This window comes from Pyrinomonas methylaliphatogenes (assembly GCF_000820845.2).
Classification (GTDB): Bacteria; Acidobacteriota; Blastocatellia; order Pyrinomonadales; family Pyrinomonadaceae; genus Pyrinomonas; species Pyrinomonas methylaliphatogenes.
Map to the genome: position 1 here is coordinate 1 of NZ_CBXV010000001.1, position 115,343 is coordinate 115,343.

The window sequence follows — 115,343 nt, forward strand, 5'->3', positions numbered from 1 at the left end:
AGAGCGGCGGGATGTGGAGCGTGGGCAGGTGATTGCCAAGCCTGGGACGATCACGCCGCATGTGCGGTTTCGGGCCGAGACGTATGTATTGACGAAGGAGGAGGGGGGTCGGCACACGCCGTTTTTCAGTGGGTATCGGCCGCAGTTTTATTTTCGGACGACGGATGTGACTGGGGTGGTGAAGTTGCCTGAGGGGGTGGAGATGGTGATGCCCGGGGACAATGTGAATTTGGAGGTGGAGTTGATCACGCCAGTGGCGTTGGAGAAGGGGTTACGGTTTGCGATTCGGGAAGGTGGGCGGACGGTTGGAGCTGGCACCGTCACCGAAATACTGGAATAAAGTGATGAGGGCCGTCCGTTCAGGTGGTGGGGCGCAAAGCCTATACCGAAGACGAGTCCCCTTCAGTGAAGGAAGAAGCTCTTCAATTGGGAAATTGGGATCCCCTTTCGGATCGATCCTGTAGGTCGGCTGGATCTTCGATTGAGGAAGTGGAACGATGCCGCGCGATAACATAGTATTGCAATGCACCGAGTGTAAGAGTCGTAACTACACGACCACGAAGAACAAAAAGACGACGACTGAACGGCTGGAGTTTCGTAAGTTCTGTCGTCGGTGCAGACGTCACACGACGCATCGGGAGACGAAGTGAGCGGTGCAGGGGTATGGTGTTAACGGTTAGCACGTCGGTCTCCAAAACCGAAAGTCCGGGTTCGAATCCTGGTACCCCTGCCAAACATTCAAGCTCGGTTTGTGCCGGCGAGGGCTGGACAAAGGGTAGGCGGCCGTGAAGAGAGAGGATCAGGCGACAGGCATGAGCGTAGGAGATGAGTCGAGCCTCGCTCCGTCATCCTCCCGCGTCGAGTCGGGGCAGGTTGCGCGGCTGAGCGAAGATTCAGAGGAACGGAAGGGGAGAGGGGCGCGTCAGGAATCGCCGGGGGCAGGGTTTTTCGACCGAACGTGGCAGTTCGTCCATGATGTGCGCGGAGAGCTGCGGCGCGTGACCTGGCCGACGGCGAACGAGGTCAAAAACATAACGATCATCACATTGATCACGGTGATCTTCTTTGCCGCCTATCTTTTCTTAGTGGACCAGCTTTTCACGCTTTTGGTGACGCAACTGGAGCGCGCGATCAATTGGTTGCTCGGCGGCGCGTGAAGATAGGATCGAAGCTTTATGAAGCAGTGGTTCATTCTCCACACCTACTCGGGGCACGAAAAGAAGGTGCGCGAAAGCCTAAAGGCGCGCATCCGCGATATGGGGCTTGAAGATGTTGTCCCCGAGGTCATCGTCCCGACCGAGACGGTGGTGGAGATGCGCGGCAACAAGCGGGTCGAATCTTCGCGCATGTTCTATCCCGGGTATGTGCTCGTGCAGATCGAGTGTGATGAGCGCGGCCACATCCCCGACAAGGTCTTCCATCTCGTTAAAGCTACGCCGAAAGTGACCGGATTCGTTGGCGGACAACATCCAACTCCGCTCACTCCCGAAGAGGTCGATCAGATCGTCCATCACGTGACGGAGGCGGCGGAGAAACCGAAGCCGAAATTTACATACTCGGTCGGCGAAACGGTGCGCATCAAATCGGGGCCGTTCGCCAGTTTCACGGGCAAGGTCGAAGAGGTCAATAAGGAGAAATCGACGCTGAAGGTGGTTGTGACCATCTTCGGACGTTCGACGCCAGTCGAATTGAATTTCCTGGATGTCGAGAAGGTGACTTTTACGGAAGATGAGTAGGATTTGAAGAGGTGGGCGAGGCGAGAGGTATATGGCGAAGAAGGTTACAGCGCAGATAAAGTTGCAGGTTCCGGCGGGAAAAGCGAACCCGGCGCCGCCGATCGGCCCGGCGCTCGGTCAGCACGGCGTTAACATCATGGAGTTCTGCAAGGCTTTCAACGCGCGCACGGCCAACATGGATCCGGATATGAAGATCCCGGTGGTCATCACCGTCTATTCGGATCGGTCTTTCACTTTCGAGACGAAGACTCCGCCCGTCGCCGATCTGCTCAAAAAGGCCGCTGGGATCCAGAAAGGCTCGAGCAAACCGAATCGCGAGAAGGTGGGTAAGATCACGCGCGCGCAACTTGAGGAGATCGCGCGCTTGAAATTGCCCGATCTCAATACGACGAGTCTAGAGAGCGCCATTCGCACCGTCGAAGGGACGGCGAAGAATATGGGGCTCATCATCGAAGGTTGAGCGAAGAAGGCTCTGAGCCTTCTTCGCGAGGGAGGATGGCGAGGATCATCCGTTCGAACCTCGGAGGTGGAGATGCCAAAACACGGGAAGAAGTATCGCGCCGCACTGGAGAAGATCGATCGGAATAAGAAGTATAGCCTCGAAGAGGGCATCGCGAAGATCAAAGAGATATCCTTCGCTAAATTCGATGAGACGGTCGAGTTGACGGTCTGGCTGGGGGTTGACCCGCGCAAGGCCGATCAACTCGTGCGAGGCACCGTCGTCCTGCCGCATGGACTCGGCAAAACCAAACGCGTCCTCGTCATCACTCAGGGCGAAAAGGTCAAAGAGGCTGAAGAAGCTGGCGCCGATTTCGTCGGCGGTGAGGACGTTGTCGAGCGCATCAAAGGCGGATGGCTCGATTTCGATGCCGTGATCGCCACGCCCGATGTGATGCGCATGGTCGGGCAGTTGGGTAAGATCTTGGGCCCGCGCGGACTCATGCCGAATCCGAAGACCGGCACCGTAACGTTCGATGTAAAGACGGCGGTCCAAGAGACGAAAGCTGGCAAGGTTGAGTATCGCGTCGATAAGACCGGCGTCATCCATGTGCCGATCGGCAAAGTCTCTTTCGAGACGGATAAGCTGCATGAGAACGCGCGCGTGCTGCTCGAAGCCATCGCCCGCGCCAAACCGGCGACGGCCAAAGGGCGTTACATGAAGAGGGTTTGGCTTTCGGCGACGATGACGCCGAGCGTGACGGTGGACGAAGCGGCCTTTGCAAAGTAGTGGGCGGGCCCAATCATTCGCGAGGGATGAGAGGATGAAAACGAGAAAGCAGAAGCAGCAGGAGTTGGAATCGCTGGCGCAACAATTTCGCGAGGCGACGTCCGGCGTGCTCATCGGCTTCAATAAAGTGACGGTCGAGAAGGATCAGGCTTTTCGACGGAGCCTGCGCGAAGTCGGAGCGCAGTATCGCGTCGTCAAAAACACTATCGCGCGGCTTGCGGCAACGGGGACGCCGTTTGAGCAAACGGTGGGCCATCTGAAAGGGATGACGGCGGTCGCGCTCAGCAAATCGGATCCGGTTGCTCTGTCGAAGGCCGTCTCGAAAGCCCTCAAGGAGAATCCCGAACTTTTCTCCTTCAAGGTCGGGATCGTCGAAGGGCGCGTCGTCGAGCTCAAGGATTTGGAGGCGATCGCCAATCTGCCATCGCGCGAGCAGTTGATCTCACAGCTGATGTTCTTGCTCAACTGTCAGGCGCAGCGGTTGGCGACCGTTCTGTCGGCGGTGCCGCGCAATCTCGCCATCGTCATCAAGCAGATCGGCGAGAAGAAGGAGGCGGCTGCGTCGTAAAGGAGTTGAAATCGCCTGCGGACGAGCGGAGCGGGGGCGATAGTCAGGGTCGTCCTTCATCAGCTCGGACTTCGCGCTCGATCGGGATGCAACGAGCGAGCGCCGTCCCGTCCGTGCTCTCGAATCGAAACCGAACTCAATCCCCATTTTAAGGAGGACGAACTGTAATCTTATGGCAATTACGCGCGAGGAAGTCATCGAATATCTGAAAAATATGACGCTGCTTGAAGCGGCGCAGTTGGTGAAGGAACTGGAGGAGACCTTCGGCGTTTCGGCGGCGGCAGCGGCAGTTGCTGTCCCCGCGGCTGGTGTCGCGGCGGCGGGCGGCGCTGAAGCGGCGGCTCCGGCGGAGGAGAAGACCGAATTCGACGTTATCTTGCAGAACGCGGGCGCGAACAAGATCAACGTCATCAAGGTCGTCCGCGAGATCACTTCGCTCGGTCTGAAGGAGGCCAAGGATTTGGTCGAATCGGCGCCGAAGCCGATCAAAGAGGGGGTCTCGAAGGAAGAGGCCGAAGCGATTCGCAAGAAACTGACCGACGCGGGAGCGACCGTCGAGGTCAAATAAGAAGCGGTTTGAGCGCGGGGAGCGCTGCGGAGCCCTCTCCGTGCGATCTCTTCCCGCGGCAGATAGCTTGACAGCCGAGCCGGTGACAGCTTAAGCTAAAAGGGCGTTGAGGCGTTGGCGTCACTCCCGTGGCAGTTCTACATAAGAGTTTAACCGCTCGCCAAAGCGGTCGGGGGAGTTTCCGTCCCGACCGCGCTTTGGCCTTTTTGCGCGAAAATTCCGAAAACCTCATGAACTCGCTGAACAATCCGAATAGACCGTCTCTATCGAGCGATGCCGCGCGGCGCGCAGGCATATAGATTTTCAACCTAAAAACTTCGTCAGAAGCAGGGTCGAGCAGCGATGAACATCATCAACAATCCGCTCCAGATGGATAATGTCGGCGCGGGACGCCGCACAAGTCAGCCGCCCAAACGGCACGATTTCTCCAAGATCAAAACCTCCGTGCGGATCCCGAATCTCATCGAGATTCAGCGCGAGTCGTACAACCGCTTCATGCAGATGGACCTTTTGCCTGAGGAGCGGCAGATGGTCGGTTTGCAAGCCGTCTTTCGGTCCATCTTCCCGATCTCCGATTTTCGGGGAACGGCGGAGTTGGATTTCGTTGAGTATCAAGTTGGGAGCTGGCAGTGTAAGTGCGGGCGGCTCGAAGGGCTTCGCCATTTGCGCGAGAACTGCCGCAACTGCGGCGCGCTCATCAAGGTCGATCCCTTGAATCCGGGCGAGACGCTTTGCCAAAAATGCGGCACCTTCAATAACGTGCGTCCTAAGCTGTGCGACAACTGCGGCGAGCCCGTCGGGCTCAAACACAAGCACGATCAACAAGAGTGCCGCGAGCGCGGGATGACCTATAGCGTGCCGCTTAAGGTCAAGATCCGCCTGACTGTTTACGATCAGGATCCGGAAACGGGTGCGCGTTCGATTCGCGATATCAAGGAGGAAGAGGTCTTCTTCGGCGAGATCCCGTTGATGACCGACACGGGAACGTTCATCATCAACGGGACCGAGCGGGTCATCGTCAGCCAGTTGCATCGCTCGCCGGGCGTCTTCTACGAAAAGTCGCCGGTCTATCTGGCCAAGATCATCCCGTATCGCGGTTCATGGGTCGAGTTCGAATACGACCAGAAGAACCTCTTATACGTGCGCATCGACCGCAAGCGCAAGTTCCTTGCGACGATCTTTCTGCGCGCGCTCGGGCTATGGCTCGACCCGCAGTTCGATCCGCACTCTCTGCGCACTGATGCGGAGCTTGAAGAAGCCGTCAAGAAGGCGGAGTTTACCGACGAGCAGTTGTTGCGCGCCTTCTACACAGCGGATCGCATACGAGTGCGCGATGGGCGACTCTTTGCGCAGATCCCCGAGCACGGTCCGACCAACATCGTCGGATTGAGAGCCGAGCACGACATCAAAGGGCGAGGGGCGGAGCCGATCGTGCGGGGCGGCAAGAAGATCACCAGTTCGGCGATCGAGGCTCTGCGTAAGAGCGGCATCAGCGAGATCGAGATCAGCGGAGCGCAGCTAGAGGGCGCCTACGCCTTGGGCGATGTGATCAATAAAGCGACGGGCGAGGTGTTGCTCGACAGTAACTCTGAGATCACTCCGACGAAGCTACAGGAGATCATCGGGGCGGGCATCGAGGAGTTCACCGTCTTCTTCCCCGAACGGGATGAGATCGGGTCGGTTCTCGCGCAGACGCTCAAGAAGGATCTCATCCGCAAGCCCGTCGATGCGTTGCTTGAGATCTATCGCAAGATGCGTCCGGGCGACCCGCCGACCGTGCAGACGGCCTTCCGTTTGTTCGAAGGGATGTTCTTCGATGAGCGGAAGTTCGATCTGTCGCGCGTCGGACGCTTGAAGTTCAACATCAAGATGGGCAAGCCGGAGAACGAGCGGATCGACGACCCGCTGTTGTCGCCGCAAGACTTCATCGAAGTCGTCAGCTACTTGCTCAAGATGCGCGCCCGTCCGACCGAGTATCAGCCCGATGACATCGATCACTTGGGCAATCGTCGCGTGCGCGCCGTCGGCGAGTTGCTCGAGAACCAGTTCCGCATCGGGCTGGTGCGCATGGAACGGGCGATCAAAGAGAAGATGGCCATTCAGCAGGACATGCAGACGATCATGCCGCGTGATCTGGTGAATGCTAAGCCCGTCACGGCAGCGGTGCGCGAGTTCTTCGGCTCGTCGCAGCTTTCGCAGTTCATGGACCAGACCAATCCGCTCTCCGAGATCACGCACAAGCGGCGGTTGTCGGCGCTCGGACCCGGCGGGCTATCGCGTGAGCGCGCTGGATTCGAGGTGCGTGACGTGCATCCGACGCATTACGGGCGCATCTGCCCGATCGAAACGCCCGAAGGTCCGAACATCGGATTGATCTCGTCGCTTTCGTGCTTTGCGCGCATCAACGAATATGGCTTCATCGAATCGCCTTACCGCAAAGTGGTCGATGGGCGCGTCGTCGAGTACGTGCGCATCATCAATGGCGGCGACACCAAGTTCAAGCCGGGCGACCATGTGCCGCAGGAAGAGGTGGATAAGGCGAACAAGAGGATCGGCCCCGACGGGCGTAAAGCCGAGTACGAGCCTTATCCCTTCTACTTGACGGCTTGGGAAGAGGACAAGTACGTCATCGGTCAGGCGAACATCGAGCTCGACGAGAAGGGCTACATCATCAACGAGCGCAACGCGGCGCGACGTGCGGGCGAATTCATCACGGCGCGGCGCGAGGAGATTCAATTCATCGACGTCAGCCCGAAACAGCTCGTCTCGGTCGCCGCGAGCCTGATCCCGTTCCTCGAAAACGACGACGCCAACCGCGCGCTCATGGGATCGAACATGCAGCGGCAGGCCGTGCCGTTGCTGCGCGCCGAAGCGCCGTACATCGGGACGGGAATGGAGCAGGTGACGGCGCGTGACTCCGGAGCGGTAGTGGTGGCGCGGCGGGACGGCGTCGTCGATTATGTCGATTCGGAGCGCATCATCGTGCGCGCCGATCACAACGTCGATGGGACGATCTCGCGCGAGGTGACGGCGGACATCTACACGTTGACCAAGTTCCGTCGTTCGAACCAGAACACATGCATCAATCAACGCCCGATCGTGCGCGTCGGTGAGCGTGTGACGAAAGGGCAGGTGATCGCCGATGGTCCGTGCACGGACCGCGGCGAGTTGGCGCTCGGGCGTAATGTGCTCGTCGCTTTCATGCCGTGGCGCGGTTATAACTTCGAGGACGCGATCCTCGTCTCGGAACGTTTGGTCAGGGACGATTACTACACTTCGATTCACATCGAGGAGTTGGAGATCGAGGCGCGCGACACCAAGCTCGGTCCCGAAGAGATCACGCGCGACATTCCGAACGTCAGCGAGAGCATGCTGCGCGATCTGGATGAGTCGGGGATCATCCGCATCGGCGCTTATGTCAAACCCGACTCCTACCTGGTCGGCAAGGTGACGCCGAAAGGCGAATCGCAATTGACGGCGGAAGAGAAGCTGTTGCGCGCGATCTTCGGCGAGAAGGCGAGCGACGTTAAAGATGCGAGCTTGAAATGTCCGCCGGGGATCGAAGGGACGGTGGTCGATGTGCAGGTCTTCACGCGCAAAGGGCAGGAGCTCGACAAACGTTCGCTGGCGATCCAAGCCGAGCAGGAGGCGCGATTGCGCCGCGATTTGGAGGACGAGATCCGCATCTTGCGCGAGCAGCGCGATGAGCGCATCTACGAGTTGTTCGAAGGGCGCAAACTCGCCGCCGATCTCGTCGTCGATCGCGAGGTGCGTATCCCGAAAGGCGTCACCATCACGCGCGAGATGCTGAAGGGATTGGAACCGAAGCATCTGCGCAAAGCGCAGCTTGCCGGCGGGCGCGTCGATGTCGCCAAGGAGATCAGGGAGTATGAGGAGCGGACCGAACGTCAGATCCGCATCCTCGAAGACATCTACGAAGAGAAGATCGCCAAACTGAAGCAGGGCGATGAGCTGGCGCCGGGCGTCATCAAGATGGTCAAAGTCTTCATCGCCATGAAGCGCAAGCTTTCGGTCGGCGATAAGATGGCCGGGCGCCATGGCAACAAGGGCGTGATCGCGCGCATCCTCCCGATCGAAGATATGCCCTATCTGCCGGACGGGACGCCGGTCGATATCGTCCTGAACCCGCTCGGCGTGCCCTCGCGCATGAACGTCGGGCAGATCCTGGAGACGCACTTGGGATGGGCCGCGCGCGTGCTCGGACTCCACTTTGCGACGCCCGTCTTCGACGGCGCGACCGAGGGAGAGATCAAACAGAAATTGCGCGAGGCGAGCGCGCGATTGCGCGAACTGGGATTGCCTGAGATGGTCGATGTCACGGGCAAGACCGTGCTCTACGATGGGTTGACTGGCGAGCCTTTCGAGCAGAAGGTGACGGTGGGCTACATCTACATGCTGAAACTCTCGCACCTCGTGGATGACAAGATCCACGCTCGCTCGATCGGTCCGTACAGCTTGATCACGCAGCAGCCGTTGGGTGGCAAGGCGCAGTTCGGCGGACAGCGCTTCGGCGAGATGGAGGTATGGGCGCTCGAAGCATATGGCGCAGCGCACATCCTTCAGGAGTTGCTCACGGCGAAGTCCGATGATGTCGCCGGGCGCTCGAAGATCTACGAAGCGATCGTCAAGGGCGAGGCTGACTACAAACCCGGCGTGCCCGAATCGTTCAACGTGCTCGTGCGCGAATTGCAATCGCTCTGTCTCGATGTCGAGTTGATCAAACGGAACGGCGATCAGCTCGCCGATAGCGACAGCACCGGACGGCCTGTGGTCACCGGCGGAAGCATCGAGTGATCAGGCGCGACGTTGTGAGGCGCTTCTTTCGGAAGCGGAACCTGAAACTCCAAAACCATCCATGCATGGAGAGATGACCGTGTTCAAGTTTCAGCAAGAGAAGACGCAACTCGGACCCGATTTCGATGCCATTCGCATCAGCCTCGCTTCGCCGGAGAAGATCCGGCAATGGTCACATGGCGAGGTGACCAAGCCCGAGACGATCAACTATCGCACGTTCAAGCCCGAGCGCGACGGCCTGTTCTGCGCGCGCATCTTCGGTCCGGTGACCGACTGGGAGTGTCTGTGCGGCAAGTACAAGCGCATGAAGCACCGTGGCGTCATCTGCGACAAGTGCGGCGTCGAGGTGACGCAGGCCAAGGTGCGGCGCGAACGGTTGGGCCACATCGAGCTCGCTAGCCCGTGCTCGCACGTCTGGTTCTTCAAGGGGTTGCCGAGCCGCATCGGTCATCTGCTCGACCTTTCGATGCGCGATCTCGAAAAGGTCCTTTACTTCGAATCCTACATCGTCATCGATCCGGGCGACGCGCCGGTCAAGGAGAAAGAGCTCTTGACCGAGGAGCGTTACCGCGAACTCGTGCGCGATTATCCGGGCAAGTTCACGGCCAAGATGGGCGCCGAAGCGATCAAGGAGTTACTCGCGCGCGTCGATCTCGAAGCTTTGGCCAAGGACTTGCGCCAGAAGATGAAGGAGGAGCAGTCGCAACAGAAGAAGCTCAAATATTCCAAGCGGCTCAAGGTCGTGATGTCCTTCTTGAAGTCGGGGAATCGTCCAGAATGGATGATCCTCGATGTAATCCCGGTCTTGCCGCCGGAGCTTCGTCCGTTGGTTCCGCTCGATGGCGGGCGGTTTGCGACTTCGGACTTAAATGATCTTTATCGGCGCGTGATCAATCGCAACAATCGATTGAAGAAGTTGATGGAGTTGCGCGCGCCCGAAGTGATCGTGCGCAACGAGAAGCGCATGCTGCAAGAGGCCGTCGATGCGCTCTTTGACAACGGGCGACGTGGGCGCGTGCTGCGCGGCGTCAACAATCGTCCGTTGAAGTCTCTGAGCGACACGCTCAAAGGCAAACAGGGACGCTTCCGACAGAACCTTTTGGGCAAGCGCGTGGACTACTCAGGCCGCTCGGTGATCGTCGTCGGTCCGGAGTTGAAGTTGCATCAGTGCGGTCTGCCGAAGAAGATGGCGCTCGAGCTTTTCAAGCCGTTCATCTACAATCAGCTCGAAAAGCAAGGTTATGCGGCGACGATCAAGCAAGCGCGCGAGATGGTGGACCGTCAAGAGCCGATCGTGTGGGACATCCTCGAAGAGGTCATCCGCGAACACCCCGTGCTCTTGAACCGCGCGCCGACGCTCCACCGGCTTGGCATTCAAGCCTTCGAGCCGGTGCTCGTCGAAGGCAAGGCGATCAAGATCCATCCGTTAGTCTGCACGGCGTTCAACGCCGATTTCGACGGCGATCAGATGGCCGTGCACATCCCGCTCAGTCCCGAAGCGCAGATCGAAGCTTCGGTCTTGATGCTGTCGTCGAACAACATCTTGAGCCCGGCCAATGGCCAGCCGATCGCCGTGCCGTCGCAGGACATCGTGCTCGGTTGCTACTATCTGACGCGCGAGAAACCGGGCGCTCCCGGCGAGGGGCGCGTCTTCGCCTCGACCGAAGAGGTGCTGCTTGCGCTCGACGCCGGATTGGTGACGACGCAGACGCCGATCAAACTGCGTTTCGTCGGAGATCTGATCGATCTCACGCAGGAGCGCGATCCGCAAGATGTCATGCGCGCCACCGTGCAGCGGAACGTCCGGCGCATCATCGATACGACGGTCGGGCGCGTCATCTTCAACGATCAGATTCCGGATGGATTGCCGTTCATCAACGGGACGCTGAAGAAGAAGGGGCTGCAGACGCTCGTCAACTATTGCCATTTGCGGCTCGGCCATCAGACGACCGTCAAGATGCTCGACGATTTGAAGACGCTCGGTTTCCTCTATGCGACCAAGGCTGGCGTCTCGATCGGCATCGACGATCTGGTGACTCCGGAGTCGAAGAACGAGATCGTCAAGAAGGCCGAGCAAGAGGTGATCGAAGTCGAAAAGCAGTGGCGCGATGGCGTGATCACTAACGGCGAGCGTTACAACAAGGTGATCGCCATCTGGTCCGAGGCGACCGACAAGGTTGCCAAGGAGATGTTCCGCGCGATGGAGGAGCGCGAGCGCGAAACGGGCGAACTCAACCCGATCCTGATCATGACCGATTCGGGCGCGCGGGGCACGGCGCAGCAGATCCGTCAGCTCGCCGGGATGCGCGGGTTGATGGCCAAGCCCGATGGTTCGATCATCGAAACGCCGATCCGTTCGAACTTCCGCGAAGGTTTGAACGTGTTGCAGTACTTCATCTCGACACACGGCGCGCGCAAAGGGCTGGCCGATACGGCGTTGAAGACCGCCGACTCGGGCTACCTGACGCGCCGCTTGGTCGATGTCGCCCAAGACGTCATCGTGTCGGAAGAGGACTGCGGCACGCTCAAAGGCATCTGGGCGACGGCGATCGTCGAAGGCGGCGAGGAGATCGAGTCCTTGCGCGACCGCATCATCGGTCGCGTTGCGCTCGAAGACGTGATCGATCCGGTCGAAGGGACGGTCATCGTCAAAGCCAACGAGGAGATCACGGAGGATTTGGCTGCGGAGATTCAACGCAGCGGCGTGCAGCGCGTGCGTATCCGTTCGGTCTTGACCTGCGAATCGCGCCGCGGCGTGTGCGCCAAATGCTACGGGCGCAACCTCGCGACTGGGAAGCCGGTGGATATCGGCGAAGCGGTCGGGATCATCGCCGCCCAGTCGATCGGCGAACCGGGCACGCAGCTTACGATGCGCACGTTCCACATCGGCGGCACGGCCCGCTTGGAAGAGTCCTCTAAGCATGAGGCGCGCATGGATGGCACGATCCGTTACATCGATCTGCAGACGGTCAAGAACCGGCGCGGCGAGCGGATCGCCATGAACCGCAATGGCGCGCTCGCGATCATCGATGATCGCGGACGCGAAGTGGCCCGTTACCAGATCGTCTATGGCGCGCACATCCACGTCGAGGATGGCGAGCGCGTGCAACAGGACCAGTTGCTCGCGACATGGGATCCTTACACCTTCGCCATCCTCACGGAAGTCGGCGGTCGCGTCGCGTATCGCGACCTGAAAGAGGGCGTAACAGTTGATGAGGAAGTGGATGAGGTGACCGGTCAAGTCCGCCTCGTCGTCAAGGACTCGCCCGATGAGAAGCGCCAACCGCGCCTCGAGATCCGCGACGGCAACAAGGTATTGAAGACTTACCAGATGCCCGTTCGCGCCAATCTCATGGTGCGCGACGGCGACGAGGTCGAGCCGGGTGACGTGATCGCCAAGATCCCGCGCGAGACCACCAAGACCAAAGATATCACGGGCGGTCTGCCGCGTGTGGTCGAACTGTTTGAGGCGCGCAAGCCGCGGGAAACCGCCGTGATGAGCGAGATCGATGGCACCGTGCGGCTCGGTCCGATCGTCAAGGGCAAGCGCAAAGTGATCATCGTCGGCGATGATGGCGAGGAGCGCGAGTACGATATCCCGCGCGGCGTGCACATCAACGTGCAGGACGGCGACCGCGTGCGGGCTGGCGAGCCGTTGATGGATGGTCCACTGAACCCGCACGATATCTTGCGCGTGCTCGGCATGAGCCGGTTGCAGGAGTATCTGGTCAACGAGATCCAAGAGGTCTATCGCCTGCAGGGCGTCAACATCAACGATAAGCACATCGAGGTGATCGTGCGTCAGATGTTGCGCTGGGTGCGCGTCAAGGAGGTGGGCGATACCGACTTCCTCGTCGATGAGCAAGTGGACCGCTTCCGTTTCGAGGACGAAAACGCGCGCGTCATCGCGCAAGGCGGCGAACCGGCGAAGGCCGAGCCGCTGCTCCTCGGGATTACGAAAGCGTCGCTTTCGACCGATTCGTTCATCTCAGCGGCTTCGTTCCAGGAGACGACGCGCGTGCTGACGGAGGCCGCCGTCTCGGGGCGCGTCGATTACCTGCGCGGCCTCAAGGAGAACGTCATCATGGGCCGCTTGATCCCTGCCGGGACGGGCATGAAGTACTACCGCAACTTCCGCCTCGAGAAGGATGAGACGATCGAAGAAGCGGTCGAGAGCGTGGCCGAAGAGGTCGAAGGGCGTCTATCGGAACCGCAACTCGGCGAGAAAGTGAGCGGCGATTAGCGAAGCTAAGAAAAGGGGAGGGATCGGAGGCCCAAGCGGAACCCACGATCCTTCCCCACGAGCGAAGTTGCGGCATCGATCTCATTTCATCGCAAGATGGAGAGACGAGCCCGAATGTTCGTCCAGCGATGAATCGCCCCAAGGTGCGAGGCAGCGCCGTAGGTTCACGACCTTACCGATGATCCAAACGGCTGGCGGGTGGACTTCGACTCGGCCTTCGGCGACGCTGACAAGCTCGCTCGTGATGACCCTCTCCGCAGGCGTCGCGCCGTTTTCGATAAAAGCCACCGGTTCATCCGGCGGGCGTCCATGTTCGATCAATCTCTGCGCGATCTTCCGTCGTTCGTTGACTCCCATCAGGATGATCAGTGTCTCAACTCGAGCGACGGCGGCCAGATTCAACTCTGCGCCCTCTTGGCGGTGACCTGCGATCACGGCGAAGGAGGCCGAGATGCCGCGGTATGTGAGCGGGATTCCGGCGAGGCTAGGGAGCGAGAGGGCTGAAGATAGGCCCGGAACCACCTCCACCGCGATGCCATGCGCATTGAGAAAAGCCCACTCTTCGCCGCCTCTGCCGAAGACGAATGGATCGCCCCCTTTGAGGCGCACGACGACCTTGTTCTCCTTGGCGAGATTCAACAGAGTCGAGTTGATTCGATCTTGAAAGCGTTGTTCGCCGTGGGATTTGCCGACGTATATCAAGGTCGCCTTGGGAGGGCAGAGTTTGAGGACTTCTGCGGTCACGAGACGGTCATAAAGCACGACATCGGCGCGCTCAAGCGCGCGCACGGCTTTGAGCGTCAACAGGTCCGGGTCGCCCGGGCCAGCCCCGATGATGTACACCTTACCGCTCATCCTTCTCATCGGCGATCCGAAGCTATCGTTGCCGAACGCAACTCGACTAGAAGCTGAAGATCGTCGCCGCGTTGAGATGATTGACCCTCTGTTTGCCGCTGATCAGATAGCTCGTCTCGAGGCGTCTGAACTCTATCCCCCACGAAAGCTGTGGCGAGATTTTGTAAATGAGATTGATCGCGCCGCCCACATTGCGCGTGCGCCAATCTCTAGGCGACGCGCTCCGTAGATCTCGGTCGCGCGGATCGTCAAGGCCAAACGAGGCGTAGAGGGTCGCGCGTTCGCTAAGGGCGGGCAATGTCCAGCCGAGTTGCACCCAGCCGCCGCGAGTTCCGATCGCTTTGGCGCGCGTCGAAGGCGGCATCCCTTCGCGTCGAACGATCGCATCAGGGTTGAAACCTTGAAAGATTCCGCTCTGAAAGCCGGCGAGGTCCTCTCCGATGAACGCCTCTCCGCTTAAAGTGAGATCTCGCGACAGCGGAGTGGACCAGTCGAGCGCCAATCCATCTGAATTGATCCTCTCTTTGGCTACGCGCGCGCGCCCGTAGTGGACGGAGATCCCGATGTTGCCGGTCCGCTTCGATCCCAGCCAGTTCTGGCCGGAGAGCGCGATGCGACCTTGAAAGAAAGGGAGGCGCGAAGCCGATCCGGTGCTCGGCTGAAGGGTGAAGGGCGCGCTTGTCCCTGATGGGTAATCGCCCGTCGAAGGAGCAAGAAGAGCAGCCTGCCAGAGAAGAACTCCGTCGAACGAGCGATGTTCCACCCTGATTTGGGGCAAGCGCGCCCATGGGTTCCCCGCTGCCGCCATCTGTGGAACGGCGGCGGCAGCGATGGAAGTCGGATTCGCCGGGGCAAAGACCATCCAATCTTGACCCATGATGAGCGCCGTGCGTTTCCAATCGAGCCGCGCGAACGCCAAACGCAATCGAACGAGACTGAAATTCTCGCCGATGCCGATCGCCGGAAACCCTCCGAAGAAATCGGCTTCGACCGTTCCGCTCGATCTTGCGTGAAGCATTTCCGGACCGGTGAGCCGTAGGCCCAATCGGGTCTGTCGGACGCTCGCCCCGATCCCGCCCGATCCGGTCGGCGCGGCAAACAGCGGAACGTCGGCATTGTTGCTCGCGCCGCTGTTTCCGAAGAGGTTAAAGTAGATGGCGCCGTAAGGTGTGGCGTGAAAAGGGCCGAGTTCGATCCCTTGCGTCCGTTCTGAGGCTCGGTGAGAGGCGGCAGCCTTAGACTCAGCTTGCGCGTTCGCGGCGAGACCGAGCGACGCGGCGCAAGGGGAGGAAGCTGCCCCGCTCTTCGTTTGCGGCGCGACGAGGCGTTTGAGTTCGGCCAGCTCCGCGCACAGAGATTCAATCTGGGCCTCCATGCGATGGATTCGAGCTTGCAACTCTTCTTGCGTGGGAGAAGGTGAGCTCCCATTCGTTTGCGCAGAAGCGAGTTGAGCCGAAAAGACCAGCGAGAGGAGAAGCGCGCACAGTCCCTCTCCGACCGGGGACTTGAGATATGGAACGGAATGGAAGCAAGTAGCCATCGATATTTTGAACATGGTTCGTTTCCTCCTCGCCACGAGCTTCGCGGTGTGGCGATTGAGGAGGAAATGATTTTGATCATTCTCGCGGTCGCACATCTTGAGCTTCAGCTAAACAACACGCCCTACGCCATCATCCCGTGTTGCGCGGTCGGTTCGGCTCCTCGAACGACCAGGGGTGAATTGGCGGCGAGAGATTCATCCGCCACGACGGCGACGAAGACCTCTCGTCCCACGACTCTCACCGGATAGGTCGGCACGCGAACCTGCGGATCGTCGAGACACTCTCCGGTCTGCAGGTTGAAACGATGCTTCAGCAGCGGCGAGGCCACCATCCAGACTTCGCCTTTGTTCCCGACGATGCCGCGCGAAAGCACATTGGCACAGGTGAAAGGATCGAAATTCGAGATGGCGAACAGTTGATCGCCAGCGACGCGAAAGATCGCCACTTGATGTCCTTCGACCTTGGCGCAGACGCCTGAGAAGGGAAGTATGTCGTCGATTTTGCAGACCTTATGCCACAACATCTTCATCTCCTCCTCGGATCAAAAGTTGGTCAAAACCGGGAGCGACCGCGCCTTTTCGGCGAGCGTCGCCGGTCGCGGTTGCCCGCGTTCGATGACGACCACGACGTTATCATCGGGATCATCGGAATTGATGAAGTGGCGGAACTGTTTGAGCTTTTCGGGATCTTCGAGCGTCGCCTTCCATTCGCATCTGTAGGTGGCGATGTGATGTTGCATCATCGCCTCCAGTTCGGCGGCGAGTCCGAGCGCGTCGTCGACGATGACGCGGCGCAAGTACTCGATGCCGCCTTCGAGCTTCGCCAGCCATGTCGAGGTGCGCTGCAATCGATCTGCGGTGCGGATGTAGAACATGATGAAACGATCGAGATAGCGTATAAGCGTCTCCTCGTCTAGATCGGCGGCGAGCAGTTGCGCGTGGGCCGGACGCATCCCGCCGTTGCCGCAGACGAAAAGGTTCCAGCCCTTTTCGGTCGCCACGACGCCGAAATCTTTGTTGTTCATCTCGGCGCAATCGCGCGTGCAGCCTGAGACGGCCCCTTTGATCTTATGCGGCGCGCGCAATCCCTTGTAGCGGTTCTCCAAGCGAATGGCGAGCGAGGTCGAATCCTGCACGCCATAGCGGCACCACGTCTGCCCGACACAGGATTTCACCGTGCGCAAGGCCTTCCCATAAGCGTGGCCCGATTCGAAGCCGGCTTCGATCAGCTCTTTCCAGATCGAAGGCAGTTGCTCGAGGCGTGCGCCGAAAAGATCGACGCGCTGTCCGCCCGTGATCTTGCAATAGAGGTTGTATTTTTTCGCGACCTGGCCCAGCACGATCAACTTATCGGGCGTGATCTCGCCGCCCGGCACGCGCGGGACGATCGAGTAGGTGCCATCCTTCTGCATATTGGCCAGGAAACGGTCGTTCGTATCTTGCAATGGAGCGAGTTCATCCTTGAGGATGTATTCGTTGTGGATGCTGGCGAGGATGGAAGCGATTGCCGGTTTACATATCTCACAACCGTAACCGCGGCCATAATCGCGCAGAAGCTCTTCGAAGGTGCGATAGCCTTTGACGCGCACGATGTCGAAGAGTTCTTGACGGCTATAAGCGAAGTGCTCGCAAAGGTGATTGGCGACCCGTTCGCCCAATCGAGCCAGTTCGGCCTTGAGTATCTCAGTGATCGTCGGCACGCAACCGCCGCAACCGGTTCCAGCTTTGGTGCAGCGTTTGATCTCGGCGAGTTCGCGCGCGCCAGCCTTGATGGCTTCGACGATGCTCGCTTTGGGCACGTTCTCGCAATTGCAGATTCTCGCTTCGGCGGGCAGCTCGGCTCCCTTTTCGGTGCCATCTTGGGGCAAAATCAGTTGACGCGGGTTTTGCGGCAGCGGCGCGCGGCTTTGCCAGAGGGCGAGCAGCCTGTTGTATTCCGCCGCATCGCCAACGAGTATGCCGCCAAACAGTCGTTTGCCGTCACGGCTGATGACCAGCTTCTTGTAGATCCCTTCGAGCGGATCGGCGAACCAGATCTCTTCTGCCTCTGGGCTTCGTGCGTGCGCATCGCCGAAACTCGCGACCTCGACGCCTAGAAGCTTCAGCTTGGTCGAAAGATCGGCGCCGGCAAAGCGCGCGGTTCCATCGCCGGCGAGGTGAGCCGCGAGCGCTTTGGCCATCGCATAACCCGGCGCGACCAATCCGTAGATGGTGCCGTTGTGCGAAGCGCATTCGCCGATGGCGTAAATATCGGGATCGCTGGTCCGGCAGTGATCGTCAATCGCGATCCCGCCGCGCGGCCCGATCTCGAGTCCAGCGGCGCGGGCCAATTCGTCGCGTGGGCGGATGCCTGCCGAAAAGATGACGAGATCGGCCTCTAACATGCTGCCGTCGGCGAAGACGATTCCGGCGGCGCGTCCATCGCGCGCGATGATGCGTTGCGCCATCGCTCCAGTGCGCACTTCGATCCCCATCGCTTCGATGATCCTTTTGAGGAACCGCCCGCCGATCTCGTCGAGTTGAAGAGGCATCAGGTGCGGGGCGACTTCGATGACGTGCGTCGCGAGCCCTAATTTGCGCAGCGCCCCTGCGGCTTCGAGACCGAGAAGGCCGCCGCCGATGATCGCGCCGCTTTGTGAGAGCTTGGCGTAAGCTTCGATTCGCTCCAAGTCTTCGATGGTGCGGTAGACGAAGCATCCTTCCAGTTCTGCGCCTTCGATCGGCGGGACGAACGGGCGCGATCCTGTAGCGAGAACGAGTTTGTCGTAGGGGATGATTTGCGACGCGGTTCTGATGGTCTTAGTTCGGCGGTCTATCTCGAGGGCGCGTTCGAAGATGACCTTCACGCCCCAAGCCGCGTAGTCTTCCGCAGAGGTTAAAGATAGGTCGGGGCGCGGCGAGTCGAAGTAGTTGCTCAGATGCACGCGATCGTATGCCAGGCGCGGCTCTTCGCTGAGCACCGTGATGGTGAAGTCATCGGTGCCAGCGAGCGTCTCGATGAACTTGTGCCCGACCATCCCGTTGCCTACCACTACGAGTTGGCGCTTCCGTTCGCTCATCTCGCGAAACCTCCTTCCGACCGCCTCCGCAAAAGTTGCGCGCATGAACCCACCCTTAAGTTTTCAGCTTGCGGCATCATATGCGGCGCGCAGTTGCCCGACGCGTTCTGCAGCGGCGAGCGCGCCGCCCGTCTCGCGCAAGTGGGCCTCCAAAATCGCGTGAATCTCCGTCCGACACGAACCGCAACCCGTGCCTGCGCGCGTCGCTTTGGCGACGGCATCAACCGTGCAGTGGCCGGATCGAATGGCGGCGACGATCTTCGCTCGCGACACGCCGTTGCAATGGCAGATGCGTTGCGTCTCGGACGCTTTAGGGATATTGGACCAGGCGAACGAAAACATGATCTCTGCCGGATTCTCCGGCAGGCGCGCTCTCCGATCGAAAGCTTGAAGCAGAGTTGGAATGGTCATCCCATCGCCGAGCAGAATGGCTCCGATCAAACGTCCGTTCCTGATGATCAGCTTCTTGTAGACGGCGCGCGATGGGTCGGAGTAGACGACCACCTCGTCATTCGGTCGCTGCGGATCCTTCGCTCCCATGACGGTCAGTTCGATCCCCGCGACTTTCAATCTGGTGGAGACTCGCGAACCGGTGTAACGTGCTGCCGGGTTGCGGCGTGCGAGGCGTTCGGCCAAGATGCGCGCCTGGTCCCACAGGGGAGCGACGGTTCCGTAAGTTTGCCCGTTATGCTCTGCGCATTCGCCGATGGCGTAGATGTCCGGATCATCGGGCGAAGCGAGGTCATCGCCGATGACGATGCCGCGCTCGACCGCCAATCCGGCTTTCTGAGCCAACTCGACGTTGGGGCGCGTGCCGGCACAGACGATCACCATGTCGCAATCGAGCGTCGCTCCGTCGTCGAAGACGAGGCCCGTGACGCGATCTTGGCCGAGCGTCGCGATCGTTCGCTTCCTCAGATGGATCTTGAGTCCCATTCTCTCCAACTCTCTCTTGAGGATCGCTCCGCCCGTAGCATCGAGTTGCGCCTCCATCAAATGGGACATCAAGTGGACGACGTGCGTTTCAAGACCCAGCTTCAAAAGGCCGTATGCCGCTTCCAAGCCGAGCAGCCCGCCGCCGATGATGGCCGCTCTTTGTGCATGCTTCGCTTCTTTCGCGATGCGACGGCAATCATCCAGCGTGCGAAAGACGAAGACGCCATCCTTCGAGAGGCCTTCGATCGGCGGGATGACGGGACGGCTGCCTGTGGCGATCACGAGCTTGTCATAAGCTTCCGCGCAGCCCCCTTCGCCTATGACCCGTTTCGCTTGGCGATCGATCTCAAGCGCGCGCACGCCCAAGTGGAGACGAACGCCGTTCTCGCGATACCAGTCAGGAGGATTGATGAAGATATCTTGCGCGTCATAAGTGCCCGCGAGCACGTTGGAGAGTAGAATGCGATTGTAGTTGCCATAAGGTTCATCACCGAAGACGGCGATCTCAAAGAGCGCGCCGCCTCCTTGAGCCAGCAGTTCTTCGACGAATCTGGCTCCAGCCATGCCGTTGCCGATGATGACCAGTCGTTGCTTGCTCATCCTTCCTTCCCGTTCGCGCTCGACCGTTCTAGACGAGCGGCGCACACCTTAAATTCCGGCATCTTGCTGATGGGATCGAGCGCGGCATTAGTCAAGCGGTTGATCGCGAGCGCGTTGCCCCAGTGGAACGGCACGAAGATCGTGTCTTCGCGGATATCTGCCGTCACCCGAACTTTGAACTCCGCCGCGCCGCGCCTCGTCCGCAAGATGGCTCGGTCACCTTCGGCAAGACCATAAAGCTTCGCCGTCGCCGGATGGATCTCGATCGATGGTTCTTCGACCAGTTCGCGCAGTTCGGCGATGCGGCGCGTCTGTGCGCCCGACTGGTAGTGCGCGAGCAGCCGTCCCGTCGTCAGATAGAGCGGATACTCTTCATCAATCTCCTCCGCTGGCGGTCGATATTCGATCGCGTGGAAACGGGCGCGCCCGTTCGCCGTGGGGAAAGAGTCGGCGAACATGCGTGGCGTGCCGGGATGATCCTCCGCCGGACAGGGCCAGAAGATGCCGCGATTGGCTTCGATCTTCTCGTAGGTGATCCCGGAGTAGTCAGCTAAACCTCCTGCGCTCGCGCGACGCAACTCATCGAAGACCTCACGAGGACCGGCGAACGAAAAGGATGAGGCGTGGCCCAGATGCGCGGCGAGCGCGCATAGGATCTCGATGTCGGTGAGCACGCCTTCGGGCGGCGAAAACGCGCGGCGGCGTAGGATGACGCGCCCTTCAAGATTGGTCATCGTCCCTTCTTCTTCAGCCCATTGGGCCGATGGGAGGACGACGTCCGCAAGCTGCGCCGTCTCTGAAAGGAAGAAGTCGGCGACCGCCAGAAAATCCAGAGCTTCGAAGCGTGCCATGATATGGGCCGCGTTCGGCGCGGAGACGACCGGGTTCGATCCCATCACCAGAAGCGCGCGCACGCCATCTTCGCGCCCGAGTCCGTCGAGCATCTCGTAAGCCGATCTGCCCGGGCCAGGGAGCGCATCTTCAGCGATCCGCCAAACGGCGGCGATGTGACGGCGGGCCGCCGGATCATCAAGGCGTCGGTAGCCGGGCAGTTGATCGGCCTTTTGGCCGTGTTCGCGCCCGCCTTGCCCATTGCCCTGTCCGGTCAGGCAGCCATATCCGCTCGAAGGCTTACCGACCAGCCCCAAAGCCAGAGCGATGTTGATGTAGGCGAGCGCATTATCGACGCCGCGCGCTTGTTGTTCGGCGCCGCGCGCCGTAAGCACCATCGCCGTCTCCGCGCGGCCCAAAAGATGAGCGGCTTCGATCAATTGCGCGACGGGGACGCCCGTGATGCGTTCGACTCGTTCGGGCCAGTAGCTTGCGATCGTGCGTCGGACGAGCTCAAAGCCTTCGGTTCGCTCGCGTATATATTGCTCGTCGATCAACCCATCGCGCACGAGCAAATGAAGCAGCCCGTTGGCGAGCGCGGCGTCGGTGCCGGGCGTAAGCTGCAGATGGATGTCGGCAGCGGCGGCGGTCGGCGTGCGCCGCGGGTCGATGACGATCAGTCGCCCTCCGTTTTCGCGCTGACGCTGAAAATACTGCATGATCGGCGGCATCGTTTCAGCCGCGTTGCTTCCGACGAGCAAGATCGTTTCCGCGTGAGCGATCTCTTCGAGCGGAAAGGGCAGACCTCGATCCACGCCGAAGGCCTTGATGCTGGCCGCCGCGGCGCTCGACATGCAGAAACGCCCGTTGTAGTCGATGCTCGCCGTGCCGAGCGCGACGCGCGCGAATTTGCCGAGCAGATAGGCCTTCTCGTTCGTCAACGCGCCGCTCCCGAAGAGGCCGACGGCATTCGGACCATAACGCGCGCGAGCGTCGATAAAGGCGCGCGCGATGCGCGCGAGCGCATCATCCCATGTCGTCGGGACAAGCTCACCGCGCGCGTTGCGCGCCAAGGGCTGGCGCAAGCGCTCAGGATGCTCCAACGCGGCGGCACTGGTCCAGCCCTTGACGCACAAGGCCCCTTTGTTGACGGGGAAGGATTCGTCGCCTTCGACGATGATCTTCGATCCGGAACGAGACAAACGCATGCCGCATTGAAAAGCGCAATATGGACAGTGCGTGAAGACCGCGTCCGACATCGCCCTATGAAACTCGATCCCTTGAAGCGCGACGGCCATTACGCTGATCCTTCTCAGAAGGTCGTCTCGATATCGCCCTCGATCCACGGAGCGACTCTCACTTTGCCTCCCTCGCCGATCCATTCCCGCCTCCATTCGCGCTGGGCCAACGAGAGCACGGCCATGCAGCTCCCCGCGACCAGCGCGAGGATCAGGAAGCCGGGCGTGAAAGAATCCGTGAGCTGCTTTAAGTGGCCCAGAATCGTCGGCAGGAAGTACCCGCCCAATCCGCCTGCCGCGCCGACTATCCCGGTGATGATCCCTACCTCTTCGCGGAAACGTTGCGGGACGAGCTGGAAGACTGAACCGTTCCCCATCCCCATGCACATCATCGCGACGAAGAGAAGGGTGGTCGTGACGCCGAGCGCCGGAAGCGATGCGACGCAGGCCAGCATCAAGCTCATCACGGCGTAGAGTAGGATCAACATCCGAATGCCTCCGACCCGATCGGCGAGCCAGCCGCCAACCGGGCGGAAGAAACTTCCAGCGATCACGCAAACGGTGGCAAAATCTGCGGCCCGCACCGCGTTCAACTGATACTGCGTGTTGAAGAAGACCGTCAGATAGTTGGCCATTCCGGAAAACCCGCCGAACGTGACCATATAGAGGAGGCAGAAGACCCATGTGTCCTTCTCCCTCAACACGCGGACGTAATCGCTCAACCTCTTCGGCTCGGGGCGATCGGGACTGTCCCTGGCGATGAGGAGGAAGATGAGAAACACGATCGCCAACGGGATCAAGGCGAGACCGAAGACGACGTGCCAATCTCCAAACCAACGGGCCAGGCGGTTGGCGAAGAGTGTGCTGAAGATCGTGCCGCTGTTGCCCGCACCGGCGATCCCTAAAGCCAATCCTTGGTGCTCAGGCGGATACCATCGGCTGGCGAGCGGCAAAGCGGCGGCAAAGCTTGCGCCAGCGATGCCGAGCATCAGCGCGACGAAATACATGTCGTCGAGCGAATCGGCAACCCGCCATCCGATCACGAGCGGCACGGCGGTCAGCGCCATGCCGAGAAGCCCTGTCCTTTTGGGGCCGATCCGATCGGTCAGATAACCCAGGACTAGGCGCAGGAAGGATCCTCCCAACAGCGGGAGCGCGACGAGGTTCGCCTTCTGCGCCGCGTTCAGATGAAAATCTTCGGCGATCAAGACGGCCAACGGACCGATCAGCACCCAGATCATGAAGCTGATGTCGAAGTAGAGAAAAGCGCCGACCAGAGATCCCAAATGACCGCTCTTCAAAAACGACTTCCGATCCATCATCATTCGAGTCCTCGCTTCGCGAGCGCACCGTCATCTTCCACTTATCACGCGAGGACCTTTAAGCAATGACCATGCCAATCGCCACGGGGGATCGCGTGGGCGTCTCTATATGGTTGCGAAGAATAGACTTGCCGTCTCGAAGGGCTTCGAAGCGGAGCGGGGCCGGAGACGAGAGGAAACTACAAAATTGTAAGCTGTGAGCATCCGGATTACATCTTTGTTGGAGGAGGCGTCGCCTCGCCTTCAAGATGGATCCGCCGCCAACTCAGACGCGGAAGCGGTTGCAGTCGATCTCATACTTCTTCACCTTGTAATTCAGAATCCGTTCGGTCGTTTTAAGTAGACGCGCCGCTTTGGCGCGATTGCCTCGCGTCGTCTTCAACGCGTCGAGGATGAGATCTTTCTCATAAGCCTGCACGGCTTCTGCCAACGACAAGTTCACGACCGTGCCGGAGGCTTCCGCCGTTTGCAGCGTCGGCGGCAGATGGTGCGCGTGGATGACGCTCCCTTCGCAGACGAGGACGGAACGCTCGATGCAATTTTCGAGTTCGCGCACGTTGCCGGGCCAGTGATAGCTCATCAGCATGTCAATGGCCGGCGTCGAGATGCGTTTGATGTTCTTGCCATGTTCGCGCGAGTATTTTTCGAGGAAATGATCGGCAAGAAGCAGTATGTCCGGTTTCCTCTCTCTCAACGGGGGAACGAAGATCGTAAAGACGTTGAGGCGATAGTAGAGATCTTCGCGGAACGCGCCTTCGGCGATGGCCTTTTCGAGATCCTTGTTGGTCGCAGCGATCAGGCGGACGTTGACGCGGATCGTTTCGGTGCCGCCGAGCCGCTCGAACTCGCGCTCTTGGAGCACGCGCAGCAGCTTCACTTGCGTCGAAAGGTTCAGATCGCCGATCTCATCGAGGAAGATCGTCCCGCCGTCGGCCAGTTCGAAACGCCCTTTCTTGCGCGTAAGGGCGCCCGTAAACGCGCCTTTCTCGTAGCCGAATAGCTCAGATTCGATGAGCGTTTCAGGTAGCGCCGCGCAGCTTACCTTGATGAACGGCTTCTTCGCGCGCGGCGAGTTATAGTGGATCGCATGCGCGATCAGCTCTTTACCCGTGCCCGATTCGCCGCGGATAAGCACGGTCGTGTTGGTGCGCGCCACCTGCGCCATCTGCTCGTAAACCTGGCGCATCGGGCCGCTGTTGCCGATGATGTTCGAGAAATCATAGCGCTCGCGCAACTCTTGACGCAGATGGATGTTCTCGTCCATCAAGCGTTGTCGCTCGGCCTCGATCGCGCGTTGCAGTTTGAGCGATTGCGCGACCATCGAGGCGACGACTTTGAGGAATTTGACCGCGCGATCGTAGTCGCGATCCTTTTTGAAGGGAAGATCGACGCCCAGCGCTCCTACCGCTTTGCGATTGAGCGTGATCGGCACGCAGATGAAGCTGAATTCCTTGTCGCCCAGCTCCCTTTTGGCGGCGCGATTGAGGAAGAGCGGCTCGCGACTCACTTGCGGGACGACTACGGGTTTGCCGCTTTCGATCACCCGACCCGTGATCCCTTCGCCGAGCCTATAACGCGCGCGGGCGCCGTCGCTCGAAATCCCGTTGGCCGCTTCGATGTAGATCTCGCCATCCTCTTCGTTGAGGAGCGTGATCATGCCGCGCACCATGTTGTGGTGTCGCTCGAGCACCTCGAGCACGCGATGGAGAGCCGCCTTGAAATTGAGCGTGCTCGAGAGGGCCTGACTGATCTCCAGCAGGGAGGTCAGTTTTCTGATCTCACTGGTCGTCTCGGTCGTCGCCATACAATTCTGTGGGAATCGTCGCCCATAGATTACAAAATTGTAATCACCATCTTCCCGACAATCTTGTCGGAAAGCGGCATCGTCGGAACATTATTGTAGGTCGGTGGAGCGGCCCCTTCAAGGCGATTCGATTTATCGGGCGATTACTAATCCTAATGGCGGACGGGGTTCGCGGAAGGCGGCAGCGCGCGAAGGCGATCGAGCAGGCGATGGAGCGCTGCGTTGATGGTGGCGCACGCCGCGCTTTGGGCGAGCATCTGCTCCGGCGTTTGAACGAAATCGCCAGCGACGATCTCGTCGGCGCAGTTTTCGATGAGCGCCCTGATGCTCTGCGGCGTGCTTTCGAGATGGAACTGGAGGGCGATGACGCGAGCGCCGTGGATGAAGGCTTGATTTGGGCAGGCCTCGCTGCTCGCAAGGCGCATCGCGCCGGACGGGAGCTCGAACGCATCGCCGTGCCAGTGAAAGGCGATCATCCTTTGCGGGAAGGAGTCGAAGAGAGGCAAGGTCAACGCTTCACGGGTCAGTTCGATGGGAAACCAACCGATCTCTTTATGCGCGTTGCGGAAGACGCGCGCGCCCAGCACGTCGGCGATCAACTGCCCGCCCAAACATATCCCGATGATCGTCTTCCCATGCGCGATGGCGCGTTCGATCAACCTCTTCTCTTCGGTCAACCAAGGGTAGAGATCCTCTTGGTAAACGTTCATCGGTCCGCCCATCACGATGAGCCAGTCGAAATCATCGATCTGCGGTAGCGGGTCGCCCGCATAGAAGCGCGTGCAGGATGCGCGGAGGTCGTTCTTGCTGATCCAGTCTTTGATGCTCGCAGCATCTTCAAACGGGACGTGCTGCAGATAGTGGATCTTCATCGCGATTCGTGCGCCCCTTTGCTCGGTCGAAGCTGTTCGCCTTTCGTCTGACGGGCATAATCTCAGGCGCAGCCCGATGCGCCAAGCTTATGCTTCAAAGCGGGATCCGTTGTCAAGCTTCGCCGCAAAGCGCAGGCTGCCTGTCGCGGCGGTCGAGGAAACGACGGCTTCCGAGCTTTCGTCGTAAGGATCATCTCTCGGGCGCAATAAAGAAGCTCGCGTCAGAGCTGCTCGCTTCCGAGCTTTCGTCGTAAGGGGCAGACCCCGTCCTCAACGTCGCCACTTGCTCGCTACGCGGTTCCACCACATCAGAAATCCGGTGATGAAGAGGAGCGGCGGGATGAGTCCGGCGAGCAACCAAAGCCAGCGCGTGAGCGCGCCGCCGATGGTCCCGAAGTGCAGGGGGGTGATCAAGGCGACGAGCCGCGCGCCGAGCGGGGCGCGCCGCGCATCTTCGACGCGCAAAACCTCGCCGTCCTTCTGGTCCAGAAAGACGCGGCTGCGCACGAAGCGGCCCACATCTGCTGGCGGCTGTTTGATGACGACGAGCGGTTCATCGGGCGAAGCGGGTAGATTGATCTGTACGGTGCGGTCCTGTGGCAACGCGCCGTCGGCGATGCGAACGAGTTCGTCCAGGACGAGCGGCGCGGAACCGTCTCTCGTTTGTGCCGGGAGGCGCGGAGGAGGCGATTGCTGGCTTCGCGTCAGGCGATAAACGGCTTTGTTGATCTCCTGCGGCCAGGCGTAATAGGCTCCGGTCAGCGCGATGACGAGCACGATGGGCAGGCTGTAGAACCCGCTCGCGTGATGCAGATCCCACGCGAGCGCCTTCCACGAGGCGCGCCACCGAACGCCAAGCCCGCGCTTGTGGCGCTTCCAGCCGAGATACCAGAGCCAGATGCCCGTCGCGCAGAGCAGCGCGAGAAGCAGACCGCAGATGCCGACGATGAAGCGACCCGTTCGCCCCATGAGCAGATTCGAGTGCAAAAGGCGAATCTGCCACAGCCATGAATCGTTGCGATTGCGTTCGCCGACGACCGTGCCCGTGTAGGGATCAACGTAGACTGAAAGGCCGGCGGGCGGTCCGCCCGGACCGCCGCGGGCGCGCATCTGAACTACGATCGTTCGATCCGCGCTCGTCGGAAGGCTGAGCGATTGCGCGCGCAGTTCCGGATGTGCGCGCGCCGCGGCTTCGAGCGCGGTTTGCAAAGACGCGCGCTCGCGGCGCGGCGCAACATGCGTCAGGCGCTCGTTGAGCGCATCGTCCAATTCGGGATAGAAGACGAGCAGGCTGCCCGTGAGGCCGAAAATCAGCATGAGCAGTCCGGTGAGCATGCCGGTCCACAGGTGGATCTGAAAGAGCGCGCGCTTGAGCCGCGGCTTGCGCTTCGGCGATTTTGCCGGCTCGGAAATCGCGATGCTCTCTTCATCCGATAGGATCTCTGTGCTCATAGTGTGACTCCGGAATGATGTTTAACTGAATTTAGTCGCTGGTTTCATCCCCACGCCAATGGTCGGCCCACGATCACGGACTGACCATTGATGCAGGCGTTGGTGTGCGGACTTAGGGCGACGCTACCAGCGATAGCGCAGCGTGAATGAACCATTGATAGGCGCGCCCGGAAGGATGCCGTTATCGCCGTTAGATGTTTCATAGTAGCGACGATTGGTGATGTTGCGCAGATTGATGCCGGCCTCGTAGTGCTCGCGACGCCAAAACAGCCCGGCATCGAAACGGATGAAGCCGGGCAGCGTGACGAGATTGTTGGCCGAAGTGAAGACTTTGCTTCGTCCGTAAGCGCCGAATCCGATGGCGAAGTTCTTCGGCAGCGCATAGGTCATCCAGAGATTGCCCATCGCTTGTGGGATCAGCCCGGCGCGACGGCCTTGAAGCGGAACGCCGGCAGAGACGCTCGTCGAGCGCACGATGCGTGCCGATTGCAGCGAGAATCCGCCAAACAGGTCCAATCCGCGAAGCGGCGTTCCGGCAAACGTCGTCTCGAGCCCATCGGTGCGCTGTTTGCCTATGGGCAGCAGGCGCGTCGGATTTTGCGGATCGGTCGTCTTGATGTTGTCGCGCTCCAGGCGGAAAACGGCGAGCGTCGTGTTAAGACGCCATGGCACGATCGTCGCTTTCACGCCGGCTTCATAGTTGCGCGTCGTCTCAGGCCCGATCTCGGCGTTGTTCGTCGCCAGAGAGAGGTTCTCGCCGGACGGTTGGAACGAACGCGTGAAGCTTACGTAGAGCGAAACGAGTTGCGTCGGCTGATAGACCAGCCCGACGCGCGGACTCCACTCGCGATCGATCCTTTGTAGCGTCGGTCCGCCTAGGAAATCAACCAGCTTTTGATTGAAGCGATCGAAACGGGCGCCAGCGAGCAGCTTCCACTGTCGCGCGAACGTGATCATGTCCTGCGCGTAGAGGCCGAGGACGCGCCCATCGAAATCGTTGTTCGTCGTCGGACGATTCGAGGTAATGGGTGACGTCAGCACCGGATCGATGAGCGCGACCGAACTGGCCGTGCTATTGCGATAGATCGTGCTCGCGCGATCCTGCGCGCCGAGCTCGATGCCCACGAGGGCAAGGTGCTGCCAATCGAAGAGGCGGAACGAACCGGTCGCTTCCGTTTGATTGAAGTAATTGTCCTGCCTCGAACTGCCGCTATACTGAAAGCGCAGGACGCGCAATTGCCCATTTACGACGGAGATGCCGTTCGGTCCGGTGTTGTAGAAATCGGTCGCATATCCGATATGCCGGAAGACGTTGCGTACCGACCATGCCCCATCGATCTTATGATCGATTTTGATGGCCTGCGAGAAAGCGCGATTGGTGATCGAATCCTTGTCCGGATAGCCATAGTAAGTGCCGACGGGCACATCCACCGGGCGCCCGCGATAAGAGGGCAGGCCGCGATCGGGCAAGCGGTGATCTTGCAAGTACTCGACTTGCATGAGAACGTCGGTGTCCGAAGTCGGACGCCACGCGAGCGACGGGGCGATGAACCCGCGACGAAGGAAGAAGTAGTGGCGAAAGCTCCCGGTCTCTTCGCCCGCGCCGATCAGGCGAAAGGCGAACTTATCGCTAATCAACGGACGCCCGACATCGATCACGCCGCGCTTCAGGCCATAAGAGCCGAAGATCAGATCGGCGTTGCCGACCGCGCCCTCAAAGCTCGGACGCTTGGTCACACGATTGATCAACCCTCCCGAGGACCCGCGGCCATAGAGCACAGCCGCCGGACCTTTGACCACTTCGATTCGCTCGACGTTGGCCAGTTCACGATAATAAGGCGCATCGTCGCGTATGCCGTCGATGAACTGATCGCCGAGCGCGTTAAAGCCGCGGATGAGGAATTGGTCGCGCCGCCCCTCGCCCTGCGCCACAACGACGCTCGTCACGTTATAGAGAGCATCTTGCATGGAGCGGACAGCTTGAGATTCCATCAACTGGCGATTGACGATCTCCACCGCTTGCGGCAGATCCCGCGTTGGGATGGGAAGTTTGGCGACCGTCTCGCTCTCGACCGAGACATATTCGGAGTTGGCGACGACCGTCACCTCGCCCGCTAGCGGTCGCGGTTCGAGAGTCAAATTGACGGTTTGCGCGGCTTCGTCCGGGAGGCGCAAATTCCGCGTCGTTTCGGCCATGCCGGGCTTCGTTACGCGGAGCAGGTACTCTCCGGCGGCTGGAGCTTGCAGGCGGAACTCGCCAGCGGAATCGGTCTCCGTTTCCGCGACCCCTCTTCCTTGCTTATCGGTCAGACGGACTTGTGCTCCGACAACGGCAGCGCCGTTTTTGTCTGTAACGCTGCCGTGTAAGTCGAGCGTTTGGGCCACCGCCCAGGGCGGCAGCGCGAGAGAGAGCAACGCGAGGATGGCGCACCGAAGGGATCCGATAGAGCAGAGCATTGGACTACCTCCGTAAGATGGCATGGAGTTTGAGATCATCTCTTTTGATCTGAAAATGAAATTGAAAACTATTTTCAAGAACCGGCGAATATATATAATCGAACCCTCGCCCGATGTCAACCCGGTAAGTCCCAAAGTTTAATAAGTCCCAAAGTTTAATGGGAATGGTCGGCGCGTTGATGCCGAGCGAATCGATTAGAAAGGTCGGACTCTTCAAATGTTCAGTGTGAGAGGCGAGGCAATGGATACCGACGAATCGTTGCGACTCTTCATCAGTTGCGGGGTGCGCGCATCTATTGACGCCCGAGAGCGGCGGCGGACCGCAAATCCCAAGGTTCGATGAGGGGCGTGCGCGCGGCATCGGGCACGGCAACGATAGAGCGCAAATTCCGGGGATCGAGGAGAGGCTTCGCGACTATCCGCATAAAATATAAACAAACAGTATCTTTTTGTAACATGTTCGACATGAAACTCTCCGTTTGGGCGAGAAAGAACGGCGTCAGTTACAGGACGGCTTGGCGCTTGTGCAAAGAGGGCTACATAAAGGGCCATCAAATGCCGACCGGAACGATCATCGTCATTGAAGACGAAAAAGAGAGGAGTCTCAGGCGCTCATCACTTGCTCGTCGTGTAGTTATGTTGATGTAGTTATGTTGATGAAGAGAACAGAAGGGTGAGAGATCAGTTTGAGTGCCGAGTTTGTCGAAAGAATCTCCATGCTGACGTGAACGCCGCCAGAAACCTCAAGGAACGTTTTCTTGCGGGATGGGCAGTTTCGCGCGGCGGTAAGGAGCAAGCCCTCAGGCGACAGGTTAACGTATCAATCGCGAACCTATCGTCTGCGCGGTATCGGAGCCTGTGGAGTAAGGGGGCGCAGCTTACTCGCCCGAAACCACTTATTTTCGGGTGGTTTTGGGTGATAGCTTCGAACCCGAGGTATGGGCAAATCCCGCCTAAGGAATATTTGTTCATGCTAAAGGATGTAGTGCCGAGCTCCGAGACAAATTCCGAAATTCGGTAAACAGCTTTCTTGCGAAAGCGCGCTTCCGAGACGCCACAGCGCGCGTCGAGACAAATTCCGAATTCGGTAAACAGCTTTCTTGGGGTGTTGGGGGCTTCAGCCTCTTTCAGAGACAAGCAGCTTCCGAGATTCGGTAAACAATTAGCAGCATTGCCGCTCGATGGCCTCTCTCATCGCGACAAACTCACGCGATGGCGCTTCGCGTCTGGCGGCTACTGGCATATTGCCGCTCGATGGCCTCTCTCATCGCGACAAACCGCTTCTGGAGCGCGGTAAACAGCCCCGCCGCTTCGAGCGGCGAGGCTGGCTATCATCTGCGCCCCGCATCCAGATGATCGAAGTTAAGCAGCGCGTTGAACAAGAGGAAGAAACTGCCTTGCGTCTGGTGTCGCCACATCGGATTGGTCGCAAACAGCACGACGTGGCCGCGACCAACCGGAACGTCGATCACCGCTGGCGCGCCCGCTAGCTCCGCGGCGCCGGCCAGCATGCCGCTCACCAGAAGGTTCTTCTCGTCGGGCACAAAGCGCAGGACGACGCGCGGCCTTTCGTTCGCTGGAGTCAAGAACGGTCCGAGCATGAGGCGCTGTTCTTCGGTCAACTGCTCTTCGCCCGATCTCGACGGTCTCGCTGGCGTCGGCTCGGGTTGTGGCATCGCCTGCACGATGTCCGGGTCGGTCGGACTCCCACGCCCCGATGGACGCCCGCCGCTCATCTCGCCACCCTCCATGCGCGCCGTCGGTTGTTGCACGCGAAAGAGCGGCGCTTGATTGAAGTAGATGGCCAGCGTCTCGCCGTACCCATAAGCGATCGGGCTGCGGCGATCGGCGAACGTGGCGTTGTAAACGGAACCGCGCGCTTGGAGCTGACGCGGCTCTTGAATCGCGACGCCGGAGACCAATCCGTAATCGAGCGCGACGCGCGCGCAGTTGGTGATCGGGATAAAAAGCCCGCCCTCTTCGACGAATCGGCGCAGGTTGAGCACGCCTTCGAGTCCCATCCCGCCGCGCATGTCATCCGTTTGATCGGGCGAGAGCGCGAGGTTCGGCGTCATCTCCGAGCCTCGCCACGGGATCGGGGCGTCGCCCGCGCGCTTCGGGATACCGTTGACGATCGCTTGCGCGGTGCCGCCGACGGGCGGGAAGATGATCACGTCGAACCGCGCGCGCAAGTTCGGCGTGTTGCGCACCACTTGATCGGAGATGTACGTGTAAGGGATCTTCAGCCGGTCGAACTCGATGCGGAACCAACCGTCGTTCTGCGTATTGGTCCACGTGTGGAGGATCGCCACGCGCGGCACGGCGAGCGGATGCGCTTTGATTTCGGGCAGCTTCTCGACGGCGTAGGCGGTCAAGCCGAGTTCAGCCGTCGCCGCTTCGAGCCTTTGACGCAGATCGGGCGGATTGCCTTCGGCGCGGATGATGAAGGAGCCGGCGTTGAACTGCCGGTCGCCGACTTTGAACGGATCTTCCGCCGCTTCCATTCGCACATCGGCCAGACGGAAACGAAGCGTCGCGAGCGTGTTATCGGTGTTGTGGTTGATGATGTAACCGGCTGCGCCCGAGCCGATCACTTGTCCGCGCACCATCGCGTCGCTCGTCAGCAACTCCATCGGCGCTTGCAACACGCGCGTGTCCGTGACGCGCACGGTGCGGACGTTGCGCAGCGCGCCCAAGGTCCAACCGGTATCATCATACGGACGCGGGTCGTTCACGTTGTAATACTGCGTATCGAGGAGCATGTCGGCCATGCGCGAGTAGGGCTGGTCCATGCGTACGATGTAAGAGCCGGCGGGGAAACGCTGCTCCTTGCCGTCTTTGTTCTTGACCGTGAAATCGGCGGTCGCGCGATGAACTTCGACGCCCATCAGCCGCAGCAGGTTGACCATGTCGGCAGCTTCCACGGGACGCGCTTCATCTCCGGGAATGACGTAGGCGGCCGGTCCTTCGTTGGTCGCTTTGGCGATGGCCCGTTTGCTCTTGATGTAGAAGTTGCGCAAGAAACGCTCCTTGTTCGCCGCGACGAAGTTCATCGCGAACAGAAGCGCCGACTGCTGAAGATTGATGTTGTTGCGCAGCGACCAGCGCACGCGCGGCAGCGGCGGATTGGGCCGGTACCAATCGCGTTGCGCCTGCGCTCCGACGGTGCGCTCCAAAGTGTCGGCCACGCTGTTGCCGAACGTCTCGTAGAAACGACCGATGGCGTTGTGCCCGTTGGCGACATAGAACATGTAGTTCGGCGCCCATCCATCGTAGAAGCCGTGCGTCCAGACGCCGGGCACGCCGCGCTTGGTCATCTCTTCGATCTCGTAATAGGCGAGCACGTGCCATTCGTCGATGACCAGCGGATCGAGCCAAGCGTTGTATGGTCCGGTTCCGGTCGAAGTGTAAAGAAACGGCACCGATTCGTGCAGATCGTGCAAGATGGTCGGATGGTACTCCAAGAAGGTCTTCATCTGATTGCGCGAGAGCGCGAGCGCCATTCCGAGTCCGTCGCGGTTGTTGTCATGCGCGACGTACTTGCCCCAGTAGACGAGCGGCGGCGCGAACTTGTCGGGATTCGCCTTGCGGTAGTTGTAGATATCGACCATTTTGTCATGCCCATCGACTTCGAGCACGGGCGTGATCATGACGATCAAGTTCCGTCGGATCGTTTGGATGAAGGGCGTCTCTTCGACGGCGAGCCGGTAGGCGAGTTCCATCAACATTTCGGGTGAGCCCGTTTCTGGCGAGTGGATCGAGCCCGAAGCCCAGTAGAACGGTTTGCCTTCGGCGATCAGCTTCTCGGCTTCCGCCTCGGTGATCTGGCGCGGGTCGGCGAGCTTGGCGGTGATCTCTTTGTAACGGTCAAGCCGCGCGAGATTCTCTTCGTCGCTCACCAACACGAGAAGCTGTTCGCGCCCCTCTTCTGATTTTTCGGGCGCGACAAAGACGCGCACGCGCGGGCTCGCCTTCTCCAGCGCGCGGAAGTAACGGTGGATGTCCTTCGTGTAGGTGAGCTTGCCCGGCGTCCCGATGACGTAGCCGAGCACTTTGTCGGGCGAAGGGACTGTAGCCGATGCGGGCAAGTGATCGACCAATTCGGTCAAGAAGTAAGGTGCTGTCGTGTACTCTTTGATTTTAGCCGTATAGGCGGGGTCAAGTGTGGGCAGTGGATCGGTTCGTCGGTCGCGGCTCGCCCGTTGCGCGACCAGTGGCATGGTAGTGAGTGAGATGGCGATCAGCAAAAATTGGATTGCCGCGATGCGCTTCTGTGCCTCGTGTCGGAAGGATCTACGGGATGATCGCTCGATGTTCGAGTCACAGCTTCTATTCTCCATCCGCATGATCGTCGCTCCGAAATCTTGGTTTCAAACGAGCATTTCTATCGCGCACGCTCTTGCCATGAACGTTGCGTGAAAGTTTGATCTAGCTCATGACAAAGGGGATCGATTCATCCTGTCAGCCTGCGAAACGTTAGGACACTTGATGAAGCGAATTTTATACTCCTCGCGGAGGGAAAAAGTTTCAATGGCCGCGTTCTGACAGATGTGGCGCGGGAAGCGGCCTCAGTGGCGCGAACCCCTTCGGCTTTCAGCCATCGATCGTTCGATTGGGCGAGCTTGATGAGATCGCGGCTTTGGTTTCAGCCGTGAGGCGATCATTCGACTCTGAACCAATCTACGTCGGCGTAACCGAATTCGCGCGCCGTGCCCGGTCCCGTTGCGAACAACCCTACCTTCGCGCCGATCCAGCGACCCGGCTTGGCCATGAAAGCCTCGCCGAGAGGCGAAAAGCGCGCGCCGTCCGCGCTGTAGCTGAAAATGCAACGGGCGCCTTCGGCGACCTCGACGCGCAGGTAGAAGGTCCGCTCGGTGAGTTTGATGGCGGAGGTTCGCTCCTCTGGCGCTTGCTGATCGGCTCCTCGGCAGGTGGCTTGCAGAACGTAAAGACCATCGGGGCGCTTCTCAACGGCGATATAGGCGTAATCCGTGCCCATGACGATCAAGCCGATTCGCTCGCCGTCGGCGCGCGGCGTGAAAGTCAGTTTGGTTGTAACGGTGAAGCGTGGGGCGGGAAACTTCTGCAACAGCAGATTGGGCAGTTGCCAGAGATTTTTGCTCCCTTCAGGCGCGGGCACGTTGAACAGGCGAAGGAAACCGAGGCTCGATGGGAAAGCCCAGTTAGGTTGAGGATTGGCGTGCCACTGCCATTGCAGCCCGAGTCGCGGGGCGTCGAACTCGTCGGAGTCGGGGGGCGTCGCTATCGGGTATGTGCGCCCGACGTTCGGTTTGCGATAGATCAGAACGGGCTCGCCCGTCCCATCTCCGTCGGGATCGCTTCCGATCACCGGCCAATCATCGCGCCAGACCATCGGCTGCAAATGAACGACGCGACCATAAGCGCCCTTGTCTTGAAAGTGTATGAACCACGATTCGCCGGTCTGCGTTTCGACCCAGCCGCCTTGATGCGGGCCGTTGACCGAGGTGCGCCCTTGCGCCAAGACCGTGCGAACTTCATATGGTCCATAGACGTTGCGCGCGCGCAGGACCAGTTGCCAGCCGGTTTCGACGCCGCCCGCCGGCGCGAAGATGTAGTAGTAGCCGTTTCGCTTGTAGAATTTCGGTCCTTCGACCGTTGGATTCCGATCGTGCCCATCGAAGACGATGACGCCATCGTCTAGGAGCTTCGTTCCATCGGGGCTCATCCGGCTGACGATGAGCACGCTCTTGATGCCGGATCGGCTCGCCGCCATCGCGCTCACAAGGTAAGCTTGCCCATCGTCGTCCCAAAGAGGGCACGGATCTATCCAGCCTTTGGCCTCTTTGATCAACAACGGTTCGGACCAGTCGCCGCGCGGATCCTTCGCCTTCGTCATGTAGATGCCCCGATCAGGATCGGCGTAGTAGATGTAGAACTCGCCGTTGTGAAAGCGTATGGCCGGCGCCCAGACGCCGCCGCCATGTTGCGGGCGCGCGAAAAGATCGAACGGCGGTTGACGCTTGAGCGCATATCCGATGATGGTCCAGTTGACCAGATCTCTGGAGTGCAGGATCGGAAGTCCGGGGATGCAATTGAAGCTCGATGCCGTCATGTAGTAATCGTCGCCGACGCGAATGACGTCCGGATCAGAATAGTCGGCGTGAATGATCGGGTTGCGATAGGTCCCGTCGCCGTTGTCGGCCACCCAGACTTTCGAGACGCTTTGCGATTCGGAGACGAGAGGGAAAAGGAGAATGCAGGTCAGCGCCAACCGAATCGCACGAGATTCCGTGTTGAATCGCATCTTAAAGAAGGCGTCCTGTTGGAACTTCGTGATCGACCGCAAACCCGCTCTTCGAGAGCGGGCGGCGCGCTGGCGAAAGTTATCCGATAAAAATCGAACCGCTCGAACTCATCGCGGCGCGCCATCGCAAGCGGCGCTCAAAGGGTTCGAACGGTGGCGAACTCTCGCCGGGCGAATGGCTGATGGTCTTCGGGCCGCACGCCGGACCGGCCCGCCCTCAGATATAATGCGCAGTTTCAACATCGCGCTTTGTTGCGCTAGATGTCACTCTCGGTCCGATCCTCGAAATCGCGCTGATGAGGTCGCCCTAGATGACATCCCGGATCGATCCAGCGCCGAGCCGGAGTCACAGCGAGACGGTCTGTTCGGCCCACACCTGAAACTCGCGATGCCCGTTCTCCTCGGCCTTTGCTCGAACCTCACCGCTCGCCACGCGCAGCATGTGATCGAAGATGCGCTGGCCCACCTGTTCGATGGTCTCCGTGCCGTCGATGATCGTCCCTGCCGAAAGGTCTATGTCGTTGCGCATCCGCTCGTAAACGGGCGTGTTCGAGGCCACCTTCACCACCGGCGCGATCGCGTTGCCGATGGTCGTCCCGCGCCCCGTCGTAAAGAGCACGATGGTCGCTCCGGCGGCCACCAGCCCGGGCGTCGATTCCTGATCGTAGCCCGGCCCCTGCATCAACCACAGCCCGCGCCCGGGCACGCGCTCGCCGTACTCGATGACGCCTTCGACGCGCGTCGTCCCGCCTTTGGCGATCGCTCCCAATGACTTGATCGTGATGTTGAGCAGCCCCCCGGCCACGTTGCCCGGCGAGGGGTTCTCGTTGAGCACCGCCCCGAACTTCGAGGCGTACTCCTTGTACCAATCGACCAGGCGATAGACGGCGCGCCCCGTCGCCGCATCGCGCGCCCGCCACGCTAGGATGTGTTCGGCGCCGCAGAACTCCGGTACTTCGGTCATCAACACGGTGCCGCCGGAGCGGACCAGCAGATCGGCTGCCTGGCCCACCGCCGGATTGGCCGAAAGCCCAGAAAATCCGTCCGACCCGCCGCATTTGACGCCGAGCACGAGTTCGCCCGCCGACACCTCGCGCCGCTCGGCAGCGTTCGCCGCGGGCAACATCTTCTCGATCTCGCGCAGCCCGCGATCGATGGCCGCGCGTGTGCCGCCCGCTTCTTGAATGCCGATGCGCGCCAGAGGTTTGTTGAGTTCCATGGCGCGCTCTCTCATCCAACGCTCCATGCGTGCCAGGTTGGTCTTCTCGCAACCGAGATCGATCAAGAGAACTGCCCCAACGTTCGGGTGGGCCGCGTAGTTGGCCAGCGTCCGCAAAAGGACTTCCAGCGTCGAGCCGTCCTGACAGCCGCACCCTTTGTTATGTGGGATCGCCACCACGCCATCGACGTTCGGAAAGCGCGCGCGCACGTCGAAAAGGTGTTCGGCCAAAGTGGCGATCTGTTGCGCTTCGTGGCTGGCGCACATCGACGTCGGGATGACGAGCACGTGGTTGCGCGTCCCGACGCGCCCATCCGGACGGACGAAGCCGCGAAAGCGCGCTCTCTGCTCCTCCGGAAAGTAATCGGGCGGCGGATTGTGAAGGTCTTCGGGCAGATCGCGCACCACCGGCACGTCGTTCGACATGTTGGCGTGCGTCACCCACTCGCCCGCGCCGATGCCGCGGCTCGTGCCGATCGGCTGCCCGTACTGACGGACGAACTCGCCCGGCGGGATCGCGCAGAGCGCGAAGCGGTGGCCCGGCGGGATCTCATCTTCAACTACGATGACACGCCCGTCGAACGAAAGGCGCAATCCGCGCGACGTCCGTCGCTTGACGACGGCGACGTTGTCCTCTGGGTTGACGATGACCGCGTATTCGCCGAGCGGCGCAGCGCCCGATGGTTCTCCTCTCATGTGCGCTCCCTCATAAGACATCCGGCAAGATGAACGACGTGGCGTTCGGGTGAAGGCGTATCCAGAGACCCGGGTTCTCGTCGAGCTGCGCGGCGCGCTCTGCCGGATCGTTAGCGATCTCGGTTTCGAGCACGCGACGATAGCTGGCGCGTTTGGCCGGAGCGGTGCTCGCATCCACGATCGATTGGACCACACGCCGCGCGTTCAAAATGGCCGCCGGGCCGAGCGTCAAGATGTACTTCACGGCGCGACACTCACGCTCGTCCTCGTCGCTTGCGGGGCTTCCGCCCGCTTTGAATTTAGCGATGTGGTGCTCGAGGATGCTCTGCGAGATGGGGATTATGCCGGCCCAGTCTCCGGCACGCGCGCCCGCGCCCGGCTTGATGTAGGCGAGATGCGAGGCCGCGCCCGGCTCCGGCCCGTGGCCGAGAAAGAAGAGATCTATCCCGCCTACGGACCAGATCTTCTCCACATAACGCTTCAGCTCTTCTTCGAAATCCTCGACGTCGGTGCGCATCGGCGTAAAACTCTTCACCTTGCGGAAGAAATCTCGCCCGAGCAGCCGTTCAAAGTCGCGCACGAAGCTGAAGGCGTTGTCCATCCTGAGCGGCGCGAGCGCATCTTGCGTGAAGACGTGTAGGCGCGCAAGCAATGGATCCAGTCTGCTCGTGCGCGCCAATTCGCCGAGTTGACGGTGAAAAGCTTGCGCGCCGCGTCCGCCGAGAAGCACGATCGCGAGATCGCCCGCCTTGGCGCGCGCCGACGCCTCAAGCTCAGCGAGCATGGCGCGCCCGACCTCTTCTTCCGAAGCGAAGACGATGTATTTGAGTTCGCAAGGCCTTGAGGGCGGATCCAAGGCGCCCGTTCCGAACCAGACGGCCCCTCGGACGGTGCGGCGTTCGAGCTGCTGGGGACTAGGCATATGCTACCATCAAAAGCGCAAAAGGTAAAACCAACGATCGGTCAGCTTCTATTATTATCATAAGATTTTGTGTGAATGCAATCGCGAATTCGGTTTTATCCCGAGTTTCTTTTCGCGAGATCGGCATGTGGTTGAACCATATTGGAAAGCGATTCTGATGTGGTTAGAAAATCTCTTGACAAGAGCCGGGCGCGCGCGACAAAATAGGCGACCGTCACGAAGGCTCGAACTGGAAGTTCCTTCGAAAGCGTTTTGTTCAATCGTTTAACTTATAGCTCTCATTCCCGACCATACGGGCTCGTCCGCGCCGCGCGATCTGTTGGGGGAGGGAGCGCTGATCGATTGAGCTTGGCGGTTCGACCTGATCGCCGATTCGATCTTCCGCTCAGCGAACGTCCTGACATCTCCGCTGGTTTAGAGGAAAGGAGGATCGCATGTTCAGGAGGAGATTCTCTTCGATCTTTCTCATTGCGCTGTTGCTTGGATTCGGGTGTTTCGAGCTCAGCGCACAAGAGTTTCGCGGTTCGATTACGGGGCGCGTGACGGATCCGAACGGTGCGCTGATACCGGGGGCGACCGTCACGTTGAAGAACACGGAGACGAACGTCGAGCTATCGACGACGACGAATGCTGATGGGGTTTACACGTTTCCCTTAGTGCAGCCTGGTCGGTACACGCTGACGGTGACGGCGCAAGGGTTCAACACGGCGGTGCGCGAAGGGATCGAGGTGCGGGTGGCCGATCGGTTGACGATCGACGTCGAGATGCAGGTAGGAGTGGCCGCGACGGTGACGACCGTTGCGACGGAAGAGGCGTTGGAGACTGGCTCGGTTAGCACCGGACTAGTCATCCAGAATCGGCAGGTGAGCGAGCTCCCGTTGGTTGAGGGAACGGCCTATCAGCTTGCGACGCTCACGCCGGGCGTCGTCTACACGGGCAATCCGATGTTCATGGGGCCGACCTCTAACGGCAATCTGGCGGCATTTCGCGCCAATGGTGGGATCGGGCCCAATCAGGTGACGCTTGACGGTTCGCCAAATTACGCTTTCGATGGTGGCGTCGGTTTCTCTCCGCCATCAGATGCTGTGCAAGAGTTCAAGGTTCAGACCAATAGTTTCGACGCGCAGCAAGGGTACACGGCGAGCGCGACCGTCAACGTCGCGTTGAAGAGCGGGACGAACGATCTGCATGGTTCGCTCTGGTATTTTGACCGCAACCGCAGCCGCACGGCCAACAACTTCTTCTCCAATCGGTCGGGTCAGCCGCGACCTGAACGCACCTATCATCGCTTTGGCGGGGTGCTCAATGGGCCGGTCTTCTTCCCGCGTTTTGGCGAAGGTGGGCCTTTCTGGTACGACGGGCGGAACCGGACCTTCTTTCTCTTCTCGTATGAGAGGTTGAAGGATAACGTCGCCGAGCCGCAGCTGTTTACGGTGCCGACATTGAAGATGCGGCAGGGCGATTTTTCGGAGCTGATCGTCAATCGGAACAACATCGCCGACTCGCGCAACACGGTGATCTACAATCCGTTCTCCGCGCGGCAGAGCGGCAACATCGTGGTGCGGTCATCTTTCGGGTGCGATGTGCCGGCCAATACGCCGGTGCCATCGAATTGCAACATCATCCCAGCGAACTTGATCAATCCGATCGCGGCGGCGCTGATTCGCTACTATCCGCTGCCGAACGTGCCGGGGACGGCCAACGGGACGCAGAACAACTATTTTTCCAATGTCATGCGCCATCAGAACTACCGCGCGTGGCTCATCCGGCTCGATCACAAGATCAGCCAGAATCAATCGCTCTTTGGCAAGTATTATCACAGTTTCAATCCAGAGGACCGCTATGACTGGGCCGGCGTGGTCAACGGTTTCCCGATCACGCGCGGGTTCGAATACCGTACCAATGACGGTGGGAATTTGGGTTATACGGCCACGCTTTCGCCGACGACCGTCTTCGATTTGCGCTTGAGCCTCAATCGATTCGTACAGGAGCGAAGGCCGGCGGCGACGTTCGATCCATCGACGCTCGGCTTTTCCTCTCAAGCGTTGGCGGCGTTTCGCGGCTACCAGTACATCCCCTTCATCATGATCCGCAATCTGGATGCGACGCGTCCCATCCGTTCCGATCTCGGATCGCAGCGGTCGGATTGGAATGCAGGGCGACTGCGTCCGTTCTACATGGGATCGGTCCAGCCGACGGTGACCAAGCTGTTCGGCAATCACGCGACCAAGTTCGGTTACGACTTGCGCGTTTTGCGCGAGAACTTCGCCTATAACGGTTATCAAGCTGGGCGGTATTTCTTCGATGGGACCTACACGAGTCCGGCTTCCAATTCATCGAGCACATTGCGCAACGCTTTTGGACGCGACATCGCCGCTTTCCTGCTTGGCGTGCCTTCGGCGGGGTCCGGCTCGACGGCCAGCCAGATAGACAATCCGATCGCCTATTCGGTGCAGAGCGTCTATCACGGTTTCTTCTTTCAAGACGATTGGCGCGTGACGCCGCGCCTGACGCTCAATCTCGGATTACGATATGATCTCGAAGGCGGTTTGACCGAGCGTTACAATCGGATCGTGCGCGGGTTCGATCTGACGACGCCGAGTCCGATCGAGGCGCAGGTGGTTGCCGCGTACACGGCCCTTTACAACGCCAATCCGAGCAACTTTCAGGTGCCGCCGGACCAGTTCCATGTGCGCGGCGGGTACACGTATGCCGATGATCAGCATCGAGCGGCGTGGAATACAGACACGAGCACTTGGCAGCCGCGCATAGGAGTCTCCTATTTGATCAACGATAAGACCGTAGTGCGTGGCGGTTTCGGCATCTTCGTCGCGCCGCATCAGATCGAGACGCCCAATCAAGTTGGCTACGCTTGGTCTACACCGTTCGTTCCGACGAACAACAACGGTTTGAGTTTCATCGCCAACTTGACCAATCCTTTCCCGAGCGGTCTGCAGCAGACGCCGGGATCGAGCCTCGGCCTACTGACCAATGTCGGTTTGGCCGCTGGCACATCCGATTCGCCGATCTTCCCGGTCGATCGCAAGAACGCGAAGTTTGCGCGCGCCGTGGCCGGAGTGCAGCGCGAATTGCCCGGGCAGTTGATCGTCGAAGCGACCTTTGTCGCGGCATGGGGTTACGACCTTCCGGTCAGCAAAGAGCTCAACTTTGTGCCGCGGCAGTATTTGGGGAGCGATCCGACGTCGGATGCGGCAGCCAACGCATTTCTCTCACAGTCGGTCCCGAACCCATTCCGCGGTTTGGTACCCGGCAGTCCGCTCAACACGGCGACGACCATCCCGCGCTGGCAACTGTTACTCCCTTATCCGCAATTTACCGACCTTTGGATCCAGCAGTACAACGGGAGCAATCGTTACAAAGCGTTGCAGTTACAGGCGGCGAAGCGGTTTTCGCGCGACCTGTCGTTTAACGTAACCTACACGCGGTCGCGCTTGCGGGAGAAGGTCAGCTATTTGAATCCGTCGGACACGCAACTGGAGGATCGGATATCGCCTGACGATCGACCGAACCGTTTCACGTTAGCGGTGGTCTATCGTTTGCCGATCGGGCGCGGGCAGCGGTTTGGGAGCGAAATGAACCGCGTGCTCGACCTGGTGATCGGCGGATGGCAGTTGAACGGGACGTATGAGTGGCAGAGCGGCGAACCTTTCCTGCTGACGCAACCGCTCTACTACGCGGATTTGAATCGGCTTCGGCAGATCAAGTCGCGGGTCGGAGAGGACGATGGGCAAGGGCACAAGTACGGAGTGGACATCCCAGCGTTCGACACGAGCGGATTTGTGCGCTTGAGTTCGTTCGGATTAAGGAACGTCCCTTCGACGTTAGACAACCTGCGGAATCAGCCGTTCTTGAATGTGAACCTGTCGCTGTCGAAGAACTTCAACTTCTCGGAGAACAAGCGGCTGCAGATTCGCGTCGAGGCGTTGAACGCATTCAACTACGTCTATTTCTCGGCCATCAATCTCGATCCGAACAACGCGAGTTTCGGGTTGACGACCGGGCAGCGGAACTTGCCACGTGACGTTCAGCTCGGCGCGAAATTCATCTTCTGAGGCGACTGTGGGTTCAAGCGTGAGTTTGCGTGCGTGCTGTCTTCTCCTCTCACTGTTGATCGCCCTTCCGGCCCAAGCTGGTCGGAAGGGCGACGCTTTCGTTCCGAAGACTCCGTCGATCAAAATTTCGGCGCGCGCGCGTCCGAAGATTGATCCCTCCGTTGCGGAGCCTTCGGGGAAAAACCGTTTTCGCGCGCGCGACGTGATCGTCGTCGCCGCTGACGGGACGGGCGATTTTCGCCGCGTTCAAGAGGCGGTCGATCACGTCCCCGAAGGCAACACGCGGCGTATTCGCATTCATATCAAACCGGGCATCTACCGCGAGCAGATCAAGATCCCACAGACCAAGCCGTTCATCACCTTTGAAGGCGAGGATGCGGCGCGGACCATCCTAACCTACAACTTGAGCGCGAAGACGGCGGGCGATACGCGCCTCTCCTACAGCGTGTACATCGGCGGTAGCGATTTCCGCGCCGAAAACATCACTTTCGAGAACTCATACGGCGTCGGTTCGCAAGCGGTGGCCGTTTACGTCAACACGGATCGCGTCATCTTTCGCCGCTGTCGGTTTCTCGGTTGGCAGGACACGCTCTTTGCGCATGGTGGGCGGCAGTATTACAAGGATTGCTACATCGAGGGGCATGTCGATTTCATCTTCGGTAACGCGGCAGCCGTGTTTGAAGATTGTCAGATTCACAGCAAAGGTCAAGGGTACATCACCGCGCAATGGCGCTTGCGCGCCGATGAGCCGAACGGATTCGTCTTTCGCCATTGCCGCTTGACGGGCGAGAACACGGGACGCGGCGTTTATCTGGGCCGACCGTGGCGCCCCTATGCGCGAGTTGTCTACTTGAACTGTTGGATGGGCGCGCACATCCGCCCCGAAGGGTGGGATAACTGGCGCGATCCGCAGCGGGAGAAGACGGCCTGGTTTGCCGAATATCATTCGACCGGTCCTGGCGCGAATCCTCAAGCGCGCGTCGCGTGGTCGCGGCAGTTGACCGACGAGGAGGCCAAGCAGTTCGAAACGCGCGCGTTCCTTCGCGGAAGCGATGGCTGGGATCCGACGAAGTGGAGGTGACGAAGCGCGTGTGGAGGGCTTCGCCGTGCTCGGATCCCAGCGACTCAGCGCGCGATCGGCGATTCGGGTTCGTTCGCTACATCGCGCGGACGTCGCCGCGCGAATCGTTTGCCGCGAGGTTTAGATGAGAGTTCATCTCACATTGATTTTGCTGATCCTAGCCGCGCCAGTCACGGCGTTGGGCGATCAGCCGCGCATTCGTTGGGCCGAAGCGCTTAAACAGCGCGCCGAGTGGTACGCGAGCGAAGAGGCGGTGCGCGTCGCCGATAATCTTCTGCTCTATCAGCGCGAGACGGGCGGCTGGCCCAAGAACATCGACATGGCTGCGCCGTTGACGGAAGAAGAGCGCGCCGCGTTGCTCAAACAGAAGTCGCGGCGGGACGATTCGACGATCGACAACGGCGCGACCTACACGCAACTGGAGTTCTTGGCGCGCGTCTACGCGGCGCGTCGGTTGGAACGCCATCGCGCGGCGTTCATGCGCGGCCTCGAATATCTGCTCGCCGCGCAGTACGCGAACGGCGGTTGGCCGCAATACTATCCCGATCCCAAAGGGTATCACGCGCACGTCACCTTCAACGATGGCGCGATGATCGGCGTCATGCGTTTGCTGCGCGATGTTGCGCGCCGTCACGCGCCCTATCTGTTTGTGGACGAGACGACGCGCCGTCGTGCCGAAGAGGCCGTGCGCAAAGGCATCGAGTTGATCTTGCGGACGCAGATCGTCGTGCGCGGGGAGCGAACCGCATGGTGCGCGCAATACGATGAACGGACGCTCGCGCCCGCGTGGGCCAGACGTTTCGAGCCGCCAGCTCTTGCCAGTCGCGAGAGCGTTGGCGTCGTGCGTTTCTTGATGAGCCTTGAAAGTCCAGACGCGCGGGTGAAAGGAGCCATCGAGTCGGCGATCAAGTGGTTCGAGCGGTCGAAGATCTACGGCATCAGATGGGTCGAGCGACAGGATGGGCGAGGCCATATCGAGCGCGTCGTCATCAAAGACCCGCAGGCTGGTCCGATCTGGGCGCGTTTTTATGAGATCGAGACCAATCGCCCGATCTTCGCAGGGCGTGATGCCGTGGTCAGGTACGATGTCATGCAGATCGAAGAGGAGCGGCGGAGCGGTTACGCTTGGTATGTGACGGATCCAGCCGAGCTCATCGAAGTGGACTATCCGAGATGGCAGCGCAAGTTCTCGTCCGATCGCGAATCAAAAGCCGGTAAAACGATCGGGAATTAGCCATCTAAGGCCAGTTCATTCGTGTAAAGTTCATTGAACGAGCGAAAAATCTTCGGAAGGTCGAGGTGAAGTGTCGATGAATCGTCGCCTGTTTCTAAGGAACTTAGCCGCAAGCGGCGTAGGAGCCTATCTTGGAAGCCGAGCGTTCGTCCGGGCGCTTGAGGTCGCAGATCTTTCCCGCGTTGATGTCGAAAAGGTTTGGGTGCGCGAAGTGCCGCAGATATTGGCGCGCATCAAACCGCCGGTCTTCCCCGATCGCGATTTCGATCTCACGCGATTCGGCGCCGTCGGCGACGGTCGGACGGACTGCACGGAGAGCTTTCGTCGGGCGATCGCTGCGTGCCATCGAGCTGGCGGCGGAAGGGTCATTGTGCCGGCGGGCACTTTTTTGACGGGAGCGATCCATTTGAGAAGCAACGTCTGCTTGCATCTCATGCCAGAGGCGACGATCCGCTTCAGTCAGGACCCGCAAAAATATCTGCCCGTCGTCTTCACCCGTTGGGAAGGCGTCGAATTGATGAACTATTCGCCCTTCATCTACGCCTTCGAGCAAGAGAACATCGCTATCACCGGCGAAGGGACGCTCGACGGACAGAGCGACGAGGAGCATTGGTGGCCGTGGAAAGGGGGCGCGCGCGCGAAAAGTGAAGGGCCCAATCAGATCAAGGATCGCAACGCCCTTTTCGAAATGGCCGAACGAGGCGTGCCCGTAAGCCGAAGGGTCTTCGGCGCGGGCCATTACCTGCGACCGCAATTCATCCAGCCATACCGCTGCAAGAACGTGTTGATCGAGGGGGTGACGATCAGGAACTCGCCAATGTGGGAGATCCATCCGGTCCTTTGCGCGAACGTCACTGTGCGCGGGGTGAAGATCATCAGTCACGGGCCGAACAATGATGGTTGCGATCCCGAATCGTGTACCGATGTCTTGATCGAGAATTGCTTCTTCGATACGGGCGATGACTGCATCGCGATCAAATCGGGGAGAAACGCCGATGGGCGGCGGCTCAAAATGCCGTGCCAGAACATCATCATTCGGGGGTGCCGAATGAAAGATGGTCACGGCGGCGTCACCGTCGGAAGCGAGATTTCGGGCGGCGTGCGCAACCTGTTCGTCGAGGATTGCCGCTTGGACAGCCCGAATCTCGATCATGCTTTGCGCGTGAAAAATAACGCGATGCGCGGCGGCGTGCTCGAAAATCTTTACTTTCGCAACATCGAAGTCGGGCAGGTGGCCCACGCCGTGATCACTATAGATTTCAACTACGAGGAAGGTGAGAAGGGGAACTTCACGCCCGTCGTGCGTAACTACGTTGTGCAGAACTTGCGCAGCGGAAGAAGCCAGTACGCGCTCGACATCCAGGGCTTCAGAAACGCGCCGATCCGTGACCTGTATCTTGAAGATTGCGACTTCGCCGGAGTGGCTAAGCCGAGCATCGTCAAGAACGTTGAGGGCGTAACTCTGCGCAATGTGCGGATCAACGGGAGATTGGTGGACCGGTTGGCGTAAGACGTCGAACGGCCTCGTCGCCTAATCTCGGATCGAAGAGGGGATGGCAGCGCCTTTATCGGCATCATGTGGTGGAGAATAAGTGGTATACTTGATTCGATCCTGTGGCGGGTAGGGCATGGAGGCTCAGTCTCGATCATCTGGAGGTTGGTTTAAGGCGTTGCTTCTGAAGTCCAAAACGAGTCGCGGCGGATGCTAAAAGATGACCGATACGAGGATCAAGGTGGCGAATGAAGGTTTTAAAGCCATCGCCCCAAAGCGACGGAGCAAGGTGGCCGAGGCGGTCGCTTCGCAGCTTCGCGAGATGATTCAACGCGGCGAGTTGCGCCCCGGCGATCGCTTGCCGCCGGAGCGCGATCTGGCGAAGCTGCTCGGCGTCAGTCGTCCCACCTTGCGCGCCGGGATTCGCTCTTTGGCCGCGGTCGGCGTATTGCAAGCGAAGCAAGGGGCCGGAACGTTCGTCGTGAAGGCTGACGGACCGCCTGCGCTCGATAGCAGTTCGCTTCGATTGATGGCTTCTTTACATGGTTTTACGCCCGCCGAGATGTTCGAAGCGCGGCGCGCGCTTGAGATGGCGATCGCAGCGCTCGCGGCTGAACGCGCGACTAGCGACCAGCTGGCGACGATGGCCGAAGAGTTGGCAGGAATGTACGCCTCTTTGGATAATCCCGAACAGTACCTGGTCCACGACGTGCGTTTTCATCAGACCGTCGCCGAAGCCTCTGGCAATCGGATACTGGCCGCGCTCATGAACATGGTCGCCGCGGTCCTCTACGATGTGCGCAGCAAGACGGTCAAGCGCGCGCGCGATCTGAAAGAATCCGCCGAGATGCACCGGCGCATCTATCGCGCGATCCGCGAACGCAACCCGGAAGCGGCGCGCAACGCGATGCGCGATCATCTGTTGCGCGCACAGCGAGCACAAGAGTTAGAAGAAGAGGGACCCGACGGAGAGGTTGAAGAAGCGCCCGCGGATCATTGATGAGCGCCGCGTTCCATCATCGACCATAAGCCTGGCGATAACCCTCTGGCGCCTGCGGATCATTGATGAGCGCCGCGCCTTCAGGCTGTGCTTCTTGAAGCGATGGCCTTTCAAATCGCGTCTTGGGGAGATACGTTCCCGTCAAAACGTCCTGAGCCGCTTCCTCATCTTTATGATCTAACGACGGGCGAGCAAGCGAGCCGCTTCGCGCGCGCAGTAAGTGATGATGATGTCAGCCCCGGCCCGACGGATGCCTGTGAGTATTTCGAGCAAGGCGCGTTCTTCGTCTATCCAACCTTTTGCTGCCGCTGCTTTCAGCATCGCATACTCGCCTGAGACGTGGTAAGCCGCGACCGGCACGTCGAAACGTTCGCGCACGGCGCGCACTATGTCGAGGTAGGGGGTCGCCGGTTTGACCATCAGGATGTCTGCCCCTTCCGCGTAGTCGAGTTCGGCTTCGCGTAGCGCTTCGCGCGCGTTAGGTGGGTCCATCTGATAGGTTCGTCGGTCGCCGAATGCGGGCGCGCTCGCCGCCGCTTCGCGAAATGGACCATAAAATGCGGAAGCGTACTTGACGGCGTAAGACATAATGGCCGTTTCGGCGAATCCGGACTGGTCCAGCGCTTCGCGTATGGCTGCGACCTGTCCATCCATCATCGCCGAGGGGGCGACGATATCGGCTCCGGCTGCCGCTTGGCTGACCGCCGTGCGGGCCAGCAGCTCCAACGTCTCATCGTTCATGACCGCGCCGTCGCGCACCACGCCGCAGTGGCCGTGCGAAGTGTATTCGCATAGGCAGGTGTCTGCGATGATGATCAGATCCGAAGCGATTTTGCGCGCTTCGCGGATCGCGCGCTGCACTATTCCGTCAGGATCGTAGGCGCCGGATCCAACTTCATCCTTCGTTTCGGGCAGCCCGAAAAGAAGGATCGCGCGGATGCCCATTTCACGGGCGGAAGCGACTTCCCGCGCGAATTCGTCGAGCGATAGATTGAAGACTCCGGGCATCGACTGGACCTCGCGCCGCACGCCCGAACCGGGGCAGACGAAGAAGGGAAGCGCGAGGTCATCGAGCGATAGTTGCGTTTCGCGCACCAACGCGCGAATGGGTTCGCTGCGCCGAAGCCTTCTCGGACGAAGCCGAAGTTTCAGGGAAGACTCTTCGGAAGGCCCGTTGATGGTCCTTTCAGGCGAGCGCCGCATGAATCTTCTAGCTCCTTATTCGAGAGTCATCGCTTGAGAGAATCATACGTGTCAGCGACTGATTCGCGCAAACTCTACAGGCACATTTGGCTTTGGCGGTCTAGCGCGTCGCCAGGGCGAGCGCTTTGTCGCGCGCGACGAGACAGAGCGCGTCAGATTCTTTCAGGCAGAGCGGGCTTTGCAGGAAGCGTTGGTATTCGCGGCGCGCTTCTTCCCATCGGTCGAGTCGTTCGTAGGCGGTGGCGAGATGAAAAGGGATGGTCGCATCTGGTTCGCCGCGCGCTTCGGCGGCGCGGAACGCTTCGATCGCTTCTTCCCACTTTCCGGCATAAGCGAGCTCCTTGGCCAAGAGCTTGTACGTGTGCGCATCGTCTTCGAGGCGGAGCGCGGCGCGGTACTCCGCGATCGCGCGTTCGTGATCGTTATGCAGTTGGGCTTCGGCGGCGCGCGCCAGATGCGCATCGGCTGTTCGCCTGTCGAAGCGGTAGAAGATGGCGCCGATCGTCAGAAGGAGCGAAAAATAGAGGACCGGTAGAGCGCGCCACCAGCCGCGATGGAATCGCCCCGCCTGTATCGACGCGGGGCGCGCGTAGATCCTGAGGAGCAGATAGACCGGCAGCGCGACGAGCGGGATGAGAAAGACGAGGATCGGCCATATCGCGAGATGAAAGGGCGGCAGGCGACGCCGCTGCGCATCGGTGAGGACGATCGCCGACAGTAGGCTCGCGAGGGCGAAAGCCAGCGGATAGAACGCTTCAGCTAGTTCGTAAGCGGAGAACATCCTTCAGCGGCTGCTTTCGCCGACGGTGTGAAGTTTGACTGAGCTTGAAAGGCCCAGCCCCGAAAGCCTTCCAGCCATCAACACGATGAGTTCGCCGGGCTGCACGATGCCGTTTTCGAGAAGCGCTCGTTCGCCTGCGCGCACAAGCTGTTCCGTTGTCTCGCAAGGCGCGTGAAGCACGGGTTCGACGCCCCAGATCAGGGCGAGTTCATTCTGGACCTCTTTCGACGGCGTCAAGGCGATGATCCGCTGTTGCGGTCTGAGCGATGAGAGGCGTCGAGCCATCAAGCCGGATTCGGTGAAAACGGCGACGGCGCGCGCGCGCATCTCCTCAGCCGCGAAGATCGAAGCTTCACAAAGCGCCCGGCTGACGCGCTGCGTGCCTTTGCCGACCCAAACCTCGCGCGCGTGCGACGCCCCTTTGCGCCCCATCTCCGCCGCCTCGATGATGCGCGCCATAGTGGCAACGGCGGGCACCGGATATTGCCCCGAGGCCGTTTCGTTCGAAAGCATGAGCGCATCGGTTCCGTCCCAAACGGCGTTGGCCACATCGGAAGCCTCGGCGCGCGTCGGGCGCGGGTTGGAGACCATCGACTGGAGCATCTGCGTCGCCGTGATGACGAACTTCCCGGCGATGTTCGCCTTTTCGATGATCTGTTTTTGATAGACGGGGACGAGTTCGACGCTCGTCTCGACGCCCAGATCGCCGCGGGCGACCATCACGCCGTCTGCCGCTTCGATGATCTCATCGAGATGGTCGATCGCTTCCGCCTTCTCGATCTTGGCGACGAGCGGAGCGCGCCCGCCCGAGGCGCGAATCAAAGCTTGGGCTTCGCGACAGTCTTCAGCGCGCCGGACGAAAGAGAGCGCGATGTAATCGGCCTTCTGTTCGATCGCCCATTTGAGATCTTGGCGATCCTTCTCGGTCAATGACGGGATCGGCAACGATACGCCCGGAAGGTTGATCCCTTTTCGCTCGCCGAGCAGTCCGCCGTTGACGACGCGGCAGACGACGTCCGTATCGGTCGTGCGTTCGACGTAGAGTTCGATGGCCCCATCGTCGAGCAGAATGCGCGTGCCCGGGCGCACATCGCGGGGCATTCCAGCGTAATTGGTCGATACCTCGCGCGCGTTGCCGATGATCGGTCGCGTCGTTATCGTAAAGAGCGAGTTGGTTTCGAGCATGACGGGCTTCCCATCCTGCAGTGAGCCGGTCCTGATCTTCGGTCCGGCCAGATCGACGAGCACCGCCAGCGGGCGGCGCATCCGCTCGGCGGCGGCGCGTGCGCGTCGGATCGTTTCCGCATGCTCCTCCTGCGTGCCGTGTGACATGTTGATGCGAACGGCGTTGGCCCCTGCTGCCAGCATCGCTTCAAGCACCGCCGGTTCGCGCGATGCTGGGCCGAGTGTGACGAGTATCTTAGCTCTTCTCACGACTTCACCTTCCGAAAAGTTGATTTCGATTTAAGATGGCGCGCGCTTTCGCGCCCGACGGTCGTACTGAAATAGAGGCCGCCCGCAAGTCGCGCAAGACTCCATCAATTCGAGGCGACGCAGATACGTTATCACAGTCGCTACGAACGTCGAATGCGACCACGTGAGCGGCGAGACCGATAGCGGATCGCCGGTCAAAGGATGCACCTGTTCGGCTAGAACGCCGGACGGAAGAGCGCGTTTGACGACCCAATGCAGCAACCAAAGAGTCGCCTCCAGCTCTTCGCGCGTGCGTGCCGTAGCGATCTTGTAGTCGGCTAACCACAGCGTGCAGATGAACCAGGGATTGCCGGGGACGCCCTCCGCGACGCGCATGTAGCCATCACCTTCATAGCGCGCCAGACCGCCGACCTCGGTCTTCACCCAGAGGCGTTCTTCGACGGCACGCATCGTGGCTTTGACCTCCGCCGAATCCGGCGCGAATGGGCCGAAATAAAAGACGCCGAAAAGCGAAGCGTCAACCGTCGAATCGGTTTCCCATCCGCCGTCAGTGGTCGGCATGAGCGCGCGCGCGAAGCGACCCTCAGATGGGAGATAGAGCCGAGCGCGCATCGCCTCGCGGACTTCCATCGCCGCTTGCGCGTAACGCGCGGCGCGCTCCGCTTCGCCGAAAAGCGCGGCGAAGCGGGCGGCGGCGCGCAATCCGCCGTAGACGGTCGCGCACGTGAACGTGTGAATCCCTCTTCGGTCTTCCCACAGATTCCACGATGGGAGCGGCAGCTTGGTCACAGGATCGCGGAAGCGTTCGAGAAAGTCGGCGGCGCGGACGATCAGCTTTTCGTAGAGCGCTTTGATGAATTCGATATCGCGGAACTCATCGTAATGCTGCCACAAAGCCCACAGCACGAGCGCCGTTTCATCCTCTTGGATGGGAGCCAAGCGTTGCCGCGTATGCGGATCCCACCACGCATGCCAACTCGAGGCGAGCGATCCATCGGGCCCATATTTTTGCAGAAAGTATCCCTTGTCGGTAAGGATGCGCCCGCAAAAATCGAAGAAGGAACGGGTCAGATTGGAATATCCGGCTAGATCGAGCGCTTGAGCGACGAAAGCGCCGTCGCGCGGCCACATGTAACTGTAGTGGTCGGTCGCGCGCGTGACGACGTCGGAATCGTTAGCCGCGATGATCGCCCCGCCGTTGTCTATCTGCGTGCGCGCGATGAGCAGTGAACGTTTGAAGAGATCGACGATCTCATCGGGCAGATCGCCAAAACTTATCTCGTTCTTGTTGACCCACGCGCGCCAATAATTCCGCGTGCGCTCGAGCATACCTTGCGGCGTGCGCGTGCGCACCAGTTCGTTCAAGCGCGCGACTTCGCGGTACGAAGTTCCGGCGGCGATCCAATAGTGCATCGTCGTCGAGCCATGTGGCGGCAGCTCGAGCGTTCGCCCGATGGTGGAATCGACCGAGCCTTCGGTGATCGCCGATTGCGATAGAAGTCCGTCTTCGGCATCGCGCCACGTCCCTTCCGCTCCGCGAAAAGCCTTGCGTCCAGTGGCGAAACTTTCAACACCTTCGACCCCATCGGTCGAGATCAGGAAATAGCGCTGTCCTTTGTAATGGATGATCGAGAGCGTGTCCGGATCGAAATAGGCTGTGTCGCCGACCTCGGTCTCCGAGATATAGAAATCGTGGTGGAAGAAGAGTCTCACCGTGCGGGCAGAGGCCGCAAGATTTCGCACCTCGATGCGGCGCAGCAGGACGTTCTCTTGGTGATCGACCGCATCGTGCGCGATGATCTCGAGAGCGAGCGCTTCGTTACGTAGATTGACATCCGTGACGAGCGTTTCCGGTTGGTAACGCAACGTGCGCTCCCAGCCGCCGTCGCTGATCCAAGAGAACTGGCCATCGGCCCAGACGCCGAAACGAAACGGATGGCCTTCGGAATGGTTCTCTTTCCCGACGAAAGGGAAATAGATGTCACGTATCCGATAGAGTTCATCGAATGTGACCAACAACGTGCCGTTGCCTATGGGGATGTCGCGTGGCATGAATTAGCGGAAGATCGCTTGATGAAGTGATTGCCGTTTGAGCGACTGGCTCATTTCGAGTTCGTCAAGTACTTGACGATCGTTTGCTCGATCTGCTCTTTGTCTTTCTCCTCCCAAGCGCTGAACCGCGCGACGAGGCGCCCATCGTAACCGAATAGCACGGCTTGCGGCACGCCATAGCGGCCATCGGGCAACGGCGTCAAATAGAGTCTGATCAACTCCGACGGCGTCCAGACGACATCGTTTTCGATCCCCGCGTTGCGCACGTACTTCTCCACCTCGCCACGATCAACATACGGGTTGTTCGCGCACATGTTGATGACGATCAGTCCGCGTTCGCGATACCTTTTGGCTAGTTCAGCGACGAATGGCGCGTGAGCTTGGCAGTGCGGACAGGTCGCGCTGAAGAAGTCGAGCAGTACGACGTGTCCGCGCAAACTCGAAAGGCGCAGCGTCGTGCCTTTCAAGGTCTCGAGTTCATAATCCGGCACGCCCGTCACGCTCCCCGAAGGATCATCGGCGCGCGGCAATTGGTCGGCTTGGTCGATCGCCGCAAGGGCGCACAGACCTAAACCGAATACGGCGATCATGCTGACGAGCGCGTAAATTATGGTTCGATAGAAGCGCAACATCTCTCCTCTCATCCTAAGTTGCGGCGAGCGCCTCTCGAATCGCGCGCTCGAGCTCCTGTGCGGTCGAAGGATCATACCCGATGAACCGGCGAACCAATCGCCCATGACGATCGAAGACGAAAGTTTGCGGGATGCGCGTATCGTCGGCGAAGAACAGATCGCTCATCCCTTCATCTGGATAGCCTAGATCATACTGGATTCCGAACTCGCGGACGAAATCGGCGATTTGGAAACGATCCTCCGGTCCTCCAACGTTCAACCCGACGATGCGTAAACCTTGCGGCCCATAGCGACGCTGCAACTCGACAAGCTGCGGAACGCTCTCACGGCACGGGCCGCACCAGGTCGCGTAGAAATCGAGAACCAGAACTCGGCCCGTCTGCTCACCTAAAGTCTCGCGATTCCCATCGAGCAAGGTCCAACCATGTTGGCCCGCCTCAAGCGTTTGGCTGAGAGGCAGAGGCAGGCCTGTACGCGGCGGTGACGATCCCTGCGGCGTCGCGCCGCCTCTGTTTGCCGTGCTGCAGCCCGAAACGAGCGCCGCGAATGCCAGCAACAGCGCGAAGCCTCTTTGTCTGTGGATGTGGCTCATGATCAGCGCTTGTTTATTTATACAACAAAGAGGCGCGGAGTCAACGCGGCACAGATCTTCTCCTGCGACGGCGAGATGCGGCAGAAGATGCGGTCTTCAGCATTAACGCGGTACGGACCTTCTCTCGCGACGGCCTTAGCGCTTGCGGGCGCCTTCAGCGTTTTGCGCAGGTGGGCGGCTAATTGTATTGCGAAGGGGCGTCAAGAGCCGACGATATATCGCAAACTAATCGTGAGCGTCTTCACGTGTTGCAAGGTCCTCTTTAATGCTCTTTTCATCGGAGCGCTCCTCCTCCGCCGGGAGCGCGTAATCTTCGTCTATCCAGTGGCCGAAATCTATTAACTTACACCGTTCCGAGCAGAACGGCCTGAAGGGGTTATCTTGCCATTGGGTCGGTTTGCCGCAGATCGGGCATTTGATTTGAGTGGTCACGGACGGCTTTGCACCTCACCCGATTTCGCCATCGGCTCTTATGAGGCCGCTGTGGCGTAAGGGCGTTTAAGAATGATCTTGCGATCGACGATATCGATGATACCGGCTCGCCGCATGGCGTTCAAACGGACGGTGACGCTTTCGCGCGTCGAGCCGACGATCGAGGCGAGTTCGCGGTGCGGCAACGCGATATCGATCAAGACGCCGTCTCCGGCTGGGCGGCCATATCTTTTCGATAATTCGAAGAGGAGCTTTTCGAGTCGTTCCTGTACGGCGTCGAGCGCGAAATCGGCCATGCGCCTTTCCGCTTGCATCAGACGTTGACCAATGAGGCGGAAGGTGTAATCATAAAGCTCTCTGGATGCCCCCATCGCTTGGCGGAAGTCCTCGACGGGGAGACGGAGCAAGCGGACATTCTCATATGCGACAGCGCACTTCTCGCGTTCACCCGTCGTATAGAGCGCTGACTCGCCAAAGAGGGCACCGGCCCCGATGATGTCGATAACCGCTTCGCGCCCTGTACCCTCTTCAAAGTGAGAGAGTTTGACTCGTCCGCGTGCGATCGCGAAAAGCGCATCGGCAGGGTCCCCGATGCGGTAGATGAAACGGCGGCGACGGTAATCGACGACGCTGGAAGCGGCGGCGAGATTCAGCACGATCTCTTCGCTGAGTCCAGCGCCGAACTCGCATTGGCGAATCAATTGCGCGCGATCCGAGACGGAGAAGTTATGCCGCGTTCGACGTGCCATGTTGCTCGTCTTTCTCGATCCGGGATTTGCCAGCATCGGCGTATGCAAAAGCGGTCGAAAAAATTCGCCCATGGAGGCGCGAGGCGTTATAAGGGGTGGCGAAACTCAGGCGCGTAGACTTCATGCGCGCTCGCGCAACCTCAAGATCGAAGCTGAACTCTAACATGAAGGCGCGAACTCACGCAAGAGGCCCAAAATGGTTAGGATAGGGTAAGGTATGGTCAGCAAATTCAAGGTGCTTGTCGCTGAGGATGATCGGGATAAACGTCAACTGCTCACCATCGCTTTAGAGAGAGAAGGATACGAGGTATGCGCCGTCGATGATGGGCTCGAAGCGTTGCGCGCCGTCGAAACCTTCCAGCCCGATCTCATCATCACGGACGTGATCATGCCGCAGTTGGACGGCTACGAGCTCGCCAGGCGGTTGCGGGAGAACCCACAGACCCGCTTCATCCCGATCATCATTCAGACCGCGGCGCGATGGGATGCGAACGATATGCGGCGGGGCGCGGAAGTTGGCGCGCTCGGTTACGTGACCGATCCAACCGACCTCAGCCTGTTGCTGGCGCATGCGCGGACTCTGCTCGAATTCAAAGAGTACCTCGATAGCTGCGAGGAGGCGGCTTTCACCGACCATCTGACCGGTTTGGCGAACCGACGCCGTTTCGAACGGCAGCTAGCGCGCGAGGTCGCACGTACACGCCGCTATGGACACCCTTTCTGCCTGCTTATGATCGACATTGACCATTTCAAAGAGATCAACGACACTTTTGGACATGTCACGGGCGATGCGGTCATACGTCAGGTGGCCAGGATTTTGCAATCCAGCACCCGTGGGATAGATGTCGCGGCACGCATCGGCGGTGACGAATTCGCCGTGATCTTGCCGGAGACGAGGTTCGAGGCTGGTTTGGATGTCGCTGAGAGGTTGCGGCAGGCGATCAAAAGCACGAAGATGTCGAGCGAGGTCGAGACAGTGACGGCGAGCTTCGGGATCGCTGAATTCCCAGCGTCGGCAGAGGATGAGGTCGAACTTTTCAGGCGCGCTGACGCCGCTTTATATGAAGCTAAGCGGAATGGGCGAGACTGCGTCAAGGCGGCTCCCAAGCGGGGCGAACAGAACTGGGCCGACAGGTCGAGCGTATTATGCTGATGGCGAAAGGAGCGCAAGATGGCCGAATATCGTGAGCGGATCGAGCAGTGGCGGGAGCTCGCACGCCGTAAAGCGCGCGAGCTCGATGAAAAGTATCGCATCAAAGAGCGCGTCGAAGAGGGGGCGCGAGTCGCCCAGGAGGCCGCGCGCCGTGGCGCTGAGAGGTTGCAAACAGAAGCCGCGCGCCTCGACGATGAATACGATGTGCGCGAGCGCGCGCGCCGCGCCGCCGAGCGCGCAACGCAGACGATGCGGGACGCCAGTCGGCAATTCAGATCGGCCCGGCGAACCGCGAGCTCGCATGCCGAGCAGTTTTGGGGAAAGGCTCAAAGCTACTATGAGCGCGCTTCTCGCGCTTATGACGCGAGCGCGCGTGTGGCGCGTGCGACGACTTTGACTGCTGGCGGATTGGCTCGTCTGCGTCGCTGGGCGCGTCGCCACCCGCAGGAAGCGGTGATGGTTTCGCTCTCGCTCGTGACCGGAGTTCGCTTGGGCAACGCTTTCCCCGCGCTCGATGGCCTCTTGCTGGGCGCACATCCACACTGGTTTACGCATTCGGCTTTGCCTATCTATGCGCTCCGTAAGATCGGCGCGAAGTTTGACGATTATCTGCGCGAACGAGAGCGTTTGATCGAACTCGGCAAGCTGTCGGAAGCTGAACGACAACGTGTTGAATTCGAACGGCAGATGGTCCGTCTGGTCGGCGCGCCATTATTGGGCGCGTTCAGTTGCGCCGCGGGAGTGGCGATGTGGATACAGATCTTTCGCCCGGGACACATCGCGGGCGCTCCGATCAGTTGGCTGCTCGGCGGGAATCCGATCCTCGAAACGATCTGGCTGTTCGGAAACGGCGTCGTCTGTATACAACAGGGGGCCAAATTCTTCGTCATGGCGTTAGATCGAAAAGATGCCGAACGGTTGACCGCTGCGCTTGAGCGTTATGCGCCGCCGGTCCAATGAGGGAATCAATAAAAAAACGCCACGCAGTTGATGGTGGATCAGATTGAACTCATCTCGGTGCCAATGAAGGAATCGAATAAAAACCGCCACTCCAGTGCGGATCAGCGTGCGCGAGAGAGAGATTGGCGCAGATCGCTAGGGAAGAGGGGAAGCATGGCAGCCCAGTTGGAAGAGTTGGTAGAACGGGAGCGCCGCCAGCGTCTGATTGAGCGTGCTAACGATGCCTATGCGCGGCTGCGCGCCGACGAAAAGGCCTGGCGGGAATGGCAGCAGGAGTTGGCCGCATGGGATGCAACGCTGGCTGATGGATTGGAAGAAGATTGATGGCTGACAGGCTATGCGGCGTGATATGGTACGTCGATTTGGATCCCACAGTTGGGCATGAGGAGCAATGGGATTAGAAGCTCGCGCTGTTCTCCCGCTACTGCTGTTCTCGCGCATGAGGAGCGGTGGGATTAGAAATTCGCCGCCCATTGATTGTCGCTTCCCTTACTTCCAACGGATTACTCGACGCAACGCTTCGGTTGCGTAAAGCGGCCCACTGTCGCTTCCTTTGCTTCCAATCCCAAATACCCTCTAACTCAGCCCTCTTTCCGGCAAAATTCAATCGCTCCGTCACCACTGGCCTTTTGTAGAACGACAGGCAACCGCGATTTCAACTAGCCTTCACTCAGAGTTGGATGAAAAACTGCTTCTGTTTTCGAGTTCGCGCCACGACAATGTCCGCTGCGCTATGGTTCGTTCAGCAAAGCAGCGCTTTGATCTGTGGCTACGCGCCGATCTTGAGATTAAATCGTCTCTCGCTTCGTTCCGCCGGCGATCGAACCTGCGGCTTTATCGCAGTGCGCGCCGCTTGTCAGCGAGTCGTCTGTTTGATCTTGCCTTCGAGTTCCAGCAGATTGACGAGTTGCTGGACCAGCGGGCGATAGGTTGAGTTCTCCAGATGTTCGACGAATGAGGTGTGGTAACGTCCGGCGCGTAACTGCTCTTCGATCCAGCGGCCTTCGCGGAGCAAGACCCACAGGTTATGGGTTGCGCGGTTGTGAAAACCACGCGCCCCCTGCGCTTTGAGGCCCGCGATCGACGCGCGCTGGCAGGCGGGGCAGGCGCAATCGAGCAGGCGCTTCTTCTCCTGTGGGCTGAGTTCGCGCCCTTTCCACGATCCAAGCGGGGCGACCACGCGCTCGCCGCTACCGGGCAGTTGAATATGGCCGCGCGGTTGCGCCACTTGCTGGAGATGGGCGAGCGGGAAGTTGAAGCGTTCTTGACTCATCTCGCCCTGAAAGGTTTCCGCGCCATCAGTTCGATTGACGGCCTTATGTAAGTTGAAGCGTTCTTGACGCACCTCGCCCTGAAAGAGCACCTCAGCAGCTCAACAACCAAGCGCTCTCGGCGCTGCTTCTCTTGTACCGTCACGCTTTTGACCGCGAGCTTGATGCTCTCAGCAACGTGCTTCGCGCGCGCTAGCCAACACGGCTACCCATCGTTCTGACTCGTGAGGAGGTCAAGACAGTTCTGAGCCGCCTACACGGCGACAAGTGGCCGATGGCGTCGTTGATATATGGTGCAGGGCTACTGGAATGCTTGCGACTGCGGGTTCAGGAATTGACTTTGCTCGAAACGAGATCACGGTTCGGGGTGGCAAAGGTGGAAAAGACCACATGACGATGTTGTCTGAGTCGGTCAAAGCGCCGCTCCAGGAGTATCTCCGAAAAGTCAAAGCCATTCACGAAAAAGACCTGCGCGATGGGTGTGGGCGCGTACTTTTGCCTGAGGCCTTGACCGTAAATATCCGAATGCCTCAACCGAGTGGCGATGGCAGTGGGTATTCCCATCAGCACGTTGTAAGTGAAGGGACTTGTGGGCGAAACCATCTAACATGACCGAGGGCGGTTCAGAGCATGGTGAATGCCATGAAAACAAAGGACTTGACAAACAAGGCGCCGATGCGTATTCTGCCGCCAATTTGGCGTAATCGTATGTTAGGCGGAAACCAAACAAACAGTAGTTAGGCATCTAAGGCAAGAGCAAAAGGAGGTCTAGTTATGGTACTGGCTCCTGACGATCCAAAACCCGCTCGAATAACGATACGTGAGGCGTATACAAAGATTAGGCAGTGGTTGCAAGTCAACGTAGCTCAATTTGAGGAAAGTCCTCCCGAAGAGGTGAAAGCAGGCGGTATCACAATCGTCCGAGATCTTGCTTCTCACGCCAAAGCTTGTGTTGATTTGGTAAAGAACCTACCGGAAGAAAAAGAGCTTTCAGATCTAGAAATTAGGGCAGTGCTGGCAGAGGTTATTGCAGGGAAACTCGAGTGGGCTTACCACCAATCAGATGGTTCCTACAAAATGGCAGCCTATGCACACGCGGCATTGAAGCAAGCAGGATTGCCGCCGTTTCTTTCGCAGACAGAAAAAGATAAACTTAAGACCAGCAATCTCTATTTTTACCTTTCTCCGCACTTGAGAGAGTGAACGATTGAAATGGTGGTGCAGAATGCCTAACACTTGTTGTGGCTGACCTGCCTCTGCTGGCGCTCCGACGGGCGGCTGAGCATTATCGTTAGGCCGACGGATGTGACCGGCAACCCATGCTAACGAGATGAGGATGTGAATCGATCGGTGAAACTTCGATCCGACGGTGCAGAGCTCCGTGACCGAATTATCCGATCTCTCCGAGCGCAAGGTTTCCGAGTTCGCGACGGAGCCATCCTACCTCCGAAGGAGCTGTCCAAGGAGAGAATCCGCGAGCTTCACAAGACCGCCGTTGAGCATCGGATCGAGCGGGCTCGGGACAGTCTATTTCGAGCAGAGAAGGATCTCCTGCGCTACATCGCATCGGGACACGAGGTTGTTCCTTCGCGGATTTCTCCCCGCTTGGTGGAGGTGCTGCCAGGCTCGGAGGAAGAACTTCTATTCCGCTATGCAAGTCTACATTGGAGTATTCCGGTCTCGTCGGGTTACGGACGCCGTTTGCGGTTCCTTGTCCTTGACGATCACAATGGAAAGTTGATCGGTCTGATCGGATTGGGTGATCCGGTCTTTAGTCTTCAGCCACGGGATGCATGGATCGGATGGACGTCTTCCGAACGTAAGAAGCGCTTGGCGAACGTAATGGATGCCTTCGTGTTGGGAGCGGTGCCACCCTACTCTTTTCTCTTGTGCGGAAAGCTCGTGGCGATGCTGGCCGCAAGCGACACGGTCCGCCGTGCATTCAGAAGAAAGTACGGAGGCGTACGTTCTGTCATCCGACGCAAGGTGCATGATGGCCGTCTGGCGCTGATCACGACGACGTCGGCTCTTGGTCGGTCCTCTGTCTATAACAGGCTACGTCTCGGGGATAGACTTCTCTATCAGAGCGTGGGCTTCACCAAGGGCTTCGGTGAATTTCACTTTTCCAACGGCCTATACGGAGCCATCACCGAGTTTGTAGAGAAACACTGTGAGCCGACGGCGAAACAAGAACGCTGGGGGGTCGGCTTCCGCAATCGCCGGGAAGTAATTCGAAAATGCCTTCGCGCGCTTGGGCTGTCAAGCGACTGGCTTTACCACGGGATCAAACGGGAAGTTTTTGTCATCCCGCTCGCGCGCAATTGCCGGGAGTTTCTTCGGGGAGAGCACTCTCGTTTGCAGTGGTATCATCATTCCGAAGCCCAGATTTTTGAATACTTCAGGGATCGGTGGATGCTGCCGAGGGCAGGCCGTGATCAGAGATACCGCACTTTCGAGGCGGAGAGCTATCGACTATGGAGGGCGCCATGACGGCAGGTGGTGAATTCCCTGACCAGACTCCGTTTGCTGATCTGCCAGCTGCCCTCGTCGAAGAGGTGCTGAACCAGACGGCGACGGTGGCGGATGGCCTGCTTGCTTCGTTTCAGAAGATCAGAGAGGATCGCAATGCGCTACGCAAGAAGCTTGAGGAGTCTGGCCTTGTTATCACGGAATCCTCCCTCGGGTATCCGCCGCTGCCGACGACATGCGCAACCGACGGTTCCTACGCGATCGACCGACTTCTCACTATTGACTTGGCCGCGGCGGCAGCGGTGGCCGTGGAAGGTCTCACGCCGCCCTCAGAGAAACGGCATTGGGAACTTCCCCATCACAAGACCTTCATAGCGGCTGAGCCGCACCTCGAAGACACAGCCACCGTTCTCCGTGCAGTCATGCTCGGGGAGGAGCTTCTTTTGTCCACCAGTGCGCCGCATGACGTTGTGATGATCGACGGAACGCTAACGCTGCCTATCATCTACTTTAATCAGGCACTCAATAAAGTACTCGATGCGAAGGAACTTCGTTGTTCCGCGGAGTTCCTCGAGCGCTGCGACAAGTACCTGACCGCCTACCTCGAGCTTTTGCGCTCGGAGCGTTCGGACAAGCATTACATCGCCCTACCAAAGTACTCGACGCGCCGTGAGATCGGCACACGGCTCGGGTGGCCGACGGGCCACGACGACCGTGGGATGCTGACGCTCTTGCTCGACCCGGGCGAGTTCACGACGCCGGTCGAGCTTGAGCACCCGCGCGACAGCGAAGGCCGGGTCACTTGGCATTTGAATACTGGGAATCTCCCAAACGAGAGCAGGAAGAAGGTCCACGATCTCGCGAACGAGATCGTGTTCGCTCTTCAGACGGTGAAGGTGTTCTACTACAAGCCGCACGATTGGCTTCCAGCGCTGCGGGTCGAGGTCGCCGCTAGCGTGGCGTCGAATAAGCATCGGCTGGCGACAGTCGTCCAGGGGCTGAAGCATCAGTGCGCAACACCGTCCATGCTCGAGCCCTACCCGATCTACCTGGCTGACCGCACCGCGAAGGCGCTTGCGCGGGCCATCCCTGCCTTTCGCCAGGTGACCACCCAGCAGGTGTCGGAGCGTTACAACGGCGACATCGGCGAGGTCTTCTTTGCCTTACACGGCTATCGGAGTGAGAGCGGGAGATAAGCCATGACGAACTACCGCAAGAATCTCGATCAGATAGTGGACGAGACCGAACGGCTTGGCGTCGTGGGCTCGCCCTCTTCGACCGCCCAACTCGCTATTGACATCCTCGGTCCGGCTGCCACGCGTAAGCTGGTCGGAGAACTCGCGCTGTTTCGGTTCACTCAGGACACGAGCCCACACTACGCCCTCGGACAGATTACCGAAGTGCAGCTCCGCAATATCTGGCACGAGGATCCAACGATGCGCAGCCTGATCCGCCAGCGCGGGCGTGTGGACGCGGTCAGCGAGCGCCAGGACACGCACCTCGGCCAGATGGTGATCAGCGCGGTCTTTCGCCAGGGCGGACCTGCCGGATACGAGCCGAGCATTCTGGGCACCGTGCCGGCCACAGGCACGCCGATCCATCTCGTGACCGATGATGTCCTAGATGAACTCTTGCACCCCTACAGGGATCAGATCTTCTACCTCGGCCACGTCTACGGCTCAAAACCGAAGCTGCCGCTCTGGTTCAAGCACTTCGACAGCGGGCCGGATGGCGCCGGCGAGGCCTACCACCTCGGCATCTTCGGCAAGACCGGCTCGGGCAAGTCGGTGCTGGCCAAAATGATCCTGCTAGCCTACGCGCGCTACCCGAAGATGGCGCTGCTCGTGATCGACCCGCAGGGAGAATTCGCGAGGGACATGCGCAAGGGAGGGAAGAGCGGCGAATTCGCCCTTCCAGTGGGTGACGTGGTGAGGAAGCTCGGCAAGCACCCGGTGGTGCTCACGGTGCGAAATCTGATTCTCGACCGCTGGGAGCTTTTCGAGCAAATCCTGTTCGAGTCGCAATTCTTCGAGCGGTTGACCGTGCCTAGAGGCGAGAACCGTGAACTAGCCTGTGGCGTGCTGGCCGACAAGCTACAGAAAGCCGGGGTCAAGCTCGCCGATCTGCATGAACGCAAGTCCTTCGACACCGTTTGGAAAATGCTGCAGGATGACAAAGTGCAGAAGGTCTTCTATCGAAGCGAGACTTCGCGAGCCCGTTTTGATAGCGCCCTGCACGAGGCCAATCCCAAAGAGTTTTTCGAAGACTACTGGGTGCCGGTCGCCGAGCTATTCCGCGAGGACCGCTCCGGTGCCAAGAGCATCAACAAAGCCCTGGCGTGGCTGCTCTCGCTCGCTAACGAGGATGGCTCGGACCGTGCTGCCCGGCCGATCCTGGTGATTGACCTTTCGAAGGAGCAGGCTCAGGGGCTATTCTGGAACGACAAGATCCAGGCGCTCGTCATCAAGCGGCTTCTCGATGGTCTCTCCCAGACCGCCGAGTATTTCTACAAAGAGAATCAGAGCCTCAACGCGCTGGTCGTCATCGACGAGGCTCACCGGCTGGCTCCGCGCGAGCTTCCTTCTGAGGACGATGCTGCGAAGGCAGTGCGCAGCGTGCTGATTGACGCCGCCCGCACCACCCGCAAGTACGGTCTCGGCTGGCTCTTCATTAGCCAGACGCTCTCGAGCATCCATCCGGAGATCCTCCAGCAACTGCGCATTTTCTTCTTCGGTTTCGGGCTTGGGCTGGGGCAAGAGTTCCAGTCGCTGCGGCAGCTCGTGGGATCCTCCGGCACCGCGTTGGACCTCTACCAACTCTTCCGCGACCCTCACTCGGCTTTCGACGCGAAGAGCCGCCAGTACTCGTTCATGACCATCGGGCCTGTGAGCCCCCTCTCCTTCTCTGGGAGTCCGCTCTTCTTCAATGCCTTTAACACCGTGGAGGAGTTCCTCAGTGCAAACGGTCTCAGCCCTGACGGAATCCCGGACCCTTCCTAGAAGCGAGCCAGGAACATGGCTAAGCAGAGGACATGCAAACGGATTTCCTTCTGCGTCTACGACCAGACCAAGAAACTGCAACGGCTCGTCCTTGTCAAGCTCCTGAACATCCTTGTGTCGCGGGCGACGTCAAGCTTGAGCACGCAGCAGCGCGCCAACGTACTCGTCTTGCTGGAGAGGCCCACCGTCATGTCCCCAGTGGAAGGTTGGAGGAGGATTCGGAGGCCGATCGGCTCCGCTCCTTGCTTCGCCAGAGCGGTGCGAGAAACACAGAAGTATGGAATCGGCTGGTTCTTCATCAGCCAGACTCTGGGTGGTCTGGACAACGAGATCCTCCAGCAGCTGAGAATCCTCGCCTTCGGATTTGGGCTTGCGATAGGGACGGAGTTCGGCTGCCTCTGCGATTTCGTGGGCGGGGACAAGCGAGCCTTGGAACTCTATCAGTCCTTCTGGAACCCGCAGAGCTTTCCGAGGCGAGACCTCTAGGAGTTCCCGTTCATGGCAGTGGCAGCCAGCAGTGAATTCCTTGGCTACGATGAGTTCGGGCATGAGCAATTCAACACAAAGCGGACAGAAGTGGGAGAATTGGTGTATCGTGTGAAGTACCGGCGGGATCCGAACGCCCTGAAAGAGCTGGTCGATGTGGTGGCGAGGTTTGTCAAATCGAAGAACATCGCCGCAGACGTCATTGTGCCAGTTCCGCCAACGCGCGCTCGTCAGATTCAACCGCTTTTCCAAATCGCCGATGCCTTGGGCGACAAACTGAAGCTTCCGGTCGACAAAACCGCCGTGAAGAAGAGCGGAACGGCAGAACTCAAAGACGTATGGACGCTTGAAGAGCGGGCGCGTATACTTAAGAATGCCATTTCTGTCGACAAGGGCGCAGTTGCTGGGAAGCGAGTATTGCTTATAGACGATCTTGTGCGGTCCGGGGCAACAATCAACGAGGTCGCCAAACAGTTGAAGGCGGCGGGTGTGGACAAACTTTACGTCGTTGTGCTTACAGAGACGAGACGAAAATGAAGAGTGTTTTTGTCGGTGGCTCTCGAAAAGTAAGTCGCCTCAATCTTGATGTCCGGAGGCGACTGGATCGGATTGTGGAGGGACAATTGCGTGTGTTGGTTGGCGATGCCAATGGTGCAGACAAGGCTATTCAAAAGTACTTGAGCGAACGCCAATATCCACATGTGGTTGTGTTTTGCACCGCCAACGAATGCCGAAACAACCTTGGTCACTGGCCGGTCAAATCAATTGAGCCACCCCATAACACAAGAGATTTTGCATTTTTCTCCGCAAAGGATGCGGCTATGGCAAATGAGGCCGATTTTGGCTTCATGCTATGGGATGGAGAGAGTCCGGGTACCATCGTAAATGTTGCGCGCTTGGTTTCAACATCCAAGCCAGTCGTCCTCTACGTCTATCCGCGAAAACTCTTCCTCAACCTGAGGACACGGGCTGACCTCGACAAACTCCTTGGAAACACGCCGGTGCAAGTGGCGGCGAAATTACAAAGGTACATCGTCGAACACGCCCGCGAATTTGCGCGGTCGACAATCTTCGGTTCCACCTAACTATTGATTAGGCGGCATGAGTTCGATTTCGGCTTCTTCGAAAGGGAGTTTATTGGTCCCACCTAACTATTGATTAGGCGGCATCCCAGATGCCGGAGGAGGAGCGCGATGAGCAATCCACAGGGATCGGTGATGGATATTCTTTTCGGGCGATGGCGGAGCCAGATTCTCTACGCCGGCGTCAGGCTTGGGGTCTTCGATGCCCTGGGTGCCGGAGCCAGGACGGCGGATGATGTCGCGTCCGAGCTGCACCTCAGCGGGCCACATACCTACCGGCTGTTGCGTGCCCTCGCCAGCTTGGGGCTTCTGAGCGAGGATCGAAACCGCTCGTTCTCGCTCACGGCTTCCGGTGAATTCTTGCGCGCCGATCACCCGCAGACCCTGCGGGGGATCACGCTGCTGGAGGAAGGCCCGGAACATTACGCCGTCTGGAAGCACTTGTGCGCGATCGTTCGCGAGGGCGGACCGGACGGCTTTGTCCGGGAATTCGGCCAGCCGATCTTTGTCTATGCGGGAGAGGAACCGGGCTACGGAGCGGTCTTCAACGACGCGATGAGCAGTCTCTCGGCCGGAGAAACGGCGATGGTTCTGGAGGCGCTGGCCGCATATGATTTCTCCGCGATCTCGCACGTCTGCGATGTCGGGGGTGGGCACGGCCATCTGCTCTGCAGCTTGCTGGCAAAGCACCCTCATCTTCGAGGTACGGTCTACGAACTGCCGAGCGTCATTGAGCAAAGAGAGTTGCTGTGGGCCGAGAAGATGAACGTCGCCAGCCGCTGCGAATACGTCGCGGGCGATATGTTCACAGAGGTTCCGGCTGCGGACGCGTACCTTTTGAAGCACATCCTTCATGACTGGGACGACGAGGATTGTGTGCGGATCCTCTCGAACATCCGCAAGGCGGCACCGCCGAATGCACGAGTCTTCGTCGCCGAGTACGTGGTGCCTGAACCGGACACTTCGCACTTCGCGAAGCTCTTTGACATTCACATGATGTGCGCGACGGGTGGTCAGGAGCGCACGGAGGAAGAATATGCCGACCTTTTCGAGCGTGCTGGGTGGACGTACTGCACGACGTGGTATCCGCCTTCGAGACTCATGGGGGGCGTGGAGGCCACCAAAGCGTAGCTCGTGCGACCGAGGAAACGCTCTATGGTCCAGCGATCAGTTGTGCCGGGAGCTTGCTTACAACTTTGCTTTGCCGCCTAATAAGCCGATAAAGCTGACGGTCGCCTGCGGCGCCCGCAGCTTATCGGCAAGACGTTGGGAAGCCTACTCTGTGCCCGTTCACAAAGGGAAAATCGTGCCACCAGGGACATTACGTGCTATTCTGCGCGACGCTGAGATTAGCGTTGAAGAGTTTCGCAAATTGCTTTGACAATGGCGCTGTCCAACAAGCGTTTTCCAGCGGACGGCTTCGCTGCGTTCCGCCGCTGAAACGCGAATCGTTCGGCACTTCGCCATTCTAGGAGAACTATGGATGACCGACAGAACTTAAATCCACCTCCTGTGCTCACACAGATTCTACGAGAGTCTGAAGCATTAAACTTCAGAATGGCGTCGGACATGCTCACCGGCTCTTTGTTGCGCACCCTGGCGGCCACCAAACCAGCAGGGAATTTCCTTGAGATCGGCACCGGAACTGGACTCGCTACCGCTTGGCTGCTCAGCGGCATGGATCAGGAATCGCAGTTAATCTCCATCGAGCAAGATGCATCAGTGATTGAAGTTGCAAGGAAGTATTTAGGTGATGATCGGAGAGTCACCTTCTATATAGAGGATGCAGGTCAGTGGCTGGAAAGATTTTCGGATTACCAGTTCGACCTGATCTTTGCAGATGCGTGGCCAGGAAAATACAGTCATTTAGAGAAAGCATTGAGTTTGCTCAAACCGGGCGGAATGTATGTGATAGATGATATGCTGCCGCAACCGAGTTGGCCGGAAGGGCATAGCGCTAAAGTCGAAGCGCTTATCGCGATGTTGGAGCAAAGAAGCGATTTGCTGTTGACGAAGATGGGATGGTCAACGGGGATTATAGTCGCAGTCAAAGTCAGCTTGTAGAGGCACGACGCGCCTAACGACGGCATTAAGCCGACCGCTAATAGCCTTTTATCTGTGCAAGTGCGCGCGGCGGTTTATGCCTTAAGTAGAAGGTAGAGAAGGGAAGTTTGCACGTTCTGCAGCGTGCCATCCCGCAGTCGCTTTCGAACGTTGATTGGCGCTGGCAGCGCCGAGCTATCTTGTCGGTCAATAAACTTATTCTCAAAAACGGCTCATCGAAAAGAGCTGCAGAAATATTCGCGGGATGGCAAACAAGCAGCCGATCTTCGGTCTCACGGGCGGTAACGCCACGAGCGCTTACGAACTGCCCAACGCCCCACACGCGACAACAAGAAAGATGGCCAAGACCAGTTGTATTACGGTGCTCCGCGATCATGTCGGAATAGCTAATAAATGTTTTCATGTTTCGCAAGACCAGTTGTATTACGGTGCTCCGCGATCCCCAGAGATAAGCTAAGGAGCTTTCGTGCCCTCTCTCCACGATCTCAGTTGACAGCGGACATGCGGCGACTGCTTCTGATCTCCTAGGAAGCTTTTCGTATTCATTGTTCTTCACTCTCTGCGCATCGCTGATCTTAGATCTTTCGCGTTCTACTTCCCTTGCGTCCGCTTGCCGTGGATGATCTTATCGACGTCGGCGCTGTTTCTCTCGGGCATGTCGAGCACGCAGCGAGCGCGCTTTGTTTACGCGCGTCCTTGCACTATTGTCGGCGCCGCTTGCGCCGGATGAATTCGTTCGATTAACTCAAAGAACTCACGAATGGTGCGCGTAAGCTGAGCGGGCTTGTTCGCTGATCGACCTGTAGATGAACTGTTTGGCCTGCGCCGCGTCGAATCGGCGAGGCGCCCGTAGCCCAGTCTCTTCCATGATCGACGGCTTGTCGCTCATCTCGTTGCCACCAATCAAGTGATAATCGTTTTGACAGACAGCCACACTGACTGCTTGTCGCTCATCTCGTTGCCATCAATCCAGACAGATCTTCGATCTCGAGTTTGCTGCCGTGCACTGTTTGTCGCTCATCTCCTTGCCGCCAATCCACCTCAACGTCGAAGTGTATTGTCGCAAGCGAGTGACTTCATACACCCGCCAGTTCATGAAACGACTCGGTCAACTGAACCGCACAAAAACGCCCCTTTGCAAAGTTGTTGCTGCACCACGCACTGAAAACTCGCTTTGCGCTGGCTCTCGCCTTCACTTGATCGCGCGGGGTCAGCATACGCGCTTGGATTTGATGCGCATCCGGCAGCAACGTAGAGGCTCCCTCGCTTTATCCTTCAGCTCAGCCGCTCGGGCTGGTCATCGCCGAGCTTGCGAGAGCATTCCCGCAGACCCTCAGACGGAGCGAGCGTCCTTCGCGTTTGGGTTCCCTTCGGATCATCTGATCGTGATCGGGAAGGGTAAGAAACAGAGCGCGAAGATGATCGCGGTGGCGAGCGCGAGCATTATGCGCACCGGCCCGAGGCGATCATCATCTCTCATCACCGGTGGATGCGGTAACTTCAAGATGATGAGCAGAAGGAACGCATAGACGAATCCGCTCGGCGTCCCGTGCCACTCCCAGCCGAGGATCGCGAGCAATAACACGACGAAAAATGCCGCTTTGCCGAACGTCGTGTGAGCGCGTTGACCGAAGAGCGCATAGATGATGTGTCCACCGTCGAGTTGTCCTACCGGCAATAGATTTAAGCTCGTGACGAGCAATCCAAGCCACGCCGCAAAATAGAATGGGTTGATTTCAATCTTCGCCAAGTCGATGCCGATCAACTGGGCCAGCGCGCGAAGTAGCAGCGGGTCGTTGAAGACGATCAAAGTCCCAGGCTCGAAGCTCTGCATCTGAGCCGGTCGAGCGATGAGCGTCCCAATCACGGCGATCGGTATGGCGACGATGAAACCCGCCAGCGGACCGGCGACGGCGATGTCAAAGAGCGCACGCCGTGAGGGGATCGGCGAGCGGATGCGGATGAAAGCCCCGAAAGTGCCGGCGAGAAAGAATGGCGGGGCCGGGATGAAATAGGGGAGCGAGGCTTCAACCCTGTAGGCGCGACAGGCGAAGTAGTGCCCAGCTTCGTGAGCCGTTAGGATCGCCAGCAGCGATCCCGCGAACATTGCCCCTTGGGCCAAGATCGGCGGATGCGAAAGGACATAAGTGATCAACAGCAGGGTCGCTTCAAGATAGTAGCGCGGCAGATAGAGCAGCGTCTCAGCGAGCGAGTTTGGTGTCGGTATGGGCGGCTCTGGTAATTCCTCGATTGAAAGCGTGGCGCCCGCTAGGGTCATGCTGGCCGCCGTGATTAGAAAGAGCAGAATGTGGCGGCTCCAGTCGCGCATGGTGGGGGAGGTGATACGGGGGCGCGCGTAGAGCGGTTCGTATGGCTGGATAGTATGAAGCCTTTCGCTCAAGTCCTCGTTCCCAACTTTACCGCATTAATGATCCGGGTCGCATCCGGCAGGCGATCGATCTGCGGTGATTTCTCCGCTTCATAACGGTGGCGCTTGCGGCCGCTTCGGTCGAGCGTAGGCCCCGACTTCCCGGATCTCCACTAGCGACGAGCGTCCGAGCCTCTTCCTCACGCTCAACCCCGCATTTGCAGCTCTTTCCCGGGTTTAAAGCGGATCGTCTTGCCCGAGGGGATGGCGACCGCTTCGCCCGTGCGCGGATTGCGTCCGATGCCGCGTTTTCGCGGCTTGACGACGAAGACGCCGAAGCCGCGCAGTTCGATCCTTTCGCCGCGCGCGAGCGCTTCCTTCATCGAATTGAAGAGGGCATCGACGGCCTGCTCCGCTTTCATCTTGGGAACGCCGGTGCGCTCGGCGACACGGTTGACGATGTCGAGTTTGATCATCTCTTAAGCTTCTCCAGAAGGGACTTCAGTCGGTCTCACAGCCAAAACTCGGCATATCCTTGCGCTTCTTGGCCGATATACCATCAGATGGAACAGATAAGCGATGATAGGGACGCGGAACGAGAGGTGTCAAGGATGTCTAGAGGGATTCAGAGCGCGTTGACAAGCTTGGCGTTGGAAGTTAACCTCAAAAGTTCACGTCGGAGGTGTCCGCAGCGGATAATCAAGATGTTCGGGCGAAGACGGGGCGAGTATCTCTTCGGCGATCTGATGTTCGATGACGATCGTCGGATCCAGATGATCAAGTTGAAGCAAGAGGCGGAAACTGGAGTATGGGTCGAGGTGCGCGCTCTCTTGCGCGATCTGATCTTTGCCTTGATGCTGGTTACGCTCGTTATCGTCTTTCTCGTGCAGCCGGTTAAAGTCGAGGGCACTTCGATGTTGCCGCACTTGCATGATGGTGAGCGGATTTTCGTCAACAAGCTCGTCTACTATGGGCTGCCGCCGCTTGAGCGCGGCGACATCGTCGTCTTCTGGTTCCCGGACGATCCGTCGAAAAGCTACATCAAACGCATCATCGGGCTTCCCGGCGAGACGGTCGAAATGCGCGATGGGCGGATCTTCATCGACGGTCAAGAGCTCAGCGAACCGTATCTCGATCCGCAGTTGAACACCGGACATGCCAGCCTGCCGCCGCTTTACGTCAAACAGCACTACTATTTCGTCATGGGAGACAATCGCGATCATTCAAGCGATTCGCGATACTGGGGATTGGTGCCCGAAAAGTACATCTATGGCAAAGCGATTCTGCGTTATTGGCCGCCGACGCAGATCGGATTGATCACGCATCGCGATGGGCCGACTCTAGTCAAGGCGCATGCTGCAGATAGGGGCGAGTGAGGCGGCGTTGTGCGGCGCAATCTTTGGATCATCTGATGCCGAATTGGTTGCAAACTTTCTGGTCGCTTCTCCGCGCGCCTGTGCGCACGATGCGTGACTTGCGCGAGGAGAGCGCTCTGATCGAAGGCGCGCTCGGCGCGTTTGTCGCGCAAACCATCTTCACCCTTTATCTGCAATGGCCGTACATCAATCGCTCGCTCAACCGTCCCTCGGTTTGGTTCGAGTTGTCGGCTGAAGGCGTAAGCAGTCTGCTCTTCGCGGCGATCGTCTTCTTCCCGATCCTGATCTTTGTCGCTAACTTGTTCGATCGCCATCGGGGCTTCGGGGCGATGCTCCAGCAAGAGTATGGCGTCGTTGCGACGGCGCTGTTTTACGCCTGGGCGGTCGCGCACGTGGTGGCGCTCTTATTGGCCGTTTTGGCGCGCGCGAGCGGCTACGAGGCGGCGGTCATTGCGCAAACGCTCGCGCTGGCCGATGAGTGGCGACAGACTCATCCGGATTTGACGCTTCCAGCGGATCCGCGTCTTGCGGTTGAAAGTTTCGGGCGCGTCATCTTCACGCCCCCGTTCCTGCTATGGGCGCATATCGCGGTCCGGGAATCTTTCCGCCTTTCGCCATGGCGGGCGACGATGGTTCTGGCGATCTCCGGATTCATCGCTCTCATCATCTGGCCCGTGTTGTTCCCCTTCCTCGCATTGCTCGCGGCCTCGCCGTTCCTGCTTCTGTTCATCGTGCTTCTACTGAGCGGCTGGATACGGGGGATCGTCCAGCGCGAACGCGCGCGCACCGCCTTCCGGCGCGGATTGGAGGCGGCGACGCTCAATCCGGCGGATGCTTCTGCGCATTACAACCTCGGGTTGCTCCATTTGCAACGCGGCGAACTGGAGGAGGCGCGCCGGAGATTCGAGCGGGCCATTGAGATAGATCCTGATGAGATCGACGCTCATTATCAACTCGGGCGCATCGCACGCAAGCAGAACAGGCTGGCCGAAGCGGTCGCGCATTTCGAACAGGTCGTCGCTCGCGATCCAGAACATGCGCAATATGAGGTTTGGCGTGAGGCTGGGGCGACATACTTGGCTGCCGGTCAATTCGCCGATGCGCGCGAGATGCTGGCCCATTTTCTGCAGCATCGTGAAAACGATCCCGAAGGGCTCTATTTGATGGGGCGGACGCTCTTCGGTTTGGGGCGTAAACGTGAGGCTGAGGAGTGTATGCGCGCCTGTATCGAGGCGGTGAAGTCCGCTCCCGCATACAAGTATCGGACCGAGAAACGGTGGATGGTGGAAGCGCAGCATTTCCTTCGCTCGCAATCCTAAGATGGTGAGGTGGGCTTTGGTAAGCGACATGAAGGCTAGCGAAAGAAAACCGGCGTTGCTCGTCTTGGAAGATGGTCGCGTCTTCCGCGGCTATGCTTGGGGAGCAGAAGGCGAGGTTTGCGGCGAGATGGTCTTCAACACTTCCATGTCCGGCTATCAGGAAGTGTTGACCGATCCATCATACGCTGGGCAGATCGTCTGCATGACCTATCCGCTCATCGGGAACTATGGCGTCAATCGGGCGGATGAAGAGTCGGAGCGCCCGTGGGTCGAAGGGTTCGTCGTGCGCGAAGCGAGTCGTATCGCTTCGAACTGGCGCGCCGAAGAGTCGCTCGACGCCTATCTCAAGCGTTGGGGGATCCCGGCCATCGAGCACGTCGATACGCGCGCGCTGGTGCGCCACATACGCGATAAAGGCGCGATGCGCGCGTGCCTTTCATCCATCGATCTCGATGAGCGGAGCCTGCTGGAGAAGGCGCGCCAGTCTCCGCCGATGGAGAATAGGGAGTTGGCGAGCGTGGTGACGACCAAGGAAGCGTATGAGGTGCCTGCCGAAGGAGAGGAGCGTTTCCACGTCGTATGCTACGACTTCGGCGTGAAACGCAACAGCTTGCGCGAACTGGCGCGCTTAGGCTGTCGCCTCACGGTCGTCCCAGCTTGGACGCCAGCGAGCGAGGTTTTGCGGATGCGCCCCGATGGAGTTTTCCTCTCGAATGGGCCGGGCGATCCGGCCTCGATGACGGCGGTCGTCGAGGAGATCAGAAAGCTGGTCCAGACGGGACTGCCGACTTTTGGCATCTGTTTCGGGCATCAACTTCTCGGGCGCGCCTTCGGCGGGCGCACTTATAAACTCCTCTTCGGCCATCGCGGGGGGAACCAACCCGTCAAGGATCTGGAGACGGGGATGGTCGAAATCACCTCGCACAATCACGGGTTCGCCGTCGATGCCGAGAGCCTTCCGCCCGAAGTCGAAGTGACGCACGTCAACTTGAATGACGGTTGCGTCGAGGGCATGCGCCATCGCTACTTGCCGATCATTTCGGTCCAATACCACCCGGAAGCGGCGCCCGGTCCGCACGATGCGGAACACCATTTTCGCCGCTTCATCGAGTTGATGGAGAGGGCGAAGGCTGCGGCTCGTTAGACGCTCGATAGACGGGTGGGGCGTGGGTTGTGGAAACGGCCCCTTCCGTAGGCTTGAGAAGATCGGCGACCAATCCCGCGCTTCCGCGATACTCGTTCCAGTGGCGATAAGCGACCGTAAAGACCGCGACGACCGGGATCGCCAGAAAGATCCCGGCCACACCTGCCAGTTCATGTCCTGCGAGGACGGCCAGAATCACCGCTACAGGGTGAAGGTGGATGCCGTGTCGGATGAGGCGCGGGTAGGTGATGTAATCGTGAATGATGCGCAGCACGGCGAGGAAGATCAGCGCCGTGATGACCTGACCGGTCGAAACGAAACTGGTGATGATCGCGACGATGATCGCCACCATGAACGGCCCGACGAGCGGAATGAATTCCAACGCGCCGGCGATGATCCCCAGCGTGAGCGCATAAGGCACGCCGATGAGCGCGAAGCCAACCGAACAGATCGTGCCGATGAGCAAGCAGGCGATCAGTTGCGCGCGGATGTAGGCGGCGAGCGTGCGGTTTACGTCTTGGAAGAACTCATCGCCGCGCCAGCGTAATCGCCCTTGCGGGATCATCTGCAGCGCCGAACGGCGAAAGGAATCGGCATCTTTGAGCAGGAAGAAGGCTAGGATCGGGATCAGGATGAGCCATGGCAGATAGGTCAGCCATCCGAACATCGTCAGGAACGCCTCGCGCACGTACTCACCGGTCCTCTCGATGGCTTGCGTCACCGCATTGTTGACCGCTTCGCGCGCCGCGGGCGGCAATTGGTATCGGCGATAGAACTCGTTGAGCTTCTGCGCCCGTCCGCGCGCCGTCATCAGATAGGTCGGAGCTTGCTGGGCAAATTCGGTCATCTGATTCCCGATGCGCGGGAGCAGCAGATAGATGGCGATGGCGAGCGAGCCGAAGATCATCGCATACACAATGGCGATGGCTAGCGCGCGCGGCATCGTCCGTTCGCGACCGGCGAGCTTGAAGGGATGGCGCACCAATTCGACTAGCGGCGCGATCAAGTAAGCGAAGAAGATCGAGAGGACGACAAGAAGGATGATGCTCTCAAGCTCGTACAAAACCCACAACCCGGCGGCAACGGCAAGGACGATGAAGATGACGCGAAGCACGGTGCGCGTCTGCGGCCAAGTGGCCGCGGCGACGGCATCGGTCAGCGCGCTCATCTCTTCCGCGCTTTTCATCGGCTTCGTTTGCTCTTTCGGTTCTTTCATCGAATAATCCCTTAAACGACTCTCGATAAAGCGGGCCGATCGATCCTGCGGCTCGATCTTTCGATGGCGCCCTTCAATCTGTCTCTTCCTCCGCGCTTCGTTGTCGTTGCTGTTCCATCCACTTGGCGATCAGCGTGCGCCACTCCTTTTCGGAACTGAGGAGGCGAAGCGCGGCTAAAGGTTGCGCCGGATCGCGTTCGAGCCTGAGGACTTCGGCCAAAGCCTCAAAGCGCGGCCCTTTCTGCTCGATGACGGCTAGGCGGACGCGGCTGCCGACTTGCGGCAACTGGCGCAAATGAACGAGCGCGCTGTCCGGGCCGACATTCTGCGTCTCGCCTTCGACTAGGACGTGGCGCCCGACCGTTTCGTCATCCCATTCGACGCGCACCGGCAGGTTCAAAGGGTAACGAGTGCCTATCCGACGCTCTCTGCTAAGATCGCTCATCATGACGCCTCCTCCCGCGCAAGCTGTGAAAGCGACTCGCGACCGCTCTCAAAGTTCCGACAGGCCATCCGACCGAAGGCGACGCGCCCTCGGCCAGCGGAATCTCTGTGTACCACAAAGCGCGCATCTCGACAATCCAGAGGGAGAGAACTGGCAGTAGATAGCGAGTCTGCGCTAAGATCATGACAGATCGCACGCGGTCATGGATCGGGGAGGCAGCATGGCCGAGTTCCCGAGGACAGTTGAGCTTAGCAGACCCCGCCGAATCTCCGAAAGCGGATCGGCACTGGTCTTCAATCGCAACGTAATCAAAAGGCGCGCGTGCCTATCGCCAAGCGAAACGTGTGAATCGTCCGGTGACGTTCCTATCGACAAAGGGGCATCATCCTGCGTCATGGTCGAGCAGTTTGGACCGCCTCGCGCTCAGAGACGGAATGAACTGGGGCCGCTAAGTCTTTCGGTGTGAGCCTGATTGCCAAGAGCGGCGGGATGGAAGGTACGGCCATGGATAATAGACAGGCTTTCGAACCGCGCGAGATAGTGCAAGAAGACGACGCGAATCTGCGTATCACTTGGGCCGATGGTCAGATCTGCCGGTATCGCGCGCCGCAGTTAAGACGCATGTGCCCTTGCGCGCAGTGCGTCAACGAGTGGACCGGCGAACGCATCCTGCGCGCCGAAGCGGTGAGCGATGATTTGACGATCAAAGATATCCAGCTCGTCGGGCGTTATGCGCTCAGTTTTCGCTGGAGCGACGGGCACGAAGCTGGCATCTACAGCTTCCGCTACCTGCGCCAGTTATGTGATGCGGGCGCGACGGATGAGGTAAGCGAAAAAGATGGCGGAACGGATGCAGCCTAAAAGGATCCTCGTCGTCGAAGATGACGATGTGGCTCGCGAGCTCATGCGCATGGCGCTTGAGAACGAAGGATACAGCGTCAGCGTGGCGGAGGATGGGAGACAGGGTTATGAAGCGGCTCTCGCCTTGCGGCCTGATCTGATCGTCACCGATGTGAACATGCCGACTGCAGATGGGGTCCATCTGGTCCGTCGGATACGCGAGACGGCAGCGATCGCCGAAACACCGATTCTGGTGATCACAGGTTATGGGACGGGGCGGGCCACTCTCACATTGGCGCAGGGTGCGGATGCTTATGAGCCGAAACCGATCGATTCGCGCGGATTGCTCATGACGGTGCGACGTTTGCTCGAAGAGGCGAAGGAGCGAAGGCGATGAACGAGCGGGACTTCTTCGACGAAAAGCAAGAGACGAAACGCGCGATCTTCGTCTGTCCCCATTGCCGTCAACGCGGCGAATACGAAGTGCGCTGGTTGCGCCGCACGAAGAAGAGCGCCCCGCCGCCGGGGGCGAGCGAACAGGACCGCTTGCGATTCGCGCGCTCGCGCGATTACATGGTGCGGGTCGATGACGTGCTCGTCTGCCGACATTGCCGTAAACGATTTGAAATCCCGAATTCGCAGTCGGTCGTCTTCATCTGAGTCTTCGCAAAAACGCGCTCAGAGGAGTCAGGGCCAGTCCCGTACAGAAAAATGCAGAAAATAGTTGCGCGATGATCGCTTTTCTGCTAATCGTTAGCAGGGCCGCAACCGCTCTCTAGCCCAGTCGCTCTAAAAAGCGCGCAAGTTCACTTGCACGCCATCATCCCATCAGCGGAGGAAAAAGGATGTTCAGAGTCAACAAGAACCCGAAGGAAGAGCAGGCGGTAAACGAGGGGCCGACCAACCAAACGGCGAGTCCGGCGACGACCGCCTTCAGCGCGCCATCGGCGAGCGTCGCCGCTACGCCATCCTCGGCATCGCGCGCAGTGACCGAGAGCGAGGCGCTCGCCCGCGACATCAAGGACGGGAAGCTGAGCGGCTTCGTCGGCGCGGGCACGATGCTCAAAGGTGAGGCGACCTTCAAAGCTCTGTTGCGTGTCGATGGGCATCTTTCGGGGCGCATCAGTTCGCCAGATGGCACGCTCATCGTCAGCACGGGCGGTCAGGTCGATGCCGATATAGAGGTCGCCGTGGCGATCATCAACGGCACGGTCAATGGCGACATCATCGCCTCAAAGCGGATTGAGATGGGGCGCGCCGCGAAGGTGACCGGCAATATTCAAACGCCCGCATTGGTGGTCGAAAATGGCGCGATCTTCGAAGGAAGCTGCCGCATGCTTCAGTTGAAGGAAGCGCAAGATAAAAGGCGAGAGGAAGAGAAGCATTCGACATATGCCGAAAGCGCTGAACCGGCGAGCGCTGTGACGGACTATTCGGATGTCACAAGTTGATCGCCCCCGACATGTCTTTCGATCTTACCGCGTTTAGATCAGGCCGGCTTATGCGCGATGATCTAAACGCGGTTGCGTTTTGCCTCATACGCGGCGATGAGCGCCTCATGTTGCAGCGTTAAAGCTATTTCATCCAATCCTTCGAGTAAGCAGTGGCGTTGGAAAGGATCGATCGTGAAGGTGCTGATTATCCTGTTCTCATCCCGCACTTCGCAGCGCTCGAGATCGACCGTCACCTGATATCCGGGAGTAGCTTCGGCGCTCGCGGCGATCGCCGCGACGGTGGATTCATCTAAGACGACCGGCAGCAGCCCGTTCTTGAGCGCGTTGTTGGCGAAGATGTCGGCGAAAGATGGGGCGATGATGGCACGAAAACCATAGTCGAGAAGCGACCACGGCGCGTGCTCGCGCGATGACCCGCAACCGAAATTCTTCCCTGCAATCAGAATGCTTGCGCCCTCGTATTGTGGCCAGTTCAAAATAAACGTTGGATCAGGTCGCCCGTCGCTGGTATAGCGCCAATCGTAGAAGAGGAACTGCCCGAAACCAGTCCGTTCGATCCGTTTGAGGAACTGTTTCGGGATGATCTGATCCGTATCGATGTTGGGCCGATAAAGCGGCGCGACGATCCCTGTGTGAACGCGAAAAGGTTGCATGGCTTAACACCCGTGTCTCGAATCTTCACCGGCGGCTGTCATTTGAACTGCCACCGACGCACATCCGTAAAATGTCCGGCGATCGCGGCTGCGGCAGCCATCATCGGACTGACTAAGTGCGTGCGTCCGCCACGACCTTGACGGCCTTCGAAATTCCTGTTGCTGGTCGAAGCGCAACGTTCCCCGGGTTGAAGGATGTCGGCGTTCATCCCTAAGCACATGGAGCAACCGGGGTCGCGCCATTCAAAACCAGCTTCGCGGAAGATGCGATCGAGCCGTTCCGCTTCGGCCGCGCGCTTGACTTGCTGTGAGCCAGGGACGACCATCGCGCGCACTTTCGGGTGCACGCGATAGCCGCGCACGACTGCGGCTGCCGCGCGAAGATCTTCGAGCCGCGCGTTCGTGCATGAGCCGATGAAGACGCGATCGATCTCGATCTCTTCGATCGGCGTGCCAGGTTCAAGGCCCATGTATTGAAGGGCGCGTTCAGCCGCGCGACGCTCAGCTTCGGTGGCCGCTTCTGCCGGATCCGGCACCCGATCGGTGACGGGCACGACCTGTCCGGGGCTGGTCCCCCAGGTGACGAAAGGAGCGAGAGTCCGCGCGTCTATATCAACGACGCGATCGAAATGGGCTCCTTCGTCGCTCGCCAGCTCTTGCCAACGTTTGATGGCAGCATCCCAAGCGGCGCCGCGCGGCGCATGTGGACGGCCTTCGAGATAGCTGAAGGTCGTATCATCGGGCGAGATCATTCCGGCACGCGCGCCCGCTTCGATGCTCATGTTGCAAAGCGTCATCCGCCCCTCCATCGAAAGCGAGCGGACCGCTTCGCCCATGTACTCGATGACATAGCCGGTCGCCCCGTCGGTTCCGATCGTGCGAATGATGCCGAGCGCGAGATCTTTCGCCGACACTCCGGCGGGCAGTTTGCCATTGACCCGAATGGCCATCGTGCGCGGTTTGCGCTGAGGCAGACACTGCGTAGCCAAGACGTGTTCGACTTCGCTCGTGCCGATCCCGAAGGCGAGCGCTCCGAAAGCGCCGTGTGTGCTTGTGTGACTGTCGCCGCAGACGATCGTCATCCCCGGTTGGGTGAGCCCGAGTTCCGGCCCAATGACGTGGACGATGCCCTGATACTCGGAGTCCATATCAAACAGTCTGATGCCGAACTCGCGACAGTTGCGGCGCAGCGTCGCAATCTGCTGAGCCGCGATGGCATCGGCAATGGGCAAATGCCGATCAGCGGTCGGCACGTTGTGGTCGACGGTCGCGACCGTAAGATCGGGGCGGCGCACACGACGACCGGCGACGCGCAGCCCCTCGAACGCTTGCGGCGAGGTCACTTCGTGCACAAGATGAAGGTCTATGTAAAGAAGCGCGGGGGCATCCTCCGGTTGATAGACCACATGCTCATCCCAGATCTTATCTAGAAGCGTGCGCGGCATAACCTTACCTTGTTAAGACTCCGAATGGTTTCAGAAAGAAAGCATGAGCGAGATCTTCATTCGCTTCAAACCGCGTGATAGGCTCGGCGCCGATCGACGATCTCGGCCAACGCTTCGGTGATCAGCTGGCCCATCTCCGCCGTCCCGACGACGCATCTGGTCGCCTCGCTCTGAAGATCAGGCGTCGCATAGCCGGCGTCGAGCACTTGGCGAATCGCCGTTTCGATGTCGCTCGCCTCTTGTTCGAGATGCGCCGTGTAACGAAGCATGAGCGCGGCGGAAGCGATGGCGCCGATCGGGTTGGCGATGCCGCGCCCGGCGATGTCCGGGGCCGATCCGTGAACCGGCTCATATAAGTCAATGGCCCCGCCGATCGTCGCCGAAGCGAGCGTGCCGAGCGAGCCGTTGATGACCGCCGCCTCATCCGACAGGATATCGCCGAAAAGGTTCTCCGTCAGGATCACGTCGAAACGTTGCGGATGAGTGACGAGCCGCATCGCGCAAGCATCTACGTAAAGATGTTCGAGAGAGACTTCCGGATAAGAGGCAGCGACGCGCGTGACCGTCTCGCGCCACAGTTGCGAAGTCTCCAGCACGTTCGCTTTATCGACAGAGGTCACCTTACGTCGCCGTTGACGCGCCGCTTGGAACGCGATGTGGGCCACCCGCTCGATCTCGTATGTTTCGTAGCGAAGGGTGTTGTAGGCAGCGATCTGCTTGCCCGCTTCAACGACGAACCCGCGCGGCTCGGAGAAGTAGAGCCCGCCGAGAAGTTCTCTGACGATCAATATATCCGCGCCGCGCGCCGTCTCCGGACGCAACGGCGAAGATGGCGCGAGCGCATCATAAAAGACGACGGGGCGAAGATTGGCGTAGCCGCCGAGCGCGCGACGCAACGTCAGCAACCCCGCCTCAGGCCGTTTGTCGGGCGGAAGGTCATCATATCGCGGTGCGCCGACCGCACCCAGCAGGACCGCGTCGCTCGCAAAACAGGCGTCGAGCGTTTCAACCGGAAGCGGCGACCCGCAGTCGCGAATAGCCACCCCACCGATCAACTTCTCTATAAACTCGAAGTCGTGATCGCAAAGCTCCCCGATCGTCTTGAGGATGCGTACCGCTTCATCTATCACTTCCGGGCCAATGCCGTCGCCCGGAAGCAAAGCCACCTTTAGCTTCATAACCTGCTTCAAGCGCCACTCCACTGCGGCACCGGCGAATTGACCTTCTCGGTCGCTGGCGCGCTTGGTTTCGCCTGAAGTAGCGCGATGAGATCTTGATCGTAGATCCGCTTCTTGCGATCCGCTAACCGCGTAAAGCGCCTGTAGACGGCATCCAGTTCCGCCGGCGAGAGCTCATAGCCGAGTTCGGCATACCGCTTCGCCAGCGCGTGGCGACCCGAATGCTTGCCGAGGACGATCCTTTCGGCTGGCGCTCCGACCGACTCCGGCGTCATGATCTCATAACAGAGCGGGTTGCTGAGCACGCCGTGCTGATGGATTCCGGCTTCGTGCGCGAAGGCGTTACGCCCGACGATCGCTTTGTTCGGTTGTACGGAAAACCCGAGGATCTCGCTCAACAGTTGGCTGGTCGGATAAAGCCGCTGTGTCTTGATGCCTGTCGTGAAAGGCAGACGATCGGCCCGCACGGCAAAGGCCATCACGACCTCTTCCAGCGCGGCGTTCCCGGCCCGCTCGCCGATCCCGTTAATCGTACACTCGACTTGCCGCGCTCCGGCTTCGATGGCCGCTAGGCTATTGGCGACGGCGAGCCCGAGATCGTTATGACAGTGCGCGCTGATCGTGATGTGCGGGTGGTGACGCGCAACTCGTTCGCGCACCGTTCTGATCAGTTCGCCGTACTCGCTCGGCAGCGCGTAGCCGACCGTGTCCGGGATGTTGATGATCGAAGCGCCTTCGCTGATCGCCGCTTCTAAAACTTCGCAGAGGAAGTTCACATCGCTGCGCGTCGCATCTTCCGCCGAGAACTCGACCTCTTCGACGAGCGCGCGGGCGAGCCTGACGCCCCGCTGGGCCATCTCGAGCACTTCGGCCCGGCTCTTCTTGAGTTTGTACTCAAGGTGGATATCGGAAGTGGCCAAAAAGACGTGAAGACGTGGACGGCTAGCGCGCTTCAAGGCCTCTGCGGCGCAGATGATGTCTTGCTCCGTCGTCCGACACAAAGCTGCCACCGTGACGCGACGACAACGCTCGGCAACGGCATTGACAGCCGCATAATCACCTTCCGAGGCGACCGGAAAGCCAGCTTCGATGATATCAACGCCGAGTTCCTCTAACTGCTCGGCGAAACGCACCTTCTCCTCGATCGTCATCGAACAGCCGGGAGCCTGTTCGCCATCGCGTAGCGTCGTGTCGAAAACGGTGATTCGCGTCGTCACAAAGACCTCCTTTCGCGCACAAAGGAGCTATCATGCTAGCGAGATGCGGTTGTTAAGTCAAAGTTATAATTTTTATATTTGTATAATCGACAGTTATTCCTTTTTGACGCCCGGTTTTACGAGCGCGCGTGGTGGCGCAGGACATCGATGAAGGCCAAGGCGGCGTGTGACAGCGCAGCGTTGCGACGGTGGGCGGCCCAGAGCGTTCGTTGATAGGAGAGGCCGCGCACCGGCACTGTGCGGAGCGTGCCCCGTTCGAGTTCCTCGCGGACGCACATGCGCGGCACAAAAGCGAGCCCGATCTTCAATTGAACGAAGCGTTTGATCGTTTCGACCGTAGCCAGCTCGAGCGTGATGTTGAGCGGCGTGTTGTGTCGGGCGAAGGTTTCGATGACCTTCGTGCGGGATGCGGTGCGCACGTTGTGGGCGATGAAGGATTCTTGACCGAGCTCTTTGATCGTGACGAATTCGCGTTGGGCGAACGGATGGTCCGGATAGAGGATGAGGATCAGCTCGTCTTTAAGGACCGGAAACTTCTCCAGTTCGGGATCGGTCGGTTCGAAAGCCATGAGCGCGAGATCGAAGTTTCGCTCTAGAACTTCGCGCGGCAGTTTCTCGGAAACCTCGCGGTAGACCTCGACTTTGACGTTCGGATACTTCTTGCGATAGTTGAGGATCACCTGCGGCAGGAGATAGAGCGAGGTGCTTTCGTTGGCGCCGATCCGGACGCGCCCGCGCTGTAGGTTGCGCAGCTCGGCGACGGCTTCGCGCGCTTGATCGCGCATGGCGACGATGCGGCGCGCGTAATCGTAGAAGACCTGACCGGCTTCAGTGAGCGTCGGGGTTTTCTGCGAACGGTCGAAGAGCGGAGCGCCAACCTCCTCTTCGAGACGGCGGATGGCGATGCTGACGGCGGGCTGGGTGCGAAAGACGCGGTCCGCCGCTCTAGAGAAGCTCTTCTCCTCCACGACCTTCAGGAAGAACTCTAATTGTGTCAACTCCATAGCGTCATCCTATCCGACGAGCTTCACAATAAGTAGAATTAATCCCGTTAAGCGCATCTATATATCTCCAGAGATGATGCAACAAATTCGCCTCCGACAGCAAGAGTTTTTTTCAGACCGTTTTGCGTGCCACGATCATGCTGGTCGGCGGGCAGTAGGTCTGGTGTGTGATCTGCGTAAACCCAGCGTCGCTCAACCACGCGCGATAGGTGGTTGCGGCGCGTTCGACATCCGGCGCACGCCAGCAAATGTCCTCGAGGCAGAAGAGGACTGAAAGAAGCGGGCTCGTCCGCGTATCATCCAGAATCCAGCCGCTGATGATCAGACAGCCGTTGGCAGGCAGCGAGGCGTAGAGTCGGCGAAAGAGCCGGCGATTGGTCTTTTCGCTCGCTGTCGAGAGCAGATTGGCGAGCAGGATGACGTCGAACCCTTCGGGTAACTTCTCATTTTTGAAATCGCCGGCGCGCGTTTCGATGCGTTTAGTGAGGCCAGCTTGACGAATCATCCGACGTGCGAGAGCGATCACAGGTGGTAGATCGAAGACCATCGCCCGCAATCTATCGTACGCGCGGCAGAGGCTGATCGACATGGCTCCGGTTCCGCCCCCGAGATCGAGTAAACGGCGGTGGGCCGAAAAATCGAACGCGCGGCCTAAAGCTTCTCCGACGATCAAAGCCATGTTGTGTTGCGCGCGCGCCGAAGCCTCCTCGTCGGCGGGGAGCGATGTGGCGTTCGTCCCAGGGCGCCACGCGCGAAGATTGTTCATCAGTTCGGCCCAGCGCGGGAAGGATTGCCGGTCATGTTTCATGAAGTAATCGCCAAGATAGCTCGCTTTGCCTCTGACGAGAAAACGATCCGTCACCGGCGCGTTGCGGAAGCGGTCGCCGCAGCGTTCGAGCAGCCCGAGGGCGACGCAGGCGTTGAGAAAACGGTCAGCCGCGACCGGATGAATCCGCAGTTGGCGCGCGATCTGTTCGACGGAAAGCGGCTCCTGCGCCAAAAGCGTCGGAAGATCGGATTCGACTAGCGCGAAGAGCGTCTTGGCGCATTGATATCCGCTGGCTAGCTCTAAAAGGGCAAGTAGCGAAGCCACGAATGTCCCCTCCTTGATTGATCGAATCGCGGGTTTCAGTGTAACCGAAACCCGATCGTCTGTCGCGCGGGAGGCTGCTTGCGGAGTAGGTTTATAAAAAACTAAAAATAATAAATTTTACAGATAGGATGGAGTGAGTGTAAATTGGGGTTCGTCTTGAAGGGGAGTGGTCTGTCGCGAGCATCGAGGCGGTAAGCGCAAGTTGGGGGCGCAGTAGTTCCAGGAGATTTAGGAAGCTCCGATATGGGCAAAGAGGCAAGCATTAGCACGCTGACCGAGACCAGCCATCGTTTGGGCGGGATGGAGATCTCGACGCTGGATGAGCAGTTACAGATTCTGCCGCGCGGGGCGGAAGTGCTGATCGAAGCCCTTTTGCGCGAGGGCGTCGAGGCCATCTTCGGTTATCCGGGCGGAGCCGTCCTTCATATCTACGACGAGTTATGGCGCGTGCGCCATGCGATAAAGCACTACCTCGTGCGTCACGAGCAGGGGGCGGTGCACATGGCCGAAGGGTATGCCCGGGCCTCTGGGCGCGTCGGCGTCGCGCTCGTGACTTCTGGGCCGGGAGCGACCAATGCCGTGACGGGCATCGCCAACGCCTACATGGATTCGACCCCGCTTGTCGTCATCACCGGTCAAGTTCCGACGGCGCTCATCGGCACCGACGCTTTTCAGGAGATAGACACGGTTGGGATCACGCGCCCTTGCGTCAAGCACAACTATTTAGTTCGCGATGTCAATGAACTGGCGGCGGTCGTGCATGAGGCCTTCTATTTGGCGCGGTCGGGGCGTCCTGGACCGGTGGTGATCGATCTTCCGAAAGATGTTTCCGCGGCGCGTTGTTCGTACTCGCGTTTGGATCATGTCGATTATTTGCGGCGGAAGAGGTTGCCGACTCCCGACGCGCGGGCGATCGCAGCCGCAGCCGAGGCGATGATCGGCGCCGAACGGCCCGTGCTTTACGTCGGCGGCGGAGTGATCAACTCGGGCGCGGCGGATGAGCTGCGCGCGATCGCCGAGGAGTTGCAGTTGCCAGTCACGCCGACGTTGATGGGCCTAGGCGCTTTCCCTTCGAGCCATCCGCTCTGTCTCGGGATGCTCGGCATGCACGGGACGTATGCTGCGAACATGGCCGTTGCGGAGAGCGATCTGCTGATCGCCGTCGGCGCGCGGTTCGATGATCGGGTGACGGGGAAGCTTTCGACCTTCGCGCCGCACGCGCGCATCATCCATTTCGACATCGATCCGGCCAGCGTCGGCAAGAACGTCGCGCCGGATGTGGCGATCGTCGGCGATGCGCGTGAGGCGCTCACGGCATTGTTGGAGCGGATTCGCGCGCACGGTCGGGAGCGGATCGCGACCGGGATTGAACGACGAGTTCGCTGGTGGGAGCGCATACGCGCTTGGCAACGCCAGTATCCGCTCAGCTTCGAGCGTTCGGGCGATCAGATCAAGCCGCAGATGGTCGTCCATGAGCTAGGGCGACTGACCCGCGGCGAAGCGATCATCAGCACTGACGTCGGACAGCATCAGATGTGGACGGCGCAGTACTATCCGTTCTCATACCCCCGACAGTTGATCACGAGCGGGGGGTTGGGGACGATGGGCTTTGGCGTTCCGGCGGCGATCGGGGCGAAGATCGCGCATCCGGATCGTCAGGTCGTCGCCGTCGTGGGCGATGGCGGGTTTCAGATGACCAACCAGGAGCTTGCGACCGCCGTGCAATATGGCGTGCCCGTCAAGATCATTATCATGAACAACAAGTATCTGGGCATGGTGCGTCAGTGGCAGGAGCTCTTTTATGATCGGACCTATTCAGAGGTTGACCTCTCAGTTGCGCCCGATTTCGTCAAATTGGCGGAGGCTTATGGGGCGGGCGGTTTTCGGGCGACGCATCCCGATGAGTTGAGCGATGTGTTAGCCGCGGCGCTCGCTTATGATGGCGTGGCGGTGGTTGATGTGCAGGTTTCAAAGGAGGAGAACGTCTACCCGATCGTCCCGGCTGGCGCGAGTTCGCGCGACATGATCATCTCAAGTCAATCGCCAGATCGATGGTGACTCGAATGCGGCATACGCTCTCAATCGTCGTAGCCGATCAACCGGGTGAGCTTTCGCGCATCGTGGGCCTTTTCAGCGCCCGCGGGTTCAATATCGAAGCGCTCTCCGTCGCGCAGACTTTCGATCCGCAGTGGTCGCGCGTAACGGTCGTGACCCATGGCGATCCGCGCGTGGTCGAGCAGATCGCCAAGCAGTGCGCGAGGCTCGTGCGCGTGCGCGAGGTGCAGAACGTCACGGAAGATTCGCACATCGAGCGGCAGATGGCGTTGATCACGGTCAACGCCGCTTCCGGCGGGCAGCGGCAAGAGCTGTTGCAGCTCGTGTCGGTCTTCGGCGCGAAGCTCGTTGATATTTCCGGCGACCGGGCGATCGTTGAATTTTCGGGGAAGCGCGAAGAGCTTGCGACCTTCATCGAGGCGCTGCGTCCGTTAGGGGTTCTTGACATCGTGCGAAGTGGGGCCGTTGCCGTCGAGAGGCTCACCGGAACGGTCGAGGCGGTCGGCTCTAGCGCTTCCGGTTGAGGCGAGATTAGCGGCGGAGTTTCATTAAAGAAAGGGCTTAAAGAGATGAAGATCTACTACGATCGAGATGCGAATCCAGATCTTTTGAAAGGGAAGCGCATCGCCATCATCGGATATGGCAGCCAGGGCTTCGGACAATCGAACAACCTGCGCGATTCGGGGTGCGACGTGACGATCGGGCTGCGACCCGATAGCCCGTCGCGCGCCAAAGCGGAGAAGGCGGGTTTGCGCGTCTTGCCGATCGCCGAAGCGGCGGCGCAGGCCGATATCGTCATGATGCTCGTCCCCGACGAGGTTGCGCCCGAAGTCTACGAGCGCGAGATCGCCGCCAGCATGCGTGCGGGCAAGTATCTCGGTTTCTCGCACGGATTCAGCATCCACTATGGGTTCATCAAGCCGCCTCAGGAGGTCGGCGTCTTCATGGTCGCGCCGAAGGGGCCGGGGCATCTGGTGCGTCGCGAGTATACGCGGGGCGCAGGGGTGCCTTGCTTGTTGGCCGTGCAGCAGGATCCGACTGGCGAAACTAAGCAGATCGCGCTTGCCTACGCTTCGGCCATCGGCGGCGGGCGTGCCGGAATACTCGAGACGACCTTTCGCGAGGAGACGGAGACGGATCTGTTTGGCGAGCAGGCGGTGCTCTGCGGCGGTTTGACCTCGCTCATCAAAGCCGGTTTCGAGACGTTGGTCGAAGCCGGTTATTCGCCTGAGATGGCCTATTTTGAGTGCCTGCACGAGATGAAGCTGATCGTCGATCTGCTTTACGAGGGCGGCATCTCCGAGATGCGCTACTCGGTCTCCAACACCGCACAGTATGGCGATATGACGCGCGGTCCTGTGATCATCAACGATGAGACCAAGCGGCGGATGAAGGGCGTTTTGGCCGAGATCCAGTCGGGCGCGTTTGCGCAGGAGTGGATGAAGGAGCATCGACAAGGCAAGCCTCGTTTTCGTCAGTTGGAGCGCGAAACGCAGGAGCACTTGATAGAGCGGGTTGGAGCGAGCCTTCGCGAGATGATGCCGTGGCTGGCGAAGGATCGCTTGGTCGATCGCACGCAGAACTGAATGCGGCCCCCCTTAACTTTTATGTCCGGGAAATTGAGAAGCAGGATCATCACCGAGGGCATCGAGCGAACGCCGAACCGGGCCATGTTGCGCGCAGTTGGCTTCGGCGATGAGGATTTCGCTAAGCCGATCGTTGGCGTCGCGAGCTGTTATAGCACCATTACGCCGTGCAATATGGGCTTGAACGCTCTGGCCGAACGCGCTCTTGCGGCGCTGCGTGAGGCCGGAACGATGCCGCAGATCTTCGGCACGATCACCGTCAGCGACGGCATCTCGATGGGGACCGAAGGGATGAAATATAGCCTCGTCTCGCGCGAGGTGATCGCCGATTCGATCGAGACCGTCTGTCAAGCGCAGATGATGGATGGTCTTCTGGCCATCGGCGGCTGTGACAAGAACATGCCCGGCGCGATGATCGCTATCGCCCGTTTGAATATCCCGTCGATCTTCGTCTACGGCGGGACGATCAAGGCCGGACATTACAAAGGGCAAGATCTGACGATCGTGAGCGCGTTCGAGGCGGTGGGCCAGTATGGCGCGCGAAAGATCGATGCGGCCGAGTTGCTCGAGATCGAGCGGCGCGCCTGTCCGGGAGCGGGCTCTTGCGGCGGCATGTACACGGCCAACACGATGTCCGCCGCGATCGAGGCGATGGGGTTGAGTCTGCCTTATTCGTCAACGATGGCGGCGGAAGACGAGGAGAAGGCTGAAAGCGCGGCAGAATCGGGGCGGGTTTTGGCCGAGGCCGTGCGTCAGCAGCTTCTGCCGCGGCAGATCTTGACGCGCAAAGCCTTCGAGAACGCGATCGCCGTCGTGATGGCTACGGGCGGTTCGACCAATGCCGTGCTCCATCTGTTGGCGATCGCCCATGCGGCTGAAGTGCCGCTTACGCTCGATGATTTCGAGGCGATCCGCGCGCGCGTCCCCGTCTTGTGCGATTTGAAGCCTTCGGGCCGTTATGTGGCGACGGATCTGCATCGCGCCGGCGGCATCCCGCAGGTGATGAAGATCTTGCTCGCGCACGGCGTTCTACATGGCGATGCTCTCACCATCACGGGGAAGACCATCGCCGAAGTCTTGAAGGACGTGCCCGCCGAACCGCGCCGCGATCAAGATGTCATCCGTCCCTGGTCGGATCCCATCTACGAGAGCGGACACCTGGCTATCTTGCGCGGCAATTTAGCGCGCGAGGGGGCGGTGGCGAAGATCTCAGGCATCAAGCAGAAGAAGATCACCGGCCCGGCGCGCGTCTTCGACTCCGAGGAAGAGTGTCTGAAGGCGATCCTTTCGGGCCAGATCCGGGCTGGCGATGTCATCGTCATCCGCTACGAAGGGCCGAAAGGCGGCCCCGGCATGCGTGAGATGCTCGCGCCCACTTCAGCGATCATCGGTGCCGGGTTGGGCGATTCGGTCGGACTCATCACTGACGGGCGTTTTTCTGGCGGCACCTACGGCATGGTCGTCGGACACGTCGCGCCGGAAGCCGCTGTCGGCGGCGAGATCGCGCTGGTCGAAGAAGGCGATTCGATCACGATCGATGCCGAAAAGCGTTTGTTGCAGCTCAATGTCTCCGAAGAGGAGCTACAGCGTCGCCGCGCTCGTTGGCGACCGCCAGCGCCGCGTTACACGCGCGGCGTGTTGGCCAAGTATGCGCGGCTCGTCTCATCGAGCAGCCGGGGCGCGGTGACGGATGCGTTCCACCTGACGGACGATGGACCAGTTCTTTGAACGACAGTGAGGAGCAGAAAGGGCCGCTGCTGCCTTGACATGGCCGCGCGGATTATGCGATAAACGCAGCTTCGTTCAGTTTTTTGAAAGCTGAATCGTGGCGATTTAGGGCGACTTGCTCCACGTAAAAAACTGCTAAAGAGCCGCTCGGATTCTCGAGCTAAGATTTGAAGAGAACCCCGCGCCTCTTTGGCGCGGGGTTTTTCATTATCCCACGCAGACGCTCTTCGACGTTCCCGCCTTTAAGTCGCCACGCAGACTCGGACTCAGGAGGCTGTGATGGCAAATACGACCGAACAGACCGAACAACCGATCTGTTGTAGCGAATCGACGCTCGGGACGGAAGAGTTCGTCCATTTCGAGACGCTCGCGCTTCATGCTGGAGCATCGCCCGATCCGGTGACCGGCGCGTTGCTGCCACCGATCTATCAGACCACCACCTACAGACAAGAGGCCGTCGGCGTCCACAAGGGGTTCACCTACAGCCGGGCCGGCAATCCGACCGTCGCGGCGCTCGAGCGGAGGCTTGCCGCGCTTGAGGGCGCGCCCTACGCCACATGTTACGCGACGGGATTGGCGGCGACGACGGCGCTGTGTTTGGCTCTGCTCGAGGCGGGCGATCGCGTCATCGTTTCGCAGGTGGTCTATGGCGGAACGGTTCGATTGCTACAGCAGTTCTTCGCCCGATTCGGCGTGCGCGCCGATTTCGTCGATACCTCGGATCTCGGCGCGCTGAAAGCGGCTTTGCGTGAGCCGGCGCGCCTCGTTTTTATTGAGACGCCGGCCAATCCGACTTTGAAACTGACCGACATCGAAGCCGCGGCGAACCTCGCGCACGCGGCTGGCGCCTTGCTCGTCGTCGATAACACGCTGCTCACACCGGCCCTGCAACGCCCCTTCGAGTTCGGGGCCGACATCGTGCTCCATTCGACGACCAAGTTCATCGAGGGGCACAATGCAACGGTCGGCGGCGCGTTGATCGTTCGGGACAAAGAGCTTCACGAGCGTTTCGAATATACGCGCACGGCGACTGGGACGATTCAGGCTCCGTTCACCGCGTGGCTCACGTTGCAAGGCGTCAAAACGCTCCCGCTCCGCATGGAGCGCCATTCGGAGAACGCTCTGCGCGTCGCGCGTTTTCTCGAAAAGCATCCGCGCATCAAGCGGCTCATCTATCCGGGGTTGGAATCTTTCCCACAGTATGAGCTTGCGCGGCGACAGCAGAAATCGGGCGGGGCGCTGATCGCCTTCGAGGTCGAAGGCGGGACTGAAGCCGGGATCCGTCTGATGAACTCCGTGCGTTTGTGCGCGTTGGCCGAAAATTTAGGCGCGGCGGAAACGCTCGTCACCCATCCCGCTTCAATGACTCATTGGTCCGTGCCATCGGATCAGCGCGAAGCTGCCGGGATCACGGACGGACTGGTCCGACTGTCGGTCGGATTGGAGAATCCGGAAGACATCATCGCCGATCTGGATCGAGCTTTACGTCAGTGAATGGATTGGAGGGAAGGCGCTTTGATCGAGGCGGAGAAACATCATGCGGTCGTTTTGAAATTCGGAAGTTCCGTTCTGCGCTCTGAGGACGATCTGCCGAGCGCTGTGCATGAGATCTATCGCGCGTGGCGCGACGGAGCGCAGGTCATCGTCGTCGTCTCCGCTCTGGGCGATGCGACGGATCAGCTTCTGCGCCGCGCCAGTCGGATCTGCGAGCAACCGGAGCCAGCGGCGCTGGCCGCTCTGCTGGCGACGGGCGAAGCGACGACGGTCGCATTGCTGGGGTTGGCGCTCGATCGCGCCGGTATCCCGACGCGCATCCTCGATCCGGCGCAAGCCGGGTTGCGGACTCGCGGCGATCGGCTCGATGCCGAGTTGGTCGCCGTCGATCTGGAGCGTTTGCGCGCGGAGCTCCAACAAGGCGTCGTGGTGCTCCCTGGGTTTGTCGGGCGCGGCGAACATGGCGAGACGACATTGCTCGGGCGCGGAGGTTCGGATTTTACTGCCGTTTTCCTCGCGCAGAGACTGGGCGCGCGCTGCATCCTCTTCAAAAACGTGGATGGTCTTTACACGGCAGATCCCGCAGCCGTTTCGTGGGGACAGCCAAGAAGGTTCGCGCGGGCGACTTGGGAAACGGCCAAGAGGGTCGGGGGCGGGATCATCCAACCGAAGGCATTGGATTTCGCCGCCGCGCATCGGTTCTCGTTCATCATCGCTGCGCCATGGGCGACCGTTTGGACAGAAATCGGCGCCGGGCCGGACGAGTACGCGACGGAGCGGACGCCGGCGATGCCAGTGCGCATCGCTTTGCTCGGTTGCGGGACGGTGGGCGGTGGGGTCTACAGCCGCCTCGCCGCTCTCGCCGGGCAGTTTGAGGTCATTGGCGTATCGGTTCGGAACCGCGAACGCGCGCTTTCGGTCGGAGTCCCTGAAGGGTTGATCGTTCAAGATCCAGAAGCCTTGATCGATAAGCCATGCGATGTAGTCGTCGAATTGATGGGCGGGTTGGAGCCCGCTGCGACTTTGGTCGAACGGGCGCTGCGCGCGCGAAGGCATGTCGTGACGGCCAATAAGGCTTTGATCGCGGCGAAGGGCGAGCATTTGATCGCGCTCGCGGCTGAAAATGGCGTGCGGCTCGCTTACAGCGCCGCCGTCGGCGGGGCTTTGCCGGCGCTCGAAGCGGTCGCGCGTGCGCGCGCGGCTGGGCCGATTCGGTCTTTGTCCGGGGTCCTCAATGGCACGACCAACTTCATCCTCGATCAGCTCGCTTCTGGCATGAGTTGGGATGAGGCGGTCAGGGCGGCACAGGAAGAGGGATATGCCGAAGCCGATCCGAGTTTGGATCTCGACGGGACGGACGCGGCGCAGAAGATCGTGCTCCTTGCTCGCGCCGCATTCGGCGTGAATCTCTCTCTGGATGAGATCGAGCGGGAAGGGATCACCCGGATAGATGCGGCGGAGATCGCGCGAGCGCGCGCGGAAGGGAAGATGATCCGCCTCGTCGCCTCTTGCGAGCGCACGGCGGATGGAGTCAACGCGCGCGTCCGTCCGCAGCATCTTCCCCAGTCGCACCCGCTGGCTTCGACCGCCGGGATCGAAAATCGGTTGCTCATCGAGCCGGAGGCGGGAGCGCCGCTTCTGATCGCCGGTAAGGGGGCTGGGCGGTGGCCGACGACGGAATCGGTCTTGGCGGATTTGTTCGATATTCGGTGGGCCGCTCAGCAAGTGTCATCGAATGAGGAAGTGGAGGAGTGCATCGCATGAAGATCGCCACGCGCTGCGTGCATCTCGACGCGGATGAAGACCGTTACGGAGCGATCGCGCCGCCGATCTATCAGACGGCGACTTTTCGTCAACCGACGGCGCTCGAGTTCGGCGAATACGATTACACGCGCACGGCTAACCCGACGCGCACGTTGCTCGAACGGCAGCTGGCCGCGTTAGAGGAGGGAAGATACGCTTCGGCCTTCGCCAGCGGCATGGCGGCCATCACCGCGCTCGTGCGCCTGTTAAATAGCGGGGATGAGATCATCGCCGGCGATGATCTTTATGGCGGGACCGTGCGCTTGCTCGAACGCATTCTGCCGCGTCACGGGATTAAGGTCCATTATGTGGACACGACCGATCCGGAGGCCGTCCGTCGCGCGCTGACCGATCGCGTCAAGCTGATCCTGGTCGAAACGCCGAGCAACCCGCTGATGCGCATCTCGGACATCGAAGCGTTGGCGAAGCTGGCCGATGAAGCCGGCATCTGGCTCGCCGTCGATAATTCGATGCTTTCGCCCTGTTTGCAAAAACCTTTGACGCTCGGCGCTCATGTCGTCATCCATTCGGCGACCAAATTCCTCTGTGGTCACAGCGATGTGACGGCGGGAGCGTTAGTGACTAACGATCAAGAGCTCTATGAGCGCATCGCCTTTCAACAGAACGCCGAGGGAGCTGGTCTCAGCCCGTTCGAATCGTGGCTCCTTCTGCGCGGGATGAAGACGCTCGCCTTGCGCGTCGAACGGCAGAACGCTTCGGCACAGAAAGTGGCCCGACACTTGGCCCAGCACACTCTGGTCGCGCGGGTCTACTACCCGGGATTGGAAGACCACCCTGGGCATAAGGTCCATTCGCGACAAGCGAGCGGCGCTGGTGCGGTGATCAGCTTTACGACCGGCGATGCCGACCTGTCGCGGCGGATCGTTGAGGCGACGCGCCTGTTCACCATCGCCGTCAGCTTCGGTTCGGTCATCTCTTCGATCAGTCTCCCGTGTCGCATGTCACATGCCAGCGTCCCCGCGTCGCTGAAGGAGAAGCTCGCCCCGCCCGCTGATCTGATACGCATCTCTGTTGGCATAGAGGATGTGGACGACTTGATAGAGGATCTCGAACGGGCATTCGCTGCGGCGCACAAACTCGAAGCGGTCGCCAGCACAGCGGGCTCGCGTTAAGCTCTTCACGAAACCCGCTTGCGCTCGCCATCTGTTTGTCAGGGGGCGTTTCCGGCGTCTCGACGGTAAAACTTCGCTTCCCGCGCCCGAGCGTGGCTTGGCGTCGAAGTCGATAATCGGGCCAGGAGGGCTTAGGCTGAGTTGGCAAGCGCGGCCCGTTTGAGGTAGGAAGATAGGGGCGCTCGTGACCCTCTCGTCCTGAAGGAGGATTGTGCGATGTTGGCGACGCAGATTAGACAGAAGGATGCCGTCTTCTACTTCGTTGCGTATCCTGCCGAGGATCTGTTGCGCAAAGTGCGCTTCATCAGCCGCTATTACGGTGAGGGCGAGCAGATCGCGCCTGAGGCGGTTCCCGAAGGCGATGAGATCGCGCAGTTCATCGCGCGCATCGAGCGTTCGGAGAAAGCTTTCCAGCGAACGCTGTCTCGCGCCAAGGTGCGCGCGATCAAGAACTTCTATGAGACCGCCGTAACGCAGCCGCCGATCCCCGGAACGATCTTGCTCTTCACCAACGAGAAGCTCCGTTTCGAACCGCTCGGCGCCTTCGAGAACGTCGGCGATCTGCAAGAACCGCAGGGAAAGTACTTGATCATCGATGGTCAGCATCGCCTGGCGGCGTTGGAGTTCTACTTCCGCGAACGTCCCGAAGAAGCGGGCACCGTACATGTCCCGTGCGTCATCTTCGACGGGCGCAGCGATGACTTCGCCGCCGAGATGTTCGTCATCATCAATTCGACGCCGACGCGCATCAATAAAAGCCATCTGGTCGATCTTTATGAGCGCGTTTCGTGGGCCGCGCCCGACAAGAGGTTTGCCGCACAGATCGTCGATTGGCTCTACCGCGAATCCGATAGCCCGCTGCGGTATCGGATCAATCGTTTGGGTGGACGGAGCCGGCAGGAGAAATGGATCTTGCAAGCCGAACTCTTCAACGAGGTGCATCGTTGGGTGAGCGCCGATTGGGCGCAGATCGAAGCGCGCGGGAACAGCAAACGGGAGGCGGAACGCTACTACGAGATCGTGCGCGATTTCTTCAAAGCCGCGGAGCGCGTGTGGGGCAGGGCGTGGGGACATGATGATTACATGGTGACTCGTTCGGTGACGCTCAAAGCGATGGTGCGCGTGTGCGCAGACCTAGCGCGCACGGATGAGGAACCAGCCGAAGGGCGCGTCGAGCGTTGGGCTGAAAGGCTCGCCCCATGGAGCGAACTGCAACGCGATTTTCGCGCCGAAGGCTTTTACGAACGCTTCGCGGCGAAAGGACAGGTCGAGCGTGTGGCGAAGATACATCGTCGTCTGGCCGCCGCGATCGGACTCGATTCGAATCGCCGCGGGTAGCCTCACAGACGCGCGGCCATTGCGCTTAACTGCGAGTAACCATCCTCGCCGATCTAAAGACAATCCGCCGCTACGTCGAAACGTAGGCAGCGTTCGCGTCGCGGGCAAGGATATGTATGCGGTCCCGCGCGGGGCCGCATCACAATCGCATCATAGTAGGCGTTCGCGTCGCGGGTAAGAGCTTTATATGCAGCGTTCGCTTGTTTACGCGAAGGCGGATTGGAACAGATCACCCGCGCATTCCCAAACGCGCGACAGGCAAAGGGGCATTTCAAATTAACGACGATGAAGTCTCATCGCGCGGCGATGATCTCGCGCGGGCTTATCGATCGCGCGAATCTCAAATTAACGACGAAAAGGTTTTGGTCGCTCCGTATGCCATCGCGGCGATCGGGTGACTTTGGTCACTGAGCGTTAACGCGCCCTCCCTTTATGCTTCGGGATCGAGGAGGGCATCATGATGAATATCGATCCGACCAAAACGGTACGTGAGATAGCTCTTGAGTTGCCGAATGCGACACACATCTTCGAGCGGTTCAAAATCGATTACTGCTGCGGTGGCGACAAGTCTTTGAGTGAGGCTTGTCAGGCGGTCGGCGCCGATCCGCGCGAGGTGGTCCAGTCGCTCGCAGAGGCTTCGGGACGGCTTGATGAACCTTCGGTCGACTTCAGGGCGGTTTCATTGGCAGATCTGATTGATCACATCGTCGCCAAACACCACGCTTATACCAGACAAGAGATGGAGCGGCTTGGTCCTCTCTTCCAAAAGGTCTGCGCGGCGCATGGCGAAAAGCATCCCGAACTTCTCGCCATGCGCGAAGTGTTCGGTCAGATGTGTGCGGAGCTCGAAGCGCACATGTTCAAAGAAGAGCGCGTGCTATTCCCGTACATCATCAAATTGGAAAGAGCCGATGAACGCGATTCGCTGCCACCGCTCTTCGGCGGCTTGAGTAATCCGGTGCGGGTGATGATCGCAGAACACGATTCCTCCGGAGAGGATCTGCGCAAGTTGCGACGGCTGAGCGCGGATTATGCTGCTCCGGATGATGCTTGTACGAGCTATCGCGTTCTGTATCGTTCGCTCGAAGAGTTGGAGCGCGATCTACATCGACATATTCACCTCGAGAACAACATCCTCTTCCCCCGCGCGTTAAAGTTGGAAGAGGAGATCGGCGCCGCAAAATGAGCGTAGCGCCATCCGTTACAGTTGAGCGTCGGCGCGAACCAAACGGACGCCGAAAACGGAGGCTGTGCCGCTTTCGCCTAGACCTTGAAAGCGGATGGTGATCTTCTGTTTGCCTTGCGTCAGTTCCGCTGGGATCGGATACTCCGCGTCAAAGAAGCGCCCGGAACTCGATCCTGGGCGATAGCGCTCTATCTTCTGCTCGGCGATGCGCACGCCATCGACCAGAATCTCGAAAGTTCGCGCCTCGCGCTCTTCGCTGTGGTAGGTCACGATCAGTTTCAGCGGATGGGCTGGGTCAATCGGCAGATCGAAGGAGAACCAGCGACGCGCGCTGCGGCCCGCGCGTCCCATCAGGCGGACGGGGCGCGTCTCTTCGCCCTGCTGATTGAAGTTGCGTTCGGATTGCGCGTCGCCCGGTTGAACGAAGGCGACCGTCGCTGCCTCTATCCGACGTTGCCGTTCACGCGCGGCGGCCATCTCTGCTTGCCGTTGCTCCCACTCTGCCGGCGTTAGAAGATCCCAGTAGGCGGAGTAGATGCGTCGGTGGAGCTGATAGAACGGCACAAGTTCGACATCACGCGGGCGTCCGACGCCGTCAGTCCTGAAATGACCGGGTTGGCCGGGCACGGGTTTGAGCCATTCGGTCACGGGGCGGTCGGCGACGAGGACGGGCACGCTCACCGGTTGCCGCGCCTCGGCTTCTACTGGACCAGATCCGGGCGCAGGCCCGAGATCGCCGGCGAGAACGAGCGGCCCCCACATGATCGCTGTGACGCGCCGATCATCGGGCAGCGGTTCGAGATGGAGTCTCTTGGGCAGCGTCACACTCACCGTGTCGCCATTCTTCCATGTTCGCGCCAGTTCGATATATGAACCCGGTCCGGAAAGTTTCTGCACCGCTTGCCCGTTCACTCTCACCGAAAAACCATCTCCGGCCCACGATGGACGACGCAAGGCGAGCGTGAACCGTTTGGGAGCTTTGAGCTCGAGTTTCAGCGTCGCCGATTCTCCGATGGGGAAATCGGTCTCCATCGTCAGTTTCGCTCCGGCCGCTTGCCATTCAGCGGTTGAAGGCACATACAGGTTAACCCAGAGCTCGTCTCCCGATTCGTAATAGATCCCATATCCATGCAGCGCGTGATTCTCCATCCCCGTGCCGACGCAGCAGGTGAAGCTGCGGAACATGTCTTGGTATTCGCGCCGGACGCCGCGCCCGACCGGAACCATATAACAGGTGCTTCCATCCTCCGGATCGATCGAGCCGAGGATGTGATTGAACAACGCGCGTTCTTGAAACTCGGCGTATTTGATGTCGGGATTGAGGGCGAAAAGCTCGCGCGTCATCTTGAGCATGTTATAGACGTTGCACGTCTCGGCGGTGCGTCCATCTATCCGGTCGCTCAACTTATCAGGTGGCCCGAAATATTCATCCTTGCCGTGTCCGCCGGTGGCGAAGCTGTGATGAAAGACCACGGCGTCCCAAAAGAAGCTGGCCGCTTCCCAATCCTTCCGGTCTCCCGTATAAACGTAGCGCACCAGATGGCCGAGAAGTTTCGGCACCTGCGTGTTGCCGTGCAAGCCATCCAGAATATCCTCATGGCGCGCGAGAGGTTCGAACACGGCGCGATGGTCAAAGCGATGCGAAAGTTCGAGCCAGCGCCGGTCGCCCGTGTCGGCATAAAGATCGACCAACACTTCGTTCATCCCGCCGAACTCGGTGTTGAGCATCCGTTGGATCTGCTCGTCGTTCAATTTCGATAGGAGGTTCTCCACCCACGCGGCGAATTTCGTTTCAACCTCTAGCGCCGTGCGATTGCCCGTGTAACGGTAGGCGTCGCGCAATCCGGCGAACGTCTTGTGCAGGACGTACCACGGCGACCACAGCCCGTTTAGATCGAATGAGCTGGCGCGAATCTCGCCGCGCGCCAGCGCAAGCAGACGCTCTTTGCCGTTCTCCAGCGCGCCAAGGTAGCCGTCGCCGTGTTTGTCTTGAACCTCCTTCATCTCCGCGACGAGATAATCGGCCCGCTCTTTGAAACGCGGATCGCCCGTCGCCGCATACATCAAACTCACGGCGGACAAGTAATGGCCGGCGATATGTCCGGTCAAATTACGCCCAGCTCCATCCCACCCGCCATAGCCGGGAGCTTTCGGTTGCAATCCGGCGCGCAAGCGGTAGTAGGCCATCATCCGATCGGGTTCGAGTTTGAGCAGATAAGCGGCGTCTAGATCCTGCGCGTGTTTGAGCGGTCCGCCCGTTAAGCGCACGGCTGAGAGCGGTAATGGCCGCGCTTTGTAGGGCACTGCTGGAGAGACGCGCCGCGCGGCGCTCGCAGCGTGGAGAACCGCCAGAGCGGCGAAGATCGTCAACGGGACGCCAAGCCTCTTCACGCGCCTAGGCATAGGTCGCATCTCGGCGCGGCGCAGGTGGATGCTGTGCGCATAGGGCCTCCTCACGCATCTAAGCATAGGTCACTTCCTCATCGCGTGGTGAAATTGCACAAATAGAGCTTAACTGAAAACCTTTCATTGCGAAAAGCGCTAAAACGCGCAAAAACCATGTCGAAAACGAGGGGAGCCACCGCCGGAAGATGGCCCCCGCTTTCAGAAGCGCAACCCAAGGCGAAATTGGACGTTGCGCGGCCCACCGCCGCCCACTTGGCTTGTGGTCTGGCCGAAAGTGGTCGAATCTATGCTGACGGTGCCGGCGACGCCGCCCACTTCCCAGTTGGGATGGTTGAAGGCGTTGAGCGCCGTGATCCAGAAATCGAGTTTCACGCGCTCAGTCAATGGGATCTCTTTCGAGAGCGAAAGATCTGGGATGAAGACCGGCGGACCATACAGGTAGATGAATTGTCCAAACTGGCCCGGTTGCGTTGGGTAGGTCAAAACCTGTTGATTGGCGCGACCGGTCGCCGCATCGATCAAAGATGGATCGAGGAAGTAGACTGCGCCGTTTGGACCGGGGCGGATCGAGACCAGGCGTTGCAGTTGGTCCGTCGTCATCCCGTTAAGGATGACGCCTGAATCCATCCCGTTGACGGTCAATCGTCCGCTCGTCAGCTTGAAGACGCGCCCAGATTGCCAGCGAACGATTCCGGAAAGCGTCCATCCGCCGAGGACCTTATCGAGAACGGGGTTATTGATGGCGAAAGCTCGACCTGAACCGAAAGGTAGATCCCAACTCCAATAGACTTGAAAGACATGGCGTAGATCGAACGGTGATGGTCCTTTGTTCAGATTGCGGCTGCGAAGCGTGATGTAGTCGGCTTCCGAAGTCGGGCTATCGGCATACAGATCCGTCAGCGATTTGCTGTAGGTGTAATTGGCCGTGATGCTCAGTCCGCTCGTCATCATGCGGCGGAATTGGATTTGCAAGCCGTTATAGCTCGAATATGACTCATCGGTCATTAATCGCAACCGCTGACCGGCGGCGAATGGATTCACCTGAAAGAAATTGATCGGATATGGACCGGGGGCGTTGAACCCGAAGCGTGTGGCGCAGGGCGCAAGGTTGCTCCCGACCATGCGGCAGAGATAGATCGGGCTGCCGGCGAGCGCCGCTGCGAGCCGTCCCGCTTCGCCTTGTCGCAGCGCGGTGATGAACGCGCCGTTGGCGAAACCGGAGCTGGCGGGGAGCGCCGGTTGTGAGCCGCGCGCGCCGAAGGCGGCTTCGAAGATCGGAAGCGGCACCTGTCCGGGCAGACCGCGGTTGGCGAAACTCGTGACGCCCGCCGCTTGATTGATCGCCAAGTTCCGCTGCGCGTTCAGAAATTCTTGGAGAAAACCGTTCTCGAAGATGTTGACCTCGTTGATGCTGTAACCGTGCCAGATGTGCGTTCCCTTATTGCCGACATAACGCGCTTCGATGACGGTGTTCTTCGCCACCTCGCGTTGAATTCCGATGTTCCACGTCTGAATGTAAGGCGTGCGCAGCTTAGGCAGCATGGTGCTAAAACCGCGCGTGAACGTGTAATCGGCTTGCGGGAAGGAGTTGGCGAAGCTCGTCGGGAAGGTCGTCAGCGGTGGAATCGGATCGCTCAGTCGCAGCCCTCCGAGCGGGAAGCCGGGCTGGCCCGGATTCAAAGAGAGTTGTTGGATGAGACCCGGATTCGCTCCCGCGTAGTTGATGAAGTCGAGCAGCCCTTCATCATAGTAGGTCAGCGAGTATCCGGCTCTGATGACTGTCTTCTGCCCTTGGCCGAACAATTTGGCCAAGAAACCTCGGCTGAACGATGGCGACCAAGCGATGCCGAAATTGGGCGCCGGATTGACATGATCGGCTTTATAGGCGTGGGGGCGGAGGAAGATTTGCGGGTTCATAACACCATCGAGCACGCCCGGACGGAAGAGCGATCTAGATGGACCGAAAAGATGCTCGACCGTTGGGCTCGTGTAGATGCCGCGGCTATCGTAGATGTCGTTGGTGAACTCCCAACGCAGACCGTAGTTGAGCGTCAAATTGGGCCGGTAGCGCCATGAGTCTTGGAAGTAGAGTCCCCACGTGCTCTGTTTATCGAGTCGGACGAGCTGGGTCGGCTGGTATTGTTTGGTCTGCGGATCGATGACTCGCACCGTGCTGATGCTCGCGACTCTTCCCGTCAAAAGCGCGTACAGAGCGGCGGCGTTGCTCGCATCCGTGCCGGAGATGTTCGGCAGGTTGGTGGAGCTGAAGACGGTGGTGATCGGATCGCCCGCCGCGACGCCGACCGTCAGCGTCGGGATCCCGGCGCCGCCCTGATAATCGGCGTCATACCACCAGACGTATTTGAGCGCTCCGCCGAACGTCAGGGTGTGATCGCCACGGATAAGCGTTAGGTTGTCGTAAAGATTGTGCGTGGCGTTGGCGCGCGAGATGTTAAGCTGATCACGTATGATCGGCGGGATGAACGGGTAGGCGACGCGGATCTGCCTGCCGAGGATGTTGAACTGGTCCGGCCCTTCACCGACGTTGTATTGATCGACGTTATGCTGTAGTCCATATCTGAACTCGTTCAATGTATTTGGCGAGATGGTCCAGTTGAGCGCCGTCGAGGCGATGTACCAAGTGTTCTTGAAAGCGCCCTGTTCTTTGAAATCATTTCCCGGCCACGGGCGCGTCCCAGAGATCTTGCGGTTGTAAAGGTTCCACGTTCCCGTCCAGACGATGTTGGGTGTGATGTGATAATCGATGCGCGCCGTCGGATAGTGTTCGATCGTCGTCGTCCTTTCGAGGAAGCTCAAGTTATTGCGAAACAGATCTATGCTCGTGACCGAGCCATTGCTGAGCGTCGCGTTCGTTCGTCTGAAATAATCGGCGACGATCGGATCGATGTCGCTCGGATATCCGTTATTCGCCGCGATCTGGAGCAGATTGGCGGTGCGCGTGACGCCATCGGTGCCGCGGTAGCGGAAGATCCCTTGTTGCGCTTCCGGCGTCAAGACGACGTTGTTGATGACGGTTTGACTCGGTATGCGCGCCTGCTCGTAATTGACAAAGAAGAAAAGCTTGTTCCGCCACAGCGGGCCGCCGAGATTGCCGCCAAATTCGTTATAGCGCAAGCGAGGGCGCGGCAACCCGCGCGCCTTGTTGATCGAGCTGTTGGCGTTGAGCGCATCGTTACGCAGTTGATGAAAGAGGCTTCCGTGAAACTCGTTCGTGCCGCGGCGCGTGACGAAACGGATCTGCATCGCGCCTTGCGCGCCAGCATCGGCACCAAGGCTGGCCGTTTGGACGGAGACCTCTTCGATCGCGCCAAGGCGCGGCGGGACGGTCGCAAAGAAGCTCGTACCTCCGCTTCTGAAGCCTTGCGAGTTGTTGTTGATGCCGTCAACTGTGATGTTGATCGCGCCGCCGGGCATCCCGTTATACGTGCTGTTGCGACCGTTGCCGCCGACTGTTTGTGAGCCCGGGACGAGCAACGCGAAGTTGAGTATGTTGCGCCCGCCGAGCGGTAGGTTGCGGATCGATTCGTTCCGCACAGTGTTCGAGATGACGTTCGACGTGGCTTCCAATGCCGGAGCGACGCCGACCACTTCGACCGTTCCGGCTATGGCGCCGACTTGTAGCCGAACGAAAAGGTCGGTCGTGCGGGCCGATTCGACCACGACGCCCTTGTAGACCGCCGGTTGAAATCCGGTCGCGGCGACATCGACCTCATAGGTTCCAGCTTGCAAGTTCTGGAAAGTGAAATTCCCGGCCTCATCCGTGACGGTCTCTTTGGTCGCTCCGGTGAGTTCATCCCTCAACTGAACTTTGGCTCCCGCGACGACGGCTCCGGATTGATCCGTTACCGTGCCGTTGATGCTTCCGACGGTGCGGACTTGAGATGTCGCGTGCGGCGGCGAACTCGCAAACGCGAGAAGAAGCGCGATCGCACAAAAGAGCCTTCTACTTGTCGTAAAAAGGCGCCACAGCGAGCGCATCTTGCGTGCGGGCGATAGCATCTCCTCGAATGCCTCCTAGCGCCTGATTCTGGTCACGCTAGAAATCTTTCGCGCGCGCGTCGCGCGTGTCTTGAACGATTGAAAGTCGAATTGAACCGTATTAAGGCGATCTAATTCGGCGATTTGCGAAGATGGGGATCTTAAAAGACTCGGGAGCGCCGGAGCGCTCCCGAAAGCGGATTAGCGAGATGAGTGGCTCGGTTCAAAATCCCAACGGGCGCTTCATCAGGGCCGCGCAAGCGAGTCATAGAATTTCCATTGCGGTTTGAAATCGCGCGTCAGTCGTTCGCCCGTCAGTTTGGCGCGGATCATCTCGACCGGGATGCTGTTCTCCTTTAAAACCGCGTCGTGAAAGGCGCGGTCGGTCATCTTACCCGTTCCGACGAGCTCTTTATGTAGCGCATAAAGTTGCAGCCCGCCGAGCAGATAAGCGGCTTGATAGAGCGGCTCGTAGCTGCCATCGAACGAACGGCGCACTTCGGCGATGGCATTCTCCGGCTCATGTCCAACGCGCTGTATCAAGAAGTCTATACACTGTTGCGGCGTCCATTCTCCGAGATGGAAGCGAAGCGAGAAGATCACCCGCGCGCAGCGGTGCATGCGCCAGAAAAGCATGCCGATGCGGTTTTCGGGCGTCTTCGGGAAGTTCATGTCCCATAGCAGAAATTCCCAGTAGAGCGCCCACCCTTCGACCAGAAACGGCGTGCGGAATGGAGCGCGATAAGGCTTGTAGCGCGCGGCCATGAAGCCTTGTAGATGATGGCCCGGGATCAGTTCGTGAAAGACGGTGGCGCGCGCAAAGTGTATGTTATTGCCGCGCATGCTCATCATCTTCTGTTCGTGGCTCATCGTGTTGGTCGGGTACGAGATGCTGATCGTCTCGCCGCCGGTAAAGAAAGGGTTGACCAGTTGGCGTTCGGGCGTCATCATCTGCATCCGCCAAGTCTCAAGCGCGAGCGGCGGGACGGTGACGAGATTGTTCTTCTCGACGAAATCGATCGCCTCGAGCGCCAGATCGCGAATCAGATCGGGCTGTTTGCCGGGCTCGACGTACTGGTTCTTGACGTGTTCGAGCGCGCGCTTCCAGTCGTCGCCGTAGCCAAGTTCGCGCGAAGCCTTGATCATTTCGGCTTCGCACCACGCCATCTCTTTGTTCGCGATTTCGATCAGTTCTTCGGGCGTATAAGCGATCATCTCCGCCGCCAGTTCCGCCATCAGCGCGTCGCGCCCGATCGGATCGCCGACGATATCGCTCGTATCACCAGGGCGCGCCCGAATCAATCTTCGCGCGCGTTCGGGTTGTGGCCCGCCGGGCGGCGCGCTTGACTGAGCTTGTTCGCTTTGCGCGAGGCTCACTCCGGCCATCCGTTCGCCGAGGAACGAATTGTAATTCTGCAACGCTTGATCGACGGCTCTGTATGGTTCGGCGATCCACCAGGTGAAGATCGGATCGTAGCCGTTATAGGAATCGAACCAATTCTTCAGTGTGGCGCGCAAGCTCGCCAGCATATTGACGGCACGAAGGGCGACGTTTCTTCTGATCGGCGGTGCGGAGGAGCCGTTCGACCCGCTCGCCCTCGCCGGCAGTCGCTCTTCGAGCGAGCGACGCAAGCCATCTATCTGTTTCCTCATCTCATCGAGCATCGCCGCCGTTCGCGGCGCATCGACGCGCGCCATACGGCGTCGCGAGTCATCGAGTTCGAAGATCGCGCGCGCGAATGGGAGCAGCGCTTCGACTTCGGCGAACTGTTTGGCTTGAATATCCAACTGCCGCAACTCGTGTTCGAGATGGTCTTTAAAGAGCAGATAATCGATGCGACCGTCTTGGCTCAACCGATCGAAATCGAGCGCGGCAAGACGATCGAGCCACTCGGTGTAAAATTTGCGGAAACGCTCGCGGGCCGTCGGCGAGATGACGAGCGGATAGGTGCGCGTCAAGCTTGCGCGATCCACGTTGTAACGTTCGATCAAGGGGCGCAGTTCGCTCTGCGAACGATCGATGTCAAGATCAGCGCTCGGCGTCTGACGCGATTCACCGCTGCGCGTTTGCGCCAGCAGGAGCGATGGCTCGCCTGCGAATAGGATGAAAATTAAGCTTGCGGCCAATAGACTTCTCGTCCTTCTCGCTATCATAGGCGTTACGCTTCACCTCACTATTGATTTGATGGAATAGCGATTAACTCGATCTTGGTTTGCGGTGTGGATTTCACTTTGAGTTTGAACGACGACGCGCCATTCGGTTTAGCGGTGCCGACTCTCTCACCTTCATGGATGACCTCGTAAGCTTGGGCGCCAGCGGCGGAGATTCGCAGCGATGTCGTATGCGTATCGGAGGTTCGATTCTCGAGCGTCAAGCGGAGTCGCGTCAAGCTTTGGTCGGTGATCAGCGGTTGCCCTCGGGCGAAACCATCGCGGTCGAGTTCGATCTGCACTCGCCGATCATCGAGGATCGCACAGAACCGTTTCCGCAGGCCATCGCGCGGGATGACGTGGAGCGCGTCGCCGCGAAGTTCGAGCGTGCCGCCGTAGGCCAACCATCCGAAGAGCGGGTCGCGGGTCAAGACGGTCATCGCGGTTCGCAGCGCCGCGCCGAATCCTAGATCAATCTCGCCATCGTAGTACCACGCGCCACGCGGCATGTCTTTTCTGATCCACGCGCGTCCGAACTTCGCCGTCATGAACTGCCAACCCGCCGCGCCATCGTTGTTTGCGCCCGGGGACCAGAAGCCGTAGTTTGTCTCGGCACGCCCCGTGTTCATCAACGCCCAAGCGCTCAGATAAGAGGCGTAACCCAATTGAAGGTAGTCATGCGGTCGCGAGGCGAAAGAGATCGCGTAATCGAGGATCGCCCAACCGCCCATCTGGGCCATGTAACTCAGCGCGCCGATGTCGGACGAGGCAGTGAAATCGGCCCCCAACAGATAATAAGCCGCTTCGAGCCAACCTCTGACGGCGAGATTGGCGCGCAGTTGGCGCTCCATAAAGGCGCGAGCGTCCTCTCGCCGCACGACCCGGTGCGAATACCACTTCTTCAATCTCTTATCGAACCAAAGGTTCGCGTCGGGCTTCATGTCGTGCGTGGCGCCGTACTTGGCCAACGCATAGCTCGACTCGAAGGCGGTGCGATCGAACGGATACTCGGAGCGGAAAGGATATTTGTCGTCATAGATGAAGTATTTGGCCTTCTTCTCCCATTCGGCGCGCAGCCAGTCGGCCCGCTCCTTGTGCCCTTCATCCTCGAGCGCGGCGATAAGATCGATTATCACCAGTTCGTTGTAGCAACCGATCTTGTAAGTTTCATACGCTTCCGGCAAGATCTCGTAAGGATAGGTGAAGTAGGCGCGGGCCGTTTGATACGCGCGTTCGAGGTAGCCGGCGGCGTCGAGATAGCGCACAAGGTGCGGATACATCCGGGCGATCTCGTACATGTGGTAGTAGAGCATGATGACGTGCGGATAGTCGTAAGATCGCCAGAGCGGCCATTTGTCGAGAAGGCTGTTCCTGATGCCGGCGCGCTTTCTAAGATCCGGATCGCGGTTCACTTTCCAGTTTGGCACGCCGTAGATCCCGTATGGATAGGGCTCCTCTTTGTCCGTGCGCTGTAGTTTCCCCCAGACGAAACGCTCGAGGTAGTATTCGACAGCGGCGATCTCCTCGCGTTCGGGAAAGTGAACGTTCTTGGCGGCGACGTAAGGAGCTTTACAGAGCGCCGGATCGTCGCACGCGAGAACATACCCCCACCAGTAATCGAACCCGTCGGTGTCGTCAGGGCCGCGAAGGACGCCATTCCGCATGTCGTAGACGGAAAAGAGCCCATCGTACCACTTCGCGGGCGCGCGGTGTTGTTGCCGTTGCGCGATGAAGCGGCTGCGTTTCTTGATGAGCGTTTCGAGCGGTTCGGTGACGAAGAATTCAAGGTAGGTTTTGCGCCGCCCCTTGTCGTAGTGGATGGTCAAAAGGTTTTCGCCTAAACGCTTGAACTCGATCTCGAATAGATGATGGTCAAGCTGCGGTTGGCCGAGGTAGGTGATCTTCGTTTCGCCCGGAAACTCCGCTTCGATCGAAGCGATCTCGTTCTTCGTATGCAAAGACAGTTTGACCGACAGGTCTTCCGGAACGGTCATCCCGGGCGCGACCCGGATGTCGAACAATCCCTCTTCGTAAAGGATCTGACGCAGTTCATCATAAGATGTCGCCCATCTGAACCTGAATCCGTATTCGACCTTGCTGTTCGGCGCTTGGGCCGGTCCGAGCTCGAGATAAGTATGCGGCTGTCTCCACGTCCCGCGCGTTTCGCGGTTTCCCGAAAGGCCCGAATGGATATAGGCCCGATAGATCCCGCGCCCTTCCGTCGCGTAGTATTCGAGTTTGGTCCCCGGATGAACCGTGATGATGAGATACGGCGGATCACCGCTCGGTTTCGTGAAATAGAGGAACGAGCCGTGGCCGGAGATGAAGTGGTGTTTGGTGAAGCTGCGCTCGAAGATCGTCGTCGGATCCGCGCCCGCGGGCGCGCGCCAGGGGAGCGGGATCGCTAAGTCTCCAATCGTGACCGGAAAGTTCATCGTCGTCTCGATCGAGATCTTCCAGTCGAGATGATCTCGGTCGAGTGTGAATCGTTGGACCATCTTCAATGGCGATCCGCGATCGAAATCCGTATAGATGAGTTCGTGATTCTGAGGATCGACTTCACGGCGACGGGTGCGCGTGTAGATATCGAGCCAATCGCCATCGGCCACCCTATATCTGACGATCGGGGTGCCTAATCGCCCGCCCGGAAGCAGGAACTCGGCTTGATGCGGATCTTGCGGATGCGATAGACCGGTGATGCTTTGCTCGTCGTAGGAGATAAGAAATTGCTGCTGCTCGAGCTTCGATCCAGATCTCTCCCCGGTGTCGCGTTGCATTGTGTGCGGCGACGAGGCGAGGAAGGCGAGCGAAGGGCTGGAGGCGAGGGACCGGAGAAAGGTACGGCGCGAGATCGCGCCAGTGTCGGACAGATGGCGGAAGTCGTTATGTCGAGCCATGGCCTCGGAGATTTCGTCTCGGCTTCGTAGATCTCCTCCCAAATCTATCATCTGGTCGCAAGAAACGGTCTTGTACGCATGGCTTCAAATTTGAACCTCCTTAAGGGGCGCTAATGTTTTTCGCCGCCATTGCCGATAAAACCTCAGGGGGAGAGGACCGCCTCCTTGGGGAAACTTTCGACCGATGTTTCTCGCAGATGAAAGAGCGATACTGATCGTCAGCCAGGCGCCCGAACGGCTAGAATTCCTCAGTTCCTTCCTCGCGGATACTGGCTATCGTGTGTGCACGGCCAGGGACGCGCAAGAGGGGTTCTCTGTCGCCAAGGGCGAGCGGCAGCTCGACTTGGTGATCGGCGATGCTATGGCCCCGTTTACCAAGATCATCGAGCTCTGTCGGCTCCTTCGCGCCGACGCCCAATTTTACACCACTCCGATATTGATCATCGGATCGAAGGATGCGGACGGGTTGGTCGCCTTCGAGAGTCTGATGGCCGGGGCTGATGATTACGTCGAGAAGCCTTGCGATCGTTTGCATCTGATCGCCAAGGTCTCGCGCCTAGTCGAGCGCAAACAGGTGGAAGATGCGTTGCGCAGAGCGCACGAAGATCTGGAAAGGCGTGTGAAGGAGCGAACGCTCGCCCTATCGCAGGCCAATGCCGTGTTGAAGGAGTACATCACTGAGCGTCAAAGAGTGGCGATCGAATTGCAGAAGGTGCATTCCGAGAACGCGCGCCTGCTGGCCGCGATCCCATCGATCTTGATCGGGATCGATGAGCTGGGACGCATCATGCGTTGGAATCAAGCGGCGCGGAACGCTTTCGGACTCGAAGAGGAGGCGGTCATCGGAAGGGCGCTCACCGAATGCGGGATCCAGTGGGATAAGGCGGCGATCGACAAACTCTTAGCTTCACGCGATAAGCAGTGTCCGACCCATTTCAGCGACATCAAGTTCAAGCGCTCCGATGGGAAGGAAGGTTTTCTGGAGATCACCATCACGCCGTTCAAGGCCGATTCGCATGAAGCGGTCCGATATCTTCTGATTGGAGCCGACATCACCGAGCGTCGAATCCTGGAAAGTCAATTGCGTCAAGCGCAGAAGCTGGAGTCGATCGGTCAATTGGCCGCCGGTATCGCGCATGAGATCAACACCCCAACTCAGTACGTCGGCGACAACACGCGCTTTCTGCGCGATGCTTTCGCCGATCTATCGCGCGTGCTCAGCGCTTACGCGGCGTTGCTTGCCGAATGTCGCGACGGGGCGCCGAAGTCGGAAACGATCGCCTGGGTCGAGGCGGAGCTCGAAAAGGGCGATCTCGAAAATCTTCTCGAAGAGATCCCCAAAGCGATCCAGCAATCGCTCGAGGGGATCGAGCGTATCGCCAAGATCGTTCAATCGATGAAAGACTTCGCCCATCCCGGGGCGACGGAGAAGAAGGCTGTAGATTTGAACAAAGCGATCGAAAGTACGATCACCGTGGCGCGCAACGAATGGAAGTACGTCGCCGATATGATCACGGATTTCGATCCTACGCTGCCGCCAGTGCTCTGTCTGCAGGGCGAGTTCAATCAAGTGATTTTGAACATGATCATCAACGCAGCGCACGCGATCGCCGACAAAGTGGGAAAGAACGGCGGTCAAAAGGGGATCATCAAGATCAGCACGCGGCGTGATGGAGAGTGGGCTGAAATACGCATCAGCGATACCGGGACGGGGATCCCGTCGAGCATACAGTCACGGATCTTCGATCCGTTCTTCACGACCAAAGAGGTCGGACGCGGCACGGGACAGGGGTTGGCGATCTCGCATTCTGTGATCGTCGAAAAGCATGGCGGCACGATCTCCTTCGAGACTGAAGAGGGGCAGGGGACGACCTTCATCATCCGTTTGCCGATCGGCGGCGATGTCGAGAAGGAGGCGGCGCGATGAGGAGGATCCTCTTCGTCGATGATGAACCGAAGGTGCTCGACGGATTGCGGCGAATGCTGCGTTCGATGCGCCATGAATGGGAGATGGAGTTTGCGGAAGGCGGGCAAGCGGCATTGGCGGCGTTGGCCGCAAAACCGTTCGACGTGATCGTGACGGATATGCGCATGCCCGGGATGGATGGGGCCCAACTGCTCACGGAGGTCCGGGAGCGCTATCCGCATGTCGTCCGCATCGTCCTCTCGGGCCATTCAGATAAAGAGATGATCATGAAGTCGGTCGGGACGGCGCATCAGTATTTGTCCAAGCCGTGCGATGCGGAGTGTTTGAAGGAGACCGTGCGCCGCGCGTGCGCGTTACGCGATCTGCTGACGAACGCGACTTTGCAGCTCGTGATCTCGCAGATCCAATCCTTGCCTAGCCTGCCGGATTTCTATTTCGAACTGATCGATGAACTCAACTCTCCGAACGCTTCCATCAAAAGGGTGGGCGAGATCATCTCGAAGGACATCGGGATGACGGCGAAGATCTTGCAGATGGTCAATTCCGCTTTCTTCGGGTTGCGGCGTCGCGTTGCCAGTCCGACCGATGCCGCCAGCCTTTTGGGATTGGAGACGATTCGCGCGCTCGTCCTCTCGATACAGATCTTCTCCCATTACGATGGGATCCACTCGGTCGCTTCCACTCTCGGCGGCATTTGGTCGCACAGCATGGCTGTCGCCAAGCTGGCCAAACTGATCGCCAGGTTAGAGGGACAAGAGCAACGGATTGCCGAAGAGGCTTTCGCCAGCGGCCTGCTTCATGACGTGGGGCGATTGATCTTGGCGGCCACTTTCCCCAAGGAGTATGAGCGAGCGTTGGCGATCTCTAATCTTGAGAGGATCGGTCTCAACGAAGCCGAACGGCAGGTGTTGGGGGCGGCGCATTCGGAGGTGGGCGCTTATCTGTTGGGGATTTGGGGATTGCCGGACTCGATCGTCGAGGCGGTCGCCTTCCATCATGAACCGGGCCAATCGACATCGCATCGTTTCACTCCGCTGACGGCGATCCATGCCGCCGATTTCATCGCGCAAGAGATGGGATATGTCGGTTCGCGAAACAGTCGGCCAGCGGCGCTCGATCAGGAGTATTTGAAGAAACTCGGCTTGGCCGAACGGTTGCCCATCTGGTTCGAAGCGGCGGGATCGCTCGATGGGGAGGATGGCGAGAACTGAAAGGATGTGACGCATGACAGAGAAGATACTTTTCGTCGATGACGAACAGAACGTGCTCGATGGTTATAAGCGCGCGCTGAAGGGATTCCAAATCGAGACCGCGACGAGCGGCGAGCAAGCGCTCTCTATGATCGAGGCGAGCGGACCGTATGCGGTGGTCGTCGCGGATATGCGCATGCCCGGAATGGATGGCGTGCAGCTATTGGCCCGCACGTGTGAGGTCGCCCCGCACAGCATACGCATCATGCTCACCGGATGTGCCGACCAGCAAACGGCGATCGAGGCGGTCAATGAAGGGCGCATCTTCAGGTTTATCACCAAACCGTGCGCGCCGGAGACGTTGAGCCGGATCCTTCTCGCCGCGCTCGAACAGTATCGCTTGGTGATGGCCGAAAAAGAGCTTCTCGAAAAGACACTGATGGGGAGCTTACAGGTGCTCACCGACATCCTCTCGTTCGTCAATCCGACCGCTTTCGGGCGCGCTTCGCGCGTGCAGCGTCTGGTTCACCAGCTCGTTGAGATCATCGGGGCGGAGAACGCGTGGCAGATCGAGATCGCCGCCATGTTATCGCAAGTCGGCTGCATCACCGTTCCGGAGGAGACCTTGCTCAAGGTCTATAAAGGGGCGACGCTGACGGTCGATGAATTGCGCATTCTGCAGGCCCATCCCCAAGTCGGCCACGACCTGATCGCGCGAATCCCACGACTGGAACCGGTCGCCGAGATCATCGCCTATCAAGAGAAGCTCTTCAATGGGGCCGGAACGCCGAAGGATGAGCGGTTCGGGCACGAGATCCCTTTCGGCGCGCGTATTCTGAAGGTGGCCCTTGACTTCGATAAGCTGCTCGAAGCCAAGCTGAGCCCCGCCGAAGCGTACAAGGAGATGCGACGGCGCGGCGACTGGTACGATCCGGTCGTCGTCGAGGCCCTCGGCGAAGCCATCGCGCAAAGCGAGAGGCGGTTCACCACGAAGTACGTCTTCCTCTACGAATTGAGGCCGGGGATGATCATCGCGCAGGACATCATCGCCACAAACGGCCTGCTGCTCATCGCGCAAGGGCAGGAGGTCACGCCCTCTTTGCGCATGCGCTTGGAGAACTTCGCGCTGCGCGGCGGGCTCGAGGAGCCGATAAAGGTCCTCGTGCCGAAAGAGGACGGAGAGCTTCAGGCGAGCGATTTGTCCAACGTGTTCGATTCTGGCGAGACGAGGATCGGAAAGCGCCCGTGATCGGATGGCGATTCAGCGGCGAAGATGGCGCTTTTGAGCTGACCTGCTTAAGATGATCATCTCGCCTTCATCGAAGGAGCGCAGTTGCCGCAAGTCTCAGTCTCGCACCAACAGCGGCGCACGGTGATCATCTCGCCGTCATCGAAGGCGCATGTCGGCGAGATCCGCTTTGGCGTTGGCCGGGCGAATCTCGCGGATGTGTTATACTGCCCGGCGTCAGCTTTGATCAGCGAACTCGGCGTCGAGATGCGCGCTCCGCGTCCTGCGGCGAAGTGCGCTCTCAGGACCTGAGGGGGAGGTCGGGAAGTTGGATCGGAAGATAGAGCGTGAAAGCGTCGAGATGGATGTCGTCTTCGTCGGAGCTGGACCAGCCAGTTTGGCCGGCGCGCTTCATCTGGCGAGACTTATCGCTTCGCACGATGAAGCCGTGGCGCGCGGCGAACGGCGCACGCGCGCGCTCGGCGAGGTGCAGATCGCGGTGATCGAAAAAGGCGGAGCGGTCGGCGCGCACATACTGTCGGGCGCCGTGATGGACCCGTGCGCGCTGGCGGAATTGATGCCGGATTTTCTCGCTCAAGGGGCTCCGCTCGATGCGGTCGTGACCGAAGAGGAGTTCCTCTACTTGACGGAAAAGCGCGCGCTGCGCTCGCCGCTCATCCCGCCACCTTTGCGCAATCACGGTTATCACATCGTTTCGCTCAGCAAACTCGTCGCTTGGCTCGGCGAAAAATGCGAAGAGGCCGGCATCAACATCTTCCCAGGGTTCCCAGGCGTCGAAGTGCTCTACGATCGCGATGATCGCGTCATCGGCGTGCGCACGGGCGACAAGGGGATCGGGCGGGATGGCCGTCCGAAGTCGAACTTCGAGCCGGGCGTCGATCTGTTGGCGAAGGTGACGGTCTTCGGCGAAGGACCGCGCGGATCTTTGACGAAGCAGCTTGTCACACGCTTGGGTTTGGATGAAGGATGCGAGCCGCAAGTCTATAGCCTCGGAATCAAAGAGCTGTGGGAGCTACCGGACGATCGTTATCCTGCAGGGCGGGTGACTCACACGCTCGGCTATCCGTCAGATGTTCACACGTATGGCGGAGGCTGGATCTACGGGATGCGCGATCGCATCATCAGTCTCGGTTATGTCACGGGGCTCGATTATCGCGACCCGTCGCTCGATCCACATGCCGAATTTCAACTGTTCAAACAGCATCCCGCGATCGCACGGATACTCGAAGGGGGACGGATGATCCGCTACGGAGCGAAGACGATCGTCGCTGGCGGGATCCATGCGATGCCTCGGATTTACGGCGATGGCTTCTTGCTCGTCGGCGATAGCGCCGGATTTCTGAACGCGCAGCGGCTCAAGGGGATACATACGGCGATCAAAAGCGGGATGTTGGCTGCGGAGGCGATCTTCGAGGCCTTGCTCGCCGACGACTTTTCAGCCCGCCAGTTGCGCCGCTATCGAGAATTGGTCGAAGGGAGTTGGTTGATGCGAGAGTTGCGGCGCGTCCGCAATTTCCACGCTGGGTTCCGCCATGGGCGCTGGCTGGGATTGGCGAACGCCGGATTGCAGTTCCTGACCGGAGGGCGCGCGTGGGGAATCCTCGATCGCCTCGGAACGGTTCCGGGCCACGAGGCGATGCAGAAGCTCACGGATCTTGCGCGCCGCGATGCGGCAACGTCGCGCTACGCCGCGTTGCGCTTCGATGGCAAGCTGACGTTCAATAAGCTGACCGACGTCTATCACGCTTCGGTCGCACACGAAGAGGATCAACCGCCGCATCTGCACGTCCTCGATACGAACGTTTGCGCGACGCGATGCGCGGTGGAGTACGGCAACCCGTGCGAGAAGTTCTGTCCGGCGGCTGTCTATGAGATGGTCGATGACGGTCAAGGAGGGCGCAAATTGCAGATAAACTTCACGAACTGTGTGCACTGTAAAACGTGCGATATCATGGATCCGTAC

87 protein-coding genes and 1 tRNA gene (1 of these 88 running past the window's edge) are annotated in these 115,343 nt (G+C 59.5%); 49 read left to right on the forward strand and 39 right to left on the reverse strand.

Features of this window, described 5'->3' with window-relative positions; all coding sequences use genetic code 11:
- The 11 genes from PYK22_RS00005 to rpoC all read left to right on the forward strand — a co-directional run.
- The coding region (locus PYK22_RS00005; protein WP_041972967.1) for an EF-Tu C-terminal domain-related protein at positions 1-340 on the forward strand (340 nt) is incomplete at its 5' end.
- A gap of 157 nt (positions 341-497) precedes the next feature.
- Positions 498-650, forward strand: a complete 153-nt coding sequence (gene rpmG / locus PYK22_RS17100; RefSeq protein ID WP_083437457.1) for a 50S ribosomal protein L33 — start codon at positions 498-500, stop codon at positions 648-650.
- A 7-nt stretch (positions 651-657) separates the two neighbouring features.
- A tRNA-Trp gene (locus tag PYK22_RS00010) sits at positions 658-733 on the forward strand.
- Positions 734-785: 52 nt separating this feature from the next.
- On the forward strand, positions 786-1,157 hold the full coding sequence (secE, locus tag PYK22_RS16130) for a preprotein translocase subunit SecE (protein WP_060635151.1): 372 nt from the start codon (positions 786-788) through the stop codon (positions 1,155-1,157).
- Between the two features lie 18 nt (positions 1,158-1,175).
- Positions 1,176-1,736 carry a transcription termination/antitermination protein NusG gene (gene nusG, locus PYK22_RS00020; protein ID WP_041972969.1) on the forward strand — a complete coding sequence of 187 codons (561 nt, stop codon included), beginning with the start codon at positions 1,176-1,178 and terminating at the stop codon, positions 1,734-1,736.
- 31 nt (positions 1,737-1,767) lie between these two features.
- Positions 1,768-2,196, forward strand: a complete 429-nt coding sequence (gene rplK / locus PYK22_RS00025; RefSeq protein WP_041972971.1) for a 50S ribosomal protein L11 — start codon at positions 1,768-1,770, stop codon at positions 2,194-2,196.
- A gap of 72 nt (positions 2,197-2,268) precedes the next feature.
- Positions 2,269-2,964 (forward strand): 50S ribosomal protein L1, encoded by a 696-nt coding sequence (rplA, locus tag PYK22_RS00030; protein ID WP_041972973.1) that lies wholly within the window; start codon positions 2,269-2,271, stop codon positions 2,962-2,964.
- A 34-nt stretch (positions 2,965-2,998) separates the two neighbouring features.
- Positions 2,999-3,532, forward strand: coding sequence for a 50S ribosomal protein L10 (rplJ, locus tag PYK22_RS00035; protein WP_041972975.1), 534 nt, complete (start codon positions 2,999-3,001; stop codon positions 3,530-3,532).
- Between the two features lie 172 nt (positions 3,533-3,704).
- Complete coding sequence (gene rplL / locus PYK22_RS00040) at positions 3,705-4,100, forward strand: 50S ribosomal protein L7/L12 (protein ID WP_041972977.1); 396 nt, start codon at positions 3,705-3,707, stop codon at positions 4,098-4,100.
- A 369-nt stretch (positions 4,101-4,469) separates the two neighbouring features.
- Entirely contained in the window at positions 4,470-8,915 is a 4,446-nt protein-coding gene (gene rpoB / locus PYK22_RS00045) for a DNA-directed RNA polymerase subunit beta (protein WP_041973489.1), read from the forward strand.
- Between the two features lie 73 nt (positions 8,916-8,988).
- Complete coding sequence (gene rpoC / locus PYK22_RS00050) at positions 8,989-13,158, forward strand: DNA-directed RNA polymerase subunit beta' (RefSeq protein ID WP_041973492.1); 4,170 nt, start codon at positions 8,989-8,991, stop codon at positions 13,156-13,158.
- 81 nt (positions 13,159-13,239) lie between these two features.
- Here rpoC and cobA read toward each other — a convergent pair whose 3' ends face one another.
- The 15 genes from cobA to PYK22_RS00140 form a co-directional block, all read right to left on the reverse strand.
- Positions 13,240-14,013: a uroporphyrinogen-III C-methyltransferase gene (gene cobA, locus PYK22_RS00055; RefSeq protein WP_041972979.1), complete on the reverse strand. Its 774-nt coding sequence runs from the start codon at positions 14,011-14,013 to the stop codon at positions 13,240-13,242.
- A 46-nt stretch (positions 14,014-14,059) separates the two neighbouring features.
- Positions 14,060-15,568, reverse strand: a complete 1,509-nt coding sequence (locus tag PYK22_RS00060; RefSeq protein WP_162199759.1) for a hypothetical protein — start codon at positions 15,566-15,568, stop codon at positions 14,060-14,062.
- A 107-nt stretch (positions 15,569-15,675) separates the two neighbouring features.
- Entirely contained in the window at positions 15,676-16,077 is a 402-nt protein-coding gene (gene nirD, locus PYK22_RS18120; RefSeq protein WP_211197555.1) for a nitrite reductase small subunit NirD, read from the reverse strand.
- Positions 16,078-16,095: 18 nt separating this feature from the next.
- Entirely contained in the window at positions 16,096-18,612 is a 2,517-nt protein-coding gene (gene nirB / locus PYK22_RS00070) for a nitrite reductase large subunit NirB (RefSeq protein WP_041972985.1), read from the reverse strand.
- A 63-nt stretch (positions 18,613-18,675) separates the two neighbouring features.
- Positions 18,676-20,148, reverse strand: coding sequence for an FAD-dependent oxidoreductase (locus PYK22_RS00075; protein WP_060635152.1), 1,473 nt, complete (start codon positions 20,146-20,148; stop codon positions 18,676-18,678).
- Positions 20,145-22,277 (reverse strand): molybdopterin oxidoreductase family protein, encoded by a 2,133-nt coding sequence (locus PYK22_RS00080; RefSeq protein WP_211197556.1) that lies wholly within the window; start codon positions 22,275-22,277, stop codon positions 20,145-20,147. Before PYK22_RS00080 ends, PYK22_RS00075 begins: the two co-directional genes overlap by 4 nt.
- A 14-nt stretch (positions 22,278-22,291) precedes the next feature.
- The gene (locus PYK22_RS00085) at positions 22,292-23,536 is read right to left on the reverse strand and encodes a nitrate/nitrite transporter (RefSeq protein ID WP_041973499.1); all 1,245 of its coding nucleotides are present in this window, start codon (positions 23,534-23,536) and stop codon (positions 22,292-22,294) included.
- Positions 23,537-23,804: 268 nt separating this feature from the next.
- Complete coding sequence (gene nifA / locus PYK22_RS00090; protein WP_041972987.1) at positions 23,805-25,343, reverse strand: nif-specific transcriptional activator NifA; 1,539 nt, start codon at positions 25,341-25,343, stop codon at positions 23,805-23,807.
- A gap of 152 nt (positions 25,344-25,495) precedes the next feature.
- Positions 25,496-26,215, reverse strand: coding sequence for a type 1 glutamine amidotransferase (locus tag PYK22_RS00095; RefSeq protein WP_041972989.1), 720 nt, complete (start codon positions 26,213-26,215; stop codon positions 25,496-25,498).
- A gap of 270 nt (positions 26,216-26,485) precedes the next feature.
- A complete protein-coding gene (locus tag PYK22_RS00100) occupies positions 26,486-27,667 on the reverse strand; it encodes a PepSY-associated TM helix domain-containing protein (protein ID WP_041972991.1) in 1,182 nt (393 codons plus the stop codon).
- A 123-nt stretch (positions 27,668-27,790) separates the two neighbouring features.
- On the reverse strand, positions 27,791-30,124 hold the full coding sequence (locus PYK22_RS00105; protein WP_060635153.1) for a TonB-dependent siderophore receptor: 2,334 nt from the start codon (positions 30,122-30,124) through the stop codon (positions 27,791-27,793).
- A gap of 1,331 nt (positions 30,125-31,455) precedes the next feature.
- Complete coding sequence (locus PYK22_RS00120; protein WP_041972999.1) at positions 31,456-34,344, reverse strand: M14 family zinc carboxypeptidase; 2,889 nt, start codon at positions 34,342-34,344, stop codon at positions 31,456-31,458.
- A gap of 440 nt (positions 34,345-34,784) precedes the next feature.
- The gene (locus tag PYK22_RS00130) at positions 34,785-36,410 is read right to left on the reverse strand and encodes a glycoside hydrolase family 43 protein (RefSeq protein ID WP_041973504.1); all 1,626 of its coding nucleotides are present in this window, start codon (positions 36,408-36,410) and stop codon (positions 34,785-34,787) included.
- A 346-nt stretch (positions 36,411-36,756) separates the two neighbouring features.
- Complete coding sequence (locus PYK22_RS00135; RefSeq protein WP_041973005.1) at positions 36,757-38,325, reverse strand: UxaA family hydrolase; 1,569 nt, start codon at positions 38,323-38,325, stop codon at positions 36,757-36,759.
- 10 nt (positions 38,326-38,335) lie between these two features.
- A complete protein-coding gene (locus tag PYK22_RS00140) occupies positions 38,336-39,247 on the reverse strand; it encodes a 6-phosphogluconolactonase (RefSeq protein WP_060635154.1) in 912 nt (303 codons plus the stop codon).
- Between the two features lie 434 nt (positions 39,248-39,681).
- Here PYK22_RS00140 and PYK22_RS00145 point away from each other — a divergent pair, with 434 nt between their 5' ends.
- The 5 genes from PYK22_RS00145 to PYK22_RS00165 all read left to right on the forward strand — a co-directional run bounded on the left by PYK22_RS00145 (position 39,682) and on the right by PYK22_RS00165 (position 48,127).
- A complete protein-coding gene (locus PYK22_RS00145) occupies positions 39,682-43,320 on the forward strand; it encodes a TonB-dependent receptor (RefSeq protein ID WP_041973007.1) in 3,639 nt (1,212 codons plus the stop codon).
- Between the two features lie 19 nt (positions 43,321-43,339).
- Positions 43,340-44,401 (forward strand): pectinesterase family protein, encoded by a 1,062-nt coding sequence (locus PYK22_RS00150; RefSeq protein ID WP_211197558.1) that lies wholly within the window; start codon positions 43,340-43,342, stop codon positions 44,399-44,401.
- Positions 44,402-44,525: 124 nt separating this feature from the next.
- The gene (gene pelA / locus PYK22_RS00155; RefSeq protein ID WP_060635155.1) at positions 44,526-45,635 is read left to right on the forward strand and encodes a pectate lyase; all 1,110 of its coding nucleotides are present in this window, start codon (positions 44,526-44,528) and stop codon (positions 45,633-45,635) included.
- Positions 45,636-45,711: 76 nt separating this feature from the next.
- Positions 45,712-47,145, forward strand: a complete 1,434-nt coding sequence (locus tag PYK22_RS00160; protein WP_041973010.1) for a glycoside hydrolase family 28 protein — start codon at positions 45,712-45,714, stop codon at positions 47,143-47,145.
- Between the two features lie 202 nt (positions 47,146-47,347).
- Positions 47,348-48,127: a FadR/GntR family transcriptional regulator gene (locus tag PYK22_RS00165; RefSeq protein WP_083437461.1), complete on the forward strand. Its 780-nt coding sequence runs from the start codon at positions 47,348-47,350 to the stop codon at positions 48,125-48,127.
- A 177-nt stretch (positions 48,128-48,304) separates the two neighbouring features.
- Here the strand turns inward: PYK22_RS00165 and hemB are convergent, their stop codons facing one another.
- From hemB to PYK22_RS00205, 8 genes are all read right to left on the reverse strand, one after another.
- Positions 48,305-49,330: a porphobilinogen synthase gene (gene hemB / locus PYK22_RS00170; protein WP_083437462.1), complete on the reverse strand. Its 1,026-nt coding sequence runs from the start codon at positions 49,328-49,330 to the stop codon at positions 48,305-48,307.
- 100 nt (positions 49,331-49,430) lie between these two features.
- Entirely contained in the window at positions 49,431-50,111 is a 681-nt protein-coding gene (locus tag PYK22_RS00175) for a hypothetical protein (protein ID WP_041973012.1), read from the reverse strand.
- Between the two features lie 3 nt (positions 50,112-50,114).
- Positions 50,115-51,545 carry a pyruvate kinase gene (pyk, locus tag PYK22_RS00180; protein ID WP_041973014.1) on the reverse strand — a complete coding sequence of 477 codons (1,431 nt, stop codon included), beginning with the start codon at positions 51,543-51,545 and terminating at the stop codon, positions 50,115-50,117.
- Between the two features lie 30 nt (positions 51,546-51,575).
- Positions 51,576-53,597, reverse strand: coding sequence for a glycoside hydrolase family 15 protein (locus tag PYK22_RS00185; RefSeq protein ID WP_041973017.1), 2,022 nt, complete (start codon positions 53,595-53,597; stop codon positions 51,576-51,578).
- 50 nt (positions 53,598-53,647) lie between these two features.
- Positions 53,648-54,229 carry a TlpA family protein disulfide reductase gene (locus tag PYK22_RS16135; protein ID WP_157770577.1) on the reverse strand — a complete coding sequence of 194 codons (582 nt, stop codon included), beginning with the start codon at positions 54,227-54,229 and terminating at the stop codon, positions 53,648-53,650.
- 13 nt (positions 54,230-54,242) lie between these two features.
- The gene (locus tag PYK22_RS00195) at positions 54,243-54,821 is read right to left on the reverse strand and encodes a TlpA family protein disulfide reductase (protein ID WP_060635157.1); all 579 of its coding nucleotides are present in this window, start codon (positions 54,819-54,821) and stop codon (positions 54,243-54,245) included.
- Positions 54,822-55,046: 225 nt separating this feature from the next.
- On the reverse strand, positions 55,047-55,253 hold the full coding sequence (locus tag PYK22_RS18225; protein WP_083437464.1) for a DNA gyrase inhibitor YacG: 207 nt from the start codon (positions 55,251-55,253) through the stop codon (positions 55,047-55,049).
- Between the two features lie 38 nt (positions 55,254-55,291).
- Positions 55,292-56,002 carry a Crp/Fnr family transcriptional regulator gene (locus PYK22_RS00205; RefSeq protein ID WP_041973023.1) on the reverse strand — a complete coding sequence of 237 codons (711 nt, stop codon included), beginning with the start codon at positions 56,000-56,002 and terminating at the stop codon, positions 55,292-55,294.
- A gap of 217 nt (positions 56,003-56,219) precedes the next feature.
- On the opposite strand from PYK22_RS00205, the gene PYK22_RS00210 reads away from it, so the two are divergent.
- The 3 genes from PYK22_RS00210 to PYK22_RS17395 all read left to right on the forward strand — a co-directional run bounded on the left by PYK22_RS00210 (position 56,220) and on the right by PYK22_RS17395 (position 58,439).
- Positions 56,220-57,155, forward strand: a complete 936-nt coding sequence (locus PYK22_RS00210; RefSeq protein ID WP_041973026.1) for a GGDEF domain-containing response regulator — start codon at positions 56,220-56,222, stop codon at positions 57,153-57,155.
- 18 nt (positions 57,156-57,173) lie between these two features.
- Complete coding sequence (locus PYK22_RS00215; RefSeq protein WP_041973029.1) at positions 57,174-58,115, forward strand: hypothetical protein; 942 nt, start codon at positions 57,174-57,176, stop codon at positions 58,113-58,115.
- 153 nt (positions 58,116-58,268) lie between these two features.
- Positions 58,269-58,439, forward strand: a complete 171-nt coding sequence (locus PYK22_RS17395) for a toxin-antitoxin system protein (protein WP_099606146.1) — start codon at positions 58,269-58,271, stop codon at positions 58,437-58,439.
- A gap of 532 nt (positions 58,440-58,971) precedes the next feature.
- On the opposite strand, the gene PYK22_RS00225 is transcribed toward PYK22_RS17395, so the two are convergent.
- Positions 58,972-59,478, reverse strand: coding sequence for a hypothetical protein (locus tag PYK22_RS00225; protein ID WP_041973035.1), 507 nt, complete (start codon positions 59,476-59,478; stop codon positions 58,972-58,974).
- Positions 59,479-60,160: 682 nt separating this feature from the next.
- Between PYK22_RS00225 and PYK22_RS00235 the strand changes: the two genes are divergently transcribed.
- From PYK22_RS00235 to PYK22_RS00275, 9 genes are all read left to right on the forward strand, one after another.
- Positions 60,161-60,589 carry a hypothetical protein gene (locus PYK22_RS00235; protein ID WP_041973041.1) on the forward strand — a complete coding sequence of 143 codons (429 nt, stop codon included), beginning with the start codon at positions 60,161-60,163 and terminating at the stop codon, positions 60,587-60,589.
- Positions 60,590-60,736: 147 nt separating this feature from the next.
- A complete protein-coding gene (locus PYK22_RS00240; protein ID WP_060635158.1) occupies positions 60,737-61,876 on the forward strand; it encodes a Druantia anti-phage system protein DruA in 1,140 nt (379 codons plus the stop codon).
- Positions 61,873-63,051, forward strand: coding sequence for a DNA double-strand break repair nuclease NurA (locus tag PYK22_RS00245; RefSeq protein WP_041973520.1), 1,179 nt, complete (start codon positions 61,873-61,875; stop codon positions 63,049-63,051). Before PYK22_RS00240 ends, PYK22_RS00245 begins: the two co-directional genes overlap by 4 nt.
- Before the next feature lie 3 nt (positions 63,052-63,054).
- On the forward strand, positions 63,055-64,854 hold the full coding sequence (locus tag PYK22_RS00250; protein WP_041973047.1) for an ATP-binding protein: 1,800 nt from the start codon (positions 63,055-63,057) through the stop codon (positions 64,852-64,854).
- 15 nt (positions 64,855-64,869) lie between these two features.
- Positions 64,870-65,340, forward strand: a complete 471-nt coding sequence (locus PYK22_RS00255) for an ATP-binding protein (protein ID WP_041973050.1) — start codon at positions 64,870-64,872, stop codon at positions 65,338-65,340.
- Positions 65,341-65,352: 12 nt separating this feature from the next.
- Positions 65,353-65,877, forward strand: coding sequence for a ComF family protein (locus tag PYK22_RS00260; protein ID WP_041973053.1), 525 nt, complete (start codon positions 65,353-65,355; stop codon positions 65,875-65,877).
- Complete coding sequence (locus tag PYK22_RS00265) at positions 65,874-66,425, forward strand: hypothetical protein (protein WP_041973055.1); 552 nt, start codon at positions 65,874-65,876, stop codon at positions 66,423-66,425. Before PYK22_RS00260 ends, PYK22_RS00265 begins: the two co-directional genes overlap by 4 nt.
- A 108-nt stretch (positions 66,426-66,533) precedes the next feature.
- Complete coding sequence (locus tag PYK22_RS00270) at positions 66,534-67,553, forward strand: methyltransferase (RefSeq protein WP_041973058.1); 1,020 nt, start codon at positions 66,534-66,536, stop codon at positions 67,551-67,553.
- Positions 67,554-67,901: 348 nt separating this feature from the next.
- The gene (locus PYK22_RS00275) at positions 67,902-68,486 is read left to right on the forward strand and encodes an O-methyltransferase (protein WP_041973060.1); all 585 of its coding nucleotides are present in this window, start codon (positions 67,902-67,904) and stop codon (positions 68,484-68,486) included.
- 754 nt (positions 68,487-69,240) lie between these two features.
- Here PYK22_RS00275 and PYK22_RS18125 read toward each other — a convergent pair.
- The 3 genes from PYK22_RS18125 to PYK22_RS00290 form a co-directional block, all read right to left on the reverse strand.
- Positions 69,241-69,375 (reverse strand): hypothetical protein, encoded by a 135-nt coding sequence (locus PYK22_RS18125; RefSeq protein ID WP_268871514.1) that lies wholly within the window; start codon positions 69,373-69,375, stop codon positions 69,241-69,243.
- A 486-nt stretch (positions 69,376-69,861) separates the two neighbouring features.
- Positions 69,862-70,887 carry a site-2 protease family protein gene (locus PYK22_RS16140; RefSeq protein ID WP_157770579.1) on the reverse strand — a complete coding sequence of 342 codons (1,026 nt, stop codon included), beginning with the start codon at positions 70,885-70,887 and terminating at the stop codon, positions 69,862-69,864.
- Between the two features lie 173 nt (positions 70,888-71,060).
- Positions 71,061-71,330, reverse strand: coding sequence for an HU family DNA-binding protein (locus PYK22_RS00290; RefSeq protein WP_041973066.1), 270 nt, complete (start codon positions 71,328-71,330; stop codon positions 71,061-71,063).
- 228 nt (positions 71,331-71,558) lie between these two features.
- Here PYK22_RS00290 and lepB point away from each other — a divergent pair, with 228 nt between their 5' ends.
- From lepB to carA, 3 genes are read left to right on the forward strand one after another with little or no spacing between them, the layout of a single operon-like run.
- Positions 71,559-72,230: a signal peptidase I gene (gene lepB, locus PYK22_RS00295; RefSeq protein WP_060635160.1), complete on the forward strand. Its 672-nt coding sequence runs from the start codon at positions 71,559-71,561 to the stop codon at positions 72,228-72,230.
- Positions 72,231-72,265: 35 nt separating this feature from the next.
- Positions 72,266-73,549: a tetratricopeptide repeat protein gene (locus PYK22_RS00300; RefSeq protein WP_041973068.1), complete on the forward strand. Its 1,284-nt coding sequence runs from the start codon at positions 72,266-72,268 to the stop codon at positions 73,547-73,549.
- Positions 73,550-73,577: 28 nt separating this feature from the next.
- Positions 73,578-74,693, forward strand: a complete 1,116-nt coding sequence (carA, locus tag PYK22_RS00305) for a glutamine-hydrolyzing carbamoyl-phosphate synthase small subunit (RefSeq protein ID WP_041973527.1) — start codon at positions 73,578-73,580, stop codon at positions 74,691-74,693.
- On the opposite strand, the gene PYK22_RS00310 is transcribed toward carA, so the two are convergent.
- Entirely contained in the window at positions 74,653-75,909 is a 1,257-nt protein-coding gene (locus PYK22_RS00310; protein WP_041973070.1) for an AI-2E family transporter, read from the reverse strand. The genes carA and PYK22_RS00310 overlap by 41 nt on opposite strands.
- Positions 75,910-75,982: 73 nt before the next feature.
- Complete coding sequence (locus tag PYK22_RS00315; protein WP_162199760.1) at positions 75,983-76,354, reverse strand: PilZ domain-containing protein; 372 nt, start codon at positions 76,352-76,354, stop codon at positions 75,983-75,985.
- Between the two features lie 504 nt (positions 76,355-76,858).
- On the opposite strand from PYK22_RS00315, the gene PYK22_RS00325 reads away from it, so the two are divergent.
- From PYK22_RS00325 to PYK22_RS16145, 4 genes are all read left to right on the forward strand, one after another.
- Entirely contained in the window at positions 76,859-77,215 is a 357-nt protein-coding gene (locus PYK22_RS00325) for a DUF971 domain-containing protein (protein ID WP_041973529.1), read from the forward strand.
- Positions 77,193-77,591, forward strand: coding sequence for a response regulator (locus tag PYK22_RS00330; protein ID WP_083437469.1), 399 nt, complete (start codon positions 77,193-77,195; stop codon positions 77,589-77,591). Before PYK22_RS00325 ends, PYK22_RS00330 begins: the two co-directional genes overlap by 23 nt.
- On the forward strand, positions 77,588-77,854 hold the full coding sequence (locus tag PYK22_RS00335; protein ID WP_041973078.1) for a hypothetical protein: 267 nt from the start codon (positions 77,588-77,590) through the stop codon (positions 77,852-77,854). Before PYK22_RS00330 ends, PYK22_RS00335 begins: the two co-directional genes overlap by 4 nt.
- A gap of 185 nt (positions 77,855-78,039) precedes the next feature.
- Entirely contained in the window at positions 78,040-78,645 is a 606-nt protein-coding gene (locus PYK22_RS16145; protein ID WP_060635161.1) for a bactofilin family protein, read from the forward strand.
- Between the two features lie 62 nt (positions 78,646-78,707).
- Here PYK22_RS16145 and leuD read toward each other — a convergent pair whose 3' ends face one another.
- The 6 genes from leuD to PYK22_RS00370 form a co-directional block, all read right to left on the reverse strand.
- Positions 78,708-79,301: a 3-isopropylmalate dehydratase small subunit gene (leuD, locus tag PYK22_RS00345; RefSeq protein WP_041973080.1), complete on the reverse strand. Its 594-nt coding sequence runs from the start codon at positions 79,299-79,301 to the stop codon at positions 78,708-78,710.
- A 38-nt stretch (positions 79,302-79,339) separates the two neighbouring features.
- Complete coding sequence (gene leuC / locus PYK22_RS00350; protein ID WP_041973082.1) at positions 79,340-80,746, reverse strand: 3-isopropylmalate dehydratase large subunit; 1,407 nt, start codon at positions 80,744-80,746, stop codon at positions 79,340-79,342.
- A gap of 65 nt (positions 80,747-80,811) precedes the next feature.
- Complete coding sequence (gene leuB, locus PYK22_RS00355) at positions 80,812-81,924, reverse strand: 3-isopropylmalate dehydrogenase (protein WP_041973085.1); 1,113 nt, start codon at positions 81,922-81,924, stop codon at positions 80,812-80,814.
- Positions 81,925-81,932: 8 nt separating this feature from the next.
- Complete coding sequence (locus PYK22_RS00360) at positions 81,933-83,141, reverse strand: 2-isopropylmalate synthase (RefSeq protein ID WP_060635162.1); 1,209 nt, start codon at positions 83,139-83,141, stop codon at positions 81,933-81,935.
- Positions 83,142-83,257: 116 nt separating this feature from the next.
- The gene (locus PYK22_RS00365; RefSeq protein ID WP_041973088.1) at positions 83,258-84,145 is read right to left on the reverse strand and encodes a LysR family transcriptional regulator; all 888 of its coding nucleotides are present in this window, start codon (positions 84,143-84,145) and stop codon (positions 83,258-83,260) included.
- Between the two features lie 112 nt (positions 84,146-84,257).
- Entirely contained in the window at positions 84,258-85,238 is a 981-nt protein-coding gene (locus PYK22_RS00370; RefSeq protein ID WP_060635163.1) for a methyltransferase, read from the reverse strand.
- A 300-nt stretch (positions 85,239-85,538) separates the two neighbouring features.
- Between PYK22_RS00370 and ilvB the strand changes: the two genes are divergently transcribed.
- The 9 genes from ilvB (at position 85,539) to ric (ending at position 97,561) form a co-directional block, all read left to right on the forward strand.
- Positions 85,539-87,296 (forward strand): biosynthetic-type acetolactate synthase large subunit, encoded by a 1,758-nt coding sequence (gene ilvB, locus PYK22_RS00375; protein WP_041973536.1) that lies wholly within the window; start codon positions 85,539-85,541, stop codon positions 87,294-87,296.
- 5 nt (positions 87,297-87,301) lie between these two features.
- Complete coding sequence (gene ilvN, locus PYK22_RS00380) at positions 87,302-87,817, forward strand: acetolactate synthase small subunit (protein WP_041973091.1); 516 nt, start codon at positions 87,302-87,304, stop codon at positions 87,815-87,817.
- A gap of 45 nt (positions 87,818-87,862) precedes the next feature.
- A complete protein-coding gene (ilvC, locus tag PYK22_RS00385) occupies positions 87,863-88,879 on the forward strand; it encodes a ketol-acid reductoisomerase (protein WP_041973095.1) in 1,017 nt (338 codons plus the stop codon).
- A gap of 21 nt (positions 88,880-88,900) precedes the next feature.
- Positions 88,901-90,607: a dihydroxy-acid dehydratase gene (gene ilvD / locus PYK22_RS00390; RefSeq protein ID WP_041973098.1), complete on the forward strand. Its 1,707-nt coding sequence runs from the start codon at positions 88,901-88,903 to the stop codon at positions 90,605-90,607.
- A 279-nt stretch (positions 90,608-90,886) separates the two neighbouring features.
- Positions 90,887-92,101: a trans-sulfuration enzyme family protein gene (locus PYK22_RS00395; RefSeq protein ID WP_083437470.1), complete on the forward strand. Its 1,215-nt coding sequence runs from the start codon at positions 90,887-90,889 to the stop codon at positions 92,099-92,101.
- The gene (locus PYK22_RS00400; RefSeq protein WP_041973100.1) at positions 92,102-93,865 is read left to right on the forward strand and encodes a homoserine dehydrogenase; all 1,764 of its coding nucleotides are present in this window, start codon (positions 92,102-92,104) and stop codon (positions 93,863-93,865) included.
- Positions 93,862-95,037 carry a cystathionine beta-lyase gene (locus tag PYK22_RS00405; protein ID WP_041973101.1) on the forward strand — a complete coding sequence of 392 codons (1,176 nt, stop codon included), beginning with the start codon at positions 93,862-93,864 and terminating at the stop codon, positions 95,035-95,037. The genes PYK22_RS00400 and PYK22_RS00405 overlap by 4 nt, the downstream gene beginning before the upstream one ends.
- 216 nt (positions 95,038-95,253) lie before the next feature.
- Positions 95,254-96,375, forward strand: coding sequence for a DGQHR domain-containing protein (locus tag PYK22_RS00410; RefSeq protein WP_041973102.1), 1,122 nt, complete (start codon positions 95,254-95,256; stop codon positions 96,373-96,375).
- Between the two features lie 460 nt (positions 96,376-96,835).
- The gene (gene ric / locus PYK22_RS00420) at positions 96,836-97,561 is read left to right on the forward strand and encodes an iron-sulfur cluster repair di-iron protein (protein ID WP_041973540.1); all 726 of its coding nucleotides are present in this window, start codon (positions 96,836-96,838) and stop codon (positions 97,559-97,561) included.
- 15 nt (positions 97,562-97,576) lie between these two features.
- Here ric and PYK22_RS00425 read toward each other — a convergent pair whose 3' ends face one another.
- The 4 genes from PYK22_RS00425 to PYK22_RS00440 form a co-directional block, all read right to left on the reverse strand.
- Complete coding sequence (locus PYK22_RS00425; RefSeq protein WP_060635165.1) at positions 97,577-99,964, reverse strand: glycoside hydrolase family 127 protein; 2,388 nt, start codon at positions 99,962-99,964, stop codon at positions 97,577-97,579.
- A 201-nt stretch (positions 99,965-100,165) separates the two neighbouring features.
- On the reverse strand, positions 100,166-103,987 hold the full coding sequence (locus PYK22_RS00430; RefSeq protein WP_083437471.1) for a TonB-dependent receptor: 3,822 nt from the start codon (positions 103,985-103,987) through the stop codon (positions 100,166-100,168).
- Between the two features lie 225 nt (positions 103,988-104,212).
- Positions 104,213-106,120, reverse strand: a complete 1,908-nt coding sequence (locus tag PYK22_RS00435; protein WP_083437472.1) for a DUF885 family protein — start codon at positions 106,118-106,120, stop codon at positions 104,213-104,215.
- Positions 106,121-106,140: 20 nt separating this feature from the next.
- The gene (locus PYK22_RS00440; RefSeq protein ID WP_157770581.1) at positions 106,141-109,014 is read right to left on the reverse strand and encodes a DUF5695 domain-containing protein; all 2,874 of its coding nucleotides are present in this window, start codon (positions 109,012-109,014) and stop codon (positions 106,141-106,143) included.
- Between the two features lie 184 nt (positions 109,015-109,198).
- On the opposite strand from PYK22_RS00440, the gene PYK22_RS16150 reads away from it, so the two are divergent.
- The 5 genes from PYK22_RS16150 to PYK22_RS00465 form a co-directional block, all read left to right on the forward strand.
- On the forward strand, positions 109,199-110,941 hold the full coding sequence (locus PYK22_RS16150; RefSeq protein ID WP_060635167.1) for an ATP-binding response regulator: 1,743 nt from the start codon (positions 109,199-109,201) through the stop codon (positions 110,939-110,941).
- Positions 110,938-112,152 carry a response regulator gene (locus PYK22_RS00450; protein ID WP_041973105.1) on the forward strand — a complete coding sequence of 405 codons (1,215 nt, stop codon included), beginning with the start codon at positions 110,938-110,940 and terminating at the stop codon, positions 112,150-112,152. The genes PYK22_RS16150 and PYK22_RS00450 overlap by 4 nt, the downstream gene beginning before the upstream one ends.
- 13 nt (positions 112,153-112,165) lie before the next feature.
- The gene (locus tag PYK22_RS00455) at positions 112,166-113,380 is read left to right on the forward strand and encodes an HD domain-containing phosphohydrolase (protein ID WP_060635168.1); all 1,215 of its coding nucleotides are present in this window, start codon (positions 112,166-112,168) and stop codon (positions 113,378-113,380) included.
- 84 nt (positions 113,381-113,464) lie between these two features.
- Positions 113,465-113,671, forward strand: coding sequence for a hypothetical protein (locus PYK22_RS00460; protein WP_041973106.1), 207 nt, complete (start codon positions 113,465-113,467; stop codon positions 113,669-113,671).
- Positions 113,672-113,687: 16 nt separating this feature from the next.
- Positions 113,688-115,343, forward strand: the 5' portion of a protein-coding gene (locus tag PYK22_RS00465; protein ID WP_060635169.1) for an electron transfer flavoprotein-ubiquinone oxidoreductase. The gene runs 60 nt beyond the window's last position; 1,656 of the gene's 1,716 nt are visible here — the first part of the coding sequence; it begins with the start codon at positions 113,688-113,690; the stop codon falls past the right edge of the window.

Bases quoted from the DNA above. Each gene is read 5' to 3' on its own strand.
- PYK22_RS00260 (WP_041973053.1), top strand. From the start codon at position 65,353: ATGGCAGTGGCAGCCAGCAGTGAATTCCTTGGCTACGATGAGTTCGGG.
- PYK22_RS00245 (WP_041973520.1), top strand. From the start codon at position 61,873: ATGACGGCAGGTGGTGAATTCCCTGACCAGACTCCGTTTGCTGATCTG.
- PYK22_RS00075 (WP_060635152.1), bottom strand. From the start codon at position 20,148: ATGAGCAAGCAACGACTGGTCATCATCGGCAACGGCATGGCTGGAGCC.
- PYK22_RS00330 (WP_083437469.1), top strand. From the start codon at position 77,193: ATGGCGGAACGGATGCAGCCTAAAAGGATCCTCGTCGTCGAAGATGAC.
- PYK22_RS00100 (WP_041972991.1), bottom strand. From the start codon at position 27,667: ATGAGCACAGAGATCCTATCGGATGAAGAGAGCATCGCGATTTCCGAG.
- carA (WP_041973527.1), top strand. From the start codon at position 73,578: ATGAAGGCTAGCGAAAGAAAACCGGCGTTGCTCGTCTTGGAAGATGGT.
- PYK22_RS00060 (WP_162199759.1), bottom strand. From the start codon at position 15,568: ATGTTCAAAATATCGATGGCTACTTGCTTCCATTCCGTTCCATATCTC.
- ric (WP_041973540.1), top strand. From the start codon at position 96,836: ATGAATATCGATCCGACCAAAACGGTACGTGAGATAGCTCTTGAGTTG.
- PYK22_RS00095 (WP_041972989.1), bottom strand. From the start codon at position 26,215: ATGAAGATCCACTATCTGCAGCACGTCCCGTTTGAAGATGCTGCGAGC.
- PYK22_RS00365 (WP_041973088.1), bottom strand. From the start codon at position 84,145: ATGGAGTTGACACAATTAGAGTTCTTCCTGAAGGTCGTGGAGGAGAAG.
- PYK22_RS16135 (WP_157770577.1), bottom strand. From the start codon at position 54,229: ATGTTGCGCTTCTATCGAACCATAATTTACGCGCTCGTCAGCATGATC.
- PYK22_RS00185 (WP_041973017.1), bottom strand. From the start codon at position 53,597: ATGCCACGCGACATCCCCATAGGCAACGGCACGTTGTTGGTCACATTC.
- PYK22_RS00435 (WP_083437472.1), bottom strand. From the start codon at position 106,120: ATGATAGCGAGAAGGACGAGAAGTCTATTGGCCGCAAGCTTAATTTTC.
- PYK22_RS00290 (WP_041973066.1), bottom strand. From the start codon at position 71,330: ATGATCAAACTCGACATCGTCAACCGTGTCGCCGAGCGCACCGGCGTT.
- ilvD (WP_041973098.1), top strand. From the start codon at position 88,901: ATGTCCGGGAAATTGAGAAGCAGGATCATCACCGAGGGCATCGAGCGA.
- rpoB (WP_041973489.1), top strand. From the start codon at position 4,470: ATGGATAATGTCGGCGCGGGACGCCGCACAAGTCAGCCGCCCAAACGG.
- PYK22_RS00335 (WP_041973078.1), top strand. From the start codon at position 77,588: ATGAACGAGCGGGACTTCTTCGACGAAAAGCAAGAGACGAAACGCGCG.
- PYK22_RS00165 (WP_083437461.1), top strand. From the start codon at position 47,348: ATGACCGATACGAGGATCAAGGTGGCGAATGAAGGTTTTAAAGCCATC.
- PYK22_RS18125 (WP_268871514.1), bottom strand. From the start codon at position 69,375: ATGAGCGACAAGCCGTCGATCATGGAAGAGACTGGGCTACGGGCGCCT.
- rplL (WP_041972977.1), top strand. From the start codon at position 3,705: ATGGCAATTACGCGCGAGGAAGTCATCGAATATCTGAAAAATATGACG.
- PYK22_RS00145 (WP_041973007.1), top strand. From the start codon at position 39,682: ATGTTCAGGAGGAGATTCTCTTCGATCTTTCTCATTGCGCTGTTGCTT.
- rplA (WP_041972973.1), top strand. From the start codon at position 2,269: ATGCCAAAACACGGGAAGAAGTATCGCGCCGCACTGGAGAAGATCGAT.
- PYK22_RS00255 (WP_041973050.1), top strand. From the start codon at position 64,870: ATGGCTAAGCAGAGGACATGCAAACGGATTTCCTTCTGCGTCTACGAC.
- PYK22_RS00080 (WP_211197556.1), bottom strand. From the start codon at position 22,277: ATGGCCGTCGCGCTTCAAGGGATCGAGTTTCATAGGGCGATGTCGGAC.
- nifA (WP_041972987.1), bottom strand. From the start codon at position 25,343: ATGGCGACGACCGAGACGACCAGTGAGATCAGAAAACTGACCTCCCTG.
- leuD (WP_041973080.1), bottom strand. From the start codon at position 79,301: ATGCAACCTTTTCGCGTTCACACAGGGATCGTCGCGCCGCTTTATCGG.
- PYK22_RS00195 (WP_060635157.1), bottom strand. From the start codon at position 54,821: ATGAGCCACATCCACAGACAAAGAGGCTTCGCGCTGTTGCTGGCATTC.
- PYK22_RS00410 (WP_041973102.1), top strand. From the start codon at position 95,254: ATGTTGGCGACGCAGATTAGACAGAAGGATGCCGTCTTCTACTTCGTT.
- PYK22_RS00235 (WP_041973041.1), top strand. From the start codon at position 60,161: ATGGTACTGGCTCCTGACGATCCAAAACCCGCTCGAATAACGATACGT.
- ilvN (WP_041973091.1), top strand. From the start codon at position 87,302: ATGCGGCATACGCTCTCAATCGTCGTAGCCGATCAACCGGGTGAGCTT.
- PYK22_RS00135 (WP_041973005.1), bottom strand. From the start codon at position 38,325: ATGAGAGGAGAACCATCGGGCGCTGCGCCGCTCGGCGAATACGCGGTC.
- PYK22_RS00270 (WP_041973058.1), top strand. From the start codon at position 66,534: ATGAGCAATCCACAGGGATCGGTGATGGATATTCTTTTCGGGCGATGG.
- PYK22_RS00210 (WP_041973026.1), top strand. From the start codon at position 56,220: ATGGTCAGCAAATTCAAGGTGCTTGTCGCTGAGGATGATCGGGATAAA.
- PYK22_RS00140 (WP_060635154.1), bottom strand. From the start codon at position 39,247: ATGCCTAGTCCCCAGCAGCTCGAACGCCGCACCGTCCGAGGGGCCGTC.
- lepB (WP_060635160.1), top strand. From the start codon at position 71,559: ATGTTCGGGCGAAGACGGGGCGAGTATCTCTTCGGCGATCTGATGTTC.
- PYK22_RS00175 (WP_041973012.1), bottom strand. From the start codon at position 50,111: ATGTTCTCCGCTTACGAACTAGCTGAAGCGTTCTATCCGCTGGCTTTC.
- PYK22_RS16145 (WP_060635161.1), top strand. From the start codon at position 78,040: ATGTTCAGAGTCAACAAGAACCCGAAGGAAGAGCAGGCGGTAAACGAG.
- PYK22_RS00250 (WP_041973047.1), top strand. From the start codon at position 63,055: ATGACGAACTACCGCAAGAATCTCGATCAGATAGTGGACGAGACCGAA.
- pelA (WP_060635155.1), top strand. From the start codon at position 44,526: ATGAGAGTTCATCTCACATTGATTTTGCTGATCCTAGCCGCGCCAGTC.
- rplK (WP_041972971.1), top strand. From the start codon at position 1,768: ATGGCGAAGAAGGTTACAGCGCAGATAAAGTTGCAGGTTCCGGCGGGA.
- PYK22_RS17395 (WP_099606146.1), top strand. From the start codon at position 58,269: ATGGCAGCCCAGTTGGAAGAGTTGGTAGAACGGGAGCGCCGCCAGCGT.
- PYK22_RS00085 (WP_041973499.1), bottom strand. From the start codon at position 23,536: ATGGATCGGAAGTCGTTTTTGAAGAGCGGTCATTTGGGATCTCTGGTC.
- PYK22_RS00455 (WP_060635168.1), top strand. From the start codon at position 112,166: ATGACAGAGAAGATACTTTTCGTCGATGACGAACAGAACGTGCTCGAT.
- PYK22_RS00205 (WP_041973023.1), bottom strand. From the start codon at position 56,002: ATGGCACGTCGAACGCGGCATAACTTCTCCGTCTCGGATCGCGCGCAA.
- ilvC (WP_041973095.1), top strand. From the start codon at position 87,863: ATGAAGATCTACTACGATCGAGATGCGAATCCAGATCTTTTGAAAGGG.
- nusG (WP_041972969.1), top strand. From the start codon at position 1,176: ATGAAGCAGTGGTTCATTCTCCACACCTACTCGGGGCACGAAAAGAAG.
- PYK22_RS00215 (WP_041973029.1), top strand. From the start codon at position 57,174: ATGGCCGAATATCGTGAGCGGATCGAGCAGTGGCGGGAGCTCGCACGC.
- PYK22_RS00440 (WP_157770581.1), bottom strand. From the start codon at position 109,014: ATGGCTCGACATAACGACTTCCGCCATCTGTCCGACACTGGCGCGATC.
- PYK22_RS00400 (WP_041973100.1), top strand. From the start codon at position 92,102: ATGGATTGGAGGGAAGGCGCTTTGATCGAGGCGGAGAAACATCATGCG.
- nirD (WP_211197555.1), bottom strand. From the start codon at position 16,077: ATGTTGTGGCATAAGGTCTGCAAAATCGACGACATACTTCCCTTCTCA.
- PYK22_RS00130 (WP_041973504.1), bottom strand. From the start codon at position 36,410: ATGCGATTCAACACGGAATCTCGTGCGATTCGGTTGGCGCTGACCTGC.
- PYK22_RS00265 (WP_041973055.1), top strand. From the start codon at position 65,874: ATGAAGAGTGTTTTTGTCGGTGGCTCTCGAAAAGTAAGTCGCCTCAAT.
- PYK22_RS00310 (WP_041973070.1), bottom strand. From the start codon at position 75,909: ATGAAAGAACCGAAAGAGCAAACGAAGCCGATGAAAAGCGCGGAAGAG.
- nirB (WP_041972985.1), bottom strand. From the start codon at position 18,612: ATGAGCGAACGGAAGCGCCAACTCGTAGTGGTAGGCAACGGGATGGTC.
- rplJ (WP_041972975.1), top strand. From the start codon at position 2,999: ATGAAAACGAGAAAGCAGAAGCAGCAGGAGTTGGAATCGCTGGCGCAA.
- ilvB (WP_041973536.1), top strand. From the start codon at position 85,539: ATGGAGATCTCGACGCTGGATGAGCAGTTACAGATTCTGCCGCGCGGG.
- PYK22_RS00425 (WP_060635165.1), bottom strand. From the start codon at position 99,964: ATGCCTAGGCGCGTGAAGAGGCTTGGCGTCCCGTTGACGATCTTCGCC.
- hemB (WP_083437462.1), bottom strand. From the start codon at position 49,330: ATGCGGCGCTCGCCTGAAAGGACCATCAACGGGCCTTCCGAAGAGTCT.
- rpoC (WP_041973492.1), top strand. From the start codon at position 8,989: ATGACCGTGTTCAAGTTTCAGCAAGAGAAGACGCAACTCGGACCCGAT.
- PYK22_RS00120 (WP_041972999.1), bottom strand. From the start codon at position 34,344: ATGCCACTGGTCGCGCAACGGGCGAGCCGCGACCGACGAACCGATCCA.
- PYK22_RS00430 (WP_083437471.1), bottom strand. From the start codon at position 103,987: ATGCTATCGCCCGCACGCAAGATGCGCTCGCTGTGGCGCCTTTTTACG.
- PYK22_RS00275 (WP_041973060.1), top strand. From the start codon at position 67,902: ATGGATGACCGACAGAACTTAAATCCACCTCCTGTGCTCACACAGATT.
- PYK22_RS00325 (WP_041973529.1), top strand. From the start codon at position 76,859: ATGGATAATAGACAGGCTTTCGAACCGCGCGAGATAGTGCAAGAAGAC.
- PYK22_RS00405 (WP_041973101.1), top strand. From the start codon at position 93,862: ATGAAGATCGCCACGCGCTGCGTGCATCTCGACGCGGATGAAGACCGT.
- PYK22_RS00160 (WP_041973010.1), top strand. From the start codon at position 45,712: ATGAATCGTCGCCTGTTTCTAAGGAACTTAGCCGCAAGCGGCGTAGGA.
- PYK22_RS00450 (WP_041973105.1), top strand. From the start codon at position 110,938: ATGAGGAGGATCCTCTTCGTCGATGATGAACCGAAGGTGCTCGACGGA.
- PYK22_RS00315 (WP_162199760.1), bottom strand. From the start codon at position 76,354: ATGAGCGATCTTAGCAGAGAGCGTCGGATAGGCACTCGTTACCCTTTG.
- PYK22_RS16150 (WP_060635167.1), top strand. From the start codon at position 109,199: ATGTTTCTCGCAGATGAAAGAGCGATACTGATCGTCAGCCAGGCGCCC.
- PYK22_RS00395 (WP_083437470.1), top strand. From the start codon at position 90,887: ATGGCAAATACGACCGAACAGACCGAACAACCGATCTGTTGTAGCGAA.
- leuB (WP_041973085.1), bottom strand. From the start codon at position 81,924: ATGAAGCTAAAGGTGGCTTTGCTTCCGGGCGACGGCATTGGCCCGGAA.
- rpmG (WP_083437457.1), top strand. From the start codon at position 498: ATGCCGCGCGATAACATAGTATTGCAATGCACCGAGTGTAAGAGTCGT.
- cobA (WP_041972979.1), bottom strand. From the start codon at position 14,013: ATGAGCGGTAAGGTGTACATCATCGGGGCTGGCCCGGGCGACCCGGAC.
- leuC (WP_041973082.1), bottom strand. From the start codon at position 80,746: ATGCCGCGCACGCTTCTAGATAAGATCTGGGATGAGCATGTGGTCTAT.
- PYK22_RS00300 (WP_041973068.1), top strand. From the start codon at position 72,266: ATGCCGAATTGGTTGCAAACTTTCTGGTCGCTTCTCCGCGCGCCTGTG.
- PYK22_RS00105 (WP_060635153.1), bottom strand. From the start codon at position 30,124: ATGCTCTGCTCTATCGGATCCCTTCGGTGCGCCATCCTCGCGTTGCTC.